The organism is Aeromicrobium sp. CF4.19 (assembly GCF_051262555.1).
Taxonomy (GTDB): Bacteria; Actinomycetota; Actinomycetes; order Propionibacteriales; family Nocardioidaceae; genus Aeromicrobium.
Window position 1 is genome coordinate 1 of sequence record NZ_JBIMEU010000004.1, and the last position, 113,503, is coordinate 113,503.

A 113,503-nucleotide genomic window follows, 5' to 3' on the forward strand; every position below is an offset into this window, starting at 1 on the left:
AGGGCGCAGCGCCCGCCTGCACAACCGGGCGCAGCGCATCGCCATCGGACTACGCGACGGCGGCTGCACCTTTCCCACGTGCGACCGACCACCCGGATGGTCAGAGATCCACCACCCCCAGGCATGGTCCGAAGGAGGCCGCACCGACCTCACCGGAGTGATGCTCTGCCCGCACCACCACCGTCACATCCACGCCGAGCACTGGAAGGTCAGGGTCGCGGACGGGCACGTCGAGTGGCAACAACCCGGCGACACCCTCTGGCGCCGGAATCACCGATGGCGACCCTGACGACCGGACCGGATCACGACGAGGCGGCGGCCTTCATGTCACGACGCAGCTCCGGCGGAAGGGCGAAGATCAAGCTCTCGTCGGCCGTGCGGACGGCGTCGGCGTCAGGGTGGCCGTGGTCGCTGAGGTAGCCGAGCACCTGCTGCACCAGGTCGTCAGGCACAGACGCTCCGGACGTGACCCCGACCTTCTGGACGCCCTCGAGCCACGCCTCGTCGAACTCGCTGATGTCGTCGATGCGGTACGACGCCTTGGCGCCGGCCTCCAGCGCCACCTCGACCAGACGCACGGAGTTGGAGGAGTTCGCCGAGCCGACGACGATGACGAGGTCCGCCTCCTTGGCGATCTCCTTGACCGCCACCTGACGATTCTGGGTGGCGTAGCAGATGTCGTCCGACGGCGGGTCCTCCAGCTGCGGGAACTTCTCGCGCAGCCGGCGCACCGTCTCCATCGTCTCGTCGACGCTCAGCGTGGTCTGCGAGAGCCAGGAGAGCTTGGTGCCCTCGGGGAACTCCAGGTGCTCGACGTCATCGGGGTGCTCCACCAGCGTGATGGCGTCGGGGGCCTCGCCGGCGGTGCCCTCGACCTCCTCGTGCCCCTCGTGGCCGATGAGCAGGATGCGGTAGCCCTCACGGTCGAAGCGCTTGGCCTCGTGGTGGACCTTCGTGACCAGCGGGCAGGTCGCGTCGATGGTCTTCAGGCTCCGGTCCGCGGCCTCGGCGTGCACCATCGGCGAGACGCCGTGGGCGGAGAAGACGACCGTGGCGCCCTCGGGCACCTCGTCGAGCTCCTCGACGAAGACCGCGCCGCGGTCGCGCAGGTTGTTGACGACGTGCTTGTTGTGCACGATCTCCTTGCGGACGTAGACCGGGGCACCGTAGAGGTCGAGCGCCTTCTCCACTGTGATCACGGCGCGATCGACGCCGGCGCAGTAGCCGCGAGGGTCAGCGAGCAGGACGCTGCCGCCGACAGGGGGCATGCCGAGGTCCACGTTCGTCGTCATGAGCCCAGCGTAACGAAGTCACCATGGCCGACCGGGCGGCCGGGCGCGCTCCGCCTAGGGTGACCGTATGGCCCTGGAGACGAGCGCGGACTCCCCCGCCCCGCTGCGCCAGGTCTCCACGCTCGTCGGGCAGTACGTCGCCCGGCTCGGGGCGGTCTGGGTCGAGGGCGAGGTCGCCCAGCTGAACCGACGTCCCGGCATGTGCTTCCTCACCCTGCGCGACCTCCACGCCAAGATCTCGGTCCAGGCCACGTGCCACAGCGGAGTGCTCGACGCCGTGGCCGCACCCATCACCGAGGGCGCCCGCGTCGTGGTGCACGCCAAGCCACGCTTCTACGAGCCCAACGGGTCCTTCTCGCTGGAGGTCCGCGAGATCCGGCCCACCGGCGAGGGTGAGCTGCTCGCCCAGCTGGAGCGCCGCAAGCAGCTCCTCGCGGCCGAGGGCCTGTTCGACCCCCGGCTCAAGAAGCGGCTTCCCTTCCTGCCGCGTCGCGTCGGCCTGGTGACCGGTCGGGACTCCGCCGCCGAGAAGGACGTGCTGCAGAACACCCGCCTGCGCTGGCCCGGCGTGCACGTCGACGTCCGCCACGCCCTCATGCAGGGGTCGAGCAGCGCCCAGGCGGTCATCGCAGCCCTGCGTGCGCTCGAGCGCGACGGCGCGGTCGACGTCATCGTCATCGCCCGCGGCGGCGGCTCGATGGAGGACCTCCTGCCGTTCTCCGACGAGGCCCTCGTGCGGGCGGTCCATGCGTGCAGCGTGCCGGTCGTGAGCGCCATCGGCCACGAGCCGGACACGCCGATCCTCGACCTCGTCGCCGACGTGCGCGCCTCCACGCCCACCGATGCCGCCAAGCGCATCGTGCCCGACGCCGCCGAGGAGCAGGCCGGCATCAGTCAGATGCGGACGAGGGCCCGGGGAGCGGTCGCACAGATGCTCGAGCGCGAGACGCACGGCCTGGCCCAGGTGCGCTCCCGGCCGGTGCTCAGCACGCCCACGACGCTCGTCGACGTGCAGGAGGCACTCGTGACCGAGCAGCTCGACCGGGCCCGACGATCCTTGCGCCACCGGCTCGAGCGTGAGCACGACGCCTTGAGCCACCGCCTGGCGCGGGTTCGGTCACTGTCACCGCTGGCGACGTTGCAGCGTGGCTACGCCGTGGCCCAGACCCCCGAGGGGCACGTCCTGACCTCGGTCGCCGACGTCCCCGACGCCTTCACCGTGCGACTGGCCGACGGCTCCGCGCACGTCCAGACCACCTCGACCCAGGAGGAACCCCATGGCCAGCCCGACCCCTGAGGAGCAGCCGGAGATCGGCTACGAGCAGGCGCGCGACGAGCTCGTCGCCGTCGTGCAGAAGCTCGAGACGGGCGGTGCCGGCCTGGAGGAGTCGCTCGCGCTCTGGGAACGCGGGGAGCACCTCGCCGGCATCTGCCAGCAGTGGCTCGATGGTGCTCGCGAACGCCTCGCCAGGGCCTCGGGTCAGGAAGACTCGGACGACAACGAGGCGACGTAGGCCTCGACCTGCTCGCGCGGGGCCGTCCCGAGCACGAGGGTGGCGACCTCCCCGTCCTCGCGCGTGAACGCCGTCTCGCCGGGAGCCTCCCACAGCGTCCACTCCTGGCCGTCGATGCGCACCGCGTCACCACGGGTGAAGCCGGCGTCACGCTCCGCGACGAGCTCGTCCTCGCTCGTCAGGGCCTGCTGGACGCCGACGTACTCGTCGTCGGCGGTCAGGACGCCCAGGTCCCAGGCGTCCGGCTCCGGTCGCGCCGAGGTGACGATCCAGTCCTCCGGCAGGCTCTGCGGCGCGAGCAGGTCGAAGGCGGTGACTGCGGGGCGGGCAGCGGTGATCGTCTGCTCCAGGTCCATGCCGCGCACCGGACGCTCCGGGGTGACGCTGAAGACCTGCGCCACGCCCCACACGCCCAGGACGAGCACACCGAGCACGACGACGGAGCGCACGATGTCACCGAGACTTGGGTTGCCCCGGCTCGACGTTCCCGACATGCTGCTCCTGATTCGTCCTCGGCCCGCATCTGCGGGAACTTCGCCGTTGGAGTGCCGCATCTGCCGCTAAGGTCGTGGCATGACCGCTTACCGGCTCTCCGAGGCCGCGACCCTGCTGGGTCTCAGCGATGACACCCTACGACGCTGGCAGCAACAGGGCCGCTTCGACGCCGTGGACGTCGGCGGCCGAGCCGGCATCGACGGTGCCGACCTCGCCCGGCTGGCCGTCGAGCACGCCCACTCCCCCGGGGACGCGCCAAGCACCGCCAGCGTCCGCAACCGGCTGCGCGGCATCGTCACGGCCATCACCCGCGACACCGTGATGGCGCAGGTGGAGCTGAGCTGCGGGCCGTACCGCGTGGTCTCGTTGATCAGTGCCGAGGCGGTCGACGACCTCGGCCTGGAGGTGGGGTCGTTGGCCTGGGCCAGCGTGAAGTCCACCAACGTCTCCCTGGAAGTCGCTCCGTGAGACGGACGGTCGTGGGCCTTGCCTCCGCGGCACTCGTCCTGGCCGCCTGCGGCCCCGGCACGTCGGAGGAAGGGGACGCGGCCGCGGCTCGGACCTTGACCGTGCTCGCGGCCGCCTCGCTCACCGAGACCTTCGAGCAGGTTGCCGACGACTTCGAGACCGAGAACCCCGGCGTCACGGTGCAGCTCGGCTTCGCCGGGTCCACCGACCTCGTCGCCCAGCTCCGGGGTGGCGCCCCGGCCGACGTCCTCGCCACCGCCGACGAGGCCACCATGGCCACCGCCGACGGCGACGACCTCGTGGAGGGGAAGCCGCAGCTGTTCGCCAGCAACGTCCTCCAGATCGCCACTGCGCCGGGCAATCCCGCGGACATCGAGGAGCTCACCGACCTGGCGGACCCTGACCTACGGGTCGTGCTGTGCGCACCGGAGGTGCCCTGCGGTGCCGCATCCGTCCGCGTGCAGGAGGCGGCCGGGATCGACATCCGGCCCGTGAGCGAGGAGCAGGCCGTCACCGGCGTGCTGGGCAAGGTCGCCTCGGGCGAGGCGGACGCCGGCCTGGTGTACGTCACCGATGTCGTCGGCGCCGGCGACGACGTCCTCGGCATCGACGTCCCCCAGTCCGAGGAGGCCGTCAACCGCTACCCGATCGCGACGCTGGCCGACAGCGAGCAGTCCGACCTCGCCCAGGGATTCGTCGACTTCGTGACGGGCGACGCGGGACGCCGGGTCCTGGCCGACGCCGGGTTCGGTGCGCCGTGAGCCCGGCATGAGGCGCGAGGACGTGCGGACCCTGCCGCGGTGGGTCCTCGTCCCGGCGGGCGTCGGGGTGGCGTTCATCGTGCTGCCGCTGGCCGCCATCGTCCTGCGGGTCGACTGGGCCCAGTTCCCGACGCTGGTCACGTCCCCGTCCTCGCAGGCCGCGCTGTGGCTGAGCCTGCGCACGTCGGCCGTCAGCACCGTCCTCTGCGTGCTGCTGGGTGCCCCCCTCGCACTCGTCCTGGCCCGCAGCAGGTTCCCCGGCCAGAGCCTGCTGCGCTCGTTGGTGCTGCTGCCGCTCGTGCTGCCGCCGGTCGTGGGAGGGATCGCGCTGCTCTACACCTTCGGGCGACGCGGGCTGCTGGGCGAGACGATGGAGCTGCTCGGCGTGCAGATCGCCTTCTCCACCACCGCCGTGGTGCTCGCGCAGACCTTCGTCGCGCTGCCCTTCCTCGTCGTGAGCCTGGAGGGGACGTTGCGCACCGCCGGCCAGCGCTACGAGACCGTGGCGGCGACGCTCGGCGCTCCGCCGACCACCGTGCTGCGCCGGGTGACGCTCCCGCTCGTCCTACCCGGGCTGCTCTCCGGCGCGATCCTCTCCTTCGCCCGCGCGCTCGGGGAGTTCGGTGCCACCATCACCTTCGCCGGCAGCCTGCAGGGCACCACCCGGACCCTGCCGCTGGAGATCTACCTGCAGCGCGAGACCGACCCCGACGCAGCGGTGGCCCTCTCGCTCGTCCTGGTCCTCGTGGCGGTGCTCGTCATCACGCTCGTGCGTGGCACCCGGAGCCCGCTGTGAGCGCCGGGCTCGAGGTGCACGTGCGCTCTCTCGAGCGGGACGTGGACCTGACGGTCAGGGTTCCCGCCGGGGAGACGCTGGCGGTGATGGGTCCGAACGGGGCTGGGAAGTCCACGCTGCTCTCCGCCGTCGCCGGGACCCTGCGGCCCGACGAGACGACCGTCCGGCTCGACGGCAGGCTGCTGGCAGACACCTCGAGCGGCACGTGGGTGCCGCCGCACCGCCGGGGCGTCGCCCTGCTCGCCCAGGACCCACTGCTGTTCCCCCACCTCGACGCCCGCGACAACGTCGCGTTCGGGCCACGCAGCACCGGGGCGTCGCGAGCGGCGTCCCGCTCGGCGGCCGAGCACTGGTTGACCGCCGCCGGCGTGCCCGAGCTGGCCCACCGCAAGCCGGCCGCCCTCTCCGGCGGCCAGGCGCAGCGCGTGGCCGTGGCCCGGGCCCTGGCCACCGAGCCGCGCCTGCTGCTGCTGGACGAGCCGATGGCCGCGCTCGACGTCACGGTCGCCCCGACCCTGCGACGGCTGCTGCGCGAGGTGCTCGTCGAGCGGACGACGGTCCTGGTCACGCACGACGTCCTGGACGCGCTCGCGCTCGCCGACCGCGTCGTGGTGGTGCAGGACGGTCGCGTGGCGGAGGCAGGGCCGACCCACGAGGTCCTGTCCCGACCGCGCAGCACCTTCGGGGCCCAGGTGGCCGGTCTCGACCTGGTCCGCGGGGTCGTCCGCGACGGTCGGGTCCAGACCGAGGCAGGCCACGTCCTCTCCGGCGTCGTGCAGGAGCCACTGGCCGAGGGCGCGGAAGCCGTCGCGGTGTTCTCACCGTCCGCCGTCGCCGTGCACCTCGACCCGCCCGGCGGCAGCCCCCGCAACGTCCTGTCGGCGATCGTCACCCACGTGGAGGCACAGGGCGACCGTGTCCGGGTCAGGACCGACGTGATCGATGCCGACGTCACCCTCGCGGCTGCCGCAGAGCTCGACCTCGGACCCGGCCGGCACGTGCACCTGGTGGTCAAGGCGACCGAGGTCGCGGTCCACCCGGCCTGACCGGGCCTGCGCCGACTAGGCTGTGCCCCGTGGAAAGCCTCAAGCCCGCCGCCCAGGCCCCCGACCGCAACCTCGCCCTCGACCTGGTCCGCGTGACCGAGGCAGGTGCCATGGCCGCCGGCCGCTGGGTGGGACGGGGCGACAAGATCGGCGCGGACGAGGTGGCGGTCAACGCCATGCGCAGCCTCATCAACACGGTGCCGATGAACGGCGTCGTCGTGATCGGCGAGGGCGAGAAGGACGAGGCGCCGATGCTCTTCAACGGGGAGCAGGTGGGCGACGGCACCGGCGCGGACTGCGACGTCGCGGTCGACCCCATCGACGGCACCACCCTGACCGCCAAGGGCATGCCCAACGCCATCTCCGTCATGGCCGTCGCACCGCGAGGCTCCATGTACGACCCCTCGGCGGTGTTCTACATGGAGAAGCTCGTCGCCGGTCCCGAGGCCGCCGACGCCGTCGACATCCGCCTCCCGGTCGCCAAGAACATCGACCTCGTGGCCAAGGCCAAGGGCATCTCGCGCTCCGACGTCACGGTGTGCGTGCTGGACCGCCCCCGCCACGCCGGCCTCATCCAGGAGATCCGCGACGCGGGCGCACGCATCAAGTTCATCTCCGACGGCGACGTCGCCGGGGCGATCGTCGCCGCGCGCCCCGCCTCGGGCGTCGACCTGCTCGTGGGCACCGGGGGCACCCCCGAGGGCATCATCACCGCCTGCGCCATCAAGGCCGTCGGCGGCGTGATCCAGGGCCGCCTCGCACCGGTGGACGACGACGAGCGCCAGAAGGCCATCGACGCCGGACACGACCTCGATCGCGTGCTCGTGACCGAGGACCTCGTCGTGGCGGACGACTGCTTCTTCGTCGCCACCGGCATCACCGACGGTGAGCTGCTCGCCGGCGTCCGCTACGCCGCGGGGCGAGCCTTCACCGAGTCGCTCGTGATGCGCTCGCGCAGCGGCACGATCCGCAAGATCTCCTCCGAGCACCGTCTGGAGAAGCTCAAGGCCTACGCGGCCGTCGACTACCAGCACTGAGGACGTGGTCCGATGCCCCTGACGATCGTGACCGGCGCCAGCCGGGGCATCGGCGCGGCGATCGCCCTGCGACTGGCTCACGACGGCCACGACGTCGTGGTGACCTACCACCGGGACCGCTCCGCCGCGGACGGCGTCGTTCGCGAGATCGAGGGACTCGGTCGTCACGCCACGGCCGTGGCGCTGGACGTCACCGACGAGGACTCCATCGCCACGATGACCCAGCTCGCAGCAGGCCTCGGCACCGTGACCGGGCTGGTGAACAACGCCGGCGGGGCCCGGGCCGTGGGCCCGCTCGCCGAGAACACGATGGCGGACGTGCGCGCCGACCTCGAGCTCAACCTGGTGGGGACCATCGCCTGCAGCAAGTCCGTGCTGGAGGTGATGGGCCGCGGCGCCGCCATCGTCAACCTCTCCTCCGCCGCCGCGACGATCGGGTCGCCGGGCACCTACGTCCACTACGCCGCGGCCAAGGCCGGGGTCGATGCGTTCACGTTGGGCCTCGCGCGCGAGCTCGGCCCCGAGGGCATCCGCGTCAACGCCGTGGCGCCGGGCACGACCTGGACCGACTTCCACCGCGACCCCGACCGGCCGGCCAAGGTCGCCCGGAGCGTTCCCCTCGGCAGGGCCGCGCAGCCCGAGGAGATCGCGGGCGCGGTGTCCTGGCTGCTCTCGAGCGACGCCGGGTACACCACCGGCACCGTCCTGCGCGTCGCCGGCGGTCAGTGAGGCGCCGCGCCCGTGCTCGTCCCGTGTCGTAGCCTCACGCCATGGCTGGATCCGGTGAACAGTTCGCGCACCTGCCCACGGGCATCGACCTCTGCCACGAGACCTTCGGCGATGCCGGCGACCCGCCCGTCCTGCTCGTCATGGGACTGGGCGGCCCCATGGGCTGGTGGAGTCCGACCTTCTGTGAAGCTCTGTCCCGGAGGGGTCTGTTCGTCATCCGCTACGACAACAGGGACACCGGTCGCTCCACCAAGATCCGTCAGCACCGGGTCTCACGGCTCGACATCGTCAAGGCAGCCGCCGGGCTCCTGAAGAACCCGCCGTACCGCATCACCGACCTCGCCGACGACGCCTGGGGCCTGCTGGACCACCTGGGGCTGGAGCGCGCCCACCTCGTCGGCGTCTCCATGGGCGGCATGATCGTCCAGACCATGGCCATCACCCGCCCGGACCGCGCCGCATCGTTGACGTCGATCATGTCGACCACCGGCCGACGCACGGTGGGCTACCAGCACCCGAAGGTCCTGCCGGGGCTGTTCGCCTCCTCGGGCCGCACCCGGGACGACTACGTGGCGCGCTCGCTCCGGAGCACCCGGATGATCTCATCCCCGGACTTCCCCACGACCGACGAGGTGGCCCGGGCCCGCGCGTACGAGACCTACGACCGCGGCTGGACGGCGAGCGGTGTCGCCCGCCAGCTGCTGGCCATCCTCACGCAGTCCGACCGGACCGCGGCCCTGGCCCGGCTGGACCTTCCCGTCACGGTCGTCCACGGCCTCAGGGACCCGCTGGTGCACCGCTCCGGCGGCAAGGCCACCGCGGGGGCGATCCCGGGAGCCGAGCACATCGAGGTCCCCGGCATGGCCCACGACCTCCCCGCACAGCTCGACGGGACCTTCATCGACGCGATCGTGGGCACGATCGAGCGGTCCGTCCACCGATGAGGAACGCGCCGCACCACGCCAGTGACGACCCCGAGGTCGTCCGGGCACTCGTCCGCGAGCATCCCTGGACGACCATCGTCAGCAACGGTCCCGACGGGCTCGTCGCCTCCCACTACCCGGTCCTGCTCGACGACTCCGAGGAGCTCGTCGCCCTCACCCACGTGGGCCGCCCCGACGAGGAGCTGCACGGACTCGGCGCCGGGGCGGAGGTGCTCCTCGTCTTCCAGGGACGGCACGGGTACGTCTCCCCCAGCTGGTACGCCCCAGGGGCGAGCCGCGCACCGACGTGGAACTTCACGGCCGTGCATGCCCACGGCGTCCCCGAGGTCCTCGACGCCGAGGAGAACCTGGCCGTCCTCACCAGGCTGGTCGCCCACTTCGAGCAGCACGTCGAGGACCCCCTGTACCTGGACCAGGAGTGGGGTCGCCGGGCGGCGCGCGGCACCGTCGGCCTGCGCATCCCGATCGACAGGTTCACGGCCAAGGTCAAGATGAGCCAGGACAAGGACGCCCAGAGCGTGCAGAACGTCATCCACGCCCTCCGCTCCCCGGGTCCGTACGCCCACCCCGACCTCGCCGAGGACATGGAGAGGGCACGCGCCACGGGCCTGGGGTACCGGTGAGCGACGAGATCCACCTGCGTCGGCGCGCCGACGGTGCCACCGAGCTCCGCGTCAACGGGTCCTTCGTCATGGACGACGTCGAGACGTCCTCGGAGCGGATCCTGGCCGAGCGAGTGATCACGCTGGGTGCTCGTGACGTCCTGGTGGGCGGGCTGGGCCTCGGGTACACCACGCGGGCGCTGCTCGCGTCGTCGCAGGTGCGCCGCGTGGTGGTCGCGGAGCTGCACCGTGCGGTGGTCGAGGCCGTCGCCGCCGGTCACGGCGCCGGCCCGTTCGAGGACGCCCGCCTCGAGATCGAGCTCGGCGACGTTCGCGACGTCGTCGCGGCGCAGCCGTCCACCTCGCTGGACGCCGTGCTGCTCGACGTCGACAACGGCCCCGACGCGCTCGTCCACGAGTCCAACGCCGAGATCTACCGGGTCGGAGCCCTCACCGACGCCGTCCGTGTGCTGCGACCGGGAGGGACCCTCGCGATCTGGTCCATGGCGGACTCCCCCGCGCTGCGCGAGCAGCTGGAGACCGTCGTCGGCGAGGTCACCACCGAGCGGGTCCCGGTGCGCCTGCAGGGTCGCGAGGAGTCGTACTGGATCCTCGCCGGCACCCGTCCCAGCGCCGGGATGCCTCCACCTCCCGGGCACGGCACGCCGCCTCGACAGTAGGGTCGGCCCATGACGACCGAATACCGCATCGAGCACGACACCATGGGCGAGATCAAGGTCCCGGCCGACGCCCTCTGGCGGGCCCAGACCCAGCGCGCCGTGGAGAACTTCCCCATCTCCGGCACCCCCATCGAGCCCGCCCAGATCCGCGCCCTCGCGCAGATCAAGGCGGCCTGCGCCAAGGCCAACGCCGAGCTCGGCATCCTGGACCAGGACCTCGCCGATGCGATCGTCGTCGCGGCCGAGGACGTCGCCACCGGCTCCCACGACGCGCAGTTCCCCATCGACGTCTTCCAGACCGGGTCCGGCACGTCGAGCAACATGAACACCAACGAGGTGCTCGCGACGCTCGCCACCAAGGCCCTCGGGCGCGACGTGCACCCCAACGACCACGTCAACGCGTCGCAGTCCAGCAACGACGTCTTCCCGACGTCCATCCACGTGGCCGCCACCGCGTCGGCCACCAACGAGCTGATCCCCTCGCTGGCCCACCTCGCCGAGAGCCTGGAGCGCAAGGCCGCCGAGTTCGCCGAGGTGGTCAAGTCCGGCCGGACGCACCTGATGGACGCCACGCCCGTCACGCTGGGTCAGGAGTTCGCCGGCTACGCCGCACAGATCCGCAAGGGAATCGCGCGGGTCGAGTCCGCCCTGCCTGCCGCCGCCGAGGTGCCGCTGGGCGGCACTGCCGTCGGCACCGGGATCAACACCCCTCACGGGTTCCCCCAGCGCGTCATCGAGCTGCTCGCCGAGGGCACCGGACTGCCGATCACCGAGGCGACCGATCACTTCGAGGCCCAAGGTGCACGCGACGGCCTGGTGGAGATGTCCGGCCAGCTGCGGACGATCGCCGTCAGCCTGACCAAGATCTGCAACGACCTGCGCTGGATGGGCTCGGGCCCGCGCACGGGCCTGGCCGAGATCCACCTGCCCGATCTGCAGCCCGGCTCGAGCATCATGCCCGGCAAGGTGAACCCGGTGCTCCCGGAGGCCACGCTCATGGTGGCCGCGCAGGTCATCGGCAACGACACCACCATCACGATGGCCGGACAGTCCGGCTCCTTCGAGCTCAACGTGCAGCTGCCGGTCATCGGCCGGAACCTGCTGGAGTCGATCCGGCTGATCGGCAACGCCTCCCGCGTGCTGGCCGACCGCACGATCGACGGCATCACCGCCGACGTCGAGCGCTGCCTGGAGTACGCCGAGTCCTCGCCGTCGGTCGTGACGCCGCTCAACCGGCACATCGGCTACGAGAACGCCGCCGCCATCGCCAAGAAGGCGGTCAAGGAGCGCAAGACCATCCGCGAGGTGGTGCTGGAGGACGGCTACGTCGAGCGCGGTGACATCTCCGAGGCCGATCTCGACGCGGCCCTGGACGTCATGTCGATGACCCACCCCTGACGCCGGTTTGCCACGGTCCCTCGGGATGTTGGTGCTGTCATGTGTCAGGACAGTGCGGGTTTGCCGAGGGACCGTGGTAAACCGTCACGGGGTGCGGCGGGCGAGCTGGTAACCCTGCTCGTCGACGACGAGGGTCCAGGAGCCGCCGAACGTCGTCGAGGCGTACTGCAGGATGTCGGTCGGTGAGCCGAGGCCGCCGCGCTGGTCGAGCAGGACGTGGTCCGGCGACACCTCGTCCCCGGCGGTGCCGATCCAGTAGACCGTCCGCTCGGTGCCCAGGTGCGTGATGAGGCCGATGTCGGTGACCACGCTCGCGTCGTCCGGGAGCTGCGCGATCACCTCGGCGGCCGCCGCCTCCCGCGGGCCCTCGCGCCACGTGTCGCGGTCCGCGAGGGAGGCCAGGGGCGAGCCCACGAGCATCACGGCCGTGACGACGAGCGCCGGGACCGTGGCCCATCGCAGCTCCCGGTGGCGCGCCATCGCGTCGACCGCCGCCACGAAGACGATCGGCATCAGCAGCAGCGAGTAGTGCCAGTCCGTGCCCCAGTAGAACTCGACGTCACCCACGAACCGCCAGGCGAACGTCGGCAGGACCAGCAGCGACCACCGCGAGAACAGCGCAGCGAGGCCCGTCACGCCGAACGTGACCAGGACCGTGAGCAGCTTGCGCTCCACCCCGGTGAACAACGTCAGGGCCACCCCGGCATCACCCCCGGCGTTGGACGTGTAGTCATAGACCCCCGCCGGGTTGAACGCCGGCAGCACGACCAGCACCACGAGCGCCGCCCCGACCACGCCGACGGCCGCCAGCAGCAGACCTCGACGCCGCTCCCCCGTCAACCACAGCACCAGTCCGACCATCGCCACCGTGAGCCCGAGGTCCTCCTTGACCAGCAGCAGGGGCAGGGTCCAGAGGACCACGGCCCGCCAGCGACGCTCCACGTAGGCGGCACCCGCCAGCGCCAGCAGTGGGGCGCCGAAGGCCACCTCGTGGAACTGCGCGGCGACCGCCGAGGCCAGGCCGAAGGACAGCCCGTACGCCACGCCGAGGCCGAGGCCGAACCAGGGCCCCAGATGGCGAACGGCCAGGGACGTGACGACGTGCACCGAGAGCGCCAGCAGCACCGCCTGGGCCACGAGCAGGGTCTCCGGGGCCGGGACGATCCGGTAGACGGGCGCGAGCAGGGCGACGACGGGGTGGAAGTGGTCCCCCAGGAGGTTGAACCCCGGACCCTTGATGTCGACGATCGGCCACCCGAGGTCGGCGTAGCCCCGCAGTGCCTGCTCGAAGATCGCGTTGTCCCAGGACGTGGGCGTCAGCCGCCGGTGCCGCAGGATCGCCAGCGTCGCGTACAGCACCGCGCAGACCATCGCCCACGGTGCGGCCCACCGCCACGCTCCCCCCTGTCGAACGGGCGCGGTCGTCGTCTCGCTCACAGGGCTCGCAGGGCGTCGCCGCTGACGGCGTCGAAGACGTGCAGACGGTCGCGCGGCACGACGATGCGCGCCGTCTGGCCGGACTGCAGGCGGGAGGGCTCGACACCGCTGACCGCTGGCAGCTCGGCGACGAAGAACTGCTGGAAGAGATCGAAGTCGAAGGCGTCCTCCACGGCCTCGAGCCGCTCCTGCACCTCCGGCTCCAGCTCGTAGCCCAGGTAGGCCAGCTGCGTTCCGCCGCGCCACTCCACGTCGTCGATGCGGGAGGTGAGCTCGAGGCCGTCATGCACGGAGCGGCCGGCCTCGGACGTGCCGTCGAGACAGTGCTCGGGGCGGATCCCGATGATGACGTCCTGCCGGTCGCCCAGCAGCCTGTCCATGGCGTCGTCCACCGGGACGTCCATGACGGGCGAGACCAGTCGGGAACCCTGCCGTGTGGCCGGCAGCAGGTTCATCGCGGGCTGGCCGAGGAAGGCGGCCACGAAGAGGTCGCCGGGGTGGGCGTACAGCTCATCGGGAGAACCGACCTGCCGCACCGCACCCTGGTGCATGACGACGACGCGGTCGGAGAGCGTGAGTGCCTCGTCGACGCGCGCCGTGGTGACGATCGACGTGTGCCGGCTCTCGCGCTGCCACTGCACCGTCACGGACCGGACGTGCGTGCGGACGCGATCCGGCTGGGCGGAGAACGGCTCGTCGAAGACGTAGGCGAGGGCCTCGCGCACGAGCGAACGGCCGATGGCGACCCGTTGCCGTTGGGCCTCGTCGAGCTCGGCCGGCTTGAGGTCGAGCAGCGGCGACAGCGCGAGGAACGCGGCCACCTCGTCGATGCGTGCGGCCAGCTCGCCCTTGTCGTGACGCCGCAACCGGCTCGCGAAGGCGAGGTTGTCGCGCACGTCCAGGTGCGGGTGCAGCGCGAAGTCCTGGAAGACCATCGCGAGGTCACGGTCCCGCGGGCCGACGGCGTTGACCACGACGTCGTCGAGCAGGACGTCGCCGTCGCTGTGCTCGTCCAGACCGATCAGGACCCGCAGCAGCGCCGTCTTTCCGGCCCCGGGCGGGCCGCACACCGCGACCGTGCTCCCGGACGGCACGAGCAGGTCGATGCCGTCCAGCAGGAGCGTGCCGTCGGGCGCCTCCAGGGTCACGTCCCGCAGCTCGATGGAGGTCATCGGTACGTCCTTCCGATCAGGTGGGCGATGCGGCGTGGCGCGATCGCCAGCAGCACCAGGACGGGCAGGAGCCACAGCAGGCCGGTGGCCGCGACGGTCGACGGGGCGGCGTCCAGCGTGCCACCGGCCAGCAACAACGTTGCGGGCAGCGTGCGGGTGTCGGGCCCGGGGGCGAGGGCAGCACCCACGACGGCGTCGCCCGCCGTCACGACGAGCACCAGCGCCGCGACGAGCACCAGCGACGGTGCCAGCACGGGCAGGACGAAGCCCCGCAGCTCCTGGGCTCGCGTGGCACCGTCCGCACGGACGGAGTCACGCAGGTTCCAGGGCGTGCGCAGCATGACGGTGACGCTGAGCCACAGCGCCAGGGGCAGTCCGAGGACGAGGGTCGCCGGCACGAGGGCGAGCCAGTGGCCGACGACGTCGAGGTCGCCCAGCTGCAGGGCCGCTCCTGCGACGAGCGCCACCAGTGGGACGACCAGGACGACCGCGAAGGCGAGGTACACCGCACGCCGTCCGGGCACGGCACGCCGGACCAGCGCGTACGCCGCCGGCACCGCCACGAGCATCGACACCGCCGTCGACGTCACGGCGACGAGCAGCGACGTCAGGGTGGCGTCTCGCAGCGTCCCGGCACCGACCGCCGTCTCGAACGCTCCCCAGGAGAACGACGTCGGCAGGATGCTCTCGGGCACGGCGTCACCGGAGGAGGTGGCGACGGTGACGACCCACAGCAGAGGGACGAGGGTGACGACGAGCATGAGCTCGACGCCGAGAACGGCCCACAGGGACAGTGGTCTGCGGGTGTCGGCGACCAGCACGCCGACTGCTCCGGTGACCATGAGGACGGCTGCCACGCCGAGCCACAGCCAACGGTCGGGTCCGGTGATGACCAGGACGCCGACGTTGGCCGTGACAAAGCCCAGGACGAAGGCGACGACGGCCGCCACGAGGCGCGAGCGGACGGTGGGTCTCACAGCGTCCTCCTCAACCGCAGCAGGGCGGCCAGGGCCGTCGCGACGAGCGCCGCGAGCAGGAGCAGCAGCACCGAGACGGCAGCTCCGAGACCGAGCTCGAGCCCTTCGAACGTCGTGTCCCACACCAGCAGGGACACCGTCCGGACACCCTCGCCCTCGGCCACGAGGGGGCCCTCCAGGACGCGCAGGGCATCGAGCGCCCGGTAGACGACCGCGACCGCGATCGCCGGCGCGGCAGCAGGCCGCGTGACCCGCCAGAACCGCTGCCAGGCGTTGGCCCCGTCGGCCAGCGCGGCCTCCAGCAGGGCCGGGGACACCCGGGTGAGGCCGGCCAGCAGGATGAGCGTGGTGATGCCGGTGCCGCGCCACACCTCCGAGGCCAGGAGCGCGGTCCACGCCGCAGCCGTCGACTCGCCGTCGTAGCCGAACCACGCCGGCCCGAACCCCGCCGTGAGGGCGTCCCGCCAGCTCGTGGCGGCCACGACCGACAGCACGCCGAAGGGCACCAGGAGCAGGACACCGAGCCAGCGGGTGCCGTGGGTGAGGCGCCGCAGCGTGGTGGCGAAGAGTGTGGCCAGCACGAGCTGCAGGAGGACCGCGGCAGCGACGAAGGCCAGGGTGACCCCCACGGCGGTCCACCACGTGTCGCTGGACAGCACCGAGGCGTAGGTCTCCAGCGCCACGAACGTGCGGTCGTCCGGGGTGACGAGGGAGGACCGGTACAGCGACTCCACGACCGCACGACCCAGCGGCCACAGCGTCACGACCGCGAGGAGCAGGAGCGCCGGGAGCACCAGGAGGAACCCGGAGCGGCCCAGCGCGCGGGGCCGGGGCGATCCCCGCCGCCTCTCGCCGCGCACCGTGGTGGAGGCCGGGCCGGCGGGCACGACGAGCTCGGTCGACGATCCCGCCGGGGGCTCACCTTCCGTCGGCGTCTCGCTGACGATCTCGGACTCGTCGTCCCTCTCGGACCTGTCGGCGACCTCGGACCTGTCGGCGACCTCGGGCTGATCGATGACCTCGGGCGGGTCGGTGCCGTCGGGCTCGCGGGCCGGTTCCGTCTCGTCGACGGCGTCGGACTCGTCGGCCGGCGGGGGCTCGGGGAGGTCCTCCCTCTCCGGGCCGTCGTCGTCACGCGGCCCGTCCTTGCGGCGCCCCCACCTCACGGCAGCCTCCCGGCGACGGCGTCGCGCACGGCCCGCTCGGAGAGCCCCGGCGTCCGGTCGGGGTCGACGCCACCGGTCGGCGACCACGTCGACACGAGCGCCTCGCGGACCCGCGGCCAGTAGGGCGTCGAGGGCACGGTGGCGCCGGTCTGGACGGCCGGCTGGGTGACGTCGGCGAGCGGGTACCCCTCGATGACCGCCGGGTCGTCGTAGGCCGTGGCCCGGGCCGCGCTGTGGCCGGAGTCGATCATCATCTCGCGCATCGACGTGGGTGACGTCAGGCAGCTGATGGCGTCGTAGGAGAGGTCGCTGCGGGGGGCGTACAGCGGCACCGCCAGCCCGGCGCCGTCCACCGGGGCGACGCTCTCCTCATCGACGACGGGGAAGGCCGCCCACTGCAGGTCCCGCGCGACGCCGGCCAGGGCGGGATCGGTGACGACCGAGCTGGGAGCGAGCAGGAAGGAGCCGCTGCGTGCCGCGAACCGCTCCGGCGCCTCTGCGCTGGGGCCGTCCTCGGGGCCGACGTCACCCAGTCTCGCCACGAGGTCCGCCGCCGCCCGGCCGGCGCCCGAGTCCAGCCCGATCTCGGGGAAGCGACCCTGCCCCTCCAGGACGGTGCCCCCTGCCCCGGCGACGAGCGCGTTGACCAGCGCGGGGAGGGCGTTGCCGCCGGGATCGTCGATCTCGATCCCGACGTCGAGACGCTCGGCCCCGTCGAGCAGGTCCTGCCACGCGACCGGCTCGGAGACGTCCAGCCCGGCACGCTCGGCGGTGGTCCCGCGCCACCACAGCAGGTAGGGGTCGAACCACCACGGGGCCACCACGAGCTGCTGGCCGTCGCTCGCGGCCAGCAGCGCGTCGGGGAAGACGCCCTCGGCGAAGGGCTCCTTGAGGTCCTCGGGGATGGGCGCCAGCAGCTGCGCGGAGGCGAACTCGGTCGTGAGGGCGTTGTCGAGGGTGATGATGTCCATCGAGTCGTCGTCGGCGGACAGCTGGCGCACGAGCATCGCGTGGCGCTCGTCAAAGTCCTCCGGCAGCGGCTCGACCTCGATCTCGTAGGCGCCGTCAGCCTCGAGGGTGCAGGCCTGCGCGAGCGCGGCGGTGTCGACGCGGTCCGGGCCGGTGTACCAGTGCAGGACCGGCGTCCCGTCCTGCTCGCCCCCCTCGGTGTCACGGTCGTCGCCTGCCCCGGAGCAGGCCGCGAGCGCGAGCAGCACGAGGGCGCACAGGACCCTCGCCACTCCCCTCTGCATCACGATGCCACTGTGCCACAGCGGGGGTGTCGCCACGGCGTGGTCCGCGAGGTCGGGGCCGCCCTGCGCAGCGGCCCCGACCACCGGGTCAGACCCCGATGTCCTCGAGCATCTCGGTGACCAGCGCCGCCACCGGGGAGCGCTCCGAGCGGGTCAGGGTGACGTGGGCGAACAGCGGGTGGCCCTTGAGCTTCTCCACCACGGCCACGACGCCGTCGTGACGGCCGACGCGCAGGTTGTCGCGCTGCGCCACGTCGTGCGTCAGGACCACCTTGGAGTTGGCGCCGATCCGCGACAGCACGGTCAGCAGGACGTTGCGCTCCAGGGACTGCGCCTCGTCGACGATCACGTAGGAGTCGTGCAGCGAGCGGCCGCGGATGTGCGTGAGCGGCAGGACCTCCAGCATCCCGCGGTCGAGGATCTCATCGACCACGTGAGGCGACGTGACGGCGCCGAGGGTGTCGAACACGGCCTGTCCCCAGGGGCCCATCTTGTCGGACTCGCTGCCGGGCAGGTAGCCGAGCTCCTGGCCACCGACGGCGTACAGCGGCCGGAACACCACGACCTTCTTGTGCTGGCGACGTTCCATGACCGCCTCGAGCCCCGCACAGATGGCCAGGGCCGACTTGCCCGTCCCGGCGCGACCACCCAGCGAGACGATGCCGACCTCCGGGTCGAGGAGCAGGTCCAGGGCCACCCGCTGCTCGGCGGAGCGCCCATGGATCCCGAACGCCTCCTTGTCACCGCGCACGAGCTGGACCTGCTTGTCGGCAGTGACTCGCCCCAGCCCGCTGCCCTTGTCCGAGAGCAGCACCAGGCCGGTGTGGCAGGGCAGGTCCGCGGCGCCGGCGACGTCGAGGGAGAGCAGGTCGAGCGTGCCCTCCTCGTAGAGGGTGTCGAGGTCGTCGCTGGGCACGTCCAGCTCGTGCATGCCCGTCCAGCCCGACTCCAGGGCCAGCTCGGCGCGGTACTCCGCGGCGATCAGGCCCACCGACGACGCCTTGACGCGCATGGGCAGGTCCTTGGAGACGAGCGTGACCTCTGCACCCTCGTCGGCCAGGTTCTTGGCCACGGAGAGGATGCGGGTGTCGTTGTCTCCGAGGCGGAAGCCGGCGGGCAGCGCCTCGGGGTTCGTGTGGTTCAGCTCCACACGGATCGAGCCGCCCTCCTCGCCGATGGGCAGGGGGACGTCGAGCATGCCGTGCTTGACCCGCAGGTCGTCGAGGTGGCGCAGTGCGGTCCGGGCGAAGTAGCCGAGCTCGGGGTGGTTCCGCTTGGCCTCCAGCTCGGTGATGACCACGACCGGGATCACGACCTCGTGCTCGTGGAACCGGTTGATCGCTCCCGGGTCGGCCAGCAGGACGCTGGTGTCGAGGACGTAGGTGCGCTGCAGGGCGGTGCTGGGCTGATCGGTCACGACTGCTCCTGGACGGGCCCGCGCGCCACCTGCGCCGGCCCTACTCCTCGATGCGGGTGGGGCGGCTGCACTCAGGGGCGAGCATCAACACTCTTGCAACGTACGTCCGTCACGGCACCGGGACCGGGAGACACGCCAGGGCACGCGTTACGTCGCCGTGAACTCCGGGAGACCTGCCGGGGCGGCCGCTCAGGTGCCGAAGCGCCGCTCACGGGCAGCGTAGGAACGCATCGCCCGCAGCAGGTCGACCCGGCGGAAGGCGGGCCACAGCGCGTCGGAGAAGTAGAACTCGCTGTGCACGCTCTGCCAGAGCAGGAAGCCGGAGAGGCGCTGCTCGCCGGAGGTGCGGATCACCAGGTCGGGATCGGGCTGGCCCTTGGTGTAGAGGTGCTCCGCGATGTCGTCGACGACGAGGGTGGAGGCGACGTCCTCCAGCGACCGGCCCTGGGCGGCCTCGTGCAGCAGCAGGGAACGCATCGCGTCGGTGAGCTCCTGGCGTCCGCCGTAGCCGACGCACACGTTGACCTGCATCGCGGCGCCCTCGCCGGGCGACGCCTCGACCATCGTGCGCAGCCGCTCGGCGGACTCCTGCGGGAGCAGGGCGAGGCTGCCCAGGAGCCGGACCTTCCACCGACCGTCCGCGGACAATCGCGCGACCAGCGCCTCGACGGCGTCGAGGATGCTGGTGAGCTCGACCGCCGGGCGCTGCAGGTTGTCGGTGGAGAGCACCCAGAACGTCACGGTCCCGACGCCGAGGTCGTGGCACCAGTCGAGGAACTCATCGACCTTGGCGGCTCCCGCGTGGTAGCCCTGCTCGAGGTCCATCCGCGCGTCCTTGGCCCACCGGCGGTTCCCGTCGACGATCGCGCCGACGTGCCGAGGGAGGCGTTCGGGGTCGAGCCGACGCAGGATCCTGCGTTCGTAGGCGCCGTACGCCAGATCACTCAGACCCATGCCGCTAATCTCATCACATGCCCCGCACAGACTCCGAGACCGTCAGCGAGGAGCGTGCTGAGACCCTGCGCGAGAACTTCGACGAGATCAAGCCGAAGCTGCGGGGTTGGCTGCACGCGGCCACCGCACCGTTGTCCTTCTTCTCCTTCCTGGTGATGATGGTGATCGCCGACGACGTGAAGGTCCGCGCCGGCGTCGCGGTCTTCATGGTCAGCGCGATGGCGTTGTTCACCTGCAGCGCGCTCTACCACACCAGGCCGTGGTCGGACGAGGCGCGGATGATCTGGAAGCGCATCGACCACGCCAACATCTTCCTGCTCATCGCGGGGTCCTACACGCCGTTCTCGCTGCTCATCCTGGACGCCCGCGAGGCCACCATCATGCTGTCCCTGGTGTGGGGCGGTGCGCTGCTGGGCGTCGCGTTCCGCATCTTCTGGGTGGGCGCGCCGCGCTGGATCTACGTGCCGCTCTACATCATGCTCGGCTGGGCGGCGGTGCTGTACTGGGGCGAGTTCACCGCGAACTCCTCCACGGCCGTCCTGACGATGTTGGTCGTCGGTGGCGGGCTCTACACGCTCGGCGCGCTGGCCTACGGCTTCAAGTGGCCCAACCCGTGGCCGCGCTGGTACGGCTTCCACGAGATCTTCCACACGATGACGATCGCCGCCTTCATCGTCCACTACATCGGCGTCAGCCTGCTCGCCTACCAGACCCGATGAGCGTCCCGGCGCAGTCCGGGCTCGACATTGCGACAGGCGCCTCGCCCGACGACGTCTACGACGCGATCACGACGTGGGTGAAGGATCGCGGCCTGACGCTGTACCCGGCCCAGGACGAGGCGATCCTCGAGCTGGTCTCCGGCTCCAACGTCGTCCTCGCCACCCCGACCGGCTCGGGCAAGAGCCTCGTGGCCACGGCGGGCATGGCCGCGGCCCTCGCCCGCGACGAGTGCACGGTCTACACCGCCCCGATCAAGGCACTGGCCAGCGAGAAGTTCTTCGACCTGTGCGCCGTCTTCGGCCCGGAGAACGTCGGCATGCTCACCGGCGACGCCTCCGTCAACGCCGACGCTCCGATCATCGCGGCGACGGCCGAGGTGCTGGCCAACCTGGCTCTGCGCGAGGGCGAGACGGCGGACGTCGGCCTCGTGGTGATGGACGAGTTCCACTACTACGCCGACCCGGACCGTGGCTGGGCCTGGCAGGTCCCCCTGCTGGAGCTGCCGCACGCACAGTTCCTGCTGATGTCCGCCACACTCGGAGACACGACGCGGCTGGAGCAGGACCTCGCGCGGCGCACCGGACGCGAGACCGCGGTCGTGTCGTCGAGCGAGCGGCCCGTGCCGCTCGTGACGTCGTACGTGACGACCCCCGTCCAGGACACCGTGACCGAGCTCGTCGAGACCCACCAGGCCCCGGTCTACATCGTCCACTTCACCCAGGCGTCCGCGCTGGAGCGCGCCCAGGCCCTCAGCAGCGTGAAGCTGGCGAGCCGGGAGCAGCGCGACGCCATCGCCGAGGCGATCGGCTCCTTCCGGTTCAGCTCCGCCTTCGGCAAGACACTCTCGCGTCTGGTGCGCATGGGCATCGGCGTGCACCACGCGGGGATGCTGCCGCGGTACCGACGCCTCGTGGAGACCCTTGCCCAGCAGGGCCTGCTGGCCGTCGTGTGCGGCACCGACACCCTCGGGGTCGGCATCAACGTGCCCATCCGGACCGTGCTGTTCAGCGGCCTGGCCAAGTACGACGGCCGTCGCCAGCGCCAGCTGCAGGTGCGCGAGTTCGCGCAGATCGCCGGGCGCGCCGGGCGTGCCGGGTTCGACACGACGGGGTCGGTCGTCGTGCAGGCCCCGGACCACGAGGTGGAGAACCTCAAGGCGCTCGCCAAGGCCGGCGACGACCCCAAGAAGCGTCGCAAGGTGGTGCGCAAGAAGCCCCCCGAGGGGCGCGTCACGTGGAGCGAGGCGACCTTCGAGAAGCTGACCACCGGCACGCCGGAGCCGCTCACCTCCCGGCTGCAGGTGAGCCACTCGATGGTACTGAACCTGCTGGCCCGGCCCGGCGACGCCCGGGCGGCGCTGGAGCGCCTCGTCCACGAGAGCGACGAGGACGAGGCCACGCAGGAGCGGATGCTCGCGGAGGTCGAGGGCATCGTGGAGTCCCTGCTCTCCGGCGGCGTGGTGGAACAGGTCGATCCGCCCGACGACGAGGGCCGGACGCTGCGACTCACGATCGACCTGCAGCGCGACTTCGCCCTCAACCAGCCGCTCTCGCCGTTCGCGGTGGCCGCGCTGGAGCTGCTGGACCGCGAGGCACCTGACTACGCCCTCGACGTCGTCTCGGTCATCGAGGCGACGCTGGAGGACCCGAGGCCGATCATCCGGGCCCAGCGCGACCGGGCCCGGGGGGAGGCCGTGGCCGAGATGAAGGCCGACGGCATCGAGTACGAGGAACGGATGGAGGCCCTGGAGGACGTCGAGCACCCCAAGCCTCTGCGCGACGAGCTCGAGGCAGCCTACGAGACCTACCGGCAGGGCCACCCGTGGGTGGCCGACCACGAGCTGCGGCCCAAGTCGGTCGTCCGCGAGATGGCCGAACGGGCGATGACGTTCTCCGAGGTCGTGTCGGAGTACGGCCTCGCGCGCTCGGAGGGGGTCGTGCTGCGCTACCTCTCCGACGTCTACCGCGCACTGTCGCGCACCGTGCCGCAGGCCGCCCGGACCGAGGAGCTCATCGACATCATCGAGTGGCTCGGCGAGCTGGTCCGCCAGACCGACTCCAGCCTGCTCGATGAGTGGGAGGACCTCGTCGATCCCAAGGACCCGGCGTCGGTGGAGCGGGCCCGCGAGGTGGCCGAGGAGGGTCGACCTGCCCACGCGGTCACCCGCAACGAACGGGCCTTCCGGGTGCTGGTGCGCAACGCGGCGTTCCGACGGGTGGAGCTGGCGGCCCTGCGCCGCTGGGAGCCCCTCGCCGAGCTCGACCCCGAGGTCGACTGGGCCGCGGCGATGCAGGACTACGCCGCGGAGTACCCCGACCTCGGCACCGGTGCGCAGGCCCGAGGCCCGGCGATGTTCTCGGTGCGGGTGGAGGACCGGACCTGGCACGTGCGGCAGACCTTCGACGACCCCGAGGGCCACCGCGACTGGGGCTTCTCCGCCACCGTGGACCTCGACGCCAGCGACGAGGTCGGCGAGGCCGTCCTCATCGTGACGGACGTCGGCCCCCTCTGACCCACCGGATCGGTGCCTCAGCAACCGAAAGGTGGCTCCTGGGGATCCGTCGGTGCCTCAGCAACCGGATACCGGTCCATTCGGTTGCTCACGCACCGATCCACCCGTCACCGACCGGCATCAGCTCTCGGCAGCTGCGAGGGCGTCGGGGTCGGTGACGGGGAGCGCGCACACGAAGTCGCGGCAGACGAACGCCGTGGCCAGGCCGTCGACGGCCTCGCGACCGGCCAGCAGCGGCACCTCGTCCGACCCTGATGCCGACGCCACCACGACGGCACCGGGAGTGCCGCGCAGCAGCGCGGCCCGGTGCATGGCGTCGCGGTCCGGCCCGACGACAGCGATCTCCTCCGGGCCGGCCAGCACGGCCTCGGCGGCGGCAAGCGTCCAGCCGGCGAACCGCGGGACCTGTCGGCCGATCTCGGCGGCCGAGGCGATCGCCGACTCCGCACCCTCCCGGTAGCGCTGCTCCCCCGTCACGGCGGCAGCCGCGAGAAAGGCGTGCGCGACCGCCGACGTCCCCGACGGGTGTGCGTTGTCCGAGGCGTCCTGGGGCCGCACCACGAGCTGCTCGGCATCGTCGGCGGTGTCGAAGAAGCCACCCTCGGGGTCCACGAAGTGATCGAGCACCCGGTCCAGCAACGCTTCGGCCCGTCTCAGCCAGACCGGGTCGCCCGTGATGCCCAAGACGGCGACGAACGCCTCCGCCACGCAGCCGTGGTCCTCCAGGACGGCTGCGGTGGCGCCGGCGACGCCGTCACGCGAGGTCCGCACGAACGGACCCTCGTCGACGCCGTGGAGGTCGGCCAGGAGCGCGGCCGCCGTGATGGCCGCCTCGGCGTAGCGCGGCTCGTCGAACAGGACCGATGCCTCGGCCAGGGCGGTGACGGCGAGCCCGTTCCAGGCCGCGACGACCTTGTCGTCACGCGCCGGACGGGTGCGCGTCGAGCGCTCGCGGAGCAGACGCTCCCGGACGTCGGCCCACCGCTCGACGTCGTCGGGGTCCTCGCGCAGCTGCAGCGTGGAGAAGCCCCGCTCGAAGGTGCCGGGGCCGGTGACCCCGAGCAGGCGGGTGGCCCACGCCCCGTCCTTGGCGCCCAAGACCTTCATCAGCTGGTTGGGATTCCAGACGTAGAACGTGCCCTCGTGACCATCGGAGTCCGCATCGAGCGCCGAGGCGAACCCGCCCTCGGGCGTGCGCAGCTCGGCCAGGAGGAAGTCCGCCGTCTCCCGGGCGACCCGCCCGGCCGGCCCGGGTGCCCCTGACGCGTCCCCGACACCCGCCTCGACGCGCAGGAGGTGCAGGTACACCCGCAGCAGCTGGGCGTTGTCGTAGAGCATCTTCTCAAAGTGCGGCACCCGCCAGAACCGGTCGACGCTGTAGCGCGCGAACCCGCCGGCGAGCTGGTCGTACGTCCCGCCGCGTGCCATCGCGTCGGTCGTGGAACGCACCACCTCCAGCGTCCGGGCGGCACCGGTGCGGGCGTGCTGGCGCAGGAGGAACTCCAGCACCATCGAGGGTGGGAACTTGGGGCTGGCGCCGAATCCACCGGCCTCGTCGTCGTGCTGGTCCACGAGGGCCGCGGCGGCGTCGTCCAACGCCTGCGAGGTCAGCGCTCCCCCGCGGGCGTCCATCGGCTCGCGCAGGTGCTCCAGCACGTCGCCACCGACCTGCAGCACCTCCTCGCGCCGGTTCTCCCAGGCGTCGGCCAGTCCCTGCAGGACCTGCGTGAAGGCCGGCATGCCCTGACGGGGCTCCGGCGGGAAGTACGTCCCGGCGAAGAACGGCCTGCCGTCGGGGGTCAGCACGCAGGTCATGGGCCAGCCGCCCTGGCCGGTCATCGCCTGGGTGGCACGCATGTACACCGCGTCGACGTCAGGACGCTCCTCGCGGTCGACCTTGACGTTGATGAAGTGATCGTTCATGAAGGCCGCGGTGCCGGCGTCCTCGAACGACTCGTGCGCCATCACGTGGCACCAGTGGCAGGCGGCGTACCCGACGCTCAGCAGGATCGGCCGGTCGAGCTCCTGCGCGACGGCCTGTGCCTGCGGCCCCCACTCCCACCAGTCGACCGGGTTCTCGGCGTGCTGCAGCAGGTAGGGCGAGGTTGCCGTGGCGAGCCTGTTCGTCATGCGTCCATCCTCGTCCACCGGTGGTCGCGCTCGGCCAGGCCGTCCGACCTCACCGGCCCCGGGGCCTCGACCCCTCAGCTGAGGACGTCCTTGCGGGCGAACAGGACGAAGGACACCGTGAGCAGCACGACGGAGTAGGCGATCGACCACAGGGCACCCGAGGTCATGCCCGACCAGTCGATGTCTCGCTGCAGCGCGTCGGCCCACGCGAACTGCCCGTGCGTGGGAAGCGCCTGACGGAGGTCACCGAGGGCCGGGATGGCATCGAGGATGTTGGAGACGATCGTCAGCAGCACCGCGCTGCCGACGGCGCCGAGGGGCGCGTCGGTGAGCACCCCGACGAGGAACGCGAGCGCGGCGACGAAGAACAGGCTGACGAAGAGGTAGGCCACCACCAGCGCGAGCCGCGGCGCGAGCTCGCCCCACGAGAGCTGCTCACCGGACGGTCCGCGGTAGGAGTCCGTCCCGTAGGCCACCCACCCGACCACCAGGCACCACAGCGGCAGCAGGACCAGCGCAGCGAGGCTCGTCAGCGACGCGACCGCGAGCTTGACCCGGAGCAGCCTGCCACGAGGCACCGGCGCCGCGAGCAGGTAGCGCAGCGTCGCCCAGCTGGCCTCGGCCGGCACGGCGTCGCCGGCGAAGAGTGCGACGAGCACCACCAGCAGGAAGCCCGTCGACGCGAACAGCGCGAACACCGCCAGGTTGGCCGGCCCGACCTGCGCGAGGTCGACGAAGCTGGTGCCGCCACCCTCGTCGTTCCCGTCCGAGCCGAGGGCGAAGGCCCCGACCAGCAGGAGCGGCAGGAGCAGGACGAACCCGAAGGACAGCCTGGTGCGGCGACGGCCGAGCTGTCGGCCGATCTCCGCGCGCAGTGGCAGCGGCCTCGGCCGACGTGGCTGGGGCCTGGGCTGCCGCGGCTGGGCCGGGCGTGACGAGACGGCGCTCACGACGGCACCTCCTGCTCGACCTGCGCGGGCTCGCCGCCTCCGACCAGGGCCATGAAGACCTCCTCGAGGTGGCGTCGGCCGTCAACCGAGGAGACCGGCACGCCGTTCTCGACCAGGGTCGCGACGAGCCGGGGGCGCTCGACCGTGCCGCGGACGCGGAGCCGACCATCGGGCTCGACCTCGACGTCGGAGACGCCCTCGACCGGACGCAGCACCTCGGCTGCAGCGTCCGGGTCGCCTCCCTCGACGGAGACGAGCGTCGACCCGGACTCCTGCACGAGGTCGGCCACCGCTCCCTCGAGCACCACACGACCGCGGTGCATCACCACGACGTGGCTGCAGGTCTGCTCGACCTCGGACAGCAGGTGGCTCGAGACGACGACCGTGCGCCCACCGGCGGCGTACCGCGCGAGGATGCCGCGCATGGCGCGGATCTGCGGCGGGTCGAGACCGTTCGTCGGCTCGTCCAGCAAGAGCAGCTCCGGCAGTCCCAGCATGGCCTGGGCGATGCCCAAGCGCTGGCGCATGCCCTGGCTGTACGAGCGGACCGGTCGCTCGGCGGCGGCCCCCAGGTCAGCGGTGGCGAGTGCCTCCTCGACGCCGGCCTCGTCGTCGGATCGTCCGGTCGCGGCCCAGTAGGCGTGCAGATTGGCGCGGCCGCTGAGGTGCGGCAGGAAGCCGGGACCCTCGATCAGGGCGCCGACCCGGGCCAGCACCGGCGCGCCGGCGGTGACCTCTCGGCCGAGGACGTGGACGGTGCCCTCGTCGGCCTTCATCAGCCCGACGAGCATGCGCATCGTGGTGGTCTTGCCGGCGCCGTTGGGTCCGAGCAGACCGACGACCTGGCCACGCTCGGCACGCCACGTCACACCGTCGACGGCACGGAAGCCGCTGGCGTACTCCTTGACCAGGCCGTTCACGGCCAGGGGGACCTCACGCAGGTCGTCGACCACCGCGGTCGGTCGGTGCCGGCGGCGTGACCACAGCATCGTGCCCGCGGCAGCGAGCGCCAGGAGTGCGACGGCGACCACGAGGGGCGTGGGGGCGAGCGCCCCGGTGCCGGCGGCCCGCTGCGCGTCGACGACGGGCACCTGGACGGCTGCCGCGTCAGTGAGCGCCACACGGTAGGTGCGGGCATCGTTCGGGACGGCGTACGCCGCATCGGTGCTGGACACCACGATCCGCAGCGTCTGGTCCCGCTCGATGCGGTACACCGAGGCGGGCAGGGCGACGTCCACCTCGCGTGCCTGACCGGGCGTGAGCTCCTCGAGCCGGACGGGCGACACCAGCTGACGCGGGAGCGCTGCTGTTCCGTCGGCGTCAGCGACCCACGCCGAGACGAAGAGCGTCGCGTCGGTGGTCGTCGAGGTGACGGACAGGCGCACGCGAGGCGATCCGACGACGGTCGTGGTGGACTCGAGGGGCTCGGTGCCGAAGGCCGCCGACTGACCCGGCAGCACGGCCAGCGCGTAGCCCGCACCCCCGACCCCAGACGCCGCCGAGAGCAGCGGGCCGGTGCCGGGCAGGCTCGTGACGGCCGCCGGCTCGCCACCGGGCGGGGAGAGCACGGGATGGGGGTCCCCGGTCAGCGCGAGGTCCAGCTCCTCGGACGTGGCGTAGTCGGGCGCCGAGAGCTGCTCCGGAGCACCGTCCTCGAGGATCGACTGCGGCAGCACGAACGTGAAGTCGTCGCCCGGGTCGTCGCCCCCGCGGAGGTGGTGGTCGAACCACGCCAGCGCCGGCTCGGTGAGCTCCGAGCCTGCCGCGTCGGCGCCCGTGCCGTCGTGCCCGCCGTCGATCCAGTGCACGGCGACGGTGGTGCCGTTCACCGCAATGCCGCGGGCGTTGGCGTCGGCCTGGTCGAGCCCGAAGAGCGAGTCCTGCAGGCCCTGGACGATCAGGGTCGGGGCAGTGACCCGATCGAGCAGCGGCGCGGGCGACGAACGTCCCAGGAGGTCCAGGGCTGCCTCCGTGGGTCGGCCGGACGTGGCCACGTCCTGGTAGACAGCACAGACGTCATCGGCGAAGCGACCGCACGACGGGTCGATGTCCGGCTCGGGCTCAGTGCCGGTGGCACCGGGTCCGGCAGGCGCACCGCCGAGCCCGGAGGCGAAGAGCAGCGAGGCCCACCGACGCTTGAAGACTCCGGCGTCGGCCGCCGGGGTGGACGCGGCGGGCGTCCGCGGTGACGCGTCGTCCCCGGCGGCCGCGTTCTGGGGGAACAGGCTCTGACCCAGGTCGTTCCAGGTGATGGCCGGCACGATCGCATCGACCCGGTCGTCGCTGCCTGCCGCCATCAACGTGACAGCGCCGCCGTAGGACGCTCCGGCGATTCCCACGCGCGGGTCCCCGGCCCCGTCGAGGCGCACGTCGTCCCGGGCCGCGAGCACGTCGATCATCGCGGACACGTCGGCGACCTCGAAGTCGGGCGAGTCGAGGTGGATGAGCCCGCCCGACGCGCCGAAGCCGCGTGCGGTGTAGGTCAGGACGACGTACCCGTCGGCGGCCACCTCGCGTGCCTGGTCGGCGACGCTCTCCTTGCTCCCGCCGAAGCCGTGGGTGAGCACCACCGCCGCACGGCGCCCGTCACGGTCGGCCCCGGCGGCGTCGGCCGCGGGGACGAACACCGAGGCGTCGAGCTCGACGACCGCCCCGTCCGGCTCCGGTCCGGCCGGGATGCTCAGCGTGGTCTCGGTGATCTCGACCGCGTCATCGCCGAAGGCGTGCACCGAGGCGACGGTGGCCACGGCCACCAGTCCCAGCGCCGCCGCGACGACGAGGGCCCCGGCCCTGCGTCCGCGACGTCCGACCATGCTGCAGTCTTACCCGACCCTCCAACATGACGCTCGACGACGGCGAGACCGGCGGGCGCGCGGACGTCGACGACATCCCGACGGCATCAGGTCGGTCTGGTTCGCGTCGCGTCGGTCGCCGCGGGCGGAACGGTCAGTCGCGTGGGTCTGCGCCGTGGTCCTCGGACGTGGCGGGCTCATCGCCCTCCCACGGCTGGTTGGCACGTCGGGTGTGCTTGGCGAACGAGCGCACGAGCACGAACACGCCCAGGCACAGGAGCACCACCACGATGAGCGCGACCCACCCGGGCTTGACGATGTCGGGATCCAGCCCCGGCTGGTCCTGACCGGCCAGCAGCACCACGAGCTCACCCATGAACCCAGCCTACGCCCGCGACGGCGAGACCCGGACCGCCGGAGTCAGCGCAGGCCCGCGAAGAGGTCGTCCTCCGGGAGCTCGGACTCGACCTCGGAGCGGACCAGCTCGAAGTCCTCCGTCGGCCACGCCTCGGCCTGGACCTCCCGCGGGATCGAGAACCAGAAGCCGTTGGGGTCGATCTGCGTCGCGTGGGCGAGCAGCGCCTGGTCGCGCACCTCGAAGAAGTCGGCGCACGGGACCCGCGTCGTGACGCGCTTCTCGTGCTCCTCGTCGATCTCCCACTTCGCCAGCCGCTCGGCGTACGGGGACTCCAGGCCGTGCCGCAGGACCGCTTCGTGGATGGCCGTGACGCGCGCATGGCTCCAGCCGAAGTGGTAGTAGAGCTTCTTGACCTGCCACGGCTCGCCGGCGTCGGGGTAGCGCTCGGGGTCCGCCGCCGCCTCGTAGGCGTGCAGGCTGATCTCGTGGCACTTGATGTGGTCCGGGTGCGGGTAGCCGCCGTTCTCGTCGTACGTGGTCATGACGTGCGGACGGAAGGAGCGGATCAGGCGCACCAGCGGCTCGGCCGCCTCCTCCAGCGGGACGAGCGCGAAGCACCCCTCGGGCAACGGCGGCTTGGGGTTGCCCTCGGGCCACCCGGAGTCGACCCAGCCGAGCCAGTCCTGGCGGACGCCGAGGACCTCGCGCGCGCGATCCATCTCCTCGCGACGGATCTGGGCGATGAGCTCGGGGTCGTCGAGGATGCCGGGGTGGTCGAAGCTCGGGTTGAGCACGCTCCCCCGCTCGCCACCGGTACAGGTGGCGACGTGCACGTCGACCCCTTCCGCCACGTACTTCGCCGTCGAGGCGGCACCCTTGCTGGACTCGTCGTCCGGGTGCGCGTGCACGTGCATCAACCGCAGCTGCTCAGTCACGTTCCCAGTCAACCACCGCGGCCCCCCATATCTTCCCTCGGACCGGCACCGGTTCGGCCCGCGCCGCGCTGCGGGAGCGACCGGCTGGGCGATGTCCGGGTTGCCCAGGCACCGGTCCGGTGCAGATCGTGAGGGCGACGAGCGTGCCCGCCACCGGCTTCGCCCACCCTGAGAGAATGGGCCGGTGAGCACCCTCGACGACCGCTACGGCACGCGTCGGGCGCCCCGTTGGTTCTGGCCCGTCTTCGCCGCCGTGGGCATCGCCCTCGGCGTGGCGTGGGCCGCCTGGGTGGCCCTCGACGAGGCCCCGGTGAGCGCCGAGCTGTACGCGTACGAGGTCGTGAGCGACAGCCGGACCGTCGTCACGCTCGACGTCCGCCGGCCCGAGCCCGTGGCAGTCACGTGCACCGTCCAGGCCCAGGCGCTCGACGCCTCCGTCGTCGGCGAGCGGACCGTCGAGCTCGATGCCTCCGAGCGCCCCAGTATCCGTCTGGAGATCGACATCGAGACCCAGAGCCGGGCCGTCACGGGGATCCTGAGGACGTGCCGCGCGGCCTGAGGACTGCTAGTCTCGTCGTTCAACCCCAGGCAGGTGCCTGGGGTTCCGTACGTCGAAGGAGCCGCACATGACGCAGCCCACCGAGACCGACACCATCTGGGTCACCCAAGAGGCCTACGACCGGTTGGCCGAGGAGCTCGAGCACCTCAAGGGTGACGTGCGTGCCGACATCACCGCCAAGATCGCCGCCGCGCGCGACGAGGGCGACCTCAAGGAGAACGGCGGCTACCACGCTGCCCGCGAGGAGCAGGGCAAGATCGAGGGCCGGATCCGCCAGCTGGAGGACATGCTCCGCCGCGCCGAGGTCGGTGACAAGCCCGCCGACGACGGTCTCGTCGAGGCCGGCATGCGCGTCACGATCCGCTTCTCCGGGGACACCGAGACCGAGACGTTCCTGCTCGGCTCACGCGAGCTGCTCAGCATGGACTCCGCCGTCGACCTCGACGTCTACTCGCCCACCTCCCCGCTGGGTGCCGCGCTCCTGGGCCACCAGGTCGGCGACGAGGTGTCCTACGAGGCCCCCAACGGCAACACCCTCACCGTCGAGGTCGTCGAGGCCAAGCCCTTCTGACCACCCCGCCTCAGCGCAGGTCGTAGCCCAGCCCGGTCAGCCGCTCGCGGACCGCGTCGCGGTGGTCCGGCCCACGCGTGGCGGCCTCGATGGCCACCTCGACCTCTCGGACGCCGAGGGAGTCCGCGGACCGGTCGTGCGCCACGTCCAGCACGTTGATCCCGTTGGCGGCGAGCTCGCTGAGCAGGCTCATCAACGAGCCCGGGCGGTCGGAGAAGCGCACCCGAAGGTGCATGAAGCGTCCGGCGGCCGACAGCCCGTGCCGGATGACGTCCAGCAGCACGAGGGCGTCGATGTTGCCACCGGACAGGACCGAGACGATCGGGCCGCGGAAGGCGTCCGGGCGGTCCAGGATCGCGGCGACGCCTGCTGCCCCGGAAGGCTCGACGAGCATCTTGGCGCGCTCGAGCAGCCCGATGAGCGCCTGGCTCATGGACTCCTCGCTCACCGTGACGACCTCGTCGAGCTGCTCGGCGATGACCTCGAAGGGCACCAGGCCCGGCTGGGCCACGGCGATGCCGTCGGCCATCGTCGGCCCCATCGTGCCCCGCACGGGACGACCTTCGGCGAGCGACCCGGGGTAGGCGGCGGCGTCCTCGGCCTGCACGCCGACCACCCGGACGTCAGGACGTCGGTCGCGCAGCAGGGAGATGCCCGCGGCCAGCCCTCCGCCGCCGAGGGGCACCACCACGGTGCAGACGTCGGGCAGCTGCTCGAGGATCTCCAGGCCCACCGTGCCCTGCCCGACGAGGATGTCGGTGTGGTCGAACGGGTGGATCAGCACCGCGCCCGTCTCCTCGGCGATCTCCTGCGCGCGCACCAGGGCCTCGGTGACCCCCGCACCTGCGAACTCCACGTGCGCGCCGTACCCCAGCGTCGCCTGCACCTTCGGCAGGGCGGCCCCATCAGGCATCACGATCGTGGCGCGGCAGCCGAGCAGCTGGGCGGCCAGGGCCACGCCCTGCGCGTGGTTGCCGGCGCTCGCAGCCACCACGCCGCGGGAGCGCTCGGCGGCGTTGAGCCGGGCGATGCGCACGTAGGCGCCGCGGATCTTGAACGACCCGGTGCGCTGGAGGTTCTCGCACTTGAGGAAGACCGGGGTCGACGTCTTGGTGCTGAGCCAGCGGGAGTGGGCCAGCGGCGTCTCCTCCACCACCTGGTCGAGCATCGACCTGGCCTGCTCGACGTCCGTCAGCCGGACCGTCACGAGGCGTTCCCGGGTCCGCTCATGGGCCCCTGGTGGTCGGAGTCCTGCCCCAGGACCGCATCGGGTGGAGGTTCCTCCGGCAGGCCGTCGGGTTGCAGCGGTGCGCCGGCCTCGGCCGCCAGGTGACGCACGACGCCGTTGAGGCACGCGACGAGCGGCACGGCCACCAGGGCGCCGACGATGCCGCCGACGGTGATGCCGCCGACGATGGCCAGGATGATCGCCAGCGGGTGGACCGCCACGAAGTGCCCCATCAGGAAGGGCTGCAGCACGTTCGACTCCACCTGCTGCACCACGATCACGGCGAGCAGCATGATCGCCGCGGTGAGCGGCCCCTGGGCCACGAGGGCGACCGCCACCGCCACGAAGCCCGAGAGCAGGGCGCCGATGACGGGGACGAACGCTCCGATGAAGACCAGCACACCGATGGCGAAGGCCAGCGGCACGCCCAGGACCCAGGCGGAGACGGCGATCCCGACGGCATCGATGAAGGCGACCATCACGGTCGCCCGCACGAAGCTGGTGAGGTTCTGCCAGGCGGCCGCGCCCGAGGAGTTCACCTTGGCCCGAGACGCACGCGGGAACAGCGTGACGACAAAGGCCCAGATCCGGTCACCTTCGTAGAGGAAGAAGAAGATGGCGAAGAGCGCGATGAAGAACCCGGTCACGAAGTTCGTCAGCGTGAGGCCGATGGCGGCGACCCGGTCGACGGCACCGTTCTGCCCGAACGTGGCGATGGCGTCCTGCACGCCCTCGATGGACGTGGCGAGCTGTCGATCGCTGAGGTTCAGGGGTCCGTCCTGCGCCCAGGCCTGCATCTCGGCGATGCCGGCGACGACCTGGGTTCGCAGGTCGTCGAACTGCGTGGACAGCTGCTGGCCCACCAGGGTGAGCAGGCCGAAGACGGCCAGCACCAAGAGGATCACCGCGATCAACGCGGCCAGCAGCCGGGGCAGTCCCCAGCGCTCCAGCCGGTCGACGACGCCGATCGCCAGCGCCGTCCCGAGCAGCGCGACGGCGATCGGGATGCTGATCTCGGAGAAGAAGCCGAGGAGCCAGAAGACGCCGTACCCTGCCGCGGCGATGAGGATCAGCCGCCAGGCCCACTGGGCGGCGACCTCGATCCCGAACGGCACCTCGTGGCGTGTACTCACCGCTGCGCTTCCCTCACGTCAGAGAGACTATGCGACGGCGTACGCTGTTTGAGTGAGGTGGTCACGTTGATCTTCGGAACCCGCAAGACCGAGCTGCCCGACGCAGCGCACGCCCTGCCCGGCCGCGACACGCGCGCCCACGACGTGGGCAGTCGCCATGCCGTGCTCGGCACGCCGATCGAGACCGAGGTCCCGGACGGCATGCAGGAGACGGTCTTCGGACTCGGCTGCTTCTGGGGCGAGGAGAAGACCTTCTGGGAGGTACCGGGCGTGTGGTCCACCTCGGTGGGCTACGCCGGCGGCCAGACCCCCAACCCCACGTACGACGAGGTGTGCTCCGGTCGGACCGGGCACGCCGAGGTGGTGCGGGTCGTCTTCGACCCGGAGCAGGTCACCTACGAGCAGCTCCTGGGCACCTTCTGGGAGAACCATGACCCCACGCAGGGGATGCGCCAGGGCAACGACCGCGGGTCGCAGTACCGCTCCATCATCTTCACCACGACGCCCGAGCAGGCCGCGGCCGCCGAGGCCTCGCGCGAGCTGTACCAGCAGAAGATGACCGCAGCGGGGTTCGGCCGGATCACCACCTCCATCGTGCCGCTCGATGAGTACTTCTATGCCGAGGAGCAGCACCAGCAGTACCTCGCGAAGAATCCCTTCGGCTACTGCCCCCTGCACTCCACCGGCGTCTCCTACGCCTGAGCGTCTGGTGAGCGCACGTCTGCGGCCGTCGTAGGCTGCGGACGTGAGCGTGCCCGAGGCGTCCGGACCCTTCCCCCAGCGGCGCACGCTGGGTGTCCTGTCCGCCGTGCAGGTGGTCGGCGGCATCGGCAACGGTGCCGGGCTGGCCATCGGGGCGCTGCTGGTCAAGGACGTCTCCGGATCCTCCGGGTGGGCCGGGACGGCGACGGTGGCCCTCACCCTCGGCTCGGCACTGGCCACGCTCCCCCTCGCCTCGCTGGCCGTCGCCCGCGGACGACGGCCAGCCCTGACCCTGGGCTGGCTGGTGGGCGCGGCAGGTGCCGCCGTGGTGGTGCTCGGTGCGGCGCGCGTCTCGTTGCTGATCGTGCTGCTCGGCCTGCTGCTGTTCGGCGTCAGCACGGCCGCGAGCCTGCAGTCCCGGTTCGCGGCGGTGGACCGGGCCGAGGCCCGCAGCACCGGTCGCTCCCTCTCCCTCGTCGTGTGGGCCATGACCGTCGGCGCCGTGGCCGGGCCCAACCTCACCGGACCCGGGGCCGCCCTCGGCCGGGCCACGGGTGTGCCGGAGCTGGCCGGCCCGGCCTTGTTCTCCCTCGCGGCCTTCGCCGTGGCCGGCGTGCTGACGATGCTCTTCCTGCGCCCCGACCCGCTGCCGCCCGCGGCCCGGGGCGATGACTCCCCGGCCCCGCGGGGTCTGCGCTCCGCACTGCCGCACCTGCACGGACCGGCGGCCACGGCCGTCTACGCGATCGGGACCGCCCACGCCGTGATGGTGTCCGTCATGGCCCTGACACCAGTTCACATGCAGGACCACGGGGCCGCGCTGGAGATCATCGGCCTGACCATCAGCCTGCACATCGCCGGGATGTACGCCCTCTCACCCGTGATGGGCTGGCTGTCGGACCGCTGGGGCCCGGCCCGCACGATCCTCGCCGGTCAGCTCGTCCTGGTGGCGGCGGTGGCCGTCGCCGGCACGTCGGGACGTTCGGAGGTCCAGATCACCATCGGTCTGGTGCTGCTGGGCCTGGGCTGGTCCGCCACCGTCATCGCCGCAGCCGTGCTGCTGACCCGCAGCGTCGACCCGGCAGCCCGCACGGCCGTGCAGGGTGTCAGCGACATGACGATGAGCCTGGCCGGGGCAGCCGGCGGCCTGATCGGCGGCCTCGTCGTGGCGTGGCAGGGCTACGGCGTGCTCAACGCCGCCGCGGGGCTGCTCGTGGTGCCGGTCGTCGTGCTGGTGCTGGCGGGGCGGCGCACCGCCGAGCAGGTCAGCGCCGGAGCACCGTGAAGCGCACCCAGTCCACGGCGCCCAGCACGTAGCGGAACCACCAGTCCTCGACCCTGTCCACGACGGCGTACCAGGCGTCGACGACCCGGTCCGTCACCGGCGCCGTGAGGTCGCCGAGGAGGAATCCGAGGCCCTCCCACTTCTCGTCGCTCAGGAACAGCCCGGTGAGGGCGATGACGACCAGCGCCGACCACGGGGTGGCCAGCACGACGCCGAAGAGCACGTTCACCACGATGGCGGCCACCACGAAGAGGTCCCGCGTGAACGGGCGCAGCAGGGAAGGCACGAAGAACAGCTGGACCACCAAGACGGACCAGGTGACCAGGGCCAGCGGGACGGTCGCGCTGCCGAGCAGGTCAGCGAGCCACGGGAACGGGCGGAACTCCGGCAGCTGCAGCGTCGAGTACAACGCGGTGCCCTGCTGCCACGACGTCTGCGCCACCTTGTCCAGCCCACCCGCGAGGTACGCGAGCGCCACCTGCGTGCCGAGACCGATGAGTCCGATGTTGTGCAGGCCGGTCCGCAGCCACTCCGGCACGGCCTGGTCGGCCTCGCCGCCCTCGAGCCGCGCCGCGTCGAGTGACCACACGTCGGCGGCGCGCACGAGCAGCAGCCACAGCAGCGCGATGCGCAGGAGGTTGTCAGAGGCGGCGGACAGCAGCGGGTTCTGGCCCGTGACGGCGATGAAGCCCACGAGCAGCACCACGTTGGCGGCCTTGGCTCGCCACCCGAGCACGAACGCCACGGCGGCGAGCATCACCAGGACGTAGATGGCTGTGAGGATGTCCGCGCTCACCCCGTCGAGCAGCGCGATCTCCGGGAAGCGGCTGACGGCACGGTTCGGCTCGGCCCACAGAGAAGCGTCCCCGACCCACATCTGGCGGTTGCCGAAGTTGGTCGCCAGGAGCCCGAGGACGGCCAGCCCGACGCCGATGCGCGCCGCCGCGACGGCGTGCGGGGCGTGCCGTGTGCTGGTCAGCCAGTGCACGGCGCGACCACGGGCGCCCCCGGTCTTCTCGGCAACTCGCCTGCCCACCTCAGCTCCCCCTCACGTAGTCGTCGAACGCTGCCTGCGCCTGCTCGCTGCCCCGGTCCACCGTGCGCCACCCGACGTCGAACCAGGCGAGCTCCTCGTCGCGGATCGTGCGATCGTCCCGCTCGTTCCTGGGTGGCACGGTCCGTCGTCCGATCCGGTACTGCACCTGCACGACGCGCTGCTCCTCGCTGGCCTGCGTGTAGAGCGACGCGAAGCGCGTGGCCATGGTGTCCAACCGCAGGTACCGCTGCACCGCCGATGCCGCGACACCCTCATCCAGCAGCACCCCCTGGAGCGCGCCGACGTCCTTGCCCGCGTAGGAGTCCTGCACCCGCTGACGGCCGGCATTGCCGAGGTCGAACATGACCCCGTTGAGGTTGGTCGCCAGGCGACGGGAGGCGGACCGCATCCGCTCGGGGGTGAGGTCCAGCCGGGCAGCATCGGCGTCGGCCTTCGTGACGTCGATCCACTCCGTGTCCTCGACCTCCTCGGGCCCGGTTCGCACCCTGGCCCGCACCCACAGCGCCTCGTCGACGCGCTGGGCACTGGGCTCCAGGACGTCCCAGGACTGCTGGAAGTAGGGGTTGACGTAGAAGGAGAGCCGGCCCGGGCCGGCGGCGTCACGGACCGGCCCGTCGGGGGCCAGCCACAGCGCGATGATCACCGAGTGGGCGACGGCGAGGACCGCGAGCGCCAGGACGAGCGCAGAGCGCCATCCGCCGGGCACGGCAGCGTCGTCCTCGTGCTCGGGCATGCGGCCATCCTAGGACTCGGTGCAGGCATGACAACGACCTCTGCCCGGTGGACGGGAGCCACCGGGCAGAGGTCGTCGATCAGATCAGCTCAGCAGAGCGCGTCGACGCTCGTTGGCCAGGACCGCGGCTCCGAAGAGGACCAGGCCCGCACCCAGCAGCCAGAACGGCAGCAGGTTCGGTGCACCGGCGTTCGGCAGGGCGGTCGTCACGTCGGCGTCAGCCTGGGCGTCAGCATCGGCGATGGCGTCGGCCTGGGCATCAGCATCGGCGTCAGCAATGGCGTCCGCGTCAGCGTCGGCGTCCGCGTCAGCATCGGCGTCCGCGTCGGCATCAACATCGACGTCAGCCTGCGCGTCGGCGTCGGCGTCGTCGTCATCGACCTCGGCCAGGCGGTTCGGGCCACAGGAGACCTTCGCCAGCTCGAGTTGCTGATCGAGGACGGTCAGGTCCAGCGCCGTGACCTCGATCTGACCCTCTTCGGTCGACGTCTGCTCGTTGACCGTACCTGTAACCAGATCCTGCAGAGCCTCGCTCAGCGGCTCGAGGAGAGCAGGGCCGACGGCATCGAGGACCGCGTTGACCAGGTCCTCCTGGAGGGTCCCGACGAGATCAGCGACCGGGCTCAGGGCACCGCCAATGCTCTCGTTGAGGGAGGCACGGATTCCGTCGAGGAGGCCGTTGACGAGTGGCTGGGGGGACCCGGCAACCAGATCGGTGTTGGGGTCGGTACCCAGCTCCATGGGGAGCACGATGCGCTGGTCCCCGAGGAGGACGACAACGTCGACGCTGGCGACCGTTCCGTTACCCGTCGCCTGGCCGGGGGACGCTTCGCAGAAGGACTCCACGGCGCCGATCTCGAGAGAGATCGGCAGTGAGTCGCCGACGCCATCGAGCACAGGGTTGAGCGCTTCGCCGAGCGCGTCGAGGACGGGCGCCAGGATGAGCTCCAGTGCGTCGCCGAGCGGACCGAGCACCGTGTCGAGGATCGTGCCGGTGTTGATATCAGCCAGCGCATCGTCGAGCGTGGTCACGTCGATCGACCCGAGGCCGTCGACCGCGATCGGGGCGACGGACGCATCGGCGCGTGACACACCGTTCTCGTCCTCGACACCGGCCGTGGCGTTCTGGTCGATGAGACCGACGCCGCTGAAGTCGAAGCCGAGGACGCATCGGCCCTCACCCTCGCCGTCGCCGATCGGCTCGTCACCCTCGTTGAAGGAGGCGACGCACTCGGGGCCGGTGTTGAGGATGCTGAAGAGCCCCTCATCAGCCTGGGCGGCGATGGCGGTGCTCTGCGAAAGATCCCCCTCCTCCGCGGAGGCGGAGAATGAGACCGCGGAGGTGACGAGCAAGGTCGCCAAACCTACGCCGAGGGTGTTTCTACCGAGCTTGTTCAAGACGTTCTCCCGTTTAGGCCGGACGGCACCCCTGCTGTTGTCCGGATTGGATCGTGGTGATGTGGTCGTGCTGCTGAGCACACCGAGCGACATCTTAGCCACACTTCAGGGGCCCTCAGAACCCTCTCAGCCCGATTGGTGGGGTAATCGCTCTCCGCCGACCGGCCAGGGGGTAACTCAGCGTCACGCCACCGAGGCGTGATCCTGCCCGCGCCGCGGCCGATTCTTCCCGAATTTCCGGGCCGCGATGCGTTCGAGACGTCGCCATGTGACGTCGCTCACGAGCATCATGTCCACGGCGATCATGACCAACGAGAAATACATGATTCCCATCAGGACGCCGATGGACAGGTGCATTCCGGTGATGACGAGAAGGGACACCGCTCGGGTGGGCCGGTAGAGCAGCAGCACCGGGAACATCAGCTGGACGACCACGGCGACCCACGTGGCGGCCAGGACGATGGGCTCGGCGCTCGTGAGCGGGTGCAGCAGCTCACGCCACGGCGAGTACGCCTCGGTCTGGAGCGGGAAGTAGACGGCCGTCCCGTCCAGCCAGACCGGGCTCTGCACCTTCCACAGGGCCGACGCGACGTAGACGGTGAGGACCTGGTGGACGATGAGCACGACCGCCAGGTTGTGCAGGGTCGCGCCGAACCAGTCCGGCAGCCGCGGGGCTCTGGCGCCCCGGCGTGCGTCCAACGACCAGAACGCCCCCGCCTGGGTGAAGCACAGGTACAGCAGCACCATCCGCAGGATCGCGTCGCCACCGGACCCGACGAACGGGTTGGCGGTGTAGAGGGAGAGCCACAGCAGCAGCGTCAGGATCGTCATCGTCCTGGTGTGCCACCCGAGCATCAGCAGGAAGCCGGCGACGATCGTCAGGGCGTAGAGCAGGTCGAACCACGCCCCGTCCGCCGCGACGAACCCGCCCAGGAACCCCGGCCAGGAGTCGTTCTCGCGCAGCGGGTCGCTCCAGGACGTCCCGTCGCCCCACGTGTAGTGCCGGTCCGGGGTGTTCGCGAGCAGCTGGGTCCAGACGATCAGTCCGAGCACCATCCTGGTCACCGCGAGGCCGCGCAGCGCATGCCGGGACAGCGTCAGCCAGTCGAGCACGGGGTCGACGAGCGCCCTCATCGGTGCCTCCGGTCGAAGCCGCCGACGGCATCGAGCTCGGCGGCGTCGGGCGGAAGGGCGTCGCGCCAGCCACTGATGCGCTCGTTCGGCTCGGGCCGCGCCGCCTCCCGCTCCGTCGCCGATCCGCGTCGGTCCTCGTACGGCGTCACCCCTTGCGAGCGAAGCGAGTAGCGGATGGCGACGATCTCCACGTCCGGGTCGCGGGACGCCAGCACGGCCGTGGCCAGGGACGTGACGGACCGCTCGTAGCGGATCCAGCGCGCGGCGTTGAGCTCCCCGAGTGCTGCCTCGGCGGCAGCCGGGACGTCTCGCTCCAGCTCGGTCCAGGACAGGGCCTGCGCCGGGTCCTCGGCCAGCGTCGCCTCCTGCTGGTCGGGGTTGAGCGCTGAGAACCGCGACGTCAGCGGCGTGTACATCTTGTTCGTGATGTATCCGGCCCGGCCGCCGATGAGCCGCTGGCGGACGACGCCGAGCTCGACGTCGGTCCAGTCGACCCACTCCGTCGTGCGGACCTCCCCGTCGACGCGGTACGCGCCCTGGAAGCGGACGGACCGGTCCGACGAGACCGGCTCGGGTGCGAACAGGCGCCAGTTCTGCGTGAAGAAGGGTGCGAGGTAGGACGTCGTGGGCCGCGCGGCCTCGCTGTACCGGTTGGGGGGCAGGGCCGCGAGCGTGACGACGACCAGGTGGAAGACGACCACGAGCACCGCGAACGTCACGAACGCCGCCTTGAGGCGCGCCGTGACGGCATCGGTCTGCTCGGGCTCGTTCACGGCGTCACCGTACCGGGCCGGATGCCCAGGTCGGGCGAGGTCGGTCACGGCGCCCGACCGGGGGTCGGCGTCGTCGGGCAGGATGACCAGCAGCCCGTGCAGCAGCCGAGGAGGCCCCGTGAAGAACCCCGTCCAGCAGTACCTGGAGAACATCGTGGAGGCGTGCGCCGGGACCGACGGCGAGGTGGCGGCCTACATCCCCGAGCTCGCGGCGGCCGACCCCGACCGGTTCGCGCTGTGCCTCGCGACGGTGGACGGCCGGGTCTACGAGGTCGGCGACGCCGAGCTGTCCTACAGCATCCAGTCCATCTCCAAGCCCTTCACCTACGCGCTCGCCCTGCAGGACAGCGGGATCGAGGCGGTCACCGCGAAGGTCGGGGTGGAACCGTCAGGCGACGCCTTCAACGAGATCAGCCTGGCGCCCGACTCGGGACGCCCCTTCAACGCGATGATCAACGCCGGCGCCATCACGACCTCCTCCCTCGTGGACGGCGAGGACGGCGACGCACGGTTCGACCGGGTCCTGCGCGGCTTCGGCCGGTTCGCCGGGCGTGACCTGTCGGTCGATGAGTCCATCTACTCCTCCGAGCTCGGCACCGCCCACCGCAACCGTGCCATCGCCCACATGCTGCGCGAGTTCTCCATCCTCGAGGGGGATCCGGAGGACGTCCTCGCGCAGTACGTCCGTCAGTGCTCCATCGCCGTCGACACGCGTGACCTCGCCCTGATGGCCGCCACGCTCGCCAACGGCGGCGTCCACCCCCGCAGCGGGGACGAGGTGCTGGAGGCGCCACTCGTGGAGCACGTGCTCAGCGTCATGACCACGTGCGGGATGTACGACGCCGCCGGGGACTGGGTGACGGCGGTCGGCATGCCGGCCAAGAGCGGCGTGAGCGGCGGCATCATCGGCGTCCTGCCCGGTCAGGTCGGCGTGGCGGTCTTCTCGCCCCGCCTGGACGCGCACGGCAACAGCGCGCGTGGAGTGACGCTCTTCGAGCGGATGTCCCACGACATGGAGCTGCACATCATGCATGTGAGCCGCGGCTCCCGCAACGCCGTCCGCAGCTCCTACTCCCTGGCCGAGGCCCGCTCTCGGCGGCGTCGGACGCCCGCGGAGCAGGAGGCCCTGGACGCTGTCAGCGACCGCTGCCACGTGTACGAGCTCCACGGCGACCTGCTGTTCTCCGGCGCCGAGCGCGTCGTGCGCTCGATCGTCGACGACGACCCCGAGCTGGTGATCATCGACTTCACCCACGTCAACGACATCGCCGAGGTCAGCCGACAGACCCTGATCTCGCTGCGTGATCGTCTGCGTGAGGCCGGGTCCGAGGCCGTCGTCGTCGACCCGGAGAACGTCATCCCCGACCCGGCGGCCGGCACGGAGGACGCGACCCGGCGGTTCGACGACATCCCCCGCGCCCTCGCCTGGGCCGAGGACGAGCTGATCGCCCGCCACTGCGGCTCCCTGGACACGAGCGACCCGGTGTCCGAGCACCCCCTGCTGAGCCGGCTCTCGGACCGGGCGCGGGAGGCGGTGCGCGCAGCGATGACCGAGCAGACGCACGCCGAGGGCGACGTCGTGCTCGCTGCCGGCGGATCGTTCGCCGGCATCCACCTCATCGTCACCGGGCAGGCCGTGGCACGCGACCACGGGCCGGACGGTTCCGCCATCACGCTGGTGACCATGGAGCCGGGCACCTCCTTCGGCGAGCTGGCCCTGGGCACCGACGACGTGCAGGAGACCGAGATCGTGGCCGCGTCCGACCTCGAGCTCCTCGTGCTCGAGGCCGACGACCTCGAGCAGATGACACTGGACGACCCCGCCATCGGGGTGGAGGTCTGGCGCGCCATCGCTCGCGACGGCTACCGCGTGGCCGAGCGCGCCCTGCGTCGCAGCGCGACGCGCACGTCATGACCGGCGTCGCCGTCGGCGAGGACGGCCTGGCCCGCACACCGTGGGCCGTCTCCGACCCGCTGCTGCGGCACTACTACGACACCGAGTGGGGCCTGCCCGTCCGCGACGAGCAGGGGCTCTTCGAACGGGTGAGCCTGGAAGCCTTCCAGTCGGGGCTCTCCTGGCTGACCATCCTGCGCAAGCGGCCCGCGTTCCGGGCCGCGTTCGACGACTTCGCTCCCGATGCCATCGCCGCCTATGACGAGCAGGACGTCGACCGGCTGATGGCGGACGCCGGCATCGTCAGGAACCGCGCCAAGGTCGAGGCCACGATCAACAACGCTCGCGCCACCGTCGCACTGCGCGAGGACGTCGGGCTCGTCGACCTCGTCTGGTCCTTCCGGCCCGAGCGGACTCCCGAGCCGCGCGCTCTCGAGGAGGTCCCCACCCGGTCTCCGGAGTCCGAGGCCCTCGCCAAGGAGATGCGGCGCCGCGGCTTCCGCTTCGTCGGGCCCACGACGATGTTCGCGCTCATGGAGGCCATCGGCATCGTGGACACCCACCTCGTCGGCTCCTACCGCCGCGGAACGTCGGGGGTCTGGGCCTGAGCCGGCCGGGACACCGCTGTCCCGGCGGACGCTCTCACGTCCTCACCCGGCGTCCTCGTCGCTGTACAGACCGGAACGGTGGGCCATCACGGCAAGCTCCGTGCGATCGCGCGCGTCGAGCTTGGCGAGAATCCGGCTGACGTAGGTGCGAGCCGTGGCAGGGCTGATGTGGAGGCTGCTCGCGATCTCGGCGTTGCTCTCCCCGTGGGCGATACGGCGCAGCACGGCGAGCTCTCGATCCGTGAGCCCATCCAGTCGCGCATCCCGGACGAGTGGCGACGGCAAGTCGGCCACGTGCTGCATCACTCGTCGAACGATGTCCGGAGAGAGGGTGTTGCCGCCGCCGGCGACCGTGCGGACCGCCTCGCGCAGGTCGTTCGACGGTGTGTCCTTCAGAAGATAGCCGGCGGCACCGAGACGAATGGCTTCGAGGATGTCGCCGTCGTCGTCGAAGGTGGTCAGGATGAGGACACGCGTGGTCGAGAGGCTTGGATCGGCACGGATGCGCCGCGTGGCCTCGATGCCGTTCGCACCGGGCATGCGAACATCCATCAACACGACGTCCGGATGATGCTGATGTGACCGGGCGACGGCTTCGTCCCCGGTCGCCGCCTCGGCCACGACGGTGAACTCCGAGTCGTTGGCGAGCAGGGCCCGCAGTCCCGCTCGGACGAGGTCCTGGTCATCGGCGATGAGAACCCGGATCATGATCCTCCTTTGAGGGGGATCCTCGCCCTGACGGCGAAGCCACCCTCCGCCGATCCAACCTCGAGCGTGCCTCCGAGAGCGGCTGCACGTTCACGCATCCCGGCGACACCGTGCCCGGAGGTCGCCGAGGATCGAGCCTCCTTCGATCTCCCGTTGTCGACGACTGCCACATGGAGCTCGTCCCCACGACAGATGGCTTCGATGTGGGCACGTGTCGCGGTCGAGTGCCTCACGATGTTGGTCACAGACTCCTGGATGATCCGAAATGCCGTTGCGTCGATGATGCTCGGCAGAGCATCGGGGACCTGGATGTCCGTCGTGAGCTTGACCTCGGACCCGAGGTCGATCAGGCTCCTGACGTTCGAGAGCCCCGCCGCGGTCCGGGAGGTCTGATCAGGTGCACGGAGCACTGCCACTGTGCGACGGAGCTCGATCATGGTCGAGCCCGTCGTGTCCTTGATGACGTGCAGAGCCTCGGCTGCCGCGGCATCGTCACCGCGCCCCACAGCTTCCCGTGCGACGTCGGCGTGCAGGGAGATGATTGAGGTCGAGTGCCCGATCGAATCGTGAAGGTCACGCGCGACCGTGATCCGTTGCGCGTGCGCAGTCGCCTCTGACTCACGCTGAGCACGCTCCGAGGTCAGAGCGACGATCTCGCGAGCATGAGCGATGAGCGCGCGGCGAGAACGAATCCCGTCACCCACTGCGATCGCGCCGGCCATGAGCAACGCGTGGCCTGCGAGCTCGTAGCCGACCACGAGAGACAGCTCCTGGCCTTCGGCGAGTCGAAAGAACACACTGGTCGCAAGAGCGATCGACGCGGCACCGAGGGCCCACCCGGCCCGACCGAGCTCTGCGGCCGAGCACAGAGCCGCCGCGATCGGCACCGCCACACCTACGGCCGGGTAACCAGCCGCGTAGTAGGCAAACAGTCCCAGCACCGTAGTGGCCAGCACGATCACGGGGTGCCGTCGCCGGACCAACATCAAGGCGCCCAGGCCAACAGCCCACAGGTACGCCAAGGCGTCAGGATCGTTGCGACCCCCATGGTTGGCACTGATCACCGCGGCCATGGTGATCGTCACCGCCGCTCCGAGCAGCACATCCGTCGCCCAAGCGGGCAGGCGCAGTGCGACCGATCTGATCATCGTCGCCACTCCCATGCGGTTCACCCTAGGCCGGAGGCGCCGGACCTGGCATCCGTCACGGAGCGATGGTCGACGTCGTCCACTGACGTACCGAGGTCGAGATCAGCGGCCGATGCGGTGGGCGGCCCGAAATCCTACGTTCGAGAGCATGACGAACTTCGACTCCTCTCGACCGCACCCGTCCGAGCCCAGGCGAGCCGCGCTCGGTCTGCCCCTTGTCGCGATCATCGGACTCTCGCTCCTTGCTCTTCCCCGGGTGGTGCTGCACGACCTCGACCTGGTCTCCGGCGGGAGTCTGCTCAATGCGCTGCTGGTCTTCCTCCCCCCGTTGATCTGGATCGCCGTCGTCGTGTGGAGGCGGGCGGCCAACCCGTTCCTCACCCTGTTGACCATCGGTGTCTGCTACGGCGTCCTTCTCGCCGCGACCCATCAGCTCCTGTGGAACGTCAGCCTCGGGGACGACCCTCCCCGCCTCGGCGGCAACCTCACCGACCTCTCCCCCCAGCTGCAGTCAGTCATCCTGCGCTTCTTTGCCGCCGTGTCGAGTCTGTTCACCGGTGTGATGGTCGGAGCCGTCAGCGGGCTGATCGCCTGGGGTCTCACCGCGGTGACCCGCCGAACGAGGGAGGTGCGGTAGGCCAGCAGGATCACGCCACGAGGAACCGGGCGCGTCGTGACGGTTGCTCGGGCCGCGAGGCCGCCGATCCAGCAGGGCGTCGTCGATCGTGCGACGTCACTGCTGCGGAACGTGGAACGTACCGGCCCGGAGGTGCGACCACGAGAAGGACCCGGACTCAGTGGTGAGTCCGGGTCCGGATGTGGAGCATAGGAGATTCGAACTCCTGACCTCTTCCATGCCATGGAAGCGCGCTACCAACTGCGCCAATGCCCCGCTGGGGAGGTTCTCGATCGTCTCGAGCACCGATCATCGATCTTAGACCCTCGGGGAGGGGGACCTCAAACCGGGGTCGCAGGTCGTCAGAGGGAGCCGGCGCCGGGATCGACGCGCGCCCGATCACCAGCTCGCGTTCGTGCACGTCACACGACGAGCTCGAGGAAGGCACGCGTCGCCGGGCTCGGGTTGAAGTCGCTCCAGGCGACGAACTCGTGCCGGGTCGGGCCGTCGGCGAGGGGGATGCGGACGAGGGCAGCGGACTCCGCCGGGACGAACCTGGACGGCAGGAGCGTGACGGCGAGGTTCTCCCGGACGACGTCGAGAAGGAGCTCGGTCACCATCGCCTCGAAGGCGACGTCGCGCCGCAGGCCCGCCGCATCGAAGGCGAGGTCGCTCTGCGCCCTGCCCGGCGAACCCGTCGGGAAGTCGGCGAACGTCTCGCCCGACAGCTCCTCCAGCCGCAGGCCCTGCCGGTCCGCAAGGACGTGGTCGGGGCTCACGACGGCGACGTGACGGTCGGTGCCCACCGACCGCCAGGCGACCCCGCGCGGCTCACGGCCCTCCGGAAGGCCGAGCAGCCCGACGTCGACGTCGCCGCGGACGATCGCCGACACCAGCTCGTCGCTCCCGGTGACCTGCAACGCGATGCGGACGTCCGGATGAGCCCGGTGGAAGGCCTTCATGACGCCGGGGACGTCGACTGCGGTCACCGTGGGGATCATCCCGATGGCCAGGTGGCCCTGCACGAGGCCGGCGGCCGCCGCCGCGTCGGTGGCGGCCCGCTCCGCAGCGGCCAGGCATGCGCGCGCGCCGACCAGGAACGCGGTCCCCGCCGCAGTGAGCTCCACGCGCCTGCTGGTGCGCGCGAACAGCGCGAAGCCCAGCTCCGTCTCCAACGCCTTGACCTGGTGGCTGAGGGCGGACTGCACGACGAAGCATCGTGCCGCGGCCCGGGTGAAGCTGGCCTCCTCGGCCACGGCCACGACGTACCGCATCTGCTGCAGCTCCATGGATCAATCGTGAATCACGATCGATCAGATGACAAGCATGTGTTGGACTCATGTAGCCGTCCGGCTCACGCTGAACCCATGACCACGACGCTGCCGGCGGAGCCCACGGGTGCCCTGGGAGGCGCGCGACTGACGGCCCTCACCGCCCTCGCCCCGGCGGCGTGGGGCAGCACCTACCTCGTGGCGACCGAGCTGCTTCCTCCCGGGCACCCCTTCTTCGCCGCCCTCGTGCGGGCCCTGCCGGCCGGGATCCTGGCGCTGCTCGTCTCGCGCTCCCTGCCACGAGGATCCTGGTGGTGGAAGGCGGCGGTGCTCGGCACCCTGAACATCGGCGTCTTCTTCCCGCTGCTGTTCATCACCGCCGAGCGCCTTCCCGGCGGCGTGGCCGCAACCCTCGGTGCGACCCAGCCGATCGTCGTCGCGGTCCTCGTCGTCGCGATCCTCGGCGAGCGTCTTTCGAGCTGGCGCATCCTGTGGGGCCTCGTCGGCCTGATCGGGGTGGCCATGGTGGTCCTCGGCCCGGGCGCGGCTCTGGACCCCGTCGGCGTCCTGACCGGCATCGCCGGAGCCGTCTCGATGGGCCTGGGGGTGGTCCTCACCAAGCGCTGGGGGCGCCCGGAGGGCGTCGGCGCCCTCGGGCTCGCCGGGTGGCAGCTCACGGCGGGCGGCCTCGTGGTCCTGGTGCCGACCATGGTCCTCGAGGGCACTCCGGACGGGATCGACGCCCCGGCGGTCGCCGGCTACCTGTGGCTGGGACTGGTCGGCGGCCTGGCCGCCTACACCCTGTGGTTCGCGGGGATCCGCCGCCTCCCGGTGACCGCCACGGCCCTCCTGGGCCTGCTCGCCCCGCTGGTCGCGGCCGCGCTCGGAGCCCTGGTCGTCGGGGAGAACCTCGCCCTCGTCCAGCTCGCCGGGTTCGTCCTGGCCCTGACCGCCATGCTCGCCGGCCAGCTCACCCCGACTGTCTCACCAAGGAAGGACGTCCCATGAGGATCTCCGTGTTCGGGGCGACCGGCCTCGGCCTCGTCCTCGAGGAGACCGACGCCGCCGTCCTGACCATTCGCATGGGGCCGGGCCAAGAGCATCTCCTGACGCCCGCGACGACCGGCTTCCTGGACGCCGCCCACAGGAGTGGCACCCGCACGATCGTCGTCGGGGGTGCAGCGGGACTGCGCTCGCCGGGTCTGCCTGGACACCTGGTCCTCGACGACCCCGCCTTCGTCCGCGCCGAGTGGCGCGCGGTAGCGAGCGCGAGCCTCGCCCAGCTCGAAGCGTGCCGACAGCACCCCTTCGACGACTGGTCCTATCTCAGCCCGCCTGCCGTCCTCGCGCCCGGTCCACGCACCGGGAGGTACCGCCGCGGCACTGACATGCTGCTCGTCGACGCCCAGGGCGTCTCGCGGATCTCGGCAGCCGACCTCGCGATCGCCGTCGTCGACGAGATCGAGAACCCCGGAGGGGTCCGACACTTCACGGTGGTGCGTGGCTGATTCCTTGCCTGGACGCTACCGCCCGACTCCACTGGCGAGCTGGACGCCGACCGGGCCGTCACTCGTCGTCGGAGAGGACCGGCTCCGGCAGGGTCCCGGCGTTCCACTCGGTGAGGCGCCAGCGGCTGTAGCGCTCCGGGTCGATCTGCTCCAGGGCGATCCACGAGCAGTTCGAGAGCCCGGCGAACGAGCGCCACGTCGACTCCGGGAAGCCCAGGAACATCGCCGTCCCGACGCGCAGCACCGCCCCGTGGGCGACCACGACGAGCGTCCCGCCGTCCGGCACCGTCTCCAGCGCCTCCGTGAGCGCCTCGGCCAGCCGTGCACCCGCCTCGGCGTGCGTCTCGGCCCCGGGGAAGCGCGGGTCCTCGTTGGCCAGCATCGCCTTCATCAGGTCGGGGAAGCGCTCCCAGGACTCCGGCCACGTCAGGCCCTCGCGCTCGCCGAAGTTCATCTCCCGCAGGCGGACGTCGAGCTCGATTCCCACCCCCGTCAGCCGCGCCAGCTCAGCTGCCGTGTGGCGCGCGCGCTTCAGGTCCGAGGCGACGATCCGCGTCGGCTCCAGGGATGCGAGCCGCGCAGCAGCGGAGCGGGCCTGCTCGCGACCGGTGTCGTCCAGCTCGGTGTCGGTCTGGCCCTGGACCCGGCGCTCGATGTTCCAGGCGGTCTGGCCGTGCCGCCACAGGATGACCGTGCGGCTCATGACAGCGCCGCCTCCGTCAGGAAAGAGCGAGGATACGGACACGGCGCGGTGAGGTCTTGTCGGTTCACGCCCCCGAGCACTCCGCTGCGCTCCGTGCAGGGAGGTGCCCCCAGCTCGCGCGCCCCCGCTCGCAGAGCTCGCGGGAGGTGCCCCCAGCTCACAGGGGGACGACCGGGCAGTCGCTCCAGAGACGCTCCAAGGCGTAGAACGCTCGCTCCTCGGAGTGCTGCACGTGCACCACGACGTCGGCGAAGTCCAGCAGCACCCAGCGACCCTCGCGCTCGCCCTCGCGACGCACCGGCTTGGCGCCGAGGCCCAGCAGTGCCTCCTCGACGGCGTCCTGCACGGCCCGCACCTGCCGGGGGTTGGCCGCGCTGCAGAGGAGGAAGACGTCGGTGATGAACAGCTGCTCGGAGACGTCGAAGGCGAGGACGTCGGTGGCGAGCTTGTCCTGGGCCGCGATGGCTGCGGCGCGGGTCAGCTCGACCGCACGGTCGGTGGCGCTCATGCAATCACGTCCTCAGAAGAACCACCGTAGGAGCGTGCTCGCATGAGGTGATCATTGTTCACTCGCTGGCGCTCGCTCATGGGTGTTGTCCTTCGTCGTTGCGGTAGAGGACGTGCTTGCCGATGTACTGGACCACGCCGTCCGGCACGAGGTACCAGACCGGCTCCCCCGCACCCACCCGCACGCGGCAGTCCGTGGACGAGATGGCCAGGGCCGGGATCTCCACGAGGCTGATGCGGTCCTGGGGCAGGCCCTGCAGCGTCCCGGCGTCCATCTCGTGGCCGGGCCGCGTGCAGCCGACGAAGTGGGCGAGGTCGAAGAGCTCCTCGTGGTCGCGCCACGTGAGGATCGCTGCCATGGCGTCGGCCCCGGTGATGAAGTAGAGGTCGGCGTCTGGGTGGTTGGCGCTGAGGTCGCGCAGCGTGTCGATCGTGTAGGTGGGTCCGGAGCGATCGATGTCGACCCGGCTCACCTCGAACCGCGGGTTGGCGGCGGTCGCGATGACCGTCATGAGGTAGCGGTGCTCGCTGGGCGAGACGTCGCGATCGGCCTTCTGCCACGGCTCACCGGTGGGGACGAACACGACCTCGTCGAGGTCGAACCACGACTGCACCTCGCTCGCGGCCACGAGGTGGCCGTGGTGGATGGGGTCGAAGGTGCCACCCATGACGCCCACCCTGCGACGAGCGGGCGCGCCGCCTGCGGTGCTCAGGTGTGCTCGCGTCCCTTGCCGAAGGCCAGCAGCACGAAGAGCAGCAGCAGCAGCGAGCCGAGGGCGATCGCGCCGACGTAGTAGGGCATCGGGCTGTGGCCGGCCTCGGCGCCTTCGGCGGCGTACAGGAGCGTGGTGAGCATGCGCCCAATCTACCGGAGATCTCGCGCGCCCCGCGACGAGGCCGCGCGTCAGCGCACGTGGCCGTCGCCGACGACGACGTAGGTGGTGGTCGTCATCTCGGTCAGTGCCATGGGGCCTCGGGCGTGCAGCTTCTGCGTGGAGATGCCGATCTCGGCACCGAAGCCCAGCTCAGCCCCGTCGGTGAAGCGCGTCGAGGCGTTGACCATGACGGCGGCGGCGTCGACGCCCCGGGTGAACCGGTGCGCCGCGGCGAGCGACGACGTCACGATGGCCTCGGTGTGGTGGGAGGAGAACCGCCGGACGTGGTCGACGGCGGCCTCCAGCGACGGCACGACGGCGGCCGAGATCTCCAAGGCCAGGAACTCCGTCGCGTGGTCCTCGTCGGTCACGGGCACCACGGAGGCGTCCACGGCGCGGAACGCGTCGTCGCCGTGGATCAGCACGCCATGCTCGAGGAGCGCGGCAACGACGCGCGGAAGGAACCCCTCGGCGACATCGGCGTGCACCAGCAGGGACTCAGCCGCGTTGCACACGCTCGTGCGTTGCGTCTTGGCGTTGATCACGATGTCCAGCGCCATGTCGAGGTCCGCGTCGGCGTCCACGTAGACGTGGCAGTTGCCCACCCCGGTCTCGATGACCGGCACCGTGGACTGCTCCACGACCGCCTGGATGAGCCCGGCACCTCCTCGGGGGATCACGAGGTCGACGAGGCCCCGCGCCTGCATCAGGTGCTGCGCGGAGCTGCGGTCGTCGGCCGGAAGGCCCTGGACGCAATCCTGGGGCAGGCCGGCCTCGGCGACGGCCGACCGCATGACGTCGATGATCGCGGCGTTCGACCGGGCGGCTGAGCTCGAGCCGCGCAGCAGGACGGCGTTGCCCGCCTTGAGACAGATGCCGGCTGCGTCGGCGGTGACGTTCGGCCGGCCCTCGTAGATCATCCCGATCACGCCCATCGGGACGCGGACCTGCTGCATGCGCAGACCGTTGGGCAGCGTCGAGCCGCGGACCACCTCTCCCACCGGGTCGGGCAGCGCGGCGACGTCGCGCAGACCCTGCGCGAAGGCGGCGATGCGCTCGGGGTCCAGTCGGAGCCGGTCGACGACGTGCTCGGGCGTGCCCTGCTCCGTCGCGGTGACGACGTCGAGCCCGTTGGCGGTGAGGATGTCGTCGGTGCCGGCCACGAGGGCGTCAGCGGCAGCCAGCAGGGCCGCGTCCTTCTCGGCACGGGTGGCGGTGGCCAGTGACGCCGCAGCGACCCGGGCCCGTCGACCCGCGCGCGGCCGAGCGCGAGTGGCGCAAACCCGGTCGCGAGTGGCGCAGATTCGCGCGACACGCCGTCTCAGAATCGCGAAGATGCGCCACTCGCCGATGGAGACGGGGTCAGAGGACGATGAGGTCGTCGCGGTGGACGACCTCGCGCTCGTAGTCGGCGCCGAGCTCCTCGGCCAGCTCACGCGTCGAGCGGCCGAGCAGGGCCGGCAGCTCGTCACTGTCGTAGTTGACCAGGCCGCGGGCGATGACCCGGCCGTCGTCGGTGGCCACGTCGACGGGCTCACCGGCCACGAATGCCCCGGAGACGCCGGTGATGCCGGCAGGCAGGAGCGACGCCTTGCGCACGGTGAGCGCCCGCTCCGCTCCGGGGTCCACCGTCAGCACCCCCTTGGTCTCGCTCGCGTGAGCCAGCCACAGCAGGCGCGTCGGACGACGCCGACCCGTGGGATGGAACCGTGTCCCGACGCTCTCGCCGGCCAACGCCTCCGCGGCCAGCACGGCACTGGTCAGCACCACGGGAATGCCGGCGCCCGTGGCGATCCGCGCGGCCTCGACCTTGGTGATCATCCCGCCCGTGCCGACGCGCGACGCGCTCGGCGAACCGAGGTCGATGCCGTCGAGCTCGGCGGGGTCCCGGACCTCGGCGATGCGCTCGGCCCCGGCCTGCCCGGGAGGGCCGGTGTGCAGGGCGTCGACGTCGGACAGCAGCACGAGGAGCTCGGCGTGCACGAGGTGTGCGACGAGCGCAGCCAGGCGGTCGTTGTCGCCGAAGCGGATCTCGCTCGTGGCGACCGTGTCGTTCTCGTTGACCACGGGAACGACGCCGAGCTCACGCAGCTTGGCGAAGGTCTGGTAGGCGTTGCGGTAGTGGCCGCGCCGCGTGACGTCGTCGACGGTGAGCAGCACCTGCCCAACCGTGAGGCCGTGGCGCGAGAACCGCTCGCTGTAGCGCGCCACGAGCGCCCCCTGGCCGACGCTGGCGGCGGCCTGCTGCGTCGGCAGGTCGCGCGGGCGTGACCTCAGCCCCAGCGGCCCCAGCCCCGCAGCGATGGCTCCGGAGCTCACCAGGACCACCTCGTCCCCTCGAGAGCGTGCGGCCGCGACCGCGTCGACGATCGCGTCGACCCGCTCGGGATCCAGGTGCCCCTCGGCCGTCGTGAGGGAGGACGAGCCCACCTTCACCACGATCCGGGTCACGCCCGGTCCTCCTCGTCGACCTCCGGACCGTCCTCCGCCTCGGTGTCCGGGTCGTCCTCGGGGAAGGTCCAGTCGCCGCTCTCACGAGCCTCGCGCGCCTGGATCTCGAAGGCTCGACGAGCCTGGAGCTCCTCACGTCGCGCGACGTTGGTGCGACGCGAGTTGTCGTCGAAGCGCACGTCCTCGCCACGTCGGCCGAGCACCTCGGCACCGGCGTCCACCGTCGGATCGAAGTCGAAGACGACCGCGTCGTCCCCGCCCGCTGCAGCACTCCCGCCGATGACGACATCGTCGCCGGTCTCCGCACCGAGCTTCAGCAGCTTGGCCTCGACGCCGAGCCGGTTGAGCCGGTCGGCAAGGAAGCCGACGGCCTCGTCGTTGGAGAAGTCGGTCTGCCGCACCCATCGGGTGGGCTTCTCGCCCCGCACGAGCCACTGCTTCTCTCCCGAGGGTCCCCGGGCGGGCTCGATGGTGAACTCCTCGCCCACCCCGGACTCGGCACGGGGCCGCAGCACGATGCGGGTCACCTCGACGTCGGGCGCCGCGTCACGCCGGCTGGCGACGATCTCGGCCATCGCGAAGGACAGCTCGCGCAGACCAGCCCGGCTGGCGGCGGAGACGTCGAAGACGTCGTACCCGCGCTCCTCCAGGTCGCTGCGCACGAACTCGGCGATCTGCGCGGCGTCGGGCACGTCCGTCTTGTTGAGGGCCACCAGGCGCGGTCGCTGCAGGAGGTCTGCTCCGGCAGCACCGGGCTCGAGGCCGTCGGCGTAGCGGGCGAGCTCGTTCTCGATGACGTCCAGGTCCGTGACCGGGTCCCGTCCGGGCTCGACGGTGGCGCAGTCGATGACGTGCACGAGCGCGGCGCACCGCTCGACGTGGCGCAGGAAGTCGTGCCCGAGCCCGCGCCCCTCGCTCGCACCCTCGATCAGCCCGGGGACGTCGGCGACGGTGAAGGTCGTGGCGCCGGCGGTGACGACGCCGAGGTTCGGGACGAGCGTCGTGAACGGGTAGTCGGCGATCTTGGGGCGAGCCCGGGACAGCGCGGCGATGAGGCTGGACTTGCCGGCGCTCGGGAAGCCGATGAGCCCGATGTCGGCCACGACCTTGAGCTCCAGGACGATCGCGAGCTCCTCGCCGGGCTCGCCCTTGAGGGCGAAGCCGGGGGCCTTGCGCTTGCTGGAGGCCAGGGCGGCGTTGCCCAGACCGCCACGGCCTCCGGCGGCGATGACGAGCTCCGTGCCCGGGCCGACCAGGTCGGACAGCACCTCCCCGGCCCTGCCGTCCTCGGGGGCCGCTCGGACCACGGTGCCGTCGGGCACGCGCAGCACGAGGTCGTCGCCGTTGCTGCCGCTGCGGTTGTTGCCGGCGCCCTGGGAGCCGCTGCCGGCCTTGCGGTGCGGCTCGTGGTGGTAGTCCACCAGCGTCGTGACGTCCTGCGCGACCCGCAGGATGACGTCGCCACCGTTGCCACCGTTGCCACCGTCCGGGCCCCCGAGGGGCTTGAACTTCTCCCGGTGCACGGACGCGACACCGTGCCCACCACTGCCGGCGGAGACGAGCAGGCGGACCCGGTCGACGAAGGTCGGGACGGCCACGACGTGCTCCTGGTGATCTGGGGATCCGGCCCGATCCGGGCCGGAGACGACGACAGGGGCAGTCCGCAGTGCGGACGGCCCCTGTCGACTGGGTGTCTGCTGGTTACTCGGCCGGGAGGATGTTGACGACCTTGCGACCGCGCCGGCTGCCGAACTCCACGGAGCCCGCAGCGAGCGCGAACAGGGTGTCGTCCCCACCGCGGCCCACGTTGGTGCCGGGGTGGAAGTGCGTACCGCGCTGGCGCACGATGATCTCGCCGGCGTTCACGACCTGGCCGCCGAAGCGCTTGACGCCGAGGTACTGCGCATTGGAGTCGCGGCCGTTCTTGGTGGAGGCTGCGCCCTTCTTGTGTGCCATGTCAGCTCCTACTTCGCGATTCCGGTGATCTTGACCTGGGTGTAGCGCTGGCGGTGGCCCTGGCGCTTCTTGTACCCGGTCTTGTTCTTGTACTTCTGGATGGTGATCTTGGGACCCTTGGTCTGGCCGAGGACCTCGGCGGTGACCGAGATCTTGGCGAGCTCGTCGGCACCGGCCGTGACGGCATCGCCGTCGACGTAGAGGACCGCGGGCAGCTCGACGGAGTCGCCCTCGGACCGCGTGAGACGGTCGATCTCGACGACGTCGCCCACGGCGACCTTCTGCTGCGTGCCACCACTGCGCACGATTGCGTACACCACGGGATTCCTCACTCGGTTCTGCTGGAAAGTCAACGTGAAAAGCTCAGGTCCGCGCCCACGCGAGGGGGCATGCGGAACGGCGCCCACGGGCACCGACGTCCTATTCTACGGAGAGTCGGGCGTCTCGGTCAAAACGGGGCTCGTGCCGAGCTGGTCCTCGGCCTTGTCCGTGGCCACCTCAGCCGGTTCCGCGGGGCTCTGCGGGCCGCCCGACGGGGCGTCGGACGAGCCCTCTGAGGACCCAGCGCCCTGCCCGCGGCCGTCGTCCGCCTTCTGCGCGGGCCGCGAGGCCCTGCGTCGTCCGGTCCGCGCGCCCTCGGGCTTCTTCTCCTCGGCGGCCGGCTCTGCAGGCTGCTCGGACGCCGGGGCCTCCTGGTCCTGCTTCTTCTGCTGACGGCCACCACCGTTCGAGCCGCCACCACCGTTGGAACCACCGCCCCCGCCGTTGGAACCGCCGCCGCCGCCATTGCCGCCGCCGCCGCCATTGCCGCCACCACCGCCACGCTTGCGACCGCCGCGCCGCGGGCCGTCGTCCTTGGCCGGCTCGACGGGCTCGGCCACGACGACGACGCCACGACCCTTGCAGTGGTCGCAATCGGTGCTGAAGGACTCCAGCAGCCCCGTGCCGATCCGCTTGCGCGTCATCTGCACCAGGCCGAGCGAGGTGACCTCGGCGACCTGGTGGCGAGTGCGGTCGCGCCCCAGGCACTCCACCAGACGGCGCAGCACGAGGTCACGGTTGTTCTCCAGCACCATGTCGATGAAGTCGATGACGATGATGCCGCCGATGTCGCGCAGCCTGAGCTGACGCACCATCTCCTCGGCCGCCTCGAGGTTGTTCTTGGTGACCGTCTCCTCCAGGTTGCCCCCGGAGCCGGTGAACTTGCCGGTGTTCACGTCGACGACGGTCATCGCCTCGGTGCGGTCGATGATGAGCGAGCCGCCCGAGGGCAGCCACACCTTGCGCTCCAGCGCCTTGTGGATCTGCTCGTCGAGCCGGAAGTGCTCGAAGGAGCTCTGCCCCTCGTGCTCCTGGGTACGCCACTCCTGCAGCCGCTCGGCGAGGTCGGGCGCGACGTGCTGGATGTAGCCGGAGATGTTGTCCCAGGCATCGGGGCCCTCGACCACGAGCGAGGCGAAGTCCTCGTTGAACAGGTCACGGACGACCTTGATGACGAGGTCGGGCTCGGCGTACATGAGCTGGGGCGCACCTCCCTTGCCAGCGGAGACCTGCTCGACCTTGCTCTCGATGTCCTCCCACCGCGCCTTGAGCGCCGTGACGTCACGCGTGAGCTGGTCCTCGGAGGCGCCCTCGGCGGCCGTGCGCACGATGACGCCGGCGTCATCGGGCAGGACCTCCTTGAGCAGCGCCTTGAGTCGCGCCCGCTCGGTGTCGGGCAGCTTGCGGGAGATGCCGCTGGTCTGGCCACCGGGCACGTACACCAGGAAGCGGCCGGGCAGGCTGATCTGGCTGGTGAGCCGAGCACCCTTCTGGCCGATCGGGTCCTTGGTGACCTGCACGAGGACGGTCTGCCCCGGGGACAGGGCCTCCTCGATCTTGCGGGCCTTGCCGTTCTGCACGCCGCTCCAGTCGACCTCGCCCGCGTAGATGACGGCGTTACGGCCGGCACCGATGTCGACGAAGGCCGCCTCCATGCTCGGCAGGACGTTCTGCACCTTGCCGAGGTAGACGTTGCCGATGATGGAGATCTGCGACTCGCGCGCCACGTAGTGCTCGACGAGGACGGAGTCCTCCAGCACCGCGATCTGCGTGTACGGGCTGTCGTCAGTGCCGCCGGCCCCGGCGGGGCTCTGGCGGACGATCATCTGCCGCTCGACGGACTCGCGACGGGCGAGGAACTCCGACTCCGAGACGATGGGAGCGCGACGACGCCCGGCCTCGCGGCCCTCACGGCGGCGCTGCTTCTTGGCCTCCAGCCGCGTGGAGCCGCTGACACCGGCGATCTCGTCCTCGGCGTTGCGGCCCTCGCGGACCTTGACGACGGTGTCCTCCGGGTCGTCGGCCGAGCGGGACGCGCCCTCGCCGGAACGGGCACGACGACGGCGTCGGCGGGTGCCACCTGAGCCTTCTGAGTCACCGGACTCGTCGTCGCTGGACTCCTCGCCGGAGGAGGACTCCTCACCGGAGCCCGCGTCGTCGGACTTGTTGCGACGCCGACCGCCGCGGCTGCGGCGCCGACGCTTGGCCCCACCCCCGGAGCCGGACTCGCCGGAGGAGTCGCCCTCGCGGTCGTCATCGTCATCGTCGTCGTCCGAGGCATCGTCGGACGACGTGGACCGTGCCGGCAGGACGACGGTCTCGGGCGGCTGGAACGTGGGGCCCGGAGCCGTCGCGCCAGTCTTCCTGCGGGTGCGCCCCTGGCCCTTGCTCGACGTCGTGGCGTCGTCCTTGGCGGGCTGGTCGTCCGTGGCCTCCTCGGCGCTGGAGGCGGAGTCGCCGGAGGCGGAGTCGCCGGACGGCTGGTCCGCGGCGGGCTCGACGGTCTTCTTCGCCCGGGACCGGGTGGCCTTCTTGACCGGCTTCTTCTCCGCATCGGGCGATGTACCGGGCGTCGACGGCTGCTGGGGCGCGGCGCCGCCGGCAGCGTCCTTGGCTGTGTCGTCCTTGGCTGTGTCGTCCTTGGCTGTGTCGTCCTTGGCTGGGGCCTTGGCAGCCGTCTTCTTGCGCACCGGCTTCTTCGGCGCGGCGGGCGCGGCGAAGATGTCCGTGCTGGGTGCTGCCGGCGGTCCCGCCGGGCGTCCCGCGGCGCGGCGCCTGGTCCGGGCCACGGGGGTGGAACCGTTGGTCTCGTCAGTGCTGTTGTCGTCGTCGAGCACGTGCTCTCCTTCGCCCGACGCGACGCGAGTCGCGGCCCGGGCTGTCCGTCTCGGCCCGCCGCAGCGGGCCTGAAGCCTCGGTCACCCGACGTCCGCTGTCCGTCCGCCGGGGCGACAACGCCTCGGCCTGTCACACGGCTGCCCCACCCGGCCCGCCGCGGTCGGCACCTGTCAGGGTGCGTCGCGGTCGAGGGCGAGCGGATCGCCGACCGTGCCAGCCTGTGGATCGAGGGGGCCCTGGGCCGTCCGGGTCGCCACGGGCGTCCCGTCGAGCTCAAGTCCTCCTACGGACCGCAGTCCGGCAAGAACGTCATCCGGTCGTACCGACGGTGTCTCGTGTCGGACGACCGCCTCGAGTATCGCACACGGTTGATCGGCCGGCGGGGCAGCGACGACACGCAGCGCCGCCACGGCACCCCGGACGTCCACCGTGCGGAGCCCCCGCTTGGTCATCTTCTCCACCTCCACCGCCTGCGAGGACAGGAAGGACTGCACAGCGCGCTCCAGCGCTGCCTGCGGGGCGCCGGGCAGGTCGATCGTCCACGCACTGGCCTCCAGACGGTCCGCGAGGGACCCGCCGGCCGAGCGCACGACCTCCACCACGTCCAGCCCCGGCGGGAGCGAGGCGTCGAGGCGGCGCGCCACCTCGGCGGGGTCGCACTCCGCGGTCAGCCCGATCTCCAGGAACTCGGCCTCGCTCGCCGCCCCGGTGGGCGAGGCCCCGGCGTAGGAGATCTTGGGGTGCGGCGTGTACCCGGAGCTGAAGGCGATCGGGACCTCGGCCCGACGCACCGCCCGCTCGAAGGCCCGGCCGAAGTCCCGATGGCTGGTGAACCGGAGCCGGCCGCGCTTGGCGTAACGCACGCGGAGCCTCTGGACGATGGGCAGCTGCGGGTTGGGGGCCTCGGGGTTCGGCGTGCCCTGCAGCGTCGTGCTCCCGTCTCCACTCATCCCCCGAGCCTAGTGGCGTCCCGCCCCGGGTGGGTCGGGCTGCCGATCGCGCCGGCATCGACGGGGTCGCTGCCCGGGCCGGGCCTGCGGGAGGCTTGAATGTGGACGTGAGCACGGGTGGACGCTGGTTGACGGGCATGGCCATCGTCCTGCTGGCCCTCAACCTGCGAACGGCCGTGGGCAGCATCGGCGTCGTCCTGACCTCCGTGCAGGACGACCTGGGCCTCTCCCCCACGGCGGCCGGGGTCCTGACCACCTTGCCGATGCTGTGCTTCGCCCTCGTCGGGCTCTCGACCGGGACCATCGTCCGGCGGGTCGGACTGCACCGCACGACCGCCCTGGCCCTGGTGCTCGTCGGCCTCGGCCTCGTGCTGCGGGCGACGCTCGAGGCGCCGGCGGCGTTCTTCCTGACGTCCGTCGTGGCGCTGTCGGGCGCGGCCATCGGCAACGTCGTGCTGCCGCCGTTGGCCAAGACGCACTTCCCGGACCGGGTCCCCCTCATGAGCGCGCTCTACGGCGCCGCACTGATCGGCAGCGGCTCGCTCACCTCGACCTTCACCGTCCCCGTGGCCGACGGCTTCGACAGCTGGCGCGTCGGCATCGGGGCGTGGGCGGTGCTGGCCGTCGTCGCTCTGCTGCCGTGGCTCACGATGCTGCGGCACGACGTCCACGCCTCCATCCGCCCGACCGATCGACTGCCGACCTCACGCGTCGCGCGCTCACCCCTGACGTGGGCGCTCGTGCTGTGCTTCGCGGCCCAGTCCGGCGGCGCCTACGCACAGTTCGGCTGGTTCGCCAGCATCCTTGCCGACGCCGGCGTCGACGACGCGACGGCCGGTGCGATGCTCGGCCTGCTGACCGGGGTCGGCATACCCCTCACCCTGTGCCTCCCATGGCTCATCGGACGCTGGGGCGGCACGTCGGTGCTGCCGCTGGCGTTCGGCCTGCTCACGGCCTGCGGCTGGGTCGGGCTCGTCGTGCTCCCCGCCCAGGCGCCCGCGCTGTGGGCCGTGCTGCTCGGGCTGGGTGGAGGTGCATTCACGTGGTGCCTGACGATGATCGGCCAGCGGACGCGCACGACCGCCGGCACGACCGCCCTCTCCACGCTCACGCAGGGGCCGGGCTACCTGCTGGGTGGCCTCGCGCCCTTCGGCACCGGCTTCCTGCACGACCTCACCGGCTCGTGGACGGTGCCGCTGCTCGTGCTGGCGACACTCGGAGTGGTCATCGCCGTCGCCGGGGCCTACGCCGACCGCTCCGCGCCGTTGGAGGACACCCTCGATCGTTGAGCCAGTGGCCGGGCGGGGTCAGACGACGGTGAGCGGCAGCAGGGTCTTGCCGGTGGGACCGACCTGGATCTCCAGGTCGAGCTCGGGGCAGACGCCGCAGTCGAAGCAGGGCGTCCACCGGCAGTCGTCCACCTCGACCGGCCCGTCGGGGTCGATGGCGTCCTCCCAGTCCTCCCACAGCCAGTCCTTGTCCAGGCCGGAGTCCAGGTGGTCCCACGGCAGCACCTCGTCGTGCTCCCGCTCGCGCGTGGTGTACCAGTCCAGGTCGACGACCTCGTCGGCCAGCGCCTCGACCGTCATGGCGCGCCAGCGCTCGTAGGAGAAGTTCTCGCTCCAGCCGTCGAAGCGACCCCCGTCGCGCCAGACCGCCTCGATGATCCGACCGACCCGGCGGTCGCCGCGCGAGAGCAGTCCCTCGACGATGCCGGGCTTGCCATCGTGGTAGCGGAAGCCGATCGCGCGTCCGAAGCGCTTGTCGGACTGGACGGACGCGCGGAGCTTGCGCAGCCGCTCGTCGGTGGTCTCGTGGTCCAGCTGCGAGGCCCACTGGAACGGGGTGTGCGGCTTGGGCACGAACCCGCCGATGCTGACGGTGCAGCGGATGTCGCGACGACCGGAGACCTCGCGTCCCACCTCGATGACGCGCTTGGCGAGCTCGCCGATCTGCATCACGTCCTCGTCGGTCTCGGTGGGCAGGCCGCACATGAAGTAGAGCTTCACCTGGCGCCATCCGTGGGAGTACGCGGCGGTGACCGTCCGGACGAGGTCCTCCTCGGTCACCATCTTGTTGATGACCTTGCGCAGCCGCTCGCTGCCGCCCTCGGGGGCGAACGTCAGGCCGGAGCGGCGGCCGTTGCGGCTGAACTCGTTGGCCAGGGCGATGTTGAAGGCATCGACGCGCGTGGACGGCAGGGAGAGGGAGGTGTTGGTGCCCTCGTAGCGGTCACCGAGCTGCTTGGCGACCTCGCCGATCTCGGTGTGGTCGGCGCTGGAGAGCGAGAGCAGCCCGACCTCCTGGTAGCCGGACTTCTCCAGACCGTTCTGCACCATGGAGCCGATCGTCTCGATGGAGCGCTCGCGGACCGGCCGGGTGATCATGCCGGCTTGGCAGAAGCGGCAGCCGCGGGTGCACCCGCGGAAGATCTCCACGGAGTAGCGCTCGTGAACCGTCTCGGCGAGCGGCACGAGGGGCGCCTTGGGGTACGGCCAGGAGTCGAGGTCCATCAGCGTGTGCTTGGTGACACGCCACGGCACGCCCGCACGGTTGGGCACGACCTTCTCGATGCGCCCGTCCGGGAGATAGCTGACGTCGTGGAACCTGGGGACGTAGATGCCCCCCGTGGCCGCGAACCGGAACAGCAGCTCCTCGCGTCCACCGGGACTGCCCTCGGCCTTGAACTCGCGGATGATGTCGCTGATCGCGAGGACGATCTCCTCGCCGTCGCCCAGGACCGCGGCATCGACGAAGTCCGCGATCGGCTCGGGGTTGAAGGCGCTGTGCCCGCCGGCGAGCACGACGGGGTCGTCCTCGGTGCGGTCCTTCGAGTGCAGAGCGATGCCCGCGAGGTCGAGCGCGGTGAGCATGTTGGTGTAGCCCAGCTCGGTGGCGAAGGAGATGCCCAGCACGTCGAAGGCACGCACCGGACGGTGGGCGTCGACGGTGAACTGCTCGACGCCGTTCTCGCGCATCACCGCCTCCATGTCGGCCATGACGGCGTAGGTGCGCTCGGCCAGGATCCAGTCGCGCTCGTTGAGGACCTCGTAGAGGATCTGCACGCCCTGGTTGGGCAGGCCGACCTCGTAGGCGTCGGGGTACATCAGGGCCCAGCGGACGCTGACGTCGTCCCAGTCCTTGACGGTGGCGTTGAGCTCGCCCCCCACGTACTGGATCGGCTTGGAGACGCCGGGCAGCAACGGCTCGAGGCGGGGGAACAGCGACGTGACCGGCATGGCGACCAGCCTAGTGGTGCGTCCCAGATTTGACTCCCCCTCGCAGCCCCCGGCATCCCGCCTGACTACGTTCTCGTCGGTCGCCATACAACACCGGTATGCCTCTCTCCTCGGCCTTGTCAGCCGGGCGCCGGAACCTGCTCGTGATGGGAAGCCAATTCCGAGACACACCACTAGCGACAGGCACGGTGCAGGTCGCTACCCTCGCGGCCATGGGATTGTTCTCCAGACGGGACCGACCGGGCCTCGCGGTCACCTACGCGCCGCACGGCAAGGACGGGGCGCTCGATCAGACGGTGACGCTGCGCAACGCGACCGAGGCGGGGCTGCGCCCGGTGCTGCAGTTCTCGGCGGTGGACTTCTACGGTCGACCGCTGCCCCACGTGGAGATCGGCACCGTGCTCGGCATGGATCGCGGGGCCGTCGTGGTGCCGCCGGGCTGCGAGGGCGTCGACGTGCTGCACTTCCATGGCATGGGCGCTCGCAACGTGCGCGGGGTGAACGTCTCCGCCGTCGACGTGCAGGAGCTGGACCTGTCCGACGCGACAGCGCCGATCGAGGCGCTCATGGTCGACATGACCGAGCACGCGACGCTGGACCCCACGGAGTTCTGGGGCGTGGGCGTCGTCAACCGCAACGAGGCACCGGTCAGCCTGAAGGTGACGCTCGTGGAGCTTGAGCCGGTCGGCACCGGCGGCAAGGACGCGCCCCGACAGGCCGTGGACGCCATGACGCTGACCGAGCCGGTCGAGCTCGCGTCGCAGTCGCACGACGTGGTGTGGCTGCCCGAGGAGGTGCGTGGACGGTTCCACGCCGTGCTGGCCCACCTCGACGTCCCGTGGGCCGGCCCGTCCGACGCGCCTGGGCTCCCCGGCCCCGAGGCCGTCTGAGCGAAAGACGCCGAGCCTCGTCGCTCGGGGTCCACCGGTCGAACGCTCAGACCTCGGCCGGGAACCAGAGCGCCATCTCGCGCGCGGCGGACTCCTCGGAGTCGGAGGCGTGCACGAGGTTCTCGCGGTTGGACAGCGAGAGGTCGCCGCGGATCGTGCCGGGCGCCGCCTGGCGGCCGTCGGTCGCTCCGTTGAGCGCGCGGACCACGGCGATGGCCTCGTCGCCCTCGAGCACGAGCGCCACGAGCGGCCCGGAGACGGCGAACTCGCGCAGCGGCGGGTACCAGGGCTGCTGGACGTGCTCGGCGTAGTGCTCGTCGGCCATGGCGGGGTCGATGCGCCGGTGCTGCATGGCGACGATCGTCAGCCCCTTGGCCTCGAAGCGGGACAGGATCTGGCCCACGAGTCCGCGACGGACGGCATCGGGCTTGAGCAGGACGAGGGTGCGCTGGGACATGGCGCCAAAGTACCGCCCGGGGACGGCTGTTCGCCGACCCCCTCGGTAGCGTCGTCCCCGTCCTGATGGACACCGTCTGATCGCCGAGATGCAGGGAAGCCGACATGCCGACGCAGCCGTGGTGGCGCGATGCCGTCATCTACCAGGTCTACCCACGTTCCTGGGCCGACGACGATGGCGACGGCGTGGGCGACCTGCCCGGGATCACGTCCCGGCTGGAGCACCTCGTCGACCTCGGGGTCGACGCCCTGTGGCTCTCGCCGTTCTACGTATCCCCGCAGCAGGACGGTGGGTACGACGTGGCCGACTTCACGGGCGTCGACCCGCTGTTCGGGACCCTGGCGGACTTCGACGCGCTCGTGGCCCGTGCGCACGACCTCAGGCTGCGCGTCATCGTGGACATCGTCCCCAACCACACCTCGAGCGAGCACCCGTGGTTCCGGCAGGCGTTGGCCTCGCCCCCGGGCAGTGCCGAGCGGGCACGCTACGTCTTTCGTGAGGGACGTGGCCCCGACGGCTCGGAGCCGCCCAACAACTGGGTGAGCAACTTCGGCGGACGGGCGTGGACGCGCGTCGACAGCCTGCCCGGGTCGTGGGAGGCGCAGCAGTCCGAGGACCGTGCGACCTCCCCCGCCCTCTGGTACCTGCACCTGTTCGACGTGACCCAGCCGGACCTGGACTGGACCAATCCGGTCGTGCAGGACGAGCTGGAGGACGTGCTGCGGTTCTGGCTCGATCGCGGCGTGGACGGCTTCCGCATCGACGTCGCCCACGGCCTGGCCAAGGCCGACGGTCTGCCCGACGCCGACCTGACGCTGGACCCGAACGTCGACGACACGAGCCTCCTGCCGATGTGGGACCAGCCAGCGGTGCACGACATCTACCGGCGCTGGCGGCGGTTGGTCGACTCCTACGCCTCCTCGTCAGGTGGCCCAACCCCTTCCGAGGTGTGGGCCGCTGACGACGATCGCCTCCTGTGCGCCGAGGCGTGGGTCCAGCCGCCCGAGGCGCTGGCCCGCTACGTGCGGCCCGACGAGCTGCACCAGTCGTTCAACTTCAGCTTCCTCAAGGCCCCGTGGCTCGCCGAGGATCTGCGCACCCGGATCACCGAGACCCTGCGCAGCGCGGAGACCGTGGGGGCGCCCCAGACCTGGGTGCTCTCCAACCACGACGTCGTCCGGCACGCCACGCGCCTGGGCTATGAGCAGCGCCCCGGAACCCAGCGGATCGCCGGCATCGGTGCCGCCGATCCCCAGCCCGACGCGGCCCTGGGGCTGCGTCGCGCCCGGGCCCTCACCGCGCTCATGCTGGCGCTCCCCGGCTCGGCCTACCTCTACCAAGGCGAGGAGCTGGGGCTGCCCGAGGCCACGACGCTGCCCGACGACGCCCGCCAGGACCCGACGTGGGTCCGGTCCGGGCACACGAGCCGTGGCCGCGACGGCTGCCGCGTCCCCGTGCCGTGGTCGGCGGACGGCCCCAGCCTTGGCTTCGGGCCCGGCGAGGGCTGGCTCCCACAGCCGTCCAGCTTCGAGGGGTTCTCCCCGGACCAGCAGCGCGGCGTCGAGGGGTCGACGCTCGAGCTGTACCGCTCGCTGCTGGGCCTACGCCGAGACCTGCGGCTCGGGCGCGGGTCCCTGACCTGGGCCGAGGAGCACCCGGAGTCCGCCGTCGTCTTCACGTCCACGACGCCCGACGGCGTCCGCGTCCTCGTGGTCGCGAACCCGGGGCCCGACCCGGTCCGCCTGCCCGAGGGGGCGCAGGTCCTCGTCGCGACCGGCACTCTCGTCGACACGAGCGTGCCGACGGACGTGACCGTCTGGGCCCGACTGCCCTGGCCCCGTGTTGCACCGTGACTCGACCCGCGCGTAGGTTGCTCATGACGTGAGCATCGTCACAACGGCGGGAAGAAGGCGGACATGGTGAGGCGACCGAGACCACGCATCGCGGTGGCAGCCGCTGCCTCGGTGCTCGCGCTGGGCACCCTGGCCGCCTGCGGCGGGTCCGAGGGCAAGCCGACGCTCAACTGGTACATCAATCCGGACGGGCAGGACACGCTCAACGAGCTCGCCGAGCAGTGCAGCACCGACGAGTACGACATCGCCATCCAGCTCCTGCCCGCCAGTGCCACCGACCAGCGCACCCAGCTCGCCCGCCGTCTGGCGGCCAGCGACAGCTCCACCGACCTGATGAGTCTGGACCCGGTCTTCGTGCCGGAGTTCGCGAACGCCGGGTGGCTCGCCCCCTTCGAGGGAGAGCAGGCCGACGCGGTGCTGGACGACGACGTCCTCGCGGGCGCGGCCGAGACCGTGCAGTGGGAGGACGAGGTCGTCGCCGCGCCGCAGTGGGCCAACACCCAGGTGCTCTGGTACCGCCAGTCCCTGGCCGAGGCCGCCGGCCTGGACATGACCCAGCCGGTCACGTGGGACGAGGTCATCGACGCCGCCGACGCCGAGGGCGGCACCGTGGGCGTGCAGGCCAACCGCTACGAGGCCTACGTCGTCTGGATCAACTCCCTCATCCAGGGCGCCGGTGGCGACATCCTGGACCCCGACACGGTGGAGGACGGTCGTGACGCCGAGGTCACCATCGACTCCGAGGCAGGCGCCGCGGCCGCCGCCGTCATCCAGCGGCTCGCCGACTCCAGCGCCGCCCAGCCGGACTTCACGACCTCCAACGAGGGCACCAGCCTCGGCCAGATGTTCCCCGCCGACGGCCCCGGCTCGTTCATGACGAACTGGACCTTCGTGTACAAGAACTACGAGGGTCTCGTCGGTGAGTCGGGCGGTCCCGCGGACGAGCAGGAGTTCGAGGACTTCGCCTGGGCCCGGTACCCGCAGACCGTCGAGGGCGAGGAGTCGCGTCCGCCGATCGGCGGCATCGACATCGGCGTCGGCGCCTTCTCCGAGAACGTCGATCTCGCCCAGGAGGCCGCGGTGTGCGTGTCCTCCTCCGAGGCGCAAGCGGCACTCGCGGTGAACGAGGGCCTCATGCCGACGCGGCAGTCGGTCTATGACTCCCCCGAGCTGCAGGAGGCCTACCCCGCCGACCTGCTCGCGCTCTACAGCGACAGCATCGACACCGGCGGCCCGCGACCCAAGAGCGCCTTCTACAGCCAGATCTCCACCGCCGTGCAGTCGCGGTGGCACTCACCGACCTCCGTCGACCCCGAGACGACGCCGAGCGAGTCCGCCGACTTCCTCTCGGCAATCCTGAGCGGAGAGGCACTGCTGTGACCCACCAGAAGCCCATCCCGGAGGTGGCGACGTGAGCACGGGCGTGCAGGAGAAGCCTGACAGGGAGCGGAAGGCGCCGAAGCCGCCGCCGTCCGACCGCTCTCGCGCCGAGAGTCGACTCGCCTTCAAGCTCGTGGCCCCGGTCGTCGCCCTGATGCTGCTGGTCACCGCGTTCCCGATGCTGCGGGCGCTCTACCTGTCGCTCTTCGACTACTCCCTGACGGCGCCAGACGACCGCCAGTTCATCGGCCTCGGCAACTACCTCACCGCCCTGACCGACCGGCTGTTCTGGACCACCACCGCCAACACCGTGATGATCATGGTCGTCACGGTCCTCTTCGAGCTCGTCATCGGCTTCGCCTTCGCGATGGTGATGCACAAGGTGATCTTCGCCCGCGGCCTCATCCGCACCTCGATCCTCATCCCCTACGGCATCATCACCGTCGTCTCCGGCTTCGCCTGGCAGTTCGCCTTCTCCAACACCAACGGCTTCGTCAACGACGTGCTGCCCTTCATCGGCACCGACTTCAACTGGTTCGCCGAGTACGAGACGTCGATGATCGCCATCATGGCCTCGGAGATCTGGAAGACCACCCCCTTCATGTCGCTGCTCCTGCTCGCCGGCCTGGCCCAGGTGTCCGAGGACATGCTGGAGGCCGCGAAGGTCGACGGCGCCACGTGGTGGCAGCGGCTCTGGAAGGTGATCCTGCCGAACATGCGGGCGGCCATCATGGTGGCCGTGCTCTTCCGCGCCCTCGACGCCTACCGCATCTTCGACAACATCTTCGTGATGACCGCCGGCGCCAACGGCACGGAGTCGATCTCCTTCCTGACCTACAAGCAGGTCATCGAGCAGTTCCAGCTCGGCATCGGATCGGCGCTCTCGGTGCTGCTGTTCCTGTCGGTGCTCGTGGTCGCCTACGTCATCGTCAAGCTGTTCAGGGTGGACCTCTCCTCCGCCAGGCAGGAGAGCTGACATGTCCAAGGACCTGAAGTCGAAGATCGGCACCACGCTCGGAGTCGCGCTCATCCTCGCCTGGTGCCTGCTGCCGGTCGCCTGGATCATCTCGCTGTCGTTCAAGTCCCAGGAGGCCGTGACGAACGGCAGCCCGGGCTTCCTCCCCCGGTCCGGGGGCGGCGCCGGCTTCGAGAACTACCGGCAGGTCCTGACCGACGAGAACTTCCTGCTCGCCATCCGCAACTCCGTCGTCGTGTGCCTGAGCGCCACCGTGCTGTCCGTGGCCCTCGCGACCCTCGCGGCCTACGCCATCGCGCGACTGGAGTTCGCCGGCAAGAAGTTCGTCCTGACGACCGCCCTGGTCATCGCGATGTTCCCGGTCGTCTCGCTCGTCGGGCCCCTGTTCGACATGTGGCGCACCATCGGGCTCTACGACACGTGGTGGGGCCTGATGATCCCCTACATCTCCTTCACACTGCCCCTGGCGATCTGGACGCTCTCGGCGTTCTTCCGCGAGATCCCGTGGGAGATGGAGCAGGCCGCCCAGGTCGACGGCGCCACGTCGTGGCAGGCCTTCCGCAAGGTCATCGTGCCGCTCGCCGCACCCGGTGTGTTCACCGCGGCGATCCTGACGTTCTTCTTCGCGTGGAACGACTTCGTCTTCGGCATCTCCCTGACGTCGACGGAGAACGCCCGCCCGATCCCCGCGGCGCTGTCGTTCTTCGTCGGTGCGGACCCGTTCAACCGGCCGGCCTCGCTGCTGGCCGCCGCCGCCGTCGTCGCCACCATCCCCATCGTCGTCCTCGTCCTGTTCTTCCAGCGCAAGATCGTCGCGGGCCTCACGGCCGGCGCAGTGAAGGGTTGATCCATGGCCACCATCGAGATGAAGAACATCGTCAAGGAGTACGGGGACGGCTTCCCCGCGGTCAACGACATCAGCATCGACGTCGCCGACGGGGAGTTCCTGATCCTGGTCGGGCCGTCCGGCTGCGGAAAGTCGACCCTGCTGAGGATGATCGTCGGCCTGGAGGACATCACCTCCGGCGACATGGTGATCGGTGGCACGAAGGTCAACGACCTCGCCCCGCGCGACCGCAACCTGTCGATGGTCTTCCAGAACTACGCGCTGTACCCGCACCTGACGGTCTACGAGAACATCGCCTTCCCGCTGCGCTTGGCCAAGGCCAGCGACAGCGAGGTCGATGCCAAGGTCCGCGAGGCCAGCAAGACGCTCGACCTCGACGAGCACCTGCAGCGCAAGCCGGGCAACCTCTCCGGCGGCCAGCGCCAGCGCGTGGCGATGGGCCGGGCCATCGTGCGCGACGCCAAGGCCTTCCTCTTCGACGAGCCGCTGTCGAACCTCGACGCCAAGCTCCGTGGCCAGATGCGTACCGAGATCGCCCGTCTGCAGAAGAAGCTGGGCATCACGACGGTGTACGTCACCCACGACCAGACCGAGGCCATGACGCTGGGCGACCGCGTGGCTGTCCTGAAGCGTGGCAACCTGCAGCAGCTGGCCACGCCCCGTGAGCTCTACGAGCAGCCGGTCAACCTGTTCGTGGCCGGTTTCATCGGCTCACCGCCGATGAACTTCCTGCCCGCGACCGTCGAGGGCGGCCAGGTGACGCTGCCCTTCGGCACGTTCCCGCTGGCCGCGGACAAGGCCGAGCGGACAGCCGGCAAGGGCCTGCTCATGGCCGGCATCCGGCCCGAGCACTTCGAGGACGTCTCCGTCATCGATGACGGGTCCGTGGACACCTCGCGCACCTTCGAGGCGCAGATCGACGTCCGGGAGTGGCTCGGGGACCAGCAGTACGCCTACGTTCCCTACGATGCCGAGGCCAAGGTCCAGGACCAGCTGCGCGAGCTCGCCGCCGAGTCCGACAGCGAGTCGCTGCGCACCCAGCTGGTGGTCTCGCTCGACGCGTCCAGCACCGACACGGACGATGAGAACACCACCTTGTTCATCGACACCGACCGGATGCACCTGTTCGACCCGGCCTCGGGCGAGAACCTGACCGTCGGGCTCTAGCAGCCACGGTCACGGCGGCGGATCAGCGTCGGCGGCGGCCCTTGGAGCGGACGGCGTCCATGACCTCGGCGCTCCACTCGTGCTCGCGGATGAGCCGGTACCGCTCCCCCGCGATGCGCAGGTAGGCCGCGGCCGGGCGCTCGCCCGGGCCACGCACGCCCGCCTCCTCGATCATGGCGACGACGGGCTCGAACTCCTCGGCGAACCACCGGGCCGCCATCGTCTTCTTGTCCATGTACGCGCCCTCGGCGTGCATGGTGCGGGCCGCCCACGCCTCGACGGTCTCGGCGATGACGCCGTAGTCGAAGGGGTCGTCCACGGCCACCGCCGCCCGCGCCTCACCGGTGAAGGGCGCCCGCTGGAGCATGATCCGACGCCAGTGCTTGCGCTCGAGGTCGGCGCGCGCATCGATGCCGACGGGCGCGAGAAAGGTCTCGATCGCCGTGACCCGCGCGTCGATGACGTCCAGGCGCAGGCTCCTGGCCACCGAGACCCGGTGGTGCCCGTCGCGGACGAAGTAGACGTCGCCGATCTGGTAGACCTCGATCGGTGGGATCTCCTCGCCGGTGCGGCTGGCGCGCGCCAGCCGCTCCCAGCGCTGACGGCTGCGGGCCGACGTCGGCCGGAAGCGTCGGTCGAAGTCACGCACCTTGTCGACGGACCCCACGATGGCGTCCAGTGGGATCACCTTGGTCCCGACGTAGTGCTCGGCCCGACGGCCCAGCGCGTCGACGACCTCGTCGAAGGACATCGACTGCACGACGTCGTCGACGCCGCCCCGCACCCGCGCCGCGAGCCCGGAGAGCACCTGGTGGCGTCGCGCGCGCATGAAGTCGCTCTCGGCGTCGACCCGCGGTGAGCCGGAGTCGCTGACCACGTCAGGCTCCTCGTCGCAGTGTCGCGGTGACGCCCACGCGCGGCTCGATCTCGATCAGCTGCCACGGGATCACGTTGCGGATCGTGGTGCTGCCCAGCGTGCGGTCGGGCTTGCGGAACCCGTGGGGGTGGATGTGCCCGTGCAGGTGCCAGGTCGGCTGCATCGACCCGATCACGTCGGGCAGCGCCTCGAACCCCCGATGGGGACGGTCGTCCTCGTCACCGAGGCCGCGCGGCGGTGAGTGCGTCAGCAGGACGTCCACGGGACCGCCGCGCTTGCCCGCCTGCTTGAGGAGTCGACCGGCACGACGGGCGAAGGCCCGGTCCGTGTACTGGTTGGGGCCACCGTTGTACCGGATGCTGCCCCCCAGCCCGGCGACCCGCAGGCCCTTGACGTCGATGATCGCCCCGTCAGCATTGGTGCACCCGAGCGGGCGCGGGTCGTCGGTGGGCATCCCGTGGCCGGTGAGAAGGCCGCGCATGCCCTCCTGCGGGGACTCGACCTCGGGGTCGTGGTTCCCCGGGACGAAGACCACCGGCACGTTCAGGGCGGAGGACAGGAACTCCAGGTAGTCCCATGGCAGATCACCTGCGGCCAGCACGAGCTCGGCGCCGTGACGGCGCACGCTCTCGTGGTAGATGGAGTCGGCGACCTCGTCGGCGACGGCCAGCACGCGGACCATGCCTCGAGCCTACTCCGCCGAAGCCGCCCCGCCCACGGGTCGACTCAGCTCGGGCCGGGCTCGCCCTCGGCCGCCCACCGGGCGCGATCGGCGTCGATGCGCCGACCCAGCAGGAAGGCGGCCAGCCAGAGCGCGGCGAACATGGCGCCGATGAAGAACATGATCGGGACGAGGAGGCCCAGGGCGATCGAGCCGACCTGGAGGGCGTGGCCGAGGTTGTAGGCCCACGGCTTGCGCAGCATCCCGGCGGTGAGCAGGCACAGCACGGCGAGGCCGAGACCGAGAGGTGCGGCGAGACCGGCGGGGACGTCTTCGACGGTGATCATCACCGGCACGCTGAGCCCGAGCAGGATGGCCTCGAACGTCAGCATCGTCGCGCACATGCCCCTCATGGCGTGCGTCCCCTCATGGCGTGGGTCCGGTCAGCAGGGTCCGGGCCTCCCCGACCGTCACGACGGACCCGGTCACGAGCACGCCGCCGCTGCCGACGGCGTCCTCGTAGCCCTGGGTCGTCTCGGTCTTGCCGATGGCCCGCTCGAGCGCATCGTCCAGACGGGGCACGACGCTGACCATGGACTCATCGCCCAGGAGGTCCTCCACGATCTCGCCGAGCTCGGCCGCGGGCAGGCAGCGGTCCGAGGAGTTCTGCGTGCAGACGACGTGGGACGCGACCGGCTCCAGCGCCCGGACGATCTCCTCGACCTCCTTGTCGGCCATGACGCCCAGCACCACGACGAGCGGGCTGAGCGTGAACTCCTCCCGCAGGGACGTGACGGCCGCCTCGATGGCGTGCGGGTTGTGGGCGGCGTCGATGATGACCGTCGGCCCGCGGCGGACCACCTCCAGGCGACCGGGCGAGGTGACCTCGCCGAACCCGGTGCGCACGAGCTCGGCGTCGAGCTCGTGGCTTCCGGTGAGCGCCTCGACGGCGGCGAGCGCGAGGGCGGCGTTGCGGGCCTGGAACTCACCGTGCAGCGTCAGCAGGACCTCGTCGTAGCGGGCCGCCACTCCCTGCAGGGAGATCTGCTGGCCGCCGACGGCCGCGAGCCGGTCGGCGACGCCGAAGTCCACGCCCTCGCGCAGCACCGTCGCACCGACCTCGATGCAGCGCTGCACGAGCACGTCCATGACCTCCGGCTCCTGCTCGGCGATGACGACGTGGCTGCCCGGCTTGATGATGCCGGCCTTCTCGCGGGCGATGGCGACGGCGTCGCGCCCGAGGTACGCGCCGTGGTCGACGGCGATGGGCGTGATGACGGCGACCTGGGCCTTGGCGACGTTGGTGGCGTCCCACGCACCGCCCATGCCGACCTCGACGACGGCTGCGTCCACGGGTGCGTCGGCGAACGCGGCGTAGGCCATCGCGACCGTCATCTCGAAGAAGGAGAGCGGGTGCTGCTGGGAGTCATCGACGATCTGGGCGTAGGCGGCGACGTCGGCGAAGGCGTCCACGAACGCCTCCTGCTCCAGCGGCTCGCCGTCCAGGCAGATGCGCTCGGTCATCGATGCGAGGTGCGGGCTGGTGAAGCGCCCGGTGCGCAGGTCGAGCGAACGCAGCAGGGAGTCGATCATCCGTGCCGTCGACGTCTTCCCGTTGGTGCCGGTGAGCTGGACGACTGGGTAGGCGGACTGCGGGTCGCCCAGCAGGTCGAGCAGGGCAGTGATGCGCTCGAGCGACGGCTCGAGCCGGGTCTCGGGCCAGCGGCCCAGCAGGGCGGCCTCGACCTCGGCGTAGGTGGGATTCATCCCCGCCAGTATCGCAGCAGGCCGGGCACGAGGGCCGGAGGCCGACCCACGGGCCCGACTGGTGCCCCGCGACGTCCTCGTGGTCGCTCTGGCGGGATCTCGACGACTGTCGGCAGCGCACTCCATGGCCCGAGTCCTGGCGCGAAGCCACCATGGTTCCCGTGGGACCTACCCGCACCAAGGGGAAGACGGAAGACATGGCATCGACACCCAGCACCACCCACCGCGAGCACTGCGCGGAGAACGACGACCCCCACTGCCTGCACCCCGATGCGGCGGCACTCGCCCTCGACAACCGACGGTGGGACCGGTTGGTGATCATGGGCGACAGCGTGACCGCGGGCGTCATGGAGCCTCTGTCCGGGTACCTCGACCGCTCCTTCGCCGACCGTCTCGTCGATGCCCTGGCCGCCACGCGACCGGGGTTCGCCTCCACGAACCTCGCCGTCCCCGAGCTGCGGGCGCCCCAGATCCGCGACGGGCAGCTCGACGAGGCGGTGGCCCTCGGGCCGGACCTGGTCGTCATCAGCGCCGGTGGCAACGACGCCCTGGGTCGCTCGTTCGACGCCGAGCGGCTCCGCGCCGACCTGGACTCGCTGATCACGCCCCTCGCCGCCGCCGGAGCACTGGTCGTGACCATCGGCCTCTTCGACCTGCCACGCTCCGGCCTGCTGCCGGCGGAGATCGCCGGAGTCATGTCCGAACGGTTCGACACCCTCGACAGCATCACCGCCGGCCTCACCGAGTCCGTCGGGGGCGTGCACGTCGACACCCACCACCATCCCGTCACCGCTGACCCCGGCATCTACGCCAGCGACGGCATCCATGCCAATGCCCGCGGACACGCCGTCGCCCTGGCGGCGATCGTCGAGACCCTGGCGTCGAGGTTCCCGGCGAGGTCGGCCCGATGATGTCTGCCACCGCATCTCGGACGACCGTCGTCGGTCTGGGTCCGATGGGCTCCGCCCTCGCCCGCGCCCTGCTCCAGGCAGGGGTGCCCACCACCGTCTGGAACCGCACCGCGGCACGCGCCTCGCCTCTCGTCGAGGCAGGTGCCGGCCTGGCGCCGAGTCTCGACGAGGCAACGAGAGACTCCGACCTGCTGATCATCTGCCTGCGCGACCACGAGTCCGTCCGTGAGGTGCTGGGATCGATCGATCCGGCGACGTACGCCGGACGAACGGTCGTCAACCTCACCTCCTCCACCCCGGACGAGGCCCGCACGACCGCGACGTGGGCCGAGGAACGCGGGATGGACTACCTGTCCGGCGCGATCATGGTGCCGATCCCGCTCATCGGCGACGCCGAGGCACTGGTGCTCTACAGCGGCGCACGACACCTCTTCGACCGGCACGTGGACCGGCTGCGGACCCTCGCCGGCGTCGCCGACCACCTCGGGCAGGATCACGGACTCGCCTCTCTGCACGACGTCGCGATGCTCGAGATCTTCTTCGCCGGCATGACGTCGTTCCTGCACGCTGCCGCCATGGTGACGGCGAACGGGGTGGAGACCAGGACCTTCCTGCCCTACGCACGGCAGATGCTGGCGATCCTGCCGGAGTCACTGGACTCCATGGCGGCCGCCGTCGACGCGGACGACCATCCGGGCACCGAGGACAACCTCGCGATGGAGCTCGCGGTGCTGGACCACATCTCGGCAACCAGCGCCGACGCCGGGCTCGACGGCGGACTGCCGGACGTGATGCGGGACCTGGCGGCCCGAGCCGTGGACGCGGGACACGGTGCCGACGGCTTCTCACGGATCGTGGACCTCCTGCGCCGGGACTGACTGCTGGCGACGACGGGGCGCTCCCGAGGACCGCCCAGCGCCCCGGCACGCCGCCCGGCAGCAGCCACCTAGACTTGCCTCCCGTGACCACTCCAGCGAACCGCGTCCCGGCCAAGCCCGTCCTCGAGGGCCTCGAGGAGCGGTGGTCCGAGGCATGGGAGGAGCAGGGCACCTACCGGTTCGACCGATCGCACCCGCGCGAGGACGTCTACTCCATCGACACCCCTCCCCCCACGGTCTCCGGATCCCTGCACGTCGGTCACGTGTTCAGCTACACCCACACCGACCTCATCGCGCGCTTCCAGCGGATGCGCGGCAAGGAGGTCTTCTACCCGATGGGCTGGGACGACAACGGCCTGCCCACCGAGCGCCGCGTGCAGAACTACTACGGCGTGCGCTGCGACCCGTCGCTGCCGCACGACCCCGACTTCACCCCGCCGGAGAAGCCCGACCCGAAGCGTCAGGTCCCGATCAGCCGCCGCAACTTCGTCGAGCTGTGCAACGAGCTGGTCGAGCGGGACGAGAAGGTCTTCGAACGGCTGTGGCGCACGCTGGGCCTGAGCGTCGACTGGACCCAGACCTACACGACGATCGGCCCCGACGCCCAGACGGTGAGCCAGCGTGCGTTCCTGCGCAACGTGGCCCGTGGCGAGGCGTACCAGCAGGACGCCCCGACGCTGTGGGACGTCACGTTCCAGACCGCCGTCGCCCAGGCCGAGCTGGAGGCCCGCGACTACCCCGGCGCCTACCACCGGGTGGCCTACCGCGTCGCCGCTGCCGGTGGAGCCGGCGAGCGTGTGGTGCACGTGGAGACGACCCGACCCGAGCTCACCCCGGCCGCCGTCGCGCTCATCGCGCATCCCGACGACGAGCGCTACGCCGACCTCTTCGGCGGCACCGCCACGTCGCCCCTGTTCGGCGTCGAGGTGCCGATCATCGCCAGCACGCTCACGGACCCCGAGAAGGGTTCCGGCATCGTGCACTGCTGCACCTTCGGCGACCTCACCGACGTGCAGTGGTGGCGCGAGCACCAGCTGCCCAACCGCACCGTCATCGGTCGTGACGGCCGCTTCCTGCGCGACGTCCCCGAGTGGATCGCCGGCGGGACGGGTGCGGCGTTGTTCGTCGAGCTGGCCGGCAAGACCACCTTCACGGCGCGCGAGATGATGGTGCAGGCCCTGCGTGGCAGCGGCGACCTCGACGGTGAGCCCGAGCCGACGCAGCGTGTCGCCAACTTCTACGAGCGGGGCGACAAGCCGCTGGAGATCGTCTCGACCCGCCAGTGGTACATCCGCAACGGCGGACGCGACGCCGACCTGCGCGCGGCCCTCGTGGCCCGGGGCGACGAGATCGACTGGAAGCCCGGCTACATGCAGTCGCGCTACACCAACTGGATCGAGGGACTCAACGGCGACTGGCTGGTGAGTCGCCAGCGCTTCTTCGGCATCCCGTTCCCGGTCTGGTACCGCCTGGACGCAGACGGCCAGCCCGATCACGACGACCCGATCTTCGCCGCCGAGGACACGCTTCCGGTGGATCCCGCCTCCCAGGCCCCTCCGGGCTTCGAGGAGTCCCAGCGCGGCGAGGCCGGCGGCTTCGTCGCGGACCCGGACGTGCTGGACACCTGGGCGACGTCATCGCTGTCTCCGGAGCTGGCCTGCGGCTGGGAGCGCGACACCGACCTGTTCGCCCGGACGTTCCCGATGGACCTGCGACCCCAGGCGCACGACATCATCCGGACCTGGTTGTTCTCCACCGTCGTCCGGTCCCACCAGGAGTTCGGCCGGGTGCCGTGGAGCCACGCGGCCATCTCCGGCTTCGTCGTGGACCCGGACCGCAAGAAGATGAGCAAGTCCAAGGGCAACGTCGTGGTGCCCGACGAGATCCTGTCCACGTATGGCGCCGACGCCGTGCGCTGGCGCGCTGCCCTGGCGCGCCCGGGCTCGGACTCGCCGTTCGACGAGACACAGATGAAGGTCGGTCGTCGCCTGGCGATGAAGGTGCTCAACGCCAGCAAGTTCGTCCTCGCCTCGCCCGACGACTACGGGCTCGGCGCGACCGCTGCCGACCTCGATCCGACGGCCGTGAGCGAGCCGCTGGACCTCGCGATGCTCGCAGGACTGCAGGCCGTCGTCGAACGGGCGACGCAGCACTTCACGGACTACGACTACTCCTCTGCCCTGGAGGTCAGCGAGAAGTACTTCTGGGACTTCTGCGACGACTACCTGGAGCTGGTCAAGGAGCGGGCTCGTCGCGACGGCCCGGAGGGAACGTCGGCCCGCTCGGCCTTCGTGCTGGCCCTGTCGGTGCAGCTGCGCCTGCTGGCTCCCTTCCTGCCGTACGTGACCGAGGAGGTCTGGTCGTGGTGGCAGGAGGGCTCGGTCCACCGTGCCGCCTGGCCCACCTCCGGCGACCTCGCCATCGACGGTGGCGACGCAGCCGTGCTGCCGGCCGCGGCCGCCGTTCTCGCCGGCGTCCGGGGCGCCAAGTCGGTCGCCAAGGTCAGCCAGCGCACCGAGGTCACGGCCGCCGTCGTGCACGGACCGCAGGCGACGCTCGACCTCGCGGCCCAGGCCCTCTACGACGTCCGGGCGGCCGGGCGCGTCGTCGGCGACGTCACCCTGACCGCCGAGGAGTCCGCGAACGAGGTCACGGTCGACGCGACCCTCGCGCCCCAGGACTGATCGAGCGCTGACCCGCTGAGTGTGACGAACATGCCCCGAAGTGCTCCGATTCGGGGCAGATTCGTCACACTCAGCGGTCAATCGATGGTCTGGAAGCGCAGGATCTCGGGGTGGAGGCGGTCGATGAGCGCCTGACCCATCGCCACGGCCGTCGTCGTCTGGCCCGCCACCGGGGGCAGGTCGTCGAAGGCCAGGCACAGGGCGGCCTCGCTCAGCATCTTGCCGGTGCCGCCGTAGCCGGGGTCGCGGCCGCTCACACGGGTGTGCAGGCGGGTGTCCTTGGACTCGGCCAGGAAGTCGAGCGTGAACCACGCCTTGGCGCGCTGCTCCGGTGTCGGCCCGTCGCCCGGACTCTTGGCCTTGAGCAGCAGCGCGCGCAGCGGCGGGACCTGTGCGCCGACGCCCATCACCCCCAGGCCGAGGGCGCCGGCCGCGAGCATCCGCGTCGTCTTGACGTGCGCGTAGTGCTCGTAACGGAACTCGGGTCCGTAGCTCTCCAGCGCGCGGGCGGAGCGGAGCACGACCTGCGGGTCGATCGTCGGCAGGGGCACGGCCCAGCCGCGGTCGTGCTCGGTCCGGCCGAGACCTCCACCGCCCTTGATCGAGCGATCGGCGGGCCGCACCTCCCGGGCGCGGCGACGCTTGGCGACCGAGGCCGACTCCCGCAACGACGCGAACTGGTTGACGGCCGAGTGGTAGGTGCCACCCGACGGTCCGAGGTTGGCCCGCACGTAGCCCTTGACCTGGATCGGGACGTCCTCGGGCAGCTGGGAGACGGTGTAGAGAACGCCGAGGTCGTAGGGGATGGAGTCGAAGCCACAGGCGTGCACGAGCCGTGCTCCCGACGCCTCGGCGGTCTCGTGCAGCTCCAGCCAGACCTCGTCGACGAACTGCGGCTCACCGGTGAGGTCGAGATAGCCGATGCCCGCCTCGGCCGCGGCACGGGCCGCGGGCATCCCGTGCTTGAGGTAGGGGCCGACGGTGCTGATGAGCACTCGGGTGTCCTCGGCCATGGCGCGCATCGAGGCCGGATCGTCGAGCTCGGCGACGACGACCTTGGGCTCCTGTCCCCCGGCAGCCACCACCGCCTCGGCCACCGACCGCAGCTTGTCGCGGCTGCGCCCGGCCACCGCCCACGTCGCGCCCTGGGGCAGGTGCGTGCCGAGGTACTCGGCGGTGAGCGCCCCGGTGTAGCCGGTGGCGCCGTGCAGCGTGATGTCCGTGGTCATGCCAGCGAGCCTACCGAGCCGACGCTGGGACCCCAGACTGCGCGGCTGGCCGGATGCGACTCAGGAGACGCGAGTGGCGCAAGGGTGATCCCCAGTGGCGCAGATCTGTGCGACACGCCGTCCCAGAATCGCAGGCTTGCGCCAGTCGCGGGTGAGTCACCCGGGTCAGGAGGCCTTCTTCTCCGCCTCGTCGCTGCTCAGCACCGTGGGGCCCTCGAGCCCTCGGACGGTGTCGCCGGTGACGATCACCTTGGCCACGTCGTCGCGGGCCGGGATGTCGTACATGACCGGCTGCAGGACGTGCTCGATGATCGAGCGCAGGCCACGAGCGCCGGTGCCGCGCTCGAGCGCGAGCTCGGCCATCGCCTCGCACGCGTCCGTGCCGAACTCCAGCTCCACACCGTCGATCTCGAAGAGCCGCACGAACTGCTTGGTGAGGGCGTTCTTCGGAGTGGTGAGGATGGAGACGAGCGCCTCCTGGTCGAGGTTGTCGACCGCGGCGATGACGGGCAGGCGGCCGATGAACTCAGGGATCAGACCGAACTTCAGCAGGTCCTCGGGGAGCACCTTGGAGTACAGCTGCTCAGGTCCTGAGGGCTTGGCCTCCTGCTGGCCGCCGGTGTTGAAGCCGAGTCCCACCTTGCCGCTGCGCTGCTCGATGATCTCCTCCAGGCCGGCGAACGCGCCGCCGACGATGAACAGCACGTTGGTGGTGTCGATCTGGATGAACTCCTGGTGCGGGTGCTTGCGCCCGCCCTGCGGAGGCACCGAGGCCGTGGTGCCCTCCAGGATCTTCAGGAGCGCCTGCTGCACGCCCTCGCCGGAGACGTCACGGGTGATCGAGGGGTTCTCGGCCTTGCGCGAGATCTTGTCGACCTCGTCGATGTAGATGATGCCCGTCTCGGCCTTCTTGACGTCGTAGTCGGCGGCCTGGATGAGCTTGAGCAGGATGTTCTCGACGTCCTCGCCGACGTAGCCCGCCTCGGTGAGTGCCGTGGCGTCCGCGATCGCGAACGGGACGTTCAGCATCCGGGCGAGCGTCTGCGCGAGGTAGGTCTTGCCGCAGCCGGTGGGACCGACGAGCAGGATGTTGGACTTGGCCAGCTCGACCGAGTCGTCCTTGGCCCGGCCCGCGGCTTGGGCCTGCACCCGCTTGTAGTGGTTGTAGACCGCCACCGCGAGGCTCTTCTTGGCATCGTCCTGGCCGATGACGTAGCCGCCCAGGAAGTCGAAGATCTCGTGCGGCTTGGGCAGCTCGCCCAGGCTGAGGTCGGCGCCCTCGGCGAGCTCCTCCTCGATGATCTCGTTGCAGAGGTCGATGCACTCGTCGCAGATGTAGACGCCAGGGCCCGCGATGAGCTTCTTGACCTGCTTCTGGCTCTTGCCACAGAACGAGCACTTCAACAGGTCTGCGGTCTCACCGATGCGTGCCACGGTGGCGCTCCTCTCCGGGTCGATGACCCGGGGTCCGGGACTGCGATTCGATCACACTACAAGTCTTCGGTGGACGTGGCCCACCATTGGGGTGCGGGGGCGGCGTGTCGGCGACGCCACCCGCACCCCGGGCGCGGACCTCAGACGTCGTCGGTCTTCAGCGTGTCGAAGACCTGGTCGATCAGGCCGTACTCGACGGCCTGCTCGGCGGTCAGGATCTTGTCGCGCTCGACGTCGAGGCTGACCTGCTCGGGCGTCTTGCCCGTGGCGTCGGCGATCATCTTCTCCATCAGCTCGCGCATCCGCAGGATCTCGTTGGCCTGGATCTCCAGGTCGGAGATCTGGCCACCGGTGCCCTCGGTGTACGGCTGGTGGATGAGGATGCGGCTGTTCGGCAGGGCGAACCGCTTGCCGGGCGTGCCCGCGGCGAGCAGGACTGCGGCGGCCGAGGCCGCCTGGCCCAGGCACACCGTCTGCACGTCGGACTTGAGGTAGCGCATCGTGTCGTAGATGGCCGTCATCGCCGTGAACGAGCCACCCGGACTGTTGATGTACAGCTGGATGTCGCGGTCGGCGTCCATCTGCTGAAGGCTCAGCAGCTGGGCCATCACGGCGTTGGCGACGTCGTCGCCGATCGGGGTGCCCACGAAGATGATGCGGTCCTCGAAGAGCTTGGTGAACGGGTCGATCCGTCGGAACCCGTAGGACGTGCGCTCTTCCCACTGGGGGATGTAGTAGCTCATCGCTTCACTTCCTGGACGCTGCTGATGACCTGGTCGATGAATCCGTAGTCCTTGGCCTGGTCGGGCGTGAACCACCGGTCGCGGTCGGCGTCGATCTCGACCTGCTCGACGCTCTGGCCGGTGTGGTGGGCCTGCAGCTCGTTGAGCTGCTTCTTGAGCAGGATGGACTGCTGGGCCTGGATCTTGATGTCCGACGCGGAGCCACCGATGCCGCCGGAGGGCTGGTGCATCATGATGCGTGCGTGCGGCAGGGCGTAGCGCTTGCCGGCCGTGCCCGCGGCGAGCAGGAACTGGCCCATCGAGGCCGCCAGCCCCATCGCGACGGTGGACACGTCGTTGGAGATGAACTGCATCGTGTCGTAGATGGCCATGCCGGAGTCGACCGAGCCACCGGGGCTGTTGATGTACAGCGAGATGTCGGTCTCGGGGTCCTCGGCGCTGAGCAGCAGCATCTGGGCGCAGATGGCGTTGGAGTTGGAGTCACGCACCTCGGAGCCGAGGAAGATGATCCGCTCCTTGAGCAGTCGCTGGTAGATGTGGCCGTCGAGGTCGGAGGGACCGTCGTCGCCGACGGCCGAACGCGGCGGTGTCGAGTCTGAAGTGTTCACGTCTCGACCCTAGAGGGCCGAGCCCGCCGACACACGCGCCGACACCCCCTGTTCGCCCATGGCGTAGCCGCTCGGGTGCAGATTCCACGCCCGATGGACCGACGACTTCCTAGTCCGACGGACCGACGACGGTCTGGTCCCAGTCGATGACCGAGCCCGTCACGACGCCGCTCGCGTCCGAGAGCAGCAGCACCGCCAGACCGGTGACGTCCTCAGGTGCGGCCAGTCGGCCGGCCGGCAACCGCTCGGCCGCCCGCTCGCGCCAGTCGTCACCCGCCCCGTGGAACCGCCGTTGGATGGTGTCCTCACCATCGGAGTCGGTCCAGCCGATGTTGATCGCGTTGATGCGTATGCGGTCGAAGCGGTGCGCGTGCGCGGCGTTCCTGGTCAGGCCGACGAGGCCGGCCTTCGTCGCGGCGTAGGCCGCCAGGTACGGCTGCCCGCCGTGCGCACTCATGGTGGCGATGTTGACGACGGATCCCGGCGCACCACGCGCGACCATGTCGGCGACGACGCCCTGCATCAGGAAGAACGGCCCGCGCAGGTTGACCGCCGCGTGCTGGTCGAACATCTGCGGTGTCGTGTCCAGCAGGCCGCCCCGCTCGGTGAAGCCCGCAGCATTCACCAGGCCGTCGACGCGACCGTGCGCCGCGACGGTGGCTTCCACCGCCGCGGTGCACTGGGCGACGTCCGCGACGTCGCAGGCCACGAAACGAGCATCGGCCCCGCCCGTGGACAGAGCGGCCACCGCCCGCTCCCCGACGTCGGCGCGGCGACCCGTCACGACCACCGAGGCACCCTCACGCACCGCTGCCGTCGCGATGGCCAGGCCCACGCCCTGGGTGCCGCCGGAGACCAGGACCACGCGGTCCTGCAGCAGACCCACCTCAGCCCTCCGTCCGGCGGCGTGCGGCGTGGGCGCCCAGGGCAGCGATGACGCGGTCGTGCGGCCAGTCGTCGGCGAGGGCCTGCTCCAGCAGCTCGGTCTGTGCCGGCGGCGTCAGTCCGTCGACGGGTGGGTCCAGGTCCAGGTTGGTCGGGAAGGGGTACCCCTCGGCGGCCACCGCGACCACGCGACCGAGGTCCGCCGGGGACCACCCGGCAGCCTTGCGCTCGCGCAGCACGGGGTGGATCGCCGTGATGATACGGGCGCGGTCGACGACCTCCATCGCCCGTCCGAAGGCCGAGGAGACCTGCAGCAGGTTGGCCACGCGCTGCACGTCGGTCGAGACGTTGCTGCCGGCACCGTGGAACAGCGCCGGGTTGAAGAAGACGGCGTCACCCTTGGCCAACGGCAGCTGGACCCGGTGCTCCTCGATGTACGCACGGAACTCCGGGCGGCGGTACGCGAGGTAGCCGGGGGCGTACTTCTGGGAGTGCGGGAGGTAGAGCGTCGGTCCGCTCCCCACCGGCATGTCGGCGTGGGCGACGGCCCCCTGCAGCGTCAGGACCGGCGAGAGCAGGTGCACGTGCCGGGGGTACCGGGCCACGACCTCGTCAGAGAGGAAGCCCAGGTGGTAGTCGCGGTGCGGGTCCTGCGCCCGGCCACCGGGCCGCACGACGTTCACCTGCGAGGTCACCTGGTAGCCGGGGCCGAGCCAGGCGTTCGAGACCAGCGCGAGGAGCTCGTTGGCGTAGTAGTCCACGAAGACGTCGGGGTCGCGGACCGCCAGCTTCTCCAGCGCGTTCCAGATCCGGTCGTTCGCTCCCGCGGTCGCGAAGTGGTCCCCGTGCGCACCGCCGGCGGCCCTCTCCTCGGCGATGATCTGCTCGAACGCGAGCGTCGCACGATCGACGACGTCGAGGTCGGCCCAGGCCCCGGCGAGGACGACGATCCCGGGCCCGTCGGCGAGGGCGTGGACGAGCTCGGCACTGACCGCGTCGAGCCCCTCGGGCGTCGACGTGACCGCGAGCAGCGCGGCGGCGTCGTACACGAGGGCGTTCTGCTCGATCCGGTCAGCGTGGGGATAGTCGGCCTCGTCGGTGCTGACCTCGACGAGGGCGGCGAGGTCGTCGAGCCGGCAGTCCTGCGGCCCGAGCCTGGTCGCAGCCGGGTGCGTCATGGTCTCTCCTGTCGCCGTGGGTCGAGGGGCGCGCGAACCGGTGCTCGCCGGTGGGGAAGCGGGGCATCCCGCTGCGCATGTCCCCGGCTCATGCGTAGAGGCCGGGACGCTCGGGCACCTCGACGGGCTGCTTGTCACCGGAGCGCAGCGCCCGGACCCCGGCGCCGGCGACGAGGTTGGCGACGTAGCCGTCCCACGTGCTGGCGCCGACGACCTCGCCACGGGCCGCCGCTGCGGCCCACTCGGCCAGCTCGAGCCGGTAGGACTCGATGAAGTGTCCGACGAAGTCGCTGCCGATGGCGCTCCCGCTCTGGCCGGAGACCCGTCGCACGACCGGTGTCCGGGGCTCGAGCGTGGCCGACCCGCTGCTGCCGACGACCTCGACGCGCACGTCGTAGCCGTAGCCGGCGTTGACGAACACCTCGACGGTGATCATCTGGCCACCGTCGGTCCACAGCGTGGCGACCTGCGGGTCCCGGAAGCCGTCCGTGATCGGCGACTCCACCCGGATGGCGACGATCTCGCCGTCGAGCAGCCACCGGAAGGTGTCGAACTCGTGGATCATCGAGCCGGTGACCAGGCCGGCGTCGTCGGTGCTGGTGGCGTTGGAGGCGTTGCGGTGGATGCCGTGCAGGAGGCGCACCTCGCCGAGGGTGCCGTCGTCGATCGAGGCCTTGAGGTCCAGGAAGCCGGGGTCGAAGCGGCGGTTGAAGCCCACCTGGACGACTCGGCGCCCGAGGGCGACCTCGGCGTCGACCACCCGGCGGGCGTCCTCGTCCGAGACGGCGAGCGGCTTCTCGCACAGCACGTGCTTGCCCGCCTCGATGCCCGCGATCACCAGGTCCGCGTGGGTGACGTCCGGGGACGCCACGACGAAGGCGTCCACCGCGTCGATCAGCGCCTCAGGCGACTCGGCCGCCTGCGCCCCGACACCACGGGCCACCTGCTCGGCGCGTGCCGTGTCCATGTCGAAGACCCGGGTGACCTCGGCGTGCGGGACGCCGGCTCCCAGGGTCGTGACGTGCGATGCTCCCATCGCCCCGGCGCCGATGACGCCCACCTTCACCCTGCGCTCGCTCACGGCGCCACCTCCGTCATGAAGTGGCGAGGATACGGACGCGGCGCCGCGTGAGTTTTTCGGTTCACGCCCCCAAGCACTCCGCTGCGCTCCGTGCAGGGAGGTGCCCCCAGCTGGCGCTCGCTCACAGTGTGACCCACCTTCGCTCGTTCGCCGACTCGGACATGGCGTCGACGACGACGGCCGCCGACAGTGCGTCGTGGATGGTCGCGCCCACCGGCTCTCCGGTGGCGATCGACTCCACCAGGCGACGGGCCTCCACGACCTTGAGGTCGTCGAAGCCCATCGGGTTGTTGGCACCCGGCTGGAAGACCCCCAGCTCCCCGTCCCCGGGCGCGGCGAACCGGGTGGTGGAGAACGCGTTCAGGTACTCCCCCTCGGCTCGCGTGCTGACCTGCAGCTCGTTCATGCGCCGGAAGTCCCACGACACCGTTCCCTCGGTGCCGTGCACCTCCAGGGTGTAGCGATTCTGCTCGCCGACCGCGACGCGGCTGGACTCCAGCACGGCCCGTGAGCCGTCGGCCAGGCGCAGCAGGGCGCTGACGTAGTCCTCGTTCTCGACGTCGCCGAGCGCGCCGGCACCCTTCTCGTAGTGCATCGCGCCGGGCAGTGCCTCGCGGCGCTGCGCGATGAAGGTGGCCCGGTCGACCACCAGCTCCGCCACGTCGGCCACGACGTGTCGCAACAGGTCCGCCGCGTGGCTCACGAGGTCTCCGAGCACGCCGGAGCCCGACGTCGCCGTGCGAAAGCGCCAGGACAGCGCCGCGTCCGGATCGGCGGAGTAGTCCGCGAGGAAGCGCACCGTGCTGTGCTCGACTCGACCGAGCCGCCCTGTTGCGACGAGGTCTCGCGCCATCTCGACGGCCGGCACGTTGCGGTAGTTGAACCCCGCGGCGGCCTGGACCCCTGCGGCGGTCACGGCGTCGACGATCTCGCGTGTCTCGGCCGCGCTCCGACCGGCCGGCTTCTCCACCCACAGGTGCTTGCCAGCACGTGCCGCGGCCACGGCGACGTCCCGGTGGACGAAGTTCGGCCCCGCGACGCACACGAGGTCGAGGTCGTCGCGGTCGACGAGGTCGCGCCAGTCCGCGACGTGCTCGCCGAAGCCGAGCGCGGAGACCGCCGCCCGGGTCCGGTCGTCGTCGACGGGGTCGGCGACGGCCACCAGGCGGGGCCGCAGGGGGGCGTCCGGGTAGTGGTGCGGCAGGCGGGACAGGGCGCGGGCGTGCACCTGGCCCATCCAGCCCAGGCCCACCACGCCGACGCGCAGCTCGGGCGTGGTCACGGCGTCCCGGCTCCCGACGTCGGCTGCGAGGCCTTCAGCTCGGTGGCGACGTCGGAGTCGGCGCCCATCGACTCCTCCAGCTCCTGGGCGATCGACTGCAGCTCGGTGCCGCCGGCCATCATCGAGGTCAGGTCCTCGAGCGTCATCTCCGACTTCGGGAAGTCGCCCAGGCTCCTGCCGCGGCGCAGCAGCATGAAGCGGTCGCCGACCGGGTAGGCGTGGTGGGGGTTGTGGGTGATGAAGACGACGCCCAGCCCCCGCTCGCGCGCCTTGGCGATGTACTTCAGCACGACCCCGGACTGCTTCACGCCCAGCGCCGCAGTGGGCTCGTCGAGGATCAGCACGCGCGCCCCGAAGTACACCGCCCGGGCGATCGCCACGCACTGGCGCTCACCGCCGGACAGTGTGCCGATGGGCTGGTCGACGTCTCGGAGATCGATGCCCATCGCGGCCAGCTCTGCCTTGCTGATCTTCTTCATCGCCTCGATGTCGAGCCGACTGAACGGCCCCCGGCCCTTGCGCAGCTCGCTGCCGAGGAAGAAGTTGCGCCACACCGGCATCAGCGGCACGACGGCCAGGTCCTGGTACACCGTGGCGATGCCGCGGTCCAGGGCCTCGCGCGGGCTGCTCAGCCGCGACGGCTCACCGTCGATGAACAGCTCGCCCTCGGAGTGCTCGTGCGCGCCGGCGAGGATCTTGATGAAGGTGGACTTGCCGGCGCCGTTGTCCCCGAGCACGCAGGTCACCTGTCCGGCTCGCACGGACGTCGAGACGTCGGCAAGGGCGATGATCGCTCCGTAGCGCTTGCCGATCTCCCTGACCTCGATGACGGGGCCCTCGGTCCCGGGGGCGTGGGAGCTCTTCTTCTCATCGGTCATCGTGCCGTCTCCGATCGCTTGCGCACCAGCTCGTTGAGGAAGACCGCGGCCAGGAGCATGACCCCCAGGAAGGCACGCAGCCAGTTGTTGTCCCACCCCGAGTAGACGATGCCCTGGTTGGCCATGCCGTAGATGAGCGCACCGAGGGCGGCACCGATGGCCGAGCCGTAGCCACCGGTGAGCAGGCAGCCACCCACCACGGCGCAGATGATGTAGATGAACTCCTGGCCCACGCCGGTGTTGCTCTGCACGGTCGACGTGGTGAACAGCAGCAGCATGCCGACCAGCCACCCCGCACCTGCCGTGGTCATGAACAGGCCGACCTTGGTCCGGAAGACCGGGACACCCACCTGACGGGCCGAGACCTGGGCCCCACCGACCGCGAAGATCCAGTTGCCGACGCGGGTGCGCAGCAGGATCCAGGTTGCGACGGCCGTCACCGCCAGCCACCAGAACACCGAGGCGTAGACCGCGCCCCCGGCGACGTCCACGGCCGAGCCGAAGACGCGCTTGGCCTGGTCGTAGTAGGGGACCTGGCTCATGCCCTGGATCGCGACCTGCCCGATGAGGGCCTTGGTCCCTGCCAGGTTGATGCCCTGCAGGACGAAGAACGTGCCGAGCGTGACGATGAAGCTCGGTAGTCCCGTCCGCATGACGATCAGCCCGTTGATCATCCCCACCCCCAGCGCCAGGGCGAGGGAGAGCAGGACCGCGGCCCAGATGTTGAGGCCGTACTCCGTGGTCATGACACCGACCACGAGACCGGTGAACCCGGTCATGGCGCCGGCGGAGAGGTCGAACTCGCCGCCGATCATCAGCAGGGAGACGGCGACCGCCATGATGCCGATCGTCGAGGCACCGCGCAGCCAGGTGCTCGCGCCGCTGGAGGTCGCGAAGGCCGACGTCGTGAGGGCGAAGAAGGCGAAGACGGCCACCGCAGCGACGAGCGCGCCCACCTCCGGTCTCTTCATGAGTCTGGTCAGCGTCGACGTGCGGGAGACCCGCTCGTCGGTCACCGTGGCTGTCGCCATCTGGGGTTCCTGCTTTCTGGTGGGCCCGGTGCCGGGCGCGTCCACGCCCGGCACCGGGACGGGATCAGCGAGTGCCGTTGGCGGCGAACTCGAGCACCGCGTCGGCATTCTCCGTCGTGACGAAGGCGGGACCGGAGTTGATCGGCTGGCCGCCGCCCAGGTCGTTGCCGTTGATGGACTTCAGGTACAGGGTCGTGACGCCCTGGAAGCCCTGCACGTAGGGCTGCTGGTCCACCGCGAAGAGGATCGACTCGTCCTGGATGCCGGTCACGACGTCCTCGGACAGGTCGAAGGTCGCGACGGTGGCGTCGCTGCCGGCCTGCTCGACCGCGCTGACCGCGTTGATCGCGAACTGGCCGCCGAGGGTGAGCACGACGTCGATGTCGGTCTCGGCCTGCAGCGAAGAGGTGATGGTGGACTCCACGGCTCCGCCGTCGGTGCCGTCCACCTGCAGGTTCTCCATCTCGCCGTCGAAGGTGCTCGCGGCGGCCTGGCAGCGCTCCTCCAGGCCGACGTTGCCGGCCTCGTGGATGACGCAGACGGCCTTGGTGAGCCCGGCCTCGTTGAGCTCCTCGCCCACCGCCTCGCCGGCGATGGCCTCGCTCTGGCCGATGTGGGTGATGGCACCGAACTCGGCGAACTGGTCCACGCCGGAGTTGATGGTGACGACCGGGACACCGGCCTCGGTGGCGGCCTTGACGCTGGACTCCAGACCGTCGGGGTTGGCCATCGAGACCACGATGCCGTCGACGTCGTCGGCGACCGCACCGTCGATCAGCTGCGACTGACGGGCCGGGTCGGGATCGTTGCTGTACTCGACGGTGACGCCGTAGTCGTCCCCGGCCTTCTCGGCGCCGGACTTGACGCGGTCCCAGAAGGCGTCGCCCGGTGCGCTGTGGGTGATGACGGCGTAGGTGAGGTCGCCGGCCTCCTCGGTCGTGTCCTCCTGGCCCGTGCCGGAGCACGCCGCGAGCAGCGTGGCGGCGAGGACCGCCGACCCGATGACCTTGAGAGATCCTGTTCTGCGCTTGTTCATGGTGTGTTCCTTCTTCTTCTGGGTGGGGACCGACGTCAGTGAGCCGTCGGGAAGTGGAGCGCGGCGAGGGACTCCTCGCTCACGTGGGGCCACCGGGAGGTGACCACCTTGGCCTGCGTGTAGAACCGGACGCCCTCGGGACCGTGCATGTGGTGGTCACCGAAGAGAGAGTCCTTCCATCCCCCGAACGAGTGGAACGCCATCGGCACCGGGACCGGGACGTTGATCCCGATCATGCCGACCTGGACGTCGCGCTGGAAGGTCCGCGCGACCTCGCCCGTCGACGTGAACACCGCGGTGCCGTTGCCGTAGGGGTTGGCGTTCACGAGCTCGATGGCCTGCTCGAGCGTCTCCACGCGCAGCACGGCCAGCACGGGGCCGAAGATCTCGTCGGTGTAGACGCTCATGTCGGTCGTGACGTGGTCGATGAGGGTCGGGCCCACGAAGAAGCCCTCCTCGTGCCCCTCCACGACGAGGTCACGGCCGTCGACCACGACCTTCGCGCCGGCCGCCTCCCCCTGGCCGATGTAGTCCACGATCCGATCGCGCGAGGCCTGGGTCACGACCGGGCCCATCCCGGCGTCGGGGTCGGTGCCGACGCCGACCTTGACGTCATGGGTGCGCTCGCGGATCTTGTCCACGAGCGTGTCGGCGGCCGGGCCGACGGCGACGACGGCGGAGACCGCCATGCAGCGCTGGCCGGCCGAGCCGTACCCGGCCGCGGCGATGTGGTCGGCCGCGAAGTCCAGGTCCGCGTCCGGCATGACCACGGCGTGGTTCTTGGCGCCACCCAGCGCCTGCACCCGCTTGCCGGTGCGCGAGGCACCCTCGTGGACGTACCGGGCGATGGGCGTGGACCCCACGAAGGAGACCGCCGCGACGTCGGGGTGCTCCAGGATCGCGTCGACCGCGACCTTGTCACCGTGCACGACGTTGAAGACGCCGTCGGGCAGCCCGGCCTCGGCGTAGAGGCGGGCCACGAGGTCCGAGGCCCCGGGCACCCGCTCGGACGGCTTCAGGACGAACGTGTTGCCCGTCGCGATCGCCACCGGGTGCATCCACAGCGGCACCATGATCGGGAAGTTGAACGGCGTGATGCCGGCGACGACGCCCAGTGGCTGGCGGAAGGAGTAGGAGTCGACCGAGCCGGAGACCTGGTCGTTGTACTCCCCCTTGAGGAGCTGAGGGATCCCGCAGGCGAACTCCACGACCTCCCGACCACGGACGACCTCCCCCTTCGCGTCGTCCAACGTCTTGCCGTGCTCGCTGGAGATGATCTCGGCCAGCTCGTCCTCGTGCTCCACGAGCAGCTGACGGAAGTCGAACATCACGCGCGAGCGGGCCGTCACCGAGCTCTGCCCCCAGGACTCGAACGCCGTCCGGGCCGACTGCACGGCGGCATCGACGTCCGAGGCCGTGGCCAGGCGCACCTGGCGCGTGGGCGTGCCCCGGGCGGGGTCGTAGACGTCTGCCGTGCGATCGCTCTCGCCGGCGACGTGCCGACCGCCGATCCAGTGGTCGTAGGTCTCGCTCATGATTCGTCGTTCTCCGATCGGGGGGCGGGGTCCAGGTGGTGACGCTGGGTGGTCTTGTGCTGCTCGTAGTCGACGCGGGCCTGCCGGGTGGACTCCAGGTCCGAGACCTCTGCGACCGGCACGTCCCACCATGCGGGGCTGTCCGGCGCCGGCACGAGCGGGTCGGTCTCCACGTGCACGACGGTGGAACGTGGGGACTCCTTGGCCTTCTGCAGGGCGGAGCGCAGGTCGTCCGGCCCCTCGGCGACGATCACGTCGGCACCGAGGCTGGCCGCGTTGGCTGCGAGGTCGACGGGGAGGGTGCCGCCGTCGAGCCCGGTCTGCGTCCGGTAGCGGTAGCTGGTGCCGAAGCGTTGCGAGCCCAGGCTCTGCGAGAGCGCACCGATCGAGGCGTAGCCATGGTTCTGGACGAGCACGATGATGATCTTGACGCCCTCGGCGACGGCTGTCACCAGCTCGGTGCTCATCATCAGCCACGATCCGTCGCCGACCATGACGAAGACGTCCCGGTCGGGCTGCCCGCCCTCGCCAGAATCGTCTGGCACAGCCTGGTCGAGGCCCATCTGATCCAGCACGGCCATCTTGACGCCGAGCCCACCGGCGACCTCGTAACCCATGCAGGAGTACCCGTACTCCACGTGGTACCCCTTGCGGTCGCGCGTGCGCCACAGCTTGTGCAGGTCACCCGGCATGGATCCGGCCGCGCACACCACGACGTCTCGCGGGTCGCTGACGTCGTTCACGGCGCCGATGACGGCGGACTGCACGAGGCGTCCGTCGTCGGCCGCGCCGTGTGCGTAGGCCGACTGGACGGTGCGGTCCCACTCCCGCGCGAGCCCGACTCCACGCTCGGTGTGTGCCGGGTCCACCCGGTGGCCCGCGAGGGCCTGGGTCATCGCCTCGAGGGCCACCTTCGCGTCGGCGACGAGCGAGGCGCCGGACAGCTTCAGGGCATCGATGCGGGCGACGTTGACGTTGACGAACTGGACGTCCTCGGCGGCGAAGACCGTGCGCGACGCGGTGGTGAAGTCGCTGTACCGGGTGCCGACGCCGATGACGAGGTCCGCCTCGGCGGCGAGCGCGTCGGCCGCGGTCGAGCCGGTCGCGCCGATCGCGCCCATCGCCTGGGGATGGTCGTAGGGCAGCGAGCCCTTGCCCGCCTGCGTCTCCCCCACCGGGATGCCAGTGGCCTCCGCGAAGGCACGCAGGGCGTCGTCGGCGCCGGCGTAGATGACGCCGCCACCGGCGACGACCAGCGGACGCTTCGCGGCCCGGATGAGCTCCACGGCCCGCCCGAGCTCGAACGGCTCGGGCACCGGGCGTGCCACGTGCCACGTCCTCGGGGCGAAGAGCGCGGTCGGGAAGTCGTGCGCCTCGGCCTGCACGTCCTGCGGCAGGCAGAGCGTCACGGCTCCAGTGTCAGCCGGGTCGCTCAGCACCCGCATCGCCTGCAGCAGGGCGGGGGCGAGCTGCTCGGGACGGGCGATCCGGTCCCAGTAGCGGGAGACCGGCCGGAACGCGTCGTTGACGCTGACGTCCATGCTCGAGGGGTCCTCGAGCTCCTGGAGCACGGGGTTGGCCACCCGCGTGGCGAAGGTGTCACCGGGCAGCAGCAGGACGGGCAGCCGGTTGATGGTGGCGAGTGCGGCCCCGGTCACCATGTTGGTCGAGCCCGGACCGACGGACGCCGTGACGGCCATGGCGCGCAGCCGGTCGTACTGACGGGCGTACGCGACGGCGGCGTGCACCATGGCCTGCTCGTTGCGGCCGTGCAGGAAGCGCAGCGGGGGCCGGCCGCCGGACGCGGCGTCCTCCCCGGCGGCCTCGCGCTCCAGCAGCGCCTGCCCCACGCCGGCGACGTTGCCGTGGCCGAAGATGCCCCAGCATCCCGCGAAGAACGGCCGGGAGACGCCGTCGCGCTCGACGTGCTGCGCCTCCAGGAAGCGCACCACGGCCTGGGCCACGGTGAGTCGGGTCGTCCCGGCCGAGGTGCTCATCGCCGCCCTCCGAACGGGAGCCGCGGATCGACGTCCTGCGTCTGCCAGGTCTCCCGGACCCAGCCGTGGGCCGGGTCGTCGCAGATCAGCCAGGCACGCTCCAGGCCGGGACCGGCCATGACGTTCAGGTAGTAGAGGTCATAGCCGGGAGCGGCCATGGACGGGCCGTGCCAGCCGTGCGGGATCAGGATCGTGTCACCGTCGCGCACCTCGGCGGTGACGTCGATGTCGGCGTCGTCGTGGCCGTAGACGCGCTGGTACGCCACCCCCGGGCCGGCAGGGCCGGGCGCGACCTCGAAGTAGTAGATCTCCTCCAGCTGCGTCTCTCCCTCGCGCTCCACGTCGTGCTTGTGCGGCGGGTAGGAGGACCAGTTGCCGCCGGGGGTCAGCACCTCGCAGGCGATCATCCGGTCGGCCTCGAGGACGCCCGGGACGCCGAAGTTGTTCACCTGGCGGCTGGCCTGGCCGGCGCCGCGCAGCTCCACCGGCACGTCGGCCGCCGGGAGGTGGGCCGGCGGGAGCCGACGTGTGGCGCGCGCCGTGGGGACCGCGAACCGCCCACCCGCGGTGGACGACACCACCACACGGGAGTCGATCGGGGCGTAGACGACGTCGCTGGGGCCGGACCAGACGTCCGCGCGCCCGGTGAGCTCGAACGAGGCGTCGTCGACGAGGACGTTCGCGGTGCCGGTCAGGGAGAGGACGAGTGCCTCGGCGTCACCCGTGTCGATCGTCGCCGACCCGCCGGCGGGCAGCTCGAGCACCTTCAGGCCGGTGTGGCCCCAACCGGCGGACTCAGGCGTCACGTCCAGGACGTAGGGCGACAGTGCACTTGACTGGGCACCCTCGCCCTTGCGGATCACGTGCTGGTCGGTCATCAGAGCATCTCCACCGTGGCGTCGACCGCGGACTCCACGTCCGCGTCAGGGGGGAACAGCAGGGAGCGCCCGACCACCATGCCACGAACGGCCGGGTGGGTGAGCGCCTTGGACCACAGCGCGAACTGTGCGTCCTGGTCGGAGGCCACCTCACCTCCGAGCAGCAGCACCGGAAGCGTGGTCGCGGCGAGGACGGTGTCCATGTCCTCCACGACCGGCAGCTTGAGCCACGTGTGCGCGGAGGTGGAGGCGAGTCCGGCCGCGACGGTCGCCGAGCGGACGACGGCCGCGGTCGAGAGGTCGTTGACCACTCGACCGTCCTCACGACGCGAGATGAACGGCTCGACCATGGCCATCACCTCGGCCCGGGCCAGCTCGGTCACGGCCCCTGCGCAGGCCTGCATCGTCGCCACGGTGCCGGCGTCCTCGGGGTCGATGCGAAAGAGCATCTTGCCGCCCTGCAGCCGATCCCGCGCGATCGACGCCGCGTCGTAGCCGGTGAAGCGGTCGTCGATCTCGAAGGACGTGCCTGCGAGTCCGCCGCGGTTCATCGACCCGATGACGACCTTGCCCTCGAGGGCACCGAGCAGCAGCAGGTCGTCGAGCACGTCTGCGGTGCCGAGCACCCCGTCCACGCCGGGACGCGCGAGCGCGCGGACCATGCGGCTGAGCAGCTCGCGCCGGTCGGCCATGGCCAGCGGGTCGTTCCCCGCGCGCAGGGCCCCACGAGCAGGATGGTCCGCGGCGACCAGCATGAGCCGTCCGGTCGGACCGACGAGTCGGTCGGGCTGGCGGCGAGCGCCCCAGCCGCGGGCGATGGCCTGCGGGTCGGACACGCGCAGGTCGATGATGCGTCGGATCGCGGTGTCGTCGACGGTGGTCACGGGGCACCCTCCTGGTGGGCGTCGACGAGGGCGGTCAGCACGTCGAGGGTCGGCATGGCGTCGGCGCAGGACAGCTGCCCCGCGACGTGGGACCCGGCGGCGTTGGCGTGGCGCAGCGTCCGCTCCAACGGCCAGCCCTCCAGCAGCCCGTGCACCAGGGAACCACCGAACGCGTCACCCGCGCCGAGGCCGTTCACGACGTCGACCGGGACCGGGGGCACGGTCACCGACTCCTCGCCCCGCACGCCGAGCACACCGGCCGGGCCCTGCTTGACGATGGCGGTCTCGACGCCGGCCGCACGCAGCGCCTCGGCTGCGGCCCGGGGCTCGGACTCACCGATCGCCACCTCGCACTCCTCCCGGTTGCCCACGGCCACCGAGACGAAGGGCAGCACCTCGGCGATGGCCGCGGTCGCCTCGGCGGGGTCGGCCCAGAACATCGGACGATAGTCGAGGTCGAGGACGGTGAGCCGGTCGGGACCGCGCGCCTCGAGGGCGGCCAGGTGGGCCGACCGCGAGGGCTCCTCGGACAGGCCGGTGACCGTGAACCACAGGATCTCGGCGTCGCGCACGGCGCCCAGTAGTTCCGGTGCAGTGCCGAGCTCGTCGGCACGGATCTGCAGGTCCGGTGCCGAGGGGCGCCGGTAGAAGTAGAGGGGGAAGTCGTCCGGGGGGAAGATCTCGCAGAAGGTCACCGGCGTCGGCAGGTCGTTGTCGGTGCCCACGAGGCTGGTGTCCAGCCCGAAGCCCTCCATCGCCCGGCGGACGAAGCGACCGAACGGGTCGTCCCCGGTCTTGGTCCACACCCCGGCGCGGTGACCGAGGCGGGAGGCGGCGACGGCAACGTTGGTCGGGCTGCCGCCCAGGAACTTGCCGAAGGACGTGACGTCCTCGAGGCCGACGCCGACCTGGTGCGGGTAGACGTCGACGCCGCAGCGTCCGATCGTCAGGAGCTCGCGTGCCGTCATGCCGAGAGCGCTCCCTGCACGTAGGCCAGGCACTTGGCGACGTCGGCCCTGGGGCCTTCGCCCTCGGGCTCGCCGGTCAGCTTGAGGTCCTGCTCCAGCACGTACCAGCCGGTGTAGCCGTGGCCGCGCAGTGCCGAGAGCATCGCCGCGACGTCGACGGATCCCTCACCGAGCACCGTCCAGAGTCCCTGCGACACGGCGTCGGAGAAGGCCAGCTCACCGGACTGCACGCGGGCGGCGAGGGCGGCGTCGACGTCCTTGAGGTGGACGTGCTGGACCCGCTCGAGGTTGGCCAGCGTGATCGCGACGGGATCGGCTCCGGCCGCGACCAGGTGACCGGTGTCGATGCACAAGCCGATCCGCGACCCGTCGAGCACGCGCTGCGTGTCTCGGGCGTCCTCGACGAGCGTCCCGACGTGCGGATGGACCACGGCGAGCAGCCCGCGCTCGGCGACACGGTCGGCGACACGGTCGAGGTTCTCCAGCAGGGTCTTCCACTCGACGTCGTCGAGAGTGGGGCGTTCGTCGTAGCCCTCGCTGCCGGTCGCCACGGCGAGCACGACGACCTCGGCCCCGATGGCCAGGCATTCCTCGACGAATGCGTCGACCTCCGGAAGGGGATCGGCATCGGTGTGCAGCACCACGGGCAGGAACCCACCGACGGCGCTGAGGCCGTGTCGACCGAGCAGCGTGTTGCGGGCATCGGCATCGGCGGGCAGGAAGCCCTCGGGACCGAGCTCGGTGGCCCCCAGCCCCAGCTCCGCCATGTCGGCCAAGACGCGCTCGGCCGGCAGCTGGTGGCCCCAGCCGGGCACCTCGCACACGCCCCAGGAGATGGGGGCGCCGGCGATCCGGGGGGCGGCAGGGGGCGGGGTCGTCGGTGTCACGCGGGTTCTCCTCGGGCCACTCGGGGCCACTGAATGTCAGGACAAGTGGTGTGCGTCACGAGTGTGTGCCAGGTCACGGGATCGTGTCAATAGTTTGTCATGACATCTTGACGTCCTGACGTCGTTGGGCCACAGTTCCCCCATGCCGAGCCCCCGGTTCACGCTCGATCGGTCCAGCCCGGTGCCCCTGTACTTCCAGGTCGCCGAGCAGCTGGAGAGCGCGATCGCTTCCGGGGAGATCGACGCCGGGGAGCGGCTGGACAACGAGATCGCCATGGCTCAGGAGCTCGGCGTCTCCCGTCCCACGATGCGTCAGGCCATCCAGGTGCTCGTGGACAAGGGCATGCTCGTGCGCCGGCGCGGAGTGGGCACGCAGGTCGTGCGCGGGCAGGTCCACCGTCCCGTGGAGCTGACCAGCCTGTTCGACGACCTGTCCGCCCTGGGCCATCAGCCGCACACGAAGGTGCTGTCCCTGGAGCAGGGCGCCGCCTCCGAGGAGCTGGCCGAGCAGCTGCAGGTCTCGCCCCAGGCGCCCGTGTGGTCACTGCGCCGGCTGCGCTCCATCGGCGAGGAGCCCCTCGCCCTCATGCACAACTTCCTGCCCGCCGACGTCGTCGACCTCGGCGGCGTCGACCTCGAGGCCCAGGGCCTGTACGCCCACCTGCGCGACACCGGATTCGTCATCCGTGTCGCCCGCCAGCGCATCAGCGCCCGCGAGGCGCGCGACGAGGAGTCCCAGCTGCTCGACGAGCCGCCGGACGCGCCGCTGCTGACGATGCAGCGCACCGCCTACGACAGCTCCGGACGCGCCGTGGAGTTCGGCCGGCACGCCTACCGTCCGACCCTCTACAGCTTCGACATGACGCTGGTGGACCGCTGAGCGCTCCCGTCAGGCACGGCCCGGCGCCTCGGCCTCGGTCTTGAAGGCGCGGAGCGTCCGCTCGATCCCGTCGCTGAGCTCCACGTCGTGCTGCTGGGACCCTCCCATGAGCCATCGGCCGACCAGGCGCACCACGAGCCCCGCCTCGGGCAGGGCCGAGCGACGCTCGACGACATGCGTCCCACCGTCGGCGCGCGGCGTGAGCTCGTAGGACCACTCCACGTTCGTCGGGCCGACGTGGAAGGCCAGCGCGCCCGAGCCGTCGTGCGTGGGCGGCTTCCATCGGGTGATGCGCGTGGTTGTGGGCCACACGACAGCGCCCTTGCGGTTGAGATTCAACCCCCGGCTGCCGACCCGGGGCTGATCCGTGATGAACATCCGTACCGTCTCGGGGCTTCGCCGGCCCATCGCCTTGAGGTCGGAGACCAGGTCCCACACGACGTCGACCGGGGCAGCGATCTCGATCGCCCCCTCGATCGGCGGAAGACCGCCGACCGGAAACTGTTCCGGCACGTCAGCGACCGCGCTCGACGGTGCTCTTGATCGTGTGCAGGGTCTGCTCGATGCCGGACTGCAGGTCGGTCTCGAAGCTCTCGGTCCCCCCGAGGACGTGCTGGGTCAGCGTGTTGGACAACGACGAGACCCCGTGCGGCGCCGTCCGGTGCTCGGTGAGCCGGGTTCCCGTGGCCGTCGGCTCCAGCTCGTAGGTCCAGACCGTCCCGTTCTCGGCGATCTTGAGGGCGAGCTGCCGCTCGGGCTCGAAGATCTTGACCTCCGAGCGGGTCGGCCAGACCTTCCAGCCCTGCCGGTTGATGTTGATGGTCCGCGTGCCCACGCCGACCTCACCGCCGCGGACGATCATCCTGCGACACTGCGGGCTCCACTCCCCCATCCGCTTGAGGTCGGAGACGACGCTCCAGACCTCGGCCGGCGAGGCGTCGATGTCGATCGAGGCCTCGATGCGTTCACGGTTGACCATGGTGTCCTCTCGGTGGGGTGCTCAACGGACGGCGGGCGCCGCGAGAGCGCGGTCCTGCCGGTGGTCGGCGTCGATCCAGCGGATCAGCCAGTCCCCGACGGCGGGATGGTTCAGCAGGGCGAAGTGGTGCGCGCTCGGGACGTACTCGAAGGTCGCCCCGTCGACGACGGGACCCGTGCGCCCCACCCCGGTGGCGGAGGAGAAGTGCACGAGCAGGTCGCCGAGCACGCTGCTCAGCGGATGCTTCTGCGAGGCACCGAGGGTCGAGGCGATGAAGTGGTACTCGGCGTGGGCGAGCGGCGCGGCCGCGATCCGGTCCAGGCCCCATCGGGCGGTGAGGTCCTGACCCTCCCACTCATCGGTGGAGATGTATCCGTGCCGCAGGTCGACGATGCCGTCCGAGCGGGCGTCGAGGATCGCCCCGAACGGGGTCGACGCGGGCCAGAACCGCAGCACCCGCGACCCCAGGTGGGCGACCTTCTCCAGGTTCGCGCCGGCGTGCGGCGTGCCGAGGCAGACGACGTCGCGCACGAGGTGCTGCCAGGTGGAGCCCTGCGCCGTGGCGTGGTTGGTGGCGGCGCGCGCCACGAGCCCACCCATCGAGTGGCCGACCAGGGTGATGCGGGTGACGCGCGTCGGCCAGGCGTCGACGAGCTGGGCCAGCAGGGCGTCGAGGTGCCGGCCGTTCTCCGAGACGTGCAGACCGGTGTTGTAGCGCACCGTGACGGGGGTGCCGTCGGTCTCGTCCGCGACGCGCTGCAGGTAGGTGGAGCCGCGCACCTTCGACCCGAGCTGCCAGGACTCGTCGTTCTCGCACAGGCCGTGCAGGAAGACCACGAGATGACCGCCGGCGCCGCGGAAGGCGTCGCCGACCTGCCAACGGCTGATCGGGACGTCAACCCCCTCCCGCCGGACGGACATGACGATCGCCTGGGGGTCGTCGAGCATTCGCAGCTCGTCACCGATGAGGCCGTTGACGGCCGACACGACGGTCCGACCGAACTGGCTGGACTCGATCGGCGTGCCGACGCCACGGGCCGAGAGCGCCCGGACCGAGCCGCTGCCGATGCGCAGGACGCCGGACAGGGCGCCGTAGACGGAGGTCGCCACCGCGTCGTGGAGCGACTCGGGCAGGCGTCCACCGATCATGCGCGTCGCGCCGAACGCGCGCGCGGCGGCCGCCCGGTGCACGTCCCGGACCGTGCCGACCACGAGGCGATCGACGTTGTCGAGCGCCAGCGCAGCGACGTCGGTGGTGCGCGCGGGCTCACGGGACATGGCTACATACTGCCGGTATCCGAACCGCTTGTGAACCGGCCCCCCGGAGTTCTTCCTCACGTCTCAGTCTGACCGGCACGGCCCGGGCACCCGGGCACGTCGAAGGAGCGCGCGACGCCCCCACCCGCGGCAGCGGATGGGGGCGTCGTGGGCGTGGCTCAGGACTCGTCGGTGTCGGTGCCTGCGTCCTCGTCCTCGTAGGTGCCGTCGCCGCGGAGCTCGGAGAGCCGCAGGTCGTTGCCGGACTCATCGGTGACGGTGGCACCCTCCACGAGGGAGGCGAGCGCCTTGCCGCGCAGGACCTCCGAGACCATCTCGGGCACGTGGTTGTGCTCCATGATGTGCTGCACGTAGGCGTTCGGGTCCTGCCCGGACTGCTGGGCCCGCTGGATGATGTGCTGGCTGAGCTCGGCGTCCTCGATGCCGATCTCGCCGTCCTTGACCACCTGGTCGAGAACGAACTGGGCGACGATCGAGTCGCGCGTGCGACGCTCGAGCTCGGCCTCGAACTCCTCGGGCGTCTGCTCCTCGTTCTCCAGGTAACCCTCCATCGTCAGGCCGGCCTGGGCGAGCTGCTGCTCGACCTGCTCGCGGCGCGCGCCGAGCTCCTCGGTCACGAGGGTCTCGGGCAGGGGGGCCTCCACGGCACCGATGACCTCGTCGAGGACGAGGTCGCGGGCCTCGTTGGCCTGCTCCATCCGCTTGCCACGCGTGAGGCGCTCGCGGACGTCGGCCGTGAACTCGTCGATCGTGTCGAACTCCGAGGCGGTCTGGACGAACTCCTCGTCCAGCTCGGGCAGGTGGCGCTCCTTGACCTCGACGACCTTGACGGAGACCTCGACGGGCGTGCCCTTGAGCTCGCCCCCGACCAGCTCGGTGGAGAAGGTCGTCTCCTCACCGGCCGAGAGGCCGGTGACGTTCTCGTCCAGGCCCTCGAGCAGGACGCCCGAGCCGACCGTGTACGGCATGCCGTTGGCCTCCGCGCCCTCGATCGCGCTGCCGTCCGCGTCCTTGGCGACGAGGTCGATCGTGATGGCGTCGCCGTCGGCAGCGGGACGCTCCACGTCGGTGGTGGTGGCGAAGCGTTCGCGGAGGGCGTCGATCTGCTCGGTGACGTCGTCCTCGGTGACCTCGGCGTCGGGGACCGAGACCGAGATCGAGGAGAGGTCGGGCAGCGTCAGCTCGGGGCGGACGTCGAGCTCGGCGGTGATCTCGATGTCCTCACCGTCGACGAACTTGGTGAGGTCGATCTCCGGCTGGCCGAGCGGCTGCAGCTCGGTCTCCTCGATCGCCTGGCGGTACCAGTCCGGCAGCGCGGAGTTGACGGCCTCGTCGAGCACGACGGTGCGGCCGATCCGCTGGTCGACGATGGCCGCGGGCACCTTGCCCTTGCGGAAGCCGGGGACCTGGATCTGCGCACCGATGGTCTTGTACGCCTGGTCGAGGTTCGTCTTGAACTCGTCGAACGGCACCTCGATGGTGAGCTTGACCCGGGTCGGGCTCAGGGACTCGGTGGTGCTTCTCACGTGCGGAACTCCTGGGATGGTCTGACGGGGGACTGGGCTGTGAAACTCAGGGCCTGGGTGCGGGCGCTCGCGACGTGGCGGCGCGGCCGCGGCCCGAAGGCGTCGTTCCAGTCTCTCATGCAGACCCCGACGGGCCCGAATCGCGTCGTCAGCCGGGGAGCATCCGCGCCTGCCCGGAGTGGACGCGGCGAGAGGTGAGCAGGTGCGCCCCGGAGTCGGGGTCGCGACGATCGTCCACTGCCCACCACTCCAGCCGGGCCTGGGTCGCAGTGAGCTCGACGATGCTGAAGCCGTGGTCGTCGAGGTTGACGAACTTCGCGTGCGGGTTGACGGTCTGGATCGCCTGCTCCATCGCCAGCGAGACGGTGCGGGCGGCCGTCCCCATGTAGTCGTCGACGTTGTTGCTGGTGACGGCGCTGCACACCAGCTCGGTCGCGACCGGCCGCCCACCGAGCTCGATCTCGTTGCCCCAGGCGGTGTGCACGTCACCGCTGAGGAACAGGACGTCCGCCACCTCGGCGTCGGCGATCCTCTCCAGCAGCCGCCTGCGCTGCGCCGGGTAGCCGTCCCACGTGTCGGAGTTCGGGGTGGCCGCTCCCCAGGTCATCGGGTCGGTGGTGGCCTTGACGGCCAGCTCCTGTCCGCGCGGTCTCGGCGGCATCAGCATCGGCGCCATCATCACGGGGTTCCCGACGAGCTTCCAGCGTGCCGGTGAGCCGAGCAGGGCGTCCGCGAGCCAGCCGTCCTGGGCGCTGCCGGTCATGGTGCGGCCCTCGTCGTGCGTGGCGGGGTCGTCGGGCTCCACGCGCTCGTCGCGATGGCCTCGCAGGTCGAGCATGGCGAGCTCGGCGAGCCGTCCGAAGCGGAAGCTGCGGTGGATGCGCTCGCCGTCGCCGACCTCGACCGTGCCACCCAGGCGTACCGGCATCCACTCGTCGTAGGCGCGGATGGCGGCCTGTCGGCGTTCCAGCCACGGACCTTCGGTGGCGGACTGGTGCTCGAACGCCCCTGCGGGGTGCCAGCCGTCGGCGACCTCGTGGTCGTCCCACGTGACGATCATCGGGAGGTCCGCGTGCAGCTCGCGCAGGTCCGGGTCGGTCTTGTACTGCGCGTGCCGACGGCGATAGTCGTGCAACGACACCGTCTCGCGGGGCGGGTCGTGACGACGCACGTCCTCCCAGTCCGGGCCGTAGGAGTACATCCCGGGCTCGTACTCGTAGAGGTAGTCGCCGAGGTGGACGACGGCGTCGAGATCGTGCGAGCGCAGGTGCCGGTAGGCGCTGAAGTGACCGGCCTGCCAGTTGGCGCACGAGACGATGCCGAGCCGCAGCCGCTGCGGCTCGGCGTCCGTCGCCGGGGCAGTACGGGTGCGGCCGGTGATCATGTCGCGACCGTGGCGGAACCGGTACCAGTACGACGTGTCGGGCTGCAGGCCGTCGGCGTCGACCTTGACCGTGTGATCGCGTTCGATGCCGGTGCGCTCGCGACCGCCGACGTCGACGATGGCGAAGTCCTCGCTGCGGGAGACCTCCCACTCCACGACCACCGACTCCCCGACCCCGGTGCCGGGCTCGGCCTGCGGCGTCGGCGTCACCCGCGTCCAGAGGACGACGGCGTGGGGCAGCGGGTCCCCCGAGGCGAGCCCGTGCTGGAAGCTGTGGTGCCGGGAGGCCGGCGCGGGCGAGGGCATCGCCACCGACGCCACCGCTCCGAGGCCGACGGCGATCCCCAGGCCTCCGAGGACGACGTGACGACGGTCAAGGACGGCGCGTGCGGAGTCCACGGGTCCATTGCGCGCAGCCGGGATTGAACCGACGGGTCGGTGCCCGTGAACGTCGGACGACCGTCGTCGGAAGCCTCGGGCGGGTCGGTCAACGGCGACCCGCGCGGGTCAGGACAGGGCGGAGAGCACGACCTCGGCGGTCGAGGCGACGAGGGCGTCGTCGTAGTCCGCGTCGGGGTCGTTGCGCTCGGTGAGGACGGCGATGACGATCGGCTCGCGATCGGGTGGCAGGACGATGGCGACGTCGTTGCGGATCGCACCGGCCCCGCCGGACTTGTCCAGGACCTCCCATTCCCCGGGTGCTCCCGCCCGGACGAGGGTGTCGCCGGTGGCGTTGCCTGTCATCCACTCCGTCAGGAGCTCACGGTCGGCGTCGTCGAGCCACTCGCCGACCATGATCGCGCGCAGGGCTCCGGCGAAGGCCTCCGGCGTGGTGGTGTCGGCCTCGTCACCGGGCGTCACGGTGTTGAGATCGGGCTCGACGTCGACCACCTCGGTCACGGGGTCGCCGGCCTGCTCCAGCGCCTCGTCGAGTGCCGCCGGACCGCCGAGGTGCTCCAGCACGAGGTTCATGGCGGTGTTGTCGCTGTCGCGCACCGCGGCCTCGGCCAGCTCCCCGAGCGGCATGCCGGTCTCCACGACACCCTCGGTCACCGGCGAGTAGCCCGCGGCCGTGACGTCCTCCTGCGTCCAGGTCACGACGCGCTCCCGCTCGTCGACATCGGTGCCGTCGAGCAGGGCTGCCGCCGCGAACACCTTGAGCGTCGACGCGAAGCCGAACCGCTCCTCCCCGCGGTGGGAGACCGTCCGGTCGTCGCCGAGGTCGACGGCGACGACGCCGACCCGGGCATCGAAGTCGCGCTCGAGCTCCTCCAGCGGAACCGAGACGTCGCTCGTCGGGGTCGGGGGCGGCTCACCGTCGGACTCGCCTGCGCATGCACCGGCGAGGAGGAGGGCGACGAACAGGAGAAGTCGGGCTCGCATGCCGCCCCCGGCGCCGGTGCGGGCGGCGTCGACGCACCTCGTGCTCATGATCTCTTCCCCGTCTCCCGGCGGCCTCGGAGGACCGAAGACCACCTCGCCGATCGGTCGGGATGACAGGATTTGAACCTGCGACCCTCCGCTCCCAAAGCGGATGCGCTACCAAGCTGCGCCACATCCCGGTGCTGCCGAGGCAGCGCGCCGAGTCTAGACCCCCACGGCGACGGCCGGGACCGTCGGCGGCTCCGTGGAACCACCCGCGAGCACTCCGCCGAGGCCGGTCGGACGAGAGCGTGGACCCGTCGGGGCGGTCGCGGGCGGGCTACCGTGTCGCCGTGCCCGTGCTCCCCTTGACCACCGTGGGTGACCTGCTGGACTCGCGCCCGCCGCGAGCGGGAACGACCCGTGTGCTCGCGATCGACGGGCCGAGCGGCTCAGGCAAGACGACGCTCGCGCGTCGCCTGCGCCGGGTCCTGGCCTGCCGCTCCCTCCACATGGACGCCCTCTATCCGGGGTGGGACGGGCTCGACGAGGCGCCCGGGCTGCTGGTGGACCAGGTGCTGCTGCCGCTTGCCGACGGGCGCCCTGCCGCCTACCGCCGGTGGAGCTGGGAGCACCACCGGTGGGCGGAGTCCCACCACGTCCTTCCCGATCCGGTGCTCATCGTCGAAGGGGTGGGCAGTGGGTCACTGGCCTGCGCGCCGTTCCTGTCCGCGGTCGTGTGGATCGAGGCGCCACGGGAGGAGCGGATGCGCCGCGGCATGGAGCGCGACGGCGAGGCCTACCGGCCGCACTGGGAGCGCTGGGCCCGGCAGGAGCAAGCGATGTTCACGGCCGATCGCACCCGCGAGCGGGCCGACATGCGCCTGGACGGTGCTCCGTCGCTCGCGCACGAGGCCGAGCACGAGCTGGTCGTCCTGGACTGACGGGTCCGATCGGGTGGGCGACGGGCGCGTCGTGCTGCTGTGGCATCATGGAGTCGCTGCTGCGGCAGCACGCGGACGTAACTCAATTGGTTAGAGTCTCTGCCTTCCAAGCAGAATGTTGCGAGTTCGAGTCTCGTCGTCCGCTCCACTTCTCCACCGCGCAGCGGTCTCCCAGGGGAGCGGACGCGTCACTCATGGGCCCCACCACCGCGCCGAAGGCGCCCCGCGAGGGATCGTCGTCCGCTCTCTCACCGCGAAGCGGATCCCTGCCACGAGGTGCCGCTCAGGCCTCGCGACTGAGCACCAGGACCGCCCGGTCGTCGTCTTGGCCCCGCACCTGGTCGATGATGCGTCGCGCCGCCCCGTCGACCCCCTCGGCCATCGCCAGCGTCGCGATCCCACGCAGCCACTCGACCCCCTCGTCGATGTCCCGGTCGCGCGTCTCGACGATCCCGTCGGTGTAGAACAGCAGCGACTCCCCCACGGCGAGCACGCCCGTGGTGTGGTGGAACTCCGGTCGTGGCAGCAGGCCGAGGGCAACGCCTCGAGCTGTGTCGATCTCCCACTCCTCGCCGGTCCAGTGCAGTGCGGGCGGATGGCCGGCGCTGATGATCGAGTACGTTCCGGTCTCCAGGTCGATGATGACGTGCACCGCGGTGGCGAAGCCCTCCTCCCACTCCTGGCGCACCAGGTAGTCGTTCGCCGCGGCGAAGAGGCCCTGGGGCGGAAGGGCGCCGATGAGGCCACCGAGGGCGCCGGCGAGCTGCAACGACTGGGTCCCGGCCGCCACGCCCTTGCCGCACACGTCCACGAGGATCATCTCCAGCGTGCGCTGGTCGTCGGAGAGGTTGGCGACGAGGAAGTCGCCGGAGAACTTGGCGCCACCCGCGGACAGCATCGCCGACTGCGAGGTCCAGCCCCGTGGCAGTGCCGGCACGACTCCCTGCGCCTGCAGCCGGTTGTTCAGGTCGACGAGCATCGCCTCCCCGATCTGGCCGGGCAGGCCGCTACGACGGCGTCCCGCGTCGACGAGCACGACCACCGCGACGACCGCCACCGACACGAGCGTGCTGATCCGCCCCGGAGTCATCCCGGCATCGAGCGTCGCCAGGGTCACGGAGATGGCGATGAGGACGGCGCACACGAGGACGAGGGTTCCGAGCGGCCGGTACCTGAGCGTCAGTGACCCGAGCAGCATCGGGACGACGAAGGAGGCCGCCGGGACGGTGTTGTAGGAGACGATCGACGCGATGAAGATGGCCACCGAGAAGGCGAGGAGGATGCCGAGGGCGGCTGACTGACCCTCCGAGGTGCCGGTGCGCCAGCGCAGGAAGCGATCGTCAATGTAGCCCGCGACGCTGGGCATCAGTCGTCGCAAGGTCATTTGCGCACTGTATCGGCGGCTTGGCACCCAGGGCACCAGAACAGGTTGCGTCCGGAGAGAACGCTCGCGAGCACCGTCGTGCCACACACGCGACACGGCTCCCCCGCACGGCGGTAGACGTAGGAGCGTCGCTCCCGCGGCCGACGTCGGCCGGGGTCGTCCTCGGCGCGGAGGGTCTCGATGCGGCCGGTGCGCACGCCGACCCGCATCAGCGAGCGCAGGTCCTCCCACATCGAGAGCCAGACGTCGTGGGCAAGCTCGCGACCCGGGGTGAGCGGGTCGACTCCGTGGCGGAACAGCAGCTCGGCCCGGTAGACGTTGCCGATGCCCGCCACCACGGACTGGTCCATGACCAGCGCCGCGATCGGCGAGCGCGATGCCGAGATCCGGCGCCAGGCTCGCTCCGGGTCGGCCCGACGGCGCAAGGGGTCCGGGCCGAGGCGCGCCAACAGCGCGTCGACCTCGTCGGGGAGCATCAGCTCGCACGCCGTGGGGCCACGCAGGTCGCCGACCGATCCCTCGCCCACGAGCCGCCACCGCACCTGTCCCACTGCCTCCGGCACGTCGTCGCCGACCTTCTGGAACCGGAACGCGCCGTACAGCCCGAGGTGGACGTGGACCTGGCCACCAATGCCGTCGAAGCCCACCAACAGGTGCTTGCCCCACGCCTCGGCCGAGGTGAGGACACGGCCGTCAAGGAGTGCAGCGGTCTCGGAGAATCGCCCCTGTGGGCTGCTGGAGCGGACCTCTGCGCCGTCCAGGTGGCGCCGGATGGTCCCGGCGAGCCGGTGGAGCGTGTGTCCCTCAGGCAATATCGCCGGTCGTCTCGTACTCGGCCAGCATGTCGATGCGGCGCTGGTGGCGCTCGGCGCCGCTGAAGGCGGTGGTCAGGAAGGCCTCGACGATGGCGATGGCCTCGTCCTCGGAGTGCATCCGTCCGCCCACCGCGACGACCTGGGCGTCGTTGTGCTCACGCGCCAGCCTGGCGGTCTCGGTGCTCCACGCCAACGCGGCCCGCGCCCCGGTGACCTTGTTGGCCGCCATCTGCTCACCGTTGCCGGATCCACCGATGACCACGGCCAGCGATCCCGGCTCGCCCACGGCGCCGAGGGCAGCGGCGATGCAGAACGGGGGGTAGTCGTCGTCGGCGTCGTACTCGTGCGCTCCGTGGTCCACGGGCTCGTACCCATTCTCACGCAACCACCGGGCGAGACGGTCCTTCAGCTCGAGTCCGGCATGGTCGGTGCCCAGGTGAACGCGCATGGCCCCAGTGTCCCAGAGCGCGCCGCCCGTGCTCGATCAGGCTCGTCGTCCGAGACCCGGCTCAGGAGTCGCGACGCGCCCGAGCGGCATCGAGCCAGGCGCCCACCAGGACCACGAGTGCCCGAGCCGCGTCGAACCGGTCCGGCTGGCGCCAGAACGAGTGCACCATGCCCAGGCTCCGGTGGGCGGTCACGTCGACACCGGCCGTCGCCAGGGCCGCAGCGAGCTCCTCACCCTGGTCGCGCAGGAGGTCGTGCTCGCACGTGGTCAGGAAGGTCGGCGGCAGACCGGAGAGCGTCGGTGCCCGCAGGACGCTCACCTCCGGGTGGTCGCCGACCTCACCAGGGGCGTACGCCTCCCAGAGCCACTGCAACTGCCCGATCGAGAGCGCACCGTTGGACTCCCCCGTCGGCAAGTCAGCCCGGCGGTCCGTCGGCGGGTACAGCAGGGCCAGGGCGTCGAGCGCGGCGGCGTCCCGCACGGCGAGGCCGGCGAGGAGGTTGGCACCGGAGGAGTCACCGATGCCCGGGAGCCACGCGGAGTCCACCCGATGCTCGCGGCCGTGCTCGCGCAGCCACCGACAGGCCCGCTCGACGTCGTCCAGCCCGGCAGGGAACGGGTGCTCCGGGGCGAGCCGGTAGTCCACGGCCAGCAGGGCCCAGCCGGTGACGTGCGCGAGGTGCCGGCAGAACACGTCGTGGGTCTCGAGGTCGTGGAAGACCCAGCCGCCACCGTGCACGTACAGCGCGACGGGAGCTCCGAGACGGGGACGGTAGAGCCGGCAGGGCACCCCGTCCGCCACCAGGTCCACGACGTAATCCAGCCCGACGCGCGGCTCCTGCATCGCCGCCTGTCGGGCCTGCACGCGGGAGGCCGCGACCTCCTCGAGCGAGGCCGGGGCGGGCGCTTCCGGACCGAGGTCGTCCAGCAGGGCGCGAGCCTGGGGATGCAGGGCCATGGTCCAAAGACTAGGCGTCGGCGGGGCCGAGCGGGGAGGGTCGACCGGTTTCCCAGCATGGTGCCTCAGCCACCCCACACCGCCAGTCCCGAGACGCTGCCCCGACCTACCCGACCTACCCGACCTACCCGAGCTCATCGGTGCACCAGCAACCCAAAGATCGCTCATACGGTTGCTGACGCACCGGCCCACGCGGGCCGCGGACCGGTGCGTGACGGTGAGCGGACCGTGATCAGTCGAAGATCGGGTCGCGGTCGCGGGAGCGCTTGAGCTCGTAGAACCCGTCGTACCCGGCCAGCAGACGAGCGCCGTCGAACACGCGGCCGGCGTCCTCACCCTTGGGTGCGGGGGAGAACACGGGACCGAAGAAGGCGACGCCGCCGACGGAGATGACGGGTGTCCCGACCTCCTTGCCGACGCGATCGATGCCTCCGTCGTGCGACGTGCGGACGGCGTCGTCGAGGGACTCGTCATCCGCGGCATCGGCCAGCTCGATCGGCAGACCGACCTCGGCCAGCACCTCCTCGTACAGCTCACGGGAGAAGTCGCGGCCCTCCGGGTGCTTCTTGGTGCCGATGGCCGTGTAGTAGGACCGGAGCGCCTCCTGGCCGTGCTGCTGCTCGATCGCGATGGCCAGCCGGACCGGGCCCCAGCCACGCTTGATCATCTCGCGGTACTCCTCGGGCACGTCCTGGTCCTCGTTGAGGACCGAGAGGCTCATGACGTGGAAGACGGTGCGCACGTCGCGGACCTTCTCCACCTCGAGCATCCAGCGTGACGTCATCCACGCCCACGGGCACAGCGGGTCGAACCAGAAGTCGACGGTCTCGGTCTCGGTGCTCTGATCGTTGCTCATGGTGTGGTCAACACCGGCCGGCCCGCGCGCATTTCCGCCACGAGCGAGGCCACCACCGCGTCGAGCCGTCCACCGTTGGCCTCGGCGACGCGGCGCTGCCGCACGTAGGACGGGCCGTACCGCACGATCTGCTCGACGTCGGCGAGCTCCTCGGAGCAGCCGAGCCGTTCCGCCACCGGAGCGAGACGCTCCAGCAGCTGCGTGAGGTCGGCGGTCACGAGGTCCTCGCGGGCCTGCTCGTCCAGGATGAGCCAGGAGTCGATGCCGTAGCGCGCCGAGCGCCACTTGTTCTCCTGGGCGAACCATGGCGGCAGGTCCGGCAAGGGGTTCCCGGCATCGAGCTCCGATGAGAAGTACTCCACCAGGCAGTGCGTGAGCGCCGAGGTGGCGAGCAGCTCCTGCATCGTGGGGATCCCGTCGCACACCCGCACCTCGAGGGTCCCGAACTTCGGGGAGGGCCGCAGGTCCCAGCGGATCTCGTCGAAGATGTCGATGACGCCGGTGGTGGTGAGGTCCTGCACGTAGTGCTCCAGCTCGGACCACTGCTGGAAGTGGAACGGCAGGCCCGCCGTTGGCAGCTGCTGGAACATGAGGGCCCGGTTGGACGCGTACCCGGTCTCCTTGCCACCCCAGAACGGCGACGAGGCGCTGAGCGCCTGCAGGTGCCCGTAGTAGGCGAGCATCGCGTTGCTGATGGGCAGGACCTTGTCGCGGTCCTCGATCCCCACGTGCACGTGGACGCCGTAGATGAGCATCTGGCGTCCCCACCACTGGGTCCGGTCGATGAGCGTGGCGTAGCGCTCCTGGTCCGTGACCTTCTGGTTGTCCCAGCGGGCGAAGGGGTGCGTCCCGGCGGACATCAGCTCGACGCGCAGGGGGTCGGTGACGGTGCGGATCTCATCGATCGCGCGCTGCAGGTCCGCCCCCGCCTCGGCCACCGTGCGGCGCACCCCGGAGACCACCTCGACGGTGTTCAGGAGCAGCTCCTGGCGGATCGCGGGATGCTGCCCGCCGCCGGGCGGCGCGACGGCCTCGAGCACCGTCTCAGCGACCTGCCGCAGGTCGCCGGAGTCCGCGTCGACGAGCGCCAGCTCCCACTCGATGCCGACCGAGGACCGCTCGGACCTGGCGAACGGAATCTCCATGCCTCCATCCTGCCCGACACCGAGATCTCCGCCGTGTCGACGCCATCACCCGTCTCGCTCCCTCGGCGTCGACGCCCTCCAGCGGGGCCGTTCCGCACGCCGCCGACACGACATCGCCACCGTCGGCGCCGCGTGAAAGAGTGACGCCATGCCCGGAACCAACCTCACTCGGGACGAGGCCGCCGAGCGCGCCGCCGTCGTCTCCACGGACTCCTACGTCATCGAGCTCGACCTCACTACCGGTCCGGAGCGCTTCGGCTCCGTCACGACGCTGCGCTTCGGCGCCGTCCCGGGCTCGTCCAGCTTCGCGGACCTCGTCGACGCCGAGATCTCCTCCGTCACGCTCAACGGCGTGTCCCTGGACCCGGCCACCTACGCCGACAGCCGGCTCCCGCTCCCCGACCTGCAGGCCGAGAACGAGCTGCGCGTCGAGGCGACGTGCGCGTACTCACGCTCCGGCGAGGGCCTGCACCGCTTCGTGGACCCCGTCGACGAGCGCGTCTACCTCTACACACAGTTCGAGGTGCCGGATGCTCGTCGCGTCTTCGCCACCTTCGAGCAGCCCGACCTCAAGGCCACCTTCGAGTTCCACGTCACGGCGCCCGCGCAGTGGCAGGTCGTCTCCAACGCCCCCACGCCCGAGCCGGAGGCACACGGCGAGTCCGCGGTGTGGCACTTCGCGCCCACCAAGGTGATGTCCACGTACATCACCGCGCTCGTCGCCGGTGAGTACCACGTGGTCCGCGACACGTACTCCGGCTCCTACGAGGACATCCCGCTCGGGGTGTTCTGCCGGCAGTCGCTCGTGGAGCACCTCGACGCCGACGACATCCTGCTCATCACCAAGCAGGGCTTCGCGTTCTTCGAGGACGCCTTCCAGATGGGGTACCCGTTCGGCAAGTACGACCAGCTCTTCGTGCCGGAGTACAACATGGGCGCGATGGAGAACGCTGGCTGCGTCACCTTCCGCGACGAGATGATCTTCCGGAGCCGGCAGACCGTCGCCGCGTACGAGAGCCGCGCCAACACGATCCTGCACGAGATGGCGCACATGTGGTTCGGCGACCTCGTCACGATGAAGTGGTGGGACGACCTGTGGCTCAACGAGTCGTTCGCGGAGTGGGCGGCCCACTACTCCTCCGTGGAGGCGACCCGCTTCACGCAGGCCTGGACCGGTTTCACCAACAGCCGCAAGAACTGGGCCTACCGGCAGGATCAGCTCCCCTCGACGCACCCCATCGCCGCTGACAACCACGACCTGCACGCCGTGGAGGCGAACTTCGACGGCATCACCTACGCCAAGGGCGCCTCGTCGCTCAAGCAGCTCGTGGCCTGGGTGGGCGCCGAGGACTTCCTCGCAGGCCTGCGTGCCTACTTCGCCAAGCACGCCTACGGCAACACCACCCTGCAGGACCTGCTGGTGGAGCTGGAGCAGGCCTCCGGACGCGAGCTCGACTCGTGGGCCGCGGAGTGGCTGCAGACGTCCGGCGTCAACACGCTGCGTGCCCGGTTCGAGACCGCGGTGCCCGAGGGAGGGGGAGATGACGCCTTCACCTCCTTCGTCGTCGAGCAGAGCGCCATCGACGCCTACCCCACCCTGAGGCGACACCGGATCGCGATCGGCCTGTACGACCGCGTGGACGGTCGGCTCCTGCGCACGGGCCGCGTCGAGACCGACGTGCGCGACGGTGAGACCGAGGTGACCGACCTCGTCGGCACCCGTCAGCCGGATCTGGTGCTGCTCAACGACGACGACCTCACCTACGCCAAGATCCGTCTCGACGAGCGGTCCTTCGCGACGCTGCTGGAGAGCATCGCCACGTTCGAGGAGTCCCTGCCGCGCGCGCTGTGCTGGGGCTCGGCATGGGACATGACCCGCGACGCCGAGCTGGACTCGGCGGACTTCGTCTCCCTCGTCCTGGCGGGCGTGGGGTCCGAGACCGACCTCACGGCCGTCGGCTCATTGCTGCGCCAGGGTCAGAGCGCGGTCAACCTGTTCACCAGCGAGGCCGATCGTCCGGCCCTGGCAGAGCGCTGGGTGGCCGGCCTCAAGGATCTGGTGGAGTCGGCCGAACCGGGAAGTGACCACCAGCTCGCGCTCGTGCGTGCGTTCGCGGCGGCCGCGACGTCGCCGGATGACCTGCAGACGCTGCTCGACGGCGGCCTGCAGGGGCTGAGCGTGGACACCGACCTGCGGTGGAGCCTGGTCACCGGCCTCGCCCGCATCGGCGCGATCGACGAGGACGAGATCGCCGCCGAGCTGGCGAGCGACCGCACCATCTCCGGGCAGGAGCGTGCCGCGTCGGCCCGCGCCATCCGTCCGAGCGCCGAGGCCAAGGAGGCGGCGTGGCAGGCCGTCGCGGTGGACTCCTCGACGCCCAACGAGACTCGCCGCCAGACGGCCGTGGCGTTCCAGGTCAGCGGCCAGGCCGACGTGCTGGAGCCGTTCGTGGACCGCTACCTCGAGCTGGCCGAGACGATCATCGAGGACCAGGGCGTGTGGATCGGGCAGGTCGCCCTCGTCTACCTGTTCCCGCTGGCGAACCCGTCGCAGTCCACGCTCGCCAAGGTCGACGCCTGGCTGGGCTCGACCTCCGCGACGGCGGCTGCCAAGCGCTATGTCAGCGAGGGTCGCGACGACCTCGCCCGGGCACTGCGCGCGCAGCAGGCCTGAGCCCCTCGGACGAGACCGGTCCCGCGAGTCCGTGGGACCGGTGAAGTCCGGATCGCTCAGTGCTGGACCGGAGCGTTGCCTGACGTGGTCTCCAGATCCGTGCCCGGCTGGGGCGGGACGTAGTTGTTGCGCGCCGTCAGCAGGCCGAACAGCGAGATCAGCACGAACAGACCCACGGTGCTGCCCACGAAGAGCACGCCGATCTCGAGGTAGGACCGTTCCGGCGCCCCGGGCCAGTCGCCGCCGACGGGTGAGTCCGCCAGCGCCGAGGATGCCGAGAGGACCAG

The 113,503-nt window shown here is 71.1% G+C and carries 107 protein-coding genes, 3 tRNA genes and 1 pseudogene (1 of these 111 cut by a window edge); 38 read left to right on the plus strand and 73 right to left on the minus strand.

The window, feature by feature from the left end; translation table 11 throughout:
• Positions 1-289, plus strand: a pseudogene (locus ACHAAC_RS09845) (HNH endonuclease signature motif containing protein); the annotation flags it as partial.
• 13 nt (positions 290-302) lie between these two features.
• Here the strand turns inward: ACHAAC_RS09845 and ACHAAC_RS09850 are convergent.
• On the minus strand, positions 303-1,292 hold the full coding sequence (locus tag ACHAAC_RS09850) for a 4-hydroxy-3-methylbut-2-enyl diphosphate reductase (RefSeq protein ID WP_435715981.1): 990 nt from the start codon (positions 1,290-1,292) through the stop codon (positions 303-305).
• A 67-nt stretch (positions 1,293-1,359) separates the two neighbouring features.
• On the opposite strand from ACHAAC_RS09850, the gene xseA reads away from it, so the two are divergent.
• Together xseA and ACHAAC_RS09860 are read left to right on the plus strand one after the other, a co-directional pair.
• The gene (gene xseA / locus ACHAAC_RS09855) at positions 1,360-2,589 is read left to right on the plus strand and encodes an exodeoxyribonuclease VII large subunit (RefSeq protein ID WP_435715982.1); all 1,230 of its coding nucleotides are present in this window, start codon (positions 1,360-1,362) and stop codon (positions 2,587-2,589) included.
• Positions 2,570-2,806: an exodeoxyribonuclease VII small subunit gene (locus ACHAAC_RS09860; protein WP_435715984.1), complete on the plus strand. Its 237-nt coding sequence runs from the start codon at positions 2,570-2,572 to the stop codon at positions 2,804-2,806. The genes xseA and ACHAAC_RS09860 overlap by 20 nt, the downstream gene beginning before the upstream one ends.
• On the opposite strand, the gene ACHAAC_RS09865 is transcribed toward ACHAAC_RS09860, so the two are convergent.
• Positions 2,773-3,300: a DUF4245 domain-containing protein gene (locus ACHAAC_RS09865; protein ID WP_435715985.1), complete on the minus strand. Its 528-nt coding sequence runs from the start codon at positions 3,298-3,300 to the stop codon at positions 2,773-2,775. The two genes, ACHAAC_RS09860 and ACHAAC_RS09865, sit on opposite strands and share 34 nt — an antisense overlap.
• A gap of 79 nt (positions 3,301-3,379) precedes the next feature.
• On the opposite strand from ACHAAC_RS09865, the gene ACHAAC_RS09870 reads away from it, so the two are divergent.
• Genes ACHAAC_RS09870 through ACHAAC_RS09915 form a run of 10 tightly spaced genes read left to right on the plus strand, consistent with a single transcriptional unit; the run spans position 3,380 to position 11,762 of the window.
• The gene (locus ACHAAC_RS09870; RefSeq protein WP_435715986.1) at positions 3,380-3,769 is read left to right on the plus strand and encodes a TOBE domain-containing protein; all 390 of its coding nucleotides are present in this window, start codon (positions 3,380-3,382) and stop codon (positions 3,767-3,769) included.
• Positions 3,766-4,530, plus strand: a complete 765-nt coding sequence (gene modA, locus ACHAAC_RS09875) for a molybdate ABC transporter substrate-binding protein (protein ID WP_435715987.1) — start codon at positions 3,766-3,768, stop codon at positions 4,528-4,530. Before ACHAAC_RS09870 ends, modA begins: the two co-directional genes overlap by 4 nt.
• A gap of 7 nt (positions 4,531-4,537) precedes the next feature.
• Positions 4,538-5,326 carry an ABC transporter permease gene (locus ACHAAC_RS09880; RefSeq protein ID WP_435715989.1) on the plus strand — a complete coding sequence of 263 codons (789 nt, stop codon included), beginning with the start codon at positions 4,538-4,540 and terminating at the stop codon, positions 5,324-5,326.
• Positions 5,323-6,372, plus strand: coding sequence for a sulfate/molybdate ABC transporter ATP-binding protein (locus tag ACHAAC_RS09885; protein ID WP_435715990.1), 1,050 nt, complete (start codon positions 5,323-5,325; stop codon positions 6,370-6,372). The genes ACHAAC_RS09880 and ACHAAC_RS09885 overlap by 4 nt, the downstream gene beginning before the upstream one ends.
• A gap of 29 nt (positions 6,373-6,401) precedes the next feature.
• Positions 6,402-7,409 carry a class II fructose-bisphosphatase gene (gene glpX / locus ACHAAC_RS09890; RefSeq protein WP_435715991.1) on the plus strand — a complete coding sequence of 336 codons (1,008 nt, stop codon included), beginning with the start codon at positions 6,402-6,404 and terminating at the stop codon, positions 7,407-7,409.
• 12 nt (positions 7,410-7,421) lie between these two features.
• Entirely contained in the window at positions 7,422-8,138 is a 717-nt protein-coding gene (locus ACHAAC_RS09895; RefSeq protein WP_435715992.1) for an SDR family NAD(P)-dependent oxidoreductase, read from the plus strand.
• Positions 8,139-8,179: 41 nt separating this feature from the next.
• On the plus strand, positions 8,180-9,082 hold the full coding sequence (locus tag ACHAAC_RS09900) for an alpha/beta fold hydrolase (protein WP_435715993.1): 903 nt from the start codon (positions 8,180-8,182) through the stop codon (positions 9,080-9,082).
• On the plus strand, positions 9,079-9,705 hold the full coding sequence (locus ACHAAC_RS09905) for an FMN-binding negative transcriptional regulator (protein ID WP_435715995.1): 627 nt from the start codon (positions 9,079-9,081) through the stop codon (positions 9,703-9,705). Before ACHAAC_RS09900 ends, ACHAAC_RS09905 begins: the two co-directional genes overlap by 4 nt.
• The gene (locus tag ACHAAC_RS09910) at positions 9,702-10,364 is read left to right on the plus strand and encodes a hypothetical protein (RefSeq protein WP_435715996.1); all 663 of its coding nucleotides are present in this window, start codon (positions 9,702-9,704) and stop codon (positions 10,362-10,364) included. Before ACHAAC_RS09905 ends, ACHAAC_RS09910 begins: the two co-directional genes overlap by 4 nt.
• A 9-nt stretch (positions 10,365-10,373) precedes the next feature.
• Positions 10,374-11,762, plus strand: a complete 1,389-nt coding sequence (locus tag ACHAAC_RS09915; RefSeq protein WP_435715998.1) for a class II fumarate hydratase — start codon at positions 10,374-10,376, stop codon at positions 11,760-11,762.
• Positions 11,763-11,846: 84 nt separating this feature from the next.
• Here the strand turns inward: ACHAAC_RS09915 and ACHAAC_RS09920 are convergent, their stop codons facing one another.
• The 7 genes from ACHAAC_RS09920 to uppS all read right to left on the minus strand — a co-directional run bounded on the left by ACHAAC_RS09920 (position 11,847) and on the right by uppS (position 20,138).
• On the minus strand, positions 11,847-13,199 hold the full coding sequence (locus tag ACHAAC_RS09920; protein WP_435715999.1) for a DUF2079 domain-containing protein: 1,353 nt from the start codon (positions 13,197-13,199) through the stop codon (positions 11,847-11,849).
• Complete coding sequence (locus ACHAAC_RS09925; RefSeq protein WP_435716001.1) at positions 13,196-14,371, minus strand: ABC transporter ATP-binding protein; 1,176 nt, start codon at positions 14,369-14,371, stop codon at positions 13,196-13,198. The genes ACHAAC_RS09920 and ACHAAC_RS09925 overlap by 4 nt, the downstream gene beginning before the upstream one ends.
• Positions 14,368-15,348: a hypothetical protein gene (locus ACHAAC_RS09930; RefSeq protein ID WP_435716002.1), complete on the minus strand. Its 981-nt coding sequence runs from the start codon at positions 15,346-15,348 to the stop codon at positions 14,368-14,370. The genes ACHAAC_RS09925 and ACHAAC_RS09930 overlap by 4 nt, the downstream gene beginning before the upstream one ends.
• Positions 15,345-16,514 carry an ABC transporter permease subunit gene (locus tag ACHAAC_RS09935; protein ID WP_435716003.1) on the minus strand — a complete coding sequence of 390 codons (1,170 nt, stop codon included), beginning with the start codon at positions 16,512-16,514 and terminating at the stop codon, positions 15,345-15,347. Before ACHAAC_RS09935 ends, ACHAAC_RS09930 begins: the two co-directional genes overlap by 4 nt.
• Positions 16,511-17,767, minus strand: coding sequence for an extracellular solute-binding protein (locus ACHAAC_RS09940; protein WP_435716395.1), 1,257 nt, complete (start codon positions 17,765-17,767; stop codon positions 16,511-16,513). Before ACHAAC_RS09940 ends, ACHAAC_RS09935 begins: the two co-directional genes overlap by 4 nt.
• A gap of 88 nt (positions 17,768-17,855) precedes the next feature.
• Positions 17,856-19,184, minus strand: coding sequence for a PhoH family protein (locus ACHAAC_RS09945; protein ID WP_435716005.1), 1,329 nt, complete (start codon positions 19,182-19,184; stop codon positions 17,856-17,858).
• A gap of 189 nt (positions 19,185-19,373) precedes the next feature.
• Complete coding sequence (uppS, locus tag ACHAAC_RS09950) at positions 19,374-20,138, minus strand: polyprenyl diphosphate synthase (protein ID WP_435716006.1); 765 nt, start codon at positions 20,136-20,138, stop codon at positions 19,374-19,376.
• 17 nt (positions 20,139-20,155) lie between these two features.
• On the opposite strand from uppS, the gene trhA reads away from it, so the two are divergent.
• Positions 20,156-20,857, plus strand: coding sequence for a PAQR family membrane homeostasis protein TrhA (gene trhA, locus ACHAAC_RS09955; protein ID WP_435716007.1), 702 nt, complete (start codon positions 20,156-20,158; stop codon positions 20,855-20,857).
• The gene (locus tag ACHAAC_RS09960) at positions 20,854-23,370 is read left to right on the plus strand and encodes a DEAD/DEAH box helicase (RefSeq protein WP_435716008.1); all 2,517 of its coding nucleotides are present in this window, start codon (positions 20,854-20,856) and stop codon (positions 23,368-23,370) included. The genes trhA and ACHAAC_RS09960 overlap by 4 nt, the downstream gene beginning before the upstream one ends.
• Before the next feature lie 120 nt (positions 23,371-23,490).
• On the opposite strand, the gene ACHAAC_RS09965 is transcribed toward ACHAAC_RS09960, so the two are convergent.
• The 5 genes from ACHAAC_RS09965 to mca form a co-directional block, all read right to left on the minus strand.
• A complete protein-coding gene (locus tag ACHAAC_RS09965; protein WP_435716010.1) occupies positions 23,491-25,500 on the minus strand; it encodes a thioredoxin domain-containing protein in 2,010 nt (669 codons plus the stop codon).
• A gap of 74 nt (positions 25,501-25,574) precedes the next feature.
• Complete coding sequence (locus ACHAAC_RS09970; RefSeq protein WP_435716011.1) at positions 25,575-26,450, minus strand: ABC transporter permease; 876 nt, start codon at positions 26,448-26,450, stop codon at positions 25,575-25,577.
• Positions 26,447-29,263: an alpha/beta fold hydrolase gene (locus tag ACHAAC_RS09975; RefSeq protein ID WP_435716013.1), complete on the minus strand. Its 2,817-nt coding sequence runs from the start codon at positions 29,261-29,263 to the stop codon at positions 26,447-26,449. The genes ACHAAC_RS09970 and ACHAAC_RS09975 overlap by 4 nt, the downstream gene beginning before the upstream one ends.
• 133 nt (positions 29,264-29,396) lie before the next feature.
• Positions 29,397-29,618, minus strand: a complete 222-nt coding sequence (locus ACHAAC_RS09980; protein WP_435716014.1) for a hypothetical protein — start codon at positions 29,616-29,618, stop codon at positions 29,397-29,399.
• A gap of 44 nt (positions 29,619-29,662) precedes the next feature.
• Positions 29,663-30,535, minus strand: a complete 873-nt coding sequence (mca, locus tag ACHAAC_RS09985; protein ID WP_435716016.1) for a mycothiol conjugate amidase Mca — start codon at positions 30,533-30,535, stop codon at positions 29,663-29,665.
• Between the two features lie 184 nt (positions 30,536-30,719).
• On the opposite strand from mca, the gene ACHAAC_RS09990 reads away from it, so the two are divergent.
• Positions 30,720-31,094 carry a DUF4307 domain-containing protein gene (locus ACHAAC_RS09990; RefSeq protein ID WP_435716018.1) on the plus strand — a complete coding sequence of 125 codons (375 nt, stop codon included), beginning with the start codon at positions 30,720-30,722 and terminating at the stop codon, positions 31,092-31,094.
• 67 nt (positions 31,095-31,161) lie between these two features.
• Positions 31,162-31,665, plus strand: coding sequence for a transcription elongation factor GreA (gene greA, locus ACHAAC_RS09995; protein ID WP_435716019.1), 504 nt, complete (start codon positions 31,162-31,164; stop codon positions 31,663-31,665).
• 10 nt (positions 31,666-31,675) lie between these two features.
• On the opposite strand, the gene ilvA is transcribed toward greA, so the two are convergent.
• The gene (gene ilvA, locus ACHAAC_RS10000; protein ID WP_435716021.1) at positions 31,676-32,872 is read right to left on the minus strand and encodes a threonine ammonia-lyase; all 1,197 of its coding nucleotides are present in this window, start codon (positions 32,870-32,872) and stop codon (positions 31,676-31,678) included.
• Positions 32,869-34,026 (minus strand): AI-2E family transporter, encoded by a 1,158-nt coding sequence (locus ACHAAC_RS10005; RefSeq protein ID WP_435716023.1) that lies wholly within the window; start codon positions 34,024-34,026, stop codon positions 32,869-32,871. The genes ilvA and ACHAAC_RS10005 overlap by 4 nt, the downstream gene beginning before the upstream one ends.
• Before the next feature lie 57 nt (positions 34,027-34,083).
• On the opposite strand from ACHAAC_RS10005, the gene msrA reads away from it, so the two are divergent.
• Together msrA and ACHAAC_RS10015 are read left to right on the plus strand one after the other, a co-directional pair.
• Positions 34,084-34,728: a peptide-methionine (S)-S-oxide reductase MsrA gene (gene msrA / locus ACHAAC_RS10010; RefSeq protein ID WP_435716025.1), complete on the plus strand. Its 645-nt coding sequence runs from the start codon at positions 34,084-34,086 to the stop codon at positions 34,726-34,728.
• Between the two features lie 43 nt (positions 34,729-34,771).
• A complete protein-coding gene (locus ACHAAC_RS10015; protein WP_435716027.1) occupies positions 34,772-36,013 on the plus strand; it encodes an MFS transporter in 1,242 nt (413 codons plus the stop codon).
• Here the strand turns inward: ACHAAC_RS10015 and ACHAAC_RS10020 are convergent.
• The 5 genes from ACHAAC_RS10020 to ACHAAC_RS10040 all read right to left on the minus strand — a co-directional run bounded on the left by ACHAAC_RS10020 (position 35,994) and on the right by ACHAAC_RS10040 (position 41,261).
• Complete coding sequence (locus ACHAAC_RS10020; protein ID WP_435716029.1) at positions 35,994-37,049, minus strand: HTTM domain-containing protein; 1,056 nt, start codon at positions 37,047-37,049, stop codon at positions 35,994-35,996. The genes ACHAAC_RS10015 and ACHAAC_RS10020 overlap by 20 nt on opposite strands.
• Position 37,050: 1 nt before the next feature.
• Entirely contained in the window at positions 37,051-37,803 is a 753-nt protein-coding gene (locus ACHAAC_RS10025) for a DUF5819 family protein (RefSeq protein ID WP_435716030.1), read from the minus strand.
• 84 nt (positions 37,804-37,887) lie between these two features.
• Positions 37,888-39,156 carry a hypothetical protein gene (locus ACHAAC_RS10030; protein WP_435716031.1) on the minus strand — a complete coding sequence of 423 codons (1,269 nt, stop codon included), beginning with the start codon at positions 39,154-39,156 and terminating at the stop codon, positions 37,888-37,890.
• Positions 39,157-39,384: 228 nt separating this feature from the next.
• On the minus strand, positions 39,385-40,335 hold the full coding sequence (locus ACHAAC_RS10035; protein ID WP_435716033.1) for an HTTM domain-containing protein: 951 nt from the start codon (positions 40,333-40,335) through the stop codon (positions 39,385-39,387).
• Entirely contained in the window at positions 40,332-41,261 is a 930-nt protein-coding gene (locus ACHAAC_RS10040) for a DUF5819 family protein (RefSeq protein WP_435716035.1), read from the minus strand. Before ACHAAC_RS10040 ends, ACHAAC_RS10035 begins: the two co-directional genes overlap by 4 nt.
• Between ACHAAC_RS10040 and ACHAAC_RS10045 the strand changes: the two genes are divergently transcribed.
• Positions 41,227-43,023 carry a glutaminase gene (locus ACHAAC_RS10045; protein WP_435716036.1) on the plus strand — a complete coding sequence of 599 codons (1,797 nt, stop codon included), beginning with the start codon at positions 41,227-41,229 and terminating at the stop codon, positions 43,021-43,023. The genes ACHAAC_RS10040 and ACHAAC_RS10045 overlap by 35 nt on opposite strands.
• The gene (locus ACHAAC_RS10050; protein WP_435716038.1) at positions 43,020-43,610 is read left to right on the plus strand and encodes a DNA-3-methyladenine glycosylase I; all 591 of its coding nucleotides are present in this window, start codon (positions 43,020-43,022) and stop codon (positions 43,608-43,610) included. The genes ACHAAC_RS10045 and ACHAAC_RS10050 overlap by 4 nt, the downstream gene beginning before the upstream one ends.
• Before the next feature lie 42 nt (positions 43,611-43,652).
• Here ACHAAC_RS10050 and ACHAAC_RS10055 read toward each other — a convergent pair whose 3' ends face one another.
• Positions 43,653-44,318, minus strand: coding sequence for a response regulator (locus ACHAAC_RS10055; RefSeq protein ID WP_435716040.1), 666 nt, complete (start codon positions 44,316-44,318; stop codon positions 43,653-43,655).
• Positions 44,315-45,280 (minus strand): sensor histidine kinase, encoded by a 966-nt coding sequence (locus tag ACHAAC_RS10060; RefSeq protein WP_435716041.1) that lies wholly within the window; start codon positions 45,278-45,280, stop codon positions 44,315-44,317. Before ACHAAC_RS10060 ends, ACHAAC_RS10055 begins: the two co-directional genes overlap by 4 nt.
• 334 nt (positions 45,281-45,614) lie before the next feature.
• On the opposite strand from ACHAAC_RS10060, the gene ACHAAC_RS10065 reads away from it, so the two are divergent.
• Positions 45,615-46,103 carry a hypothetical protein gene (locus ACHAAC_RS10065; protein WP_435716042.1) on the plus strand — a complete coding sequence of 163 codons (489 nt, stop codon included), beginning with the start codon at positions 45,615-45,617 and terminating at the stop codon, positions 46,101-46,103.
• Between the two features lie 182 nt (positions 46,104-46,285).
• Here ACHAAC_RS10065 and ACHAAC_RS10070 read toward each other — a convergent pair.
• Positions 46,286-46,358: transfer RNA gene (locus tag ACHAAC_RS10070), tRNA-Ala, on the minus strand.
• Positions 46,359-46,504: 146 nt separating this feature from the next.
• Positions 46,505-47,371 (minus strand): LysR family transcriptional regulator, encoded by an 867-nt coding sequence (locus ACHAAC_RS10075; RefSeq protein WP_435716044.1) that lies wholly within the window; start codon positions 47,369-47,371, stop codon positions 46,505-46,507.
• Between the two features lie 78 nt (positions 47,372-47,449).
• Between ACHAAC_RS10075 and ACHAAC_RS10080 the strand changes: the two genes are divergently transcribed.
• Both ACHAAC_RS10080 and ACHAAC_RS10085 read left to right on the plus strand, forming a co-directional pair.
• Positions 47,450-48,361: an EamA family transporter gene (locus ACHAAC_RS10080; protein WP_435716046.1), complete on the plus strand. Its 912-nt coding sequence runs from the start codon at positions 47,450-47,452 to the stop codon at positions 48,359-48,361.
• Positions 48,358-48,861: an NAD(P)-dependent oxidoreductase gene (locus ACHAAC_RS10085; RefSeq protein ID WP_435716047.1), complete on the plus strand. Its 504-nt coding sequence runs from the start codon at positions 48,358-48,360 to the stop codon at positions 48,859-48,861. Before ACHAAC_RS10080 ends, ACHAAC_RS10085 begins: the two co-directional genes overlap by 4 nt.
• Before the next feature lie 58 nt (positions 48,862-48,919).
• Here the strand turns inward: ACHAAC_RS10085 and ACHAAC_RS10090 are convergent, their stop codons facing one another.
• The 11 genes from ACHAAC_RS10090 to ACHAAC_RS10140 all read right to left on the minus strand — a co-directional run bounded on the left by ACHAAC_RS10090 (position 48,920) and on the right by ACHAAC_RS10140 (position 59,462).
• Positions 48,920-49,564 (minus strand): histidine phosphatase family protein, encoded by a 645-nt coding sequence (locus ACHAAC_RS10090; protein ID WP_435716049.1) that lies wholly within the window; start codon positions 49,562-49,564, stop codon positions 48,920-48,922.
• A gap of 157 nt (positions 49,565-49,721) precedes the next feature.
• Positions 49,722-50,072, minus strand: coding sequence for a ribosome silencing factor (rsfS, locus tag ACHAAC_RS10095; protein ID WP_435716051.1), 351 nt, complete (start codon positions 50,070-50,072; stop codon positions 49,722-49,724).
• A 76-nt stretch (positions 50,073-50,148) separates the two neighbouring features.
• Positions 50,149-50,784: a nicotinate-nucleotide adenylyltransferase gene (gene nadD / locus ACHAAC_RS10100; RefSeq protein WP_435716396.1), complete on the minus strand. Its 636-nt coding sequence runs from the start codon at positions 50,782-50,784 to the stop codon at positions 50,149-50,151.
• Positions 50,781-50,927, minus strand: coding sequence for a hypothetical protein (locus tag ACHAAC_RS10105; protein ID WP_435716053.1), 147 nt, complete (start codon positions 50,925-50,927; stop codon positions 50,781-50,783). Before ACHAAC_RS10105 ends, nadD begins: the two co-directional genes overlap by 4 nt.
• 48 nt (positions 50,928-50,975) lie before the next feature.
• Positions 50,976-52,250 carry a glutamate-5-semialdehyde dehydrogenase gene (locus ACHAAC_RS10110; protein WP_435716397.1) on the minus strand — a complete coding sequence of 425 codons (1,275 nt, stop codon included), beginning with the start codon at positions 52,248-52,250 and terminating at the stop codon, positions 50,976-50,978.
• A gap of 58 nt (positions 52,251-52,308) precedes the next feature.
• On the minus strand, positions 52,309-53,397 hold the full coding sequence (gene proB / locus ACHAAC_RS10115) for a glutamate 5-kinase (RefSeq protein ID WP_435716055.1): 1,089 nt from the start codon (positions 53,395-53,397) through the stop codon (positions 52,309-52,311).
• Positions 53,394-54,995, minus strand: coding sequence for a GTPase ObgE (gene obgE, locus ACHAAC_RS10120; protein WP_435716056.1), 1,602 nt, complete (start codon positions 54,993-54,995; stop codon positions 53,394-53,396). Before obgE ends, proB begins: the two co-directional genes overlap by 4 nt.
• A gap of 103 nt (positions 54,996-55,098) precedes the next feature.
• Positions 55,099-55,353 carry a 50S ribosomal protein L27 gene (gene rpmA / locus ACHAAC_RS10125; RefSeq protein WP_435716058.1) on the minus strand — a complete coding sequence of 85 codons (255 nt, stop codon included), beginning with the start codon at positions 55,351-55,353 and terminating at the stop codon, positions 55,099-55,101.
• 8 nt (positions 55,354-55,361) lie between these two features.
• Complete coding sequence (gene rplU / locus ACHAAC_RS10130; protein ID WP_435716398.1) at positions 55,362-55,670, minus strand: 50S ribosomal protein L21; 309 nt, start codon at positions 55,668-55,670, stop codon at positions 55,362-55,364.
• Between the two features lie 108 nt (positions 55,671-55,778).
• A complete protein-coding gene (locus tag ACHAAC_RS10135) occupies positions 55,779-58,511 on the minus strand; it encodes an Rne/Rng family ribonuclease (protein WP_435716060.1) in 2,733 nt (910 codons plus the stop codon).
• Positions 58,512-58,682: 171 nt separating this feature from the next.
• Positions 58,683-59,462, minus strand: a complete 780-nt coding sequence (locus ACHAAC_RS10140; RefSeq protein ID WP_435716061.1) for a TIGR03936 family radical SAM-associated protein — start codon at positions 59,460-59,462, stop codon at positions 58,683-58,685.
• A gap of 107 nt (positions 59,463-59,569) precedes the next feature.
• Here ACHAAC_RS10140 and ACHAAC_RS10145 point away from each other — a divergent pair, with 107 nt between their 5' ends.
• Positions 59,570-60,751 carry an MFS transporter gene (locus tag ACHAAC_RS10145; RefSeq protein WP_435716063.1) on the plus strand — a complete coding sequence of 394 codons (1,182 nt, stop codon included), beginning with the start codon at positions 59,570-59,572 and terminating at the stop codon, positions 60,749-60,751.
• An 18-nt stretch (positions 60,752-60,769) separates the two neighbouring features.
• Here ACHAAC_RS10145 and ACHAAC_RS10150 read toward each other — a convergent pair whose 3' ends face one another.
• On the minus strand, positions 60,770-62,701 hold the full coding sequence (locus ACHAAC_RS10150) for a TIGR03960 family B12-binding radical SAM protein (RefSeq protein WP_435716065.1): 1,932 nt from the start codon (positions 62,699-62,701) through the stop codon (positions 60,770-60,772).
• Between the two features lie 212 nt (positions 62,702-62,913).
• On the opposite strand from ACHAAC_RS10150, the gene ACHAAC_RS10155 reads away from it, so the two are divergent.
• On the plus strand, positions 62,914-63,591 hold the full coding sequence (locus ACHAAC_RS10155) for a hypothetical protein (RefSeq protein ID WP_435716066.1): 678 nt from the start codon (positions 62,914-62,916) through the stop codon (positions 63,589-63,591).
• A gap of 46 nt (positions 63,592-63,637) precedes the next feature.
• Here the strand turns inward: ACHAAC_RS10155 and ndk are convergent, their stop codons facing one another.
• On the minus strand, positions 63,638-64,048 hold the full coding sequence (gene ndk, locus ACHAAC_RS10160; RefSeq protein WP_435716068.1) for a nucleoside-diphosphate kinase: 411 nt from the start codon (positions 64,046-64,048) through the stop codon (positions 63,638-63,640).
• A 104-nt stretch (positions 64,049-64,152) separates the two neighbouring features.
• Here ndk and ACHAAC_RS10165 point away from each other — a divergent pair, with 104 nt between their 5' ends.
• The 5 genes from ACHAAC_RS10165 (at position 64,153) to ACHAAC_RS10185 (ending at position 70,271) form a co-directional block, all read left to right on the plus strand.
• A complete protein-coding gene (locus ACHAAC_RS10165) occupies positions 64,153-65,901 on the plus strand; it encodes a glycoside hydrolase family 13 protein (protein ID WP_435716069.1) in 1,749 nt (582 codons plus the stop codon).
• Between the two features lie 63 nt (positions 65,902-65,964).
• The gene (locus ACHAAC_RS10170; protein ID WP_435716071.1) at positions 65,965-67,281 is read left to right on the plus strand and encodes an extracellular solute-binding protein; all 1,317 of its coding nucleotides are present in this window, start codon (positions 65,965-65,967) and stop codon (positions 67,279-67,281) included.
• 31 nt (positions 67,282-67,312) lie between these two features.
• Positions 67,313-68,257, plus strand: a complete 945-nt coding sequence (locus ACHAAC_RS10175) for a carbohydrate ABC transporter permease (RefSeq protein ID WP_435716073.1) — start codon at positions 67,313-67,315, stop codon at positions 68,255-68,257.
• 1 nt (position 68,258) lies between these two features.
• Complete coding sequence (locus ACHAAC_RS10180; RefSeq protein WP_435716074.1) at positions 68,259-69,104, plus strand: carbohydrate ABC transporter permease; 846 nt, start codon at positions 68,259-68,261, stop codon at positions 69,102-69,104.
• A 3-nt stretch (positions 69,105-69,107) separates the two neighbouring features.
• The gene (locus ACHAAC_RS10185; protein WP_435716076.1) at positions 69,108-70,271 is read left to right on the plus strand and encodes an ABC transporter ATP-binding protein; all 1,164 of its coding nucleotides are present in this window, start codon (positions 69,108-69,110) and stop codon (positions 70,269-70,271) included.
• 22 nt (positions 70,272-70,293) lie between these two features.
• On the opposite strand, the gene ACHAAC_RS10190 is transcribed toward ACHAAC_RS10185, so the two are convergent.
• The 4 genes from ACHAAC_RS10190 to ACHAAC_RS10205 are packed head-to-tail and all read right to left on the minus strand — an operon-like array spanning position 70,294 to position 73,576.
• A complete protein-coding gene (locus ACHAAC_RS10190; protein ID WP_435716078.1) occupies positions 70,294-71,148 on the minus strand; it encodes a hypothetical protein in 855 nt (284 codons plus the stop codon).
• Position 71,149: 1 nt separating this feature from the next.
• Positions 71,150-71,830 (minus strand): metallophosphoesterase family protein, encoded by a 681-nt coding sequence (locus ACHAAC_RS10195; protein ID WP_435716080.1) that lies wholly within the window; start codon positions 71,828-71,830, stop codon positions 71,150-71,152.
• 44 nt (positions 71,831-71,874) lie between these two features.
• Positions 71,875-72,222 carry a DUF4233 domain-containing protein gene (locus ACHAAC_RS10200; protein WP_435716082.1) on the minus strand — a complete coding sequence of 116 codons (348 nt, stop codon included), beginning with the start codon at positions 72,220-72,222 and terminating at the stop codon, positions 71,875-71,877.
• A gap of 13 nt (positions 72,223-72,235) precedes the next feature.
• Complete coding sequence (locus tag ACHAAC_RS10205; RefSeq protein WP_435716084.1) at positions 72,236-73,576, minus strand: bifunctional folylpolyglutamate synthase/dihydrofolate synthase; 1,341 nt, start codon at positions 73,574-73,576, stop codon at positions 72,236-72,238.
• 197 nt (positions 73,577-73,773) lie between these two features.
• On the opposite strand from ACHAAC_RS10205, the gene ACHAAC_RS10210 reads away from it, so the two are divergent.
• The 3 genes from ACHAAC_RS10210 to valS all read left to right on the plus strand — a co-directional run bounded on the left by ACHAAC_RS10210 (position 73,774) and on the right by valS (position 78,049).
• A complete protein-coding gene (locus tag ACHAAC_RS10210) occupies positions 73,774-74,487 on the plus strand; it encodes an SGNH/GDSL hydrolase family protein (RefSeq protein ID WP_435716086.1) in 714 nt (237 codons plus the stop codon).
• The gene (locus ACHAAC_RS10215) at positions 74,484-75,365 is read left to right on the plus strand and encodes an NAD(P)-dependent oxidoreductase (RefSeq protein WP_435716088.1); all 882 of its coding nucleotides are present in this window, start codon (positions 74,484-74,486) and stop codon (positions 75,363-75,365) included. Before ACHAAC_RS10210 ends, ACHAAC_RS10215 begins: the two co-directional genes overlap by 4 nt.
• A gap of 83 nt (positions 75,366-75,448) precedes the next feature.
• Positions 75,449-78,049 carry a valine--tRNA ligase gene (gene valS / locus ACHAAC_RS10220; RefSeq protein WP_435716089.1) on the plus strand — a complete coding sequence of 867 codons (2,601 nt, stop codon included), beginning with the start codon at positions 75,449-75,451 and terminating at the stop codon, positions 78,047-78,049.
• Positions 78,050-78,126: 77 nt separating this feature from the next.
• Here valS and ACHAAC_RS10225 read toward each other — a convergent pair whose 3' ends face one another.
• The 17 genes from ACHAAC_RS10225 to ACHAAC_RS10305 form a co-directional block, all read right to left on the minus strand.
• On the minus strand, positions 78,127-79,278 hold the full coding sequence (locus ACHAAC_RS10225; protein WP_435716091.1) for a saccharopine dehydrogenase family protein: 1,152 nt from the start codon (positions 79,276-79,278) through the stop codon (positions 78,127-78,129).
• A 165-nt stretch (positions 79,279-79,443) separates the two neighbouring features.
• Positions 79,444-80,712, minus strand: coding sequence for an ATP-dependent Clp protease ATP-binding subunit ClpX (gene clpX / locus ACHAAC_RS10230; protein ID WP_435716093.1), 1,269 nt, complete (start codon positions 80,710-80,712; stop codon positions 79,444-79,446).
• A 140-nt stretch (positions 80,713-80,852) separates the two neighbouring features.
• The gene (locus tag ACHAAC_RS10235) at positions 80,853-81,455 is read right to left on the minus strand and encodes an ATP-dependent Clp protease proteolytic subunit (RefSeq protein ID WP_435716094.1); all 603 of its coding nucleotides are present in this window, start codon (positions 81,453-81,455) and stop codon (positions 80,853-80,855) included.
• The gene (locus ACHAAC_RS10240; RefSeq protein ID WP_435716095.1) at positions 81,452-82,063 is read right to left on the minus strand and encodes an ATP-dependent Clp protease proteolytic subunit; all 612 of its coding nucleotides are present in this window, start codon (positions 82,061-82,063) and stop codon (positions 81,452-81,454) included. Before ACHAAC_RS10240 ends, ACHAAC_RS10235 begins: the two co-directional genes overlap by 4 nt.
• Positions 82,064-82,172: 109 nt before the next feature.
• A complete protein-coding gene (locus tag ACHAAC_RS10245; protein WP_435716097.1) occupies positions 82,173-82,949 on the minus strand; it encodes an SDR family oxidoreductase in 777 nt (258 codons plus the stop codon).
• A 1-nt stretch (position 82,950) separates the two neighbouring features.
• Complete coding sequence (locus ACHAAC_RS10250; RefSeq protein WP_435716098.1) at positions 82,951-84,126, minus strand: phytanoyl-CoA dioxygenase family protein; 1,176 nt, start codon at positions 84,124-84,126, stop codon at positions 82,951-82,953.
• An 88-nt stretch (positions 84,127-84,214) separates the two neighbouring features.
• Positions 84,215-85,207: a Gfo/Idh/MocA family oxidoreductase gene (locus ACHAAC_RS10255; RefSeq protein WP_435716100.1), complete on the minus strand. Its 993-nt coding sequence runs from the start codon at positions 85,205-85,207 to the stop codon at positions 84,215-84,217.
• Between the two features lie 121 nt (positions 85,208-85,328).
• Positions 85,329-86,489 carry a Gfo/Idh/MocA family protein gene (locus ACHAAC_RS10260; RefSeq protein ID WP_435716102.1) on the minus strand — a complete coding sequence of 387 codons (1,161 nt, stop codon included), beginning with the start codon at positions 86,487-86,489 and terminating at the stop codon, positions 85,329-85,331.
• Entirely contained in the window at positions 86,486-87,367 is an 882-nt protein-coding gene (locus tag ACHAAC_RS10265; protein WP_435716104.1) for an ATP-binding cassette domain-containing protein, read from the minus strand. Before ACHAAC_RS10265 ends, ACHAAC_RS10260 begins: the two co-directional genes overlap by 4 nt.
• Positions 87,364-88,398 (minus strand): ABC transporter permease, encoded by a 1,035-nt coding sequence (locus tag ACHAAC_RS10270; protein ID WP_435716106.1) that lies wholly within the window; start codon positions 88,396-88,398, stop codon positions 87,364-87,366. The genes ACHAAC_RS10265 and ACHAAC_RS10270 overlap by 4 nt, the downstream gene beginning before the upstream one ends.
• 64 nt (positions 88,399-88,462) lie before the next feature.
• Positions 88,463-89,434, minus strand: coding sequence for a sugar ABC transporter substrate-binding protein (locus ACHAAC_RS10275; protein ID WP_435716108.1), 972 nt, complete (start codon positions 89,432-89,434; stop codon positions 88,463-88,465).
• A gap of 35 nt (positions 89,435-89,469) precedes the next feature.
• Complete coding sequence (locus ACHAAC_RS10280) at positions 89,470-90,969, minus strand: CoA-acylating methylmalonate-semialdehyde dehydrogenase (RefSeq protein ID WP_435716110.1); 1,500 nt, start codon at positions 90,967-90,969, stop codon at positions 89,470-89,472.
• Positions 90,966-92,966, minus strand: coding sequence for a 3D-(3,5/4)-trihydroxycyclohexane-1,2-dione acylhydrolase (decyclizing) (gene iolD, locus ACHAAC_RS10285; RefSeq protein ID WP_435716112.1), 2,001 nt, complete (start codon positions 92,964-92,966; stop codon positions 90,966-90,968). The genes ACHAAC_RS10280 and iolD overlap by 4 nt, the downstream gene beginning before the upstream one ends.
• Positions 92,963-93,844, minus strand: a complete 882-nt coding sequence (gene iolB, locus ACHAAC_RS10290; RefSeq protein WP_435716114.1) for a 5-deoxy-glucuronate isomerase — start codon at positions 93,842-93,844, stop codon at positions 92,963-92,965. The genes iolD and iolB overlap by 4 nt, the downstream gene beginning before the upstream one ends.
• Positions 93,844-94,728, minus strand: coding sequence for a Cgl0159 family (beta/alpha)8-fold protein (locus tag ACHAAC_RS10295; RefSeq protein ID WP_435716116.1), 885 nt, complete (start codon positions 94,726-94,728; stop codon positions 93,844-93,846). The genes iolB and ACHAAC_RS10295 overlap by 1 nt, the downstream gene beginning before the upstream one ends.
• Positions 94,725-95,696: a 5-dehydro-2-deoxygluconokinase gene (iolC, locus tag ACHAAC_RS10300; RefSeq protein WP_435716118.1), complete on the minus strand. Its 972-nt coding sequence runs from the start codon at positions 95,694-95,696 to the stop codon at positions 94,725-94,727. The genes ACHAAC_RS10295 and iolC overlap by 4 nt, the downstream gene beginning before the upstream one ends.
• On the minus strand, positions 95,693-96,583 hold the full coding sequence (locus ACHAAC_RS10305) for a TIM barrel protein (RefSeq protein ID WP_435716120.1): 891 nt from the start codon (positions 96,581-96,583) through the stop codon (positions 95,693-95,695). The genes iolC and ACHAAC_RS10305 overlap by 4 nt, the downstream gene beginning before the upstream one ends.
• A gap of 142 nt (positions 96,584-96,725) precedes the next feature.
• Here ACHAAC_RS10305 and ACHAAC_RS10310 point away from each other — a divergent pair, with 142 nt between their 5' ends.
• Positions 96,726-97,463 (plus strand): GntR family transcriptional regulator, encoded by a 738-nt coding sequence (locus ACHAAC_RS10310; protein WP_435716121.1) that lies wholly within the window; start codon positions 96,726-96,728, stop codon positions 97,461-97,463.
• A 9-nt stretch (positions 97,464-97,472) separates the two neighbouring features.
• On the opposite strand, the gene ACHAAC_RS10315 is transcribed toward ACHAAC_RS10310, so the two are convergent.
• From ACHAAC_RS10315 to ACHAAC_RS10345, 7 genes are all read right to left on the minus strand, one after another.
• Positions 97,473-97,976, minus strand: coding sequence for an SRPBCC family protein (locus tag ACHAAC_RS10315; protein ID WP_435716123.1), 504 nt, complete (start codon positions 97,974-97,976; stop codon positions 97,473-97,475).
• Between the two features lies 1 nt (position 97,977).
• Entirely contained in the window at positions 97,978-98,442 is a 465-nt protein-coding gene (locus tag ACHAAC_RS10320; RefSeq protein ID WP_435716125.1) for an SRPBCC family protein, read from the minus strand.
• Positions 98,443-98,463: 21 nt separating this feature from the next.
• Positions 98,464-99,720: an esterase/lipase family protein gene (locus ACHAAC_RS10325; protein WP_435716127.1), complete on the minus strand. Its 1,257-nt coding sequence runs from the start codon at positions 99,718-99,720 to the stop codon at positions 98,464-98,466.
• Positions 99,721-99,878: 158 nt separating this feature from the next.
• A complete protein-coding gene (tig, locus tag ACHAAC_RS10330) occupies positions 99,879-101,246 on the minus strand; it encodes a trigger factor (protein ID WP_435716129.1) in 1,368 nt (455 codons plus the stop codon).
• Positions 101,247-101,394: 148 nt separating this feature from the next.
• Complete coding sequence (locus ACHAAC_RS10335) at positions 101,395-103,029, minus strand: alkaline phosphatase D family protein (RefSeq protein WP_435716131.1); 1,635 nt, start codon at positions 103,027-103,029, stop codon at positions 101,395-101,397.
• 108 nt (positions 103,030-103,137) lie between these two features.
• A complete protein-coding gene (bla, locus tag ACHAAC_RS10340) occupies positions 103,138-104,061 on the minus strand; it encodes a class A beta-lactamase (RefSeq protein ID WP_435716133.1) in 924 nt (307 codons plus the stop codon).
• 57 nt (positions 104,062-104,118) lie between these two features.
• Positions 104,119-104,192 (minus strand) — tRNA-Pro (locus ACHAAC_RS10345).
• 153 nt (positions 104,193-104,345) lie between these two features.
• Between ACHAAC_RS10345 and ACHAAC_RS10350 the strand changes: the two genes are divergently transcribed.
• Together ACHAAC_RS10350 and ACHAAC_RS10355 are read left to right on the plus strand one after the other, a co-directional pair.
• Positions 104,346-104,936, plus strand: a complete 591-nt coding sequence (locus ACHAAC_RS10350; RefSeq protein ID WP_435716135.1) for a uridine kinase family protein — start codon at positions 104,346-104,348, stop codon at positions 104,934-104,936.
• A 71-nt stretch (positions 104,937-105,007) separates the two neighbouring features.
• Positions 105,008-105,084, plus strand: a tRNA-Gly gene (locus ACHAAC_RS10355).
• A gap of 135 nt (positions 105,085-105,219) precedes the next feature.
• Here the strand turns inward: ACHAAC_RS10355 and ACHAAC_RS10360 are convergent.
• The 6 genes from ACHAAC_RS10360 to ACHAAC_RS10385 all read right to left on the minus strand — a co-directional run bounded on the left by ACHAAC_RS10360 (position 105,220) and on the right by ACHAAC_RS10385 (position 110,542).
• Complete coding sequence (locus tag ACHAAC_RS10360; protein WP_435716137.1) at positions 105,220-106,320, minus strand: PP2C family protein-serine/threonine phosphatase; 1,101 nt, start codon at positions 106,318-106,320, stop codon at positions 105,220-105,222.
• Positions 106,317-107,132 carry an Fpg/Nei family DNA glycosylase gene (locus ACHAAC_RS10365; protein WP_435716139.1) on the minus strand — a complete coding sequence of 272 codons (816 nt, stop codon included), beginning with the start codon at positions 107,130-107,132 and terminating at the stop codon, positions 106,317-106,319. The genes ACHAAC_RS10360 and ACHAAC_RS10365 overlap by 4 nt, the downstream gene beginning before the upstream one ends.
• Entirely contained in the window at positions 107,125-107,583 is a 459-nt protein-coding gene (locus ACHAAC_RS10370; RefSeq protein ID WP_435716141.1) for a ribose-5-phosphate isomerase, read from the minus strand. The genes ACHAAC_RS10365 and ACHAAC_RS10370 overlap by 8 nt, the downstream gene beginning before the upstream one ends.
• Positions 107,584-107,644: 61 nt before the next feature.
• Positions 107,645-108,541, minus strand: coding sequence for an alpha/beta hydrolase (locus ACHAAC_RS10375; protein ID WP_435716143.1), 897 nt, complete (start codon positions 108,539-108,541; stop codon positions 107,645-107,647).
• Between the two features lie 232 nt (positions 108,542-108,773).
• On the minus strand, positions 108,774-109,397 hold the full coding sequence (locus tag ACHAAC_RS10380; protein ID WP_435716145.1) for a mycothiol-dependent nitroreductase Rv2466c family protein: 624 nt from the start codon (positions 109,395-109,397) through the stop codon (positions 108,774-108,776).
• A complete protein-coding gene (locus tag ACHAAC_RS10385; protein ID WP_435716147.1) occupies positions 109,394-110,542 on the minus strand; it encodes a glutamate--cysteine ligase in 1,149 nt (382 codons plus the stop codon). The genes ACHAAC_RS10380 and ACHAAC_RS10385 overlap by 4 nt, the downstream gene beginning before the upstream one ends.
• Before the next feature lie 148 nt (positions 110,543-110,690).
• Between ACHAAC_RS10385 and pepN the strand changes: the two genes are divergently transcribed.
• Positions 110,691-113,216: an aminopeptidase N gene (gene pepN / locus ACHAAC_RS10390; RefSeq protein WP_435716149.1), complete on the plus strand. Its 2,526-nt coding sequence runs from the start codon at positions 110,691-110,693 to the stop codon at positions 113,214-113,216.
• A gap of 56 nt (positions 113,217-113,272) precedes the next feature.
• Here the strand turns inward: pepN and ACHAAC_RS10395 are convergent, their stop codons facing one another.
• On the minus strand, positions 113,273-113,503 hold the 3' portion of the coding sequence (locus tag ACHAAC_RS10395; protein ID WP_435716151.1) for a hypothetical protein. Its footprint extends 51 nt past the window's final position; the window shows 231 of its 282 coding nt (coding positions 52-282); its start codon lies beyond the right edge, outside the window — the gene reads right to left on this strand; the stop codon is at positions 113,273-113,275.

Bases quoted from the DNA above. Each gene is read 5' to 3' on its own strand.
- ACHAAC_RS09900 (WP_435715993.1), top strand. From the start codon at position 8,180: ATGGCTGGATCCGGTGAACAGTTCGCGCACCTGCCCACGGGCATCGAC.
- ACHAAC_RS10215 (WP_435716088.1), top strand. From the start codon at position 74,484: ATGATGTCTGCCACCGCATCTCGGACGACCGTCGTCGGTCTGGGTCCG.
- ACHAAC_RS10360 (WP_435716137.1), bottom strand. From the start codon at position 106,320: ATGACCTTGCGACGACTGATGCCCAGCGTCGCGGGCTACATTGACGAT.
- rsfS (WP_435716051.1), bottom strand. From the start codon at position 50,072: ATGAGCGCCACCGACCGTGCGGTCGAGCTGACCCGCGCCGCAGCCATC.
- ACHAAC_RS10050 (WP_435716038.1), top strand. From the start codon at position 43,020: ATGACCGGCGTCGCCGTCGGCGAGGACGGCCTGGCCCGCACACCGTGG.
- ACHAAC_RS10370 (WP_435716141.1), bottom strand. From the start codon at position 107,583: ATGCGCGTTCACCTGGGCACCGACCATGCCGGACTCGAGCTGAAGGAC.
- ndk (WP_435716068.1), bottom strand. From the start codon at position 64,048: ATGTCCCAGCGCACCCTCGTCCTGCTCAAGCCCGATGCCGTCCGTCGC.
- ACHAAC_RS10265 (WP_435716104.1), bottom strand. From the start codon at position 87,367: ATGACCGATGAGAAGAAGAGCTCCCACGCCCCCGGGACCGAGGGCCCC.
- ACHAAC_RS10210 (WP_435716086.1), top strand. From the start codon at position 73,774: ATGGCATCGACACCCAGCACCACCCACCGCGAGCACTGCGCGGAGAAC.
- ACHAAC_RS10025 (WP_435716030.1), bottom strand. From the start codon at position 37,803: ATGCCCGAGCACGAGGACGACGCTGCCGTGCCCGGCGGATGGCGCTCT.
- ACHAAC_RS10195 (WP_435716080.1), bottom strand. From the start codon at position 71,830: ATGGTCCGCGTGCTGGCCGTCGCCGACGAGGTCGCCGACTCCATCTAC.
- uppS (WP_435716006.1), bottom strand. From the start codon at position 20,138: ATGGGTCTGAGTGATCTGGCGTACGGCGCCTACGAACGCAGGATCCTG.
- ACHAAC_RS09980 (WP_435716014.1), bottom strand. From the start codon at position 29,618: ATGGGTGAGCTCGTGGTGCTGCTGGCCGGTCAGGACCAGCCGGGGCTG.
- greA (WP_435716019.1), top strand. From the start codon at position 31,162: ATGACGCAGCCCACCGAGACCGACACCATCTGGGTCACCCAAGAGGCC.
- ACHAAC_RS10075 (WP_435716044.1), bottom strand. From the start codon at position 47,371: ATGGAGCTGCAGCAGATGCGGTACGTCGTGGCCGTGGCCGAGGAGGCC.
- iolB (WP_435716114.1), bottom strand. From the start codon at position 93,844: ATGACCGACCAGCACGTGATCCGCAAGGGCGAGGGTGCCCAGTCAAGT.
- ACHAAC_RS09975 (WP_435716013.1), bottom strand. From the start codon at position 29,263: ATGGTCGGACGTCGCGGACGCAGGGCCGGGGCCCTCGTCGTCGCGGCG.
- ACHAAC_RS09915 (WP_435715998.1), top strand. From the start codon at position 10,374: ATGACGACCGAATACCGCATCGAGCACGACACCATGGGCGAGATCAAG.
- ACHAAC_RS09965 (WP_435716010.1), bottom strand. From the start codon at position 25,500: ATGACGAACAGGCTCGCCACGGCAACCTCGCCCTACCTGCTGCAGCAC.
- ACHAAC_RS10380 (WP_435716145.1), bottom strand. From the start codon at position 109,397: ATGAGCAACGATCAGAGCACCGAGACCGAGACCGTCGACTTCTGGTTC.
- ACHAAC_RS10205 (WP_435716084.1), bottom strand. From the start codon at position 73,576: ATGAATCCCACCTACGCCGAGGTCGAGGCCGCCCTGCTGGGCCGCTGG.
- ACHAAC_RS09865 (WP_435715985.1), bottom strand. From the start codon at position 3,300: ATGTCGGGAACGTCGAGCCGGGGCAACCCAAGTCTCGGTGACATCGTG.
- ACHAAC_RS10200 (WP_435716082.1), bottom strand. From the start codon at position 72,222: ATGAGGGGCATGTGCGCGACGATGCTGACGTTCGAGGCCATCCTGCTC.
- ACHAAC_RS09960 (WP_435716008.1), top strand. From the start codon at position 20,854: ATGAGCGTCCCGGCGCAGTCCGGGCTCGACATTGCGACAGGCGCCTCG.
- trhA (WP_435716007.1), top strand. From the start codon at position 20,156: ATGCCCCGCACAGACTCCGAGACCGTCAGCGAGGAGCGTGCTGAGACC.
- ACHAAC_RS10170 (WP_435716071.1), top strand. From the start codon at position 65,965: ATGGTGAGGCGACCGAGACCACGCATCGCGGTGGCAGCCGCTGCCTCG.
- ACHAAC_RS09870 (WP_435715986.1), top strand. From the start codon at position 3,380: ATGACCGCTTACCGGCTCTCCGAGGCCGCGACCCTGCTGGGTCTCAGC.
- ACHAAC_RS09880 (WP_435715989.1), top strand. From the start codon at position 4,538: ATGAGGCGCGAGGACGTGCGGACCCTGCCGCGGTGGGTCCTCGTCCCG.
- rpmA (WP_435716058.1), bottom strand. From the start codon at position 55,353: ATGGCACACAAGAAGGGCGCAGCCTCCACCAAGAACGGCCGCGACTCC.
- ACHAAC_RS10270 (WP_435716106.1), bottom strand. From the start codon at position 88,398: ATGGCGACAGCCACGGTGACCGACGAGCGGGTCTCCCGCACGTCGACG.
- ACHAAC_RS10140 (WP_435716061.1), bottom strand. From the start codon at position 59,462: ATGAGTGGAGACGGGAGCACGACGCTGCAGGGCACGCCGAACCCCGAG.
- ACHAAC_RS10185 (WP_435716076.1), top strand. From the start codon at position 69,108: ATGGCCACCATCGAGATGAAGAACATCGTCAAGGAGTACGGGGACGGC.
- iolD (WP_435716112.1), bottom strand. From the start codon at position 92,966: ATGAGCACCTCGGCCGGGACGACCCGACTCACCGTGGCCCAGGCCGTG.
- ACHAAC_RS10150 (WP_435716065.1), bottom strand. From the start codon at position 62,701: ATGCCGGTCACGTCGCTGTTCCCCCGCCTCGAGCCGTTGCTGCCCGGC.
- ACHAAC_RS10225 (WP_435716091.1), bottom strand. From the start codon at position 79,278: ATGACCACGGACATCACGCTGCACGGCGCCACCGGCTACACCGGGGCG.
- ACHAAC_RS10275 (WP_435716108.1), bottom strand. From the start codon at position 89,434: ATGAACAAGCGCAGAACAGGATCTCTCAAGGTCATCGGGTCGGCGGTC.
- ACHAAC_RS10385 (WP_435716147.1), bottom strand. From the start codon at position 110,542: ATGGAGATTCCGTTCGCCAGGTCCGAGCGGTCCTCGGTCGGCATCGAG.
- ACHAAC_RS10375 (WP_435716143.1), bottom strand. From the start codon at position 108,541: ATGGCCCTGCATCCCCAGGCTCGCGCCCTGCTGGACGACCTCGGTCCG.
- pepN (WP_435716149.1), top strand. From the start codon at position 110,691: ATGCCCGGAACCAACCTCACTCGGGACGAGGCCGCCGAGCGCGCCGCC.
- ACHAAC_RS10325 (WP_435716127.1), bottom strand. From the start codon at position 99,720: ATGTCCCGTGAGCCCGCGCGCACCACCGACGTCGCTGCGCTGGCGCTC.
- ACHAAC_RS10320 (WP_435716125.1), bottom strand. From the start codon at position 98,442: ATGGTCAACCGTGAACGCATCGAGGCCTCGATCGACATCGACGCCTCG.
- ACHAAC_RS10055 (WP_435716040.1), bottom strand. From the start codon at position 44,318: ATGATCCGGGTTCTCATCGCCGATGACCAGGACCTCGTCCGAGCGGGA.
- ACHAAC_RS10280 (WP_435716110.1), bottom strand. From the start codon at position 90,969: ATGAGCGAGACCTACGACCACTGGATCGGCGGTCGGCACGTCGCCGGC.
- bla (WP_435716133.1), bottom strand. From the start codon at position 104,061: ATGAGCACGAGGTGCGTCGACGCCGCCCGCACCGGCGCCGGGGGCGGC.
- ACHAAC_RS10250 (WP_435716098.1), bottom strand. From the start codon at position 84,126: ATGACGCACCCGGCTGCGACCAGGCTCGGGCCGCAGGACTGCCGGCTC.
- ACHAAC_RS10085 (WP_435716047.1), top strand. From the start codon at position 48,358: ATGAGGATCTCCGTGTTCGGGGCGACCGGCCTCGGCCTCGTCCTCGAG.
- ACHAAC_RS10310 (WP_435716121.1), top strand. From the start codon at position 96,726: ATGCCGAGCCCCCGGTTCACGCTCGATCGGTCCAGCCCGGTGCCCCTG.
- ACHAAC_RS09850 (WP_435715981.1), bottom strand. From the start codon at position 1,292: ATGACGACGAACGTGGACCTCGGCATGCCCCCTGTCGGCGGCAGCGTC.
- ACHAAC_RS10080 (WP_435716046.1), top strand. From the start codon at position 47,450: ATGACCACGACGCTGCCGGCGGAGCCCACGGGTGCCCTGGGAGGCGCG.
- ACHAAC_RS10065 (WP_435716042.1), top strand. From the start codon at position 45,615: ATGACGAACTTCGACTCCTCTCGACCGCACCCGTCCGAGCCCAGGCGA.
- ACHAAC_RS10040 (WP_435716035.1), bottom strand. From the start codon at position 41,261: ATGTTCTCCAGGTACTGCTGGACGGGGTTCTTCACGGGGCCTCCTCGG.
- ACHAAC_RS10035 (WP_435716033.1), bottom strand. From the start codon at position 40,335: ATGAGGGCGCTCGTCGACCCCGTGCTCGACTGGCTGACGCTGTCCCGG.
- ACHAAC_RS10165 (WP_435716069.1), top strand. From the start codon at position 64,153: ATGCCGACGCAGCCGTGGTGGCGCGATGCCGTCATCTACCAGGTCTAC.
- ACHAAC_RS09940 (WP_435716395.1), bottom strand. From the start codon at position 17,767: ATGCAGAGGGGAGTGGCGAGGGTCCTGTGCGCCCTCGTGCTGCTCGCG.
- iolC (WP_435716118.1), bottom strand. From the start codon at position 95,696: ATGACGGCACGCGAGCTCCTGACGATCGGACGCTGCGGCGTCGACGTC.
- ACHAAC_RS10180 (WP_435716074.1), top strand. From the start codon at position 68,259: ATGTCCAAGGACCTGAAGTCGAAGATCGGCACCACGCTCGGAGTCGCG.
- ACHAAC_RS09905 (WP_435715995.1), top strand. From the start codon at position 9,079: ATGAGGAACGCGCCGCACCACGCCAGTGACGACCCCGAGGTCGTCCGG.
- ACHAAC_RS09895 (WP_435715992.1), top strand. From the start codon at position 7,422: ATGCCCCTGACGATCGTGACCGGCGCCAGCCGGGGCATCGGCGCGGCG.
- ACHAAC_RS09925 (WP_435716001.1), bottom strand. From the start codon at position 14,371: ATGACCTCCATCGAGCTGCGGGACGTGACCCTGGAGGCGCCCGACGGC.
- ACHAAC_RS10155 (WP_435716066.1), top strand. From the start codon at position 62,914: ATGGGATTGTTCTCCAGACGGGACCGACCGGGCCTCGCGGTCACCTAC.
- ACHAAC_RS10105 (WP_435716053.1), bottom strand. From the start codon at position 50,927: ATGCTCACCACGCTCCTGTACGCCGCCGAAGGCGCCGAGGCCGGCCAC.
- xseA (WP_435715982.1), top strand. From the start codon at position 1,360: ATGGCCCTGGAGACGAGCGCGGACTCCCCCGCCCCGCTGCGCCAGGTC.
- ACHAAC_RS09860 (WP_435715984.1), top strand. From the start codon at position 2,570: ATGGCCAGCCCGACCCCTGAGGAGCAGCCGGAGATCGGCTACGAGCAG.
- ACHAAC_RS10235 (WP_435716094.1), bottom strand. From the start codon at position 81,455: ATGAGCTACTACATCCCCCAGTGGGAAGAGCGCACGTCCTACGGGTTC.
- ACHAAC_RS10090 (WP_435716049.1), bottom strand. From the start codon at position 49,564: ATGAGCCGCACGGTCATCCTGTGGCGGCACGGCCAGACCGCCTGGAAC.